Here is a 110,888-nt window from a genome sequence, read left to right as displayed (position 1 = left end):
TGGACGCGGGTGAGTGCCTCGTGCAGGTCGGACACGTGCACACCCGGTCGGACGTACTCGCGCGCCAGCTTCTTCAGACGACGGCGGTTCGTGCTCGACATCGGGGCGCCCTCGCCGCGAGGGGCGGTGGCGGCCACGAGCTCCGAGACCGAGCGGTCGAACACCACCGGCAGGAAGCGGTCGAGGGTGTCCCGGATCTCGGTGAGCAGGCGCAGGTAGATGCCGAGCTCGTTCACCGTGGTGAACTGCCGCATCCGGGTGGACGCGATGAGCTCGTGCGCCCGCTGGAGCAGTGTCGGCAGGGCGCCGTCGTGCAGGTCCTTCGCGATCTTGTGCGCGCGCTGGGCACCGTCGCTCGACGAGAACTTCGCGCCGTACCAGGGCGAGTCGTCCGGGCCGTAGCGGAACTCCCCGAGGTTCGCGGCGCTGACCATCGTCTCGGCGACGCGGGAGCGCCCCTGGACCATGGCGGCGACGGACTGCTTCGAGAGCCGTGCCGTCGTCGACGGCGGGACGGGCAGGAGCGACAGGCGCGAGAGCTCGACCAGGCAGTCGAGGACGCTGACGCCGAAGTCGCGGTCGGTGCGGGACAGGGCGCCGCGGTAGTCCTTCAGGACCTTGCGGAGGCGGACCAGGGCGTCGTCGACCTCGCGGAGGCTCGGACGGGTCGCCTTCTCGTTGCGCGCGATGGCCCGGACGACGTCGCGACGGAGCGTCGACGGCGTCACGGCGACACCGGGGAGCTGCACCTCGGCGAAGCGCGCGGCGATCCCACGCAGGGTCGCGCGACGGGGGCTCACGACGAGGACGCGCTTGTTCGCGGCGACGAGGCCACCGAGCGCGTTCACGATGGTCTGCGTCCCGCCGGTACCCGGGAGGGTCTTCACGACGATCGAGTTGCCGGCCGTGATCTGCGCGATCACGTTCTCCTGCTCGTCGTCGGCGTCGAGCAGGAGCGTGTCGGTGTCGGGGCTGCGCTCGTCCGACGGGGTCTGCTCGACCGGACGGTAGGACTGCTCGACCTGCCACTTGGCGCTGGGGTTGCCGGCGAGGGCGTCGAGCACCGGGTGCGACAGGTCCTTCGTGTCCTCGACCAGGCCGGTGGCGACCTCGGCGAAGGTCGACACGACGAGCCGGGCGTGCACGGAGAAGCCGGGGATGTGCGCGGTCAGCCCGCGGAGGCGGTCGATCACCGGGTTCGGGGTGAACGAGCCGTCCTGCTGGGCGAGCGCGACGAACGCTTGCGCGTCGAGGGTGACGCCGAACTGCTCACGGAGCGCATCGGCGAGGGCCGGGTTGAGGACGGGCTCACCGAGCAGGCGGACCTCGAAGTCACGGCCGTGACGACGGATCGCGAGCGGACGGAGGAGCACCGGGCCGCGGTACTGCTCGTCGCCGTGCTTCCAGTCGGCCATGCCGATGCCGAGGTTCACGGCGTCGATGCCGCGCACGGTGGCGAGCTCGGTGCCCTTCGCCTCGACGTGTCCGGCAGCGATGCGCGCCGCACGGAGGGCGACCTCGTCGCGGATCAGGCTGGAGAGCAGGGTGGTCTTGCCGGTGATGAACTGCGCGAGTCCGCCGGGGTGCGTCGTGGAGAGCTCGATGCGCGCACGCGGGTGGTCAGCGAAGTGCACGAGCGGGCTGGTGCCGCCGACGCCGGCGAGCTGCGAGCGCCAGGCGTCCCAGACCGGCTCGGCCGCGTTCGTCGCCGTGAGCCGCGGGTCGCCGAGGCTGATCGCGTGCGGGCTCGTCATCTGGAGCTCGGGTCGGAGCGAGCGGTCGAGGTCGTCGTCGTTCGGGTCGGTGGTGGCGTCCGCGGTGCTCGTGGTCTCGTCCTGCCCGTGCTGCTGCTGCTGGTCGTCGTGCGGCTCGTCGCCCCCGACGCGCTGGTCGCCCCCGACGTGCTGATCGTCCCCCGAGGCGCGCGTGACCTCGGCGGAGACGTCGTCGTTCACGTCGTCCTCGCCGCCGGTCACTCTGTCCGCGCGCCACACAACGCCCACTGTAAGCGGAAGCGTCCGTGGTCTCTGGCAATGAACCGAGGTTTCGGGCAGATCGGGCGACGCACGGACGGTTCGCCACCCCGGACTGTGGTACCAACGTGGCATGGCCATCGACGACCGCACCGCCCCGCCCACTGCCGCTCCGTCGCGGCGTCGATCGGTCCCCGCCGAGATCTCGCGCTCGTGGCTCCTCGTCGCCGGGACCGCGTCCGACCGCTTCGAGTCCGCCACCCGGTCCCGCGCGGACCAGGTGATCCTCGACATCGAGGACGCCGTCGACCCCGCCGCGAAGCCCGCCGCACGGTCCACCGTGGCCGAATGGCTGACCGGTGGCGGCGACGCCTGGGTGCGGATCAACGACGTCACGACCGACTTCTGGGCCGACGACGTCGAGGAGCTCCGCGGGCTGCCCGGTCTGCAGGGCGTGATGCTCGCGAAGACCGAGAGCCCCGCGCAGGTCACCGACACCTGGCACCGACTCGGTGGACAGACGCCGGTGATCGCCCTCGTCGAGTCCGCCCTCGGCATCGAGGAGGCGACGTCGATCGCCCGGGCGCAGGGCGCGTTCCGGCTGGCCTTCGGCAGCGGCGACTACCGCCGCGACACCGGGACCTCGGCGGACACGCTCGCGATGGCGTACCCGCGGTCACGGCTCGTCGTGGCGTCCCGCGTCGGCGACCTGCCCGGTCCGATCGACGGCCCAACGGTCGGCTCGTCGCACCCGATCCTCCGCGAGCAGTCGCAGGTCGCCGTGTCCCTCGGGCTCACCGGCAAGCTGTGCCTCGACACCGAGCAGCTGCCGGTCATCAACGAGGTCATCTCCCCCACCCCGACCGACGTCGCCTGGGCGCAGGACTTCCTCGACGACTTCGAGGCGCGCGGGCGCGTCATCCGCGACGGCTCCGACCTGCCGCGACTCGGCCGTGCACAGAAGATCCAGCGACTCGCCGAGGCCTTCGGCGTCGAAGCACGATAGGGGTACCGCGATGACATGGTCAGCACCCGATCCCACACCGGGCCGCCCGACGCCCACCGAGTGGCAGCAGGGCGCGACGACCCTGTTCCCGCCCGGGAAGATCGCCGACCGGATCACCACGATCCTGCTCCTGGTGTTCGGTGCGCTCATGACGATCGTCGCCGCGATCGTGGGGCTGATCGCGACGATCTCCGCGACCGCGGCCTGCGACGCCGCCACGGGGTGCTCCCCCGGCGGGTACTTCGGTGGCGCGGCGCTCGCGGTCGGCGGGGCGTTCGTGATCGGCGTCGCGACGGTGGTGCTCGCGATCGGTGCCTGGATCCGACGCCGGACGTCGTGGTGGATCGCGGCGGTCGGCTTCGTGCTCGCGGTGGCGTGCATCACGTGGGGCGGCGTCGTGTTCGCGGGCGCCGCGGACGACACGCCCTCGTCGAGCTCGAGCAGCGGCATCGCCTGACTCGCGCCCCGCGCCACCCCGTCCGGTGGGGCGTACCGTCTGCACCATGGTCACGGTGAGCCGGACGACGGTCGCGATCGTGGGCGGCGGGCCCGCCGGCGTGGTGCTCGGGTTGCTCCTCGCCCGAGCGGGGATCCAGGTGCGCGTCGTGGAGAAGCACGACGACTTCAACCGCGACTTCCGCGGCGACACGGTGCACGCCTCGACGATCCGTCTGCTCGACGAGCTCGGACTGGGCGACCGCTTCCGGGCGATCCCGCAGTCACGGCTCGACGACTTCTCCCTGCCGATGCCGGACGGCTCCCGGCTGCTGCTCGGCGACTTCTCGCGCCTGGACCCGCCGTACGACCACGTGGCGATGGTCCCGCAGTGGGACCTCCTCGACATGCTCGTCAGCGCAGCACGCCAGGAGCCGTCGTTCGAGATCTCGATGGGGCAGTCAGCGTCGGCCCTGATCGTCGAGAACGGCGTCGTGGCCGGCGTGCACCTGCACCCGTACCGCGGTGACGGCGAGCACGAGGAGCTCCGCGCCGACGTCGTGGTCGCGTGCGACGGACGCGACTCCGTCCTCCGCGCTGCCGCCGGCCTCCGCCCGAAGCAGTTCCCCGTGCCGTTCGACACCTGGTGGTTCCGGCTGCCGAAGGAGCCGGGCGACGCGGAGACCGCACTCGTCCCCGCGTTCGACGGCACCGACGTGCTGCTCAGCTTCCCGCGGCGCGACTACCACCAGGTCGCGTACTTCGCGCCGAAGGGGTCGGACGCCACGCTCCGGGCCCGCGGGGTCGAGGACTTCCGTGCCAGGGTCGCCCGACTCCGGCCGTCCTTCGCCGACCGGGTGTCCACGATCGGGTCGATGGACGACGTGCACGTGCTCGACGTCCGGATGGACCGCCTGCGCCGGTGGTGGCGACCGGGGTTCCTGTGCATCGGCGACGCCGCGCACGCGATGTCGCCGGCCGGCGGCGTCGGGATCAACCTCGCGGTGCAGGACGCCGTCGCGACGGCCGCGATCCTGGCGCCGGCGGTCGTCGGGGGCGTGCGCGGACGGGCCATGAACCGGACCCTCGCCGCGGTCGAACGCCGCAGGACCCCGCCGGCGGTGCTGGTGCAGGGCGCGCAACGCGCACTCCACCGCATCGTGTTCGAGCGCGCGTTCGCGGGGAAGCTGCAGGACGGACCGCCGCTGCTGCCGGTCCTGCTGGCGAAGTACGTGCCGCCGGCGAGCGGGGTCTACGCACGCGGGATCGCGTTCGGGCCGCTCCCCGAGCACGCTCCGGCGTGGGCTCGACGGGGCTCCTGAGTCCGGCCATCGAGCATCGGCGCATGCTGGGCGGATGAAGCAGCGAACCATCGGGGACACCAACGTCAGCGCGATCGGACTCGGCGGCATGCCGATGTCCATCGAGGGACGACCGGACGAGCGCCAGGCGATCGCGACGATCCACGCGGCACTCGAGGCCGGCGTGACGCTCATCGACACCGCGGACGCCTACCACCTGGCCGCACACGACGAGGTCGGGCACAACGAGGAGCTCATCGGCCGGGCGGTGCGGGAGTACCACGGCGACGCGTCCCAGGTGCTCATCGCGACGAAGGGCGGGCACCTCCGACCGGAGCCGGGCGCGTGGGCGCAGAACGGTCACCCCGAGTACCTCAAGGAGGCGGCCAAGGCCTCCGCGAAGCGCCTCGGCGTCGAGACGATCGACCTCTACCAGTTCCACCGCCCGGACCCCGCGGTCCCCTACGCGGACTCGATCGGAGCCCTCGCCGAACTCCTCGACGAGGGCGTGATCCGGATGGCCGGCATCTCGAACGCCGACGTCGACCAGATCCGTCTCGCGAACGAGGTCCTCGACGGACGGCTCGTGTCCGTGCAGAACCAGTTCTCGCCGGCGTTCCGGTCGAGCGAGGCCGAGCTCCAGCTCTGCGACGAGATGAGCATCGCGTTCCTGCCGTGGAGCCCGCTCGGCGGCATCGCGGGAGCGGCGGACCTCGGGTCGACCTACGCGGACTTCGCGACCGTCGCGCGGGACCGCGGCGTCACCCCGCAGGTGATCGCGCTGGCGTGGGAGCTCGCGAAGAGCGACGTCGTCATCCCGATCCCGGGCGCGTCACGGCCGCAGTCGATCCTCAACTCGGTGACCGCGGCGACCGTGAAGCTCCGACCGGAGGACATCGCACGACTCGACGCCGCGCAGGCAGCTGCGGCCTGAGGCGTCAGCCGCAGACCTCGCTCATCTTCTGCGTCGACTTCTGGACGTCGGTGATCGAGTCCTGCAGCTTCGTCGAGTCCACCGACTGCGGGTCCTTCGAGTAGGCCTCGAGCTGCGACACGAGGTTCGAGAACGACTGCTCGAACCCGGAGGCCGTGTCGTGGACGTCCTCGTTCGTCACCTTGTCGGTGGCCGCCTTGAGCTTGCCGTCGAACTCCTTGAGCTTCGCGACCGCGGTGGTCGGGTCGCTCTGGATCTTCGTCATCTGCGACTGCAGCTCGCTGGAGACCGACTTCATGTCGCTCTCCAGCGTCTTGCAGGCCTGCGCCTTGGTCTGCGCCTTCGGCGTCGGCGTCGATCCGCTGCCGGCTCCGCCGGACGCGCATCCAGCGAGCAGGACGACGGCGACGGCGGCTGTGGTGAGTGCGGCGAACTTCTGCATGGTGATCCCCCAGGGTCTGATGACGTGTCCCTCGCGGGAACACGGATGCGCGACCGAGCGTACATGGGAAACCCACAGGGTCGGACGGCGAGGGTGTCGGGTCCGCACCACCGCCGGATGACGTCGCCGCGCGTACCGTCGTGGGCATGCAGGCCATCACGTACGACGAGCACGCACTCTCCTTGACCGACCTCCCGGACCCGACGCCCTCCGACGGCGAGGTGCTCGTCGAGGTGGCGGCAGCCGGGGTGAACAACGCCGACCTGCAGCAGCGGCAGGGGAACTACCCGCCTCCCCCTGGAGCGTCCGAGATCCTGGGGCTGGAGGTGTCCGGCACGATCCGTGCGCTCGGCAACGGCGTCTCTGGTTGGGCCGTCGGCGACCGGGTCTGCGCGCTCCTCGCCGGCGGCGGCTACGCGACGCACGTGGTCGTCCCCGCCACGCAGCTGCTCCCGGTGCCGGACGGCGTCGACCTCGTGGAGGCCGCTGCACTGCCGGAAGCAGCGTGCACCGTGTATTCCAACATCGGCATGCTCGCGGGGCTCCGTCCGGGGCAGACGCTGCTGGTGCACGGAGGCACCGGCGGCATGGGGTCGCACGCCGTCCTGTGGGCGAAGGCGCTCGGCGCGACGGTGATCGCGACGTCCGGCGGCGACCGCAAGGTGGCCGCCTCGCGTGCCCTCGGTGCGGACCTGGTGATCGACCACCGCTCCGAGGACTTCGTCGCCTGTGCGCTCGACTTCACCGACGGTCGGGGCGTCGACGTCGTGCTCGACGTGGTGGGACCGGACTACCTGGCGCGGAACCTCGAGGTCCTCGCGCCGAACGGGCACGTCGCCGTGATCGCGTCGGGCAGCGGGACCGAGGCACCGCTGCCGTTCGGGCTGCTCATGCGCAAGCGGGCGACGATCAGCGGGACGACGCTCCGCGCGCGGCCGCTCGCCGAGAAGGCCGCCATCGTCGAGGCCGTCCGGTACAACGTCTGGCCGTTCGTCGCCGACGGTCGCGTGCGTCCGGTGGTCGACGCCGTGCTGCCGCTCGCCGAGGCGGGCGAAGCGCACCGCCGCATGGCGGCGGGCGAGGTCATCGGCAAGCTCCTGCTGCAGCCCTGAGGCGCGCCGGGAACCGCCTGGAGGCCCGGTGCCGGGCCGGCGGACCGGCACCGGGCCTCCAGGCGGTTGCGGTCAGGCCGCTGCGCGCGCCAACGCGACGACCTGCATGCACTTCTCGCCGAACGTCGCGCGGAGCAGCGCCGCCGCGTCCTCGTCGTCGTCGAAGCGGGCGGGCATGTCGATCGCGAGCATCACGCTGAAGATCATCCCGGAGCCGAGGAAGCCCTGGACCTGCTCGTCGGGGATGCCGGCCTCGTCACGCAGGAACCGGTAGATGCCGAGGAACCCCTCACGGGCAGCCCGGCCGATGGCCGGCTCGGCGCCGGAGACGAACGCCTGCAGGAGCATCGTGTGCAGTCCGCGCGTCGCGGCGAGGTCGACGAACTGCTCCCCGATCGCGCGCGCCCGCTCGTGTTCGTCCGCACCGGACGGCAGCCCGTCGAGCGTCTCCCGCCAGGCGTCGACGAGCGTGGCGAGCGTGGCGTCGAGCACCTCGAGGAAGAGCGTCTCCTTCGCCCCGAACATCCGGACCACGTACGGCTGGCTGATGCCGGCGGCCTTCGCGATCTGGTCCGTCGTCGTGCCGTGGTAGCCCTGTCGGCCGAACAGGTCCCGCGCGGCGTCGAGGATCATCGCGCGGCGCTCGGCAGCCGGCATCCGTCCGGTCCGCGACACTGCGGCATCTGCTCCAGAAGTCATGGTTGACAGGTTATCAGTCGATTACTACAGTCGCCATCGTTAGTAATCATCCGATTACCTCAGAACGGACCCCTCCCGATGAAACGACGCATCCCCGTCTGGCTGGCGATCACCGCCGCGTCCCTCCCGATGTTCATGGCGACCCTCGACAACCTCGTCGTGACGAGCGCGCTCCCCGCCGTCCACGCGGATCTCGGCGCCTCCGTCGAGGAGCTGCAGTGGATCACCAACGCGTACACGCTCGCCTTCGCCGCGCTGATGCTCCTCGCCGTCGGACTCGGCGACCGGCTCGGCCGACGGCACCTCTTCGTCGCGGGCATCACCGTGTTCACGATCTCGTCGGCCTTCGCCGCGATGGGCACCGATCCCACCGCACTCATCGTCTGGCGTGCCGTCGAGGGCGCCGGAGCGGCGGCGATCATGCCGCTCTCGCTCACCCTGCTCGTCGGCAGCGTCCCCGACCGCACCCGAACCGTCGCGATCGGCGCGTGGGGCGGGATCTCGGGCCTCGGCGTCGCGCTCGGTCCCCTCATCGGCGGCGCGGTCGTCGAGGGCTGGAGCTGGCAGGCGATCTTCTGGATCAACGTCCCCGTCGGGATCATCGCGATCCCGCTGGCGCTGCTCGCACTGCCGAACACCCTCGGCGCCCGGGTCCGCGCGGACGTCCTCGGCGTGGTGCTCGCCGGGCTCGGGGTCCTCGGTGTCGTGTTCGGCATCGTCAGGGGCAACGACGCCGGATGGGCCTCGTTCGAGGTCCTCGCCGGGCTCGTCGGCGGCGGTCTGTTGCTCGTGGCGTTCGTCGTGCGCCAGGCCACGACCGACGCGCCGCTCCTGCCCCTCCGCTTCTTCCGCGACCGCAGCTTCACCCTCGCGAACATCGTCGCGATGACGTTCTCGTTCGGGGCGTTCGGCGCGGTGTTCATCCTCATCCAGTTCCTGCAGGTCGTGCAGGGCCGTTCCCCGCTCGAGGCCGGAGTCTGGACGATGCCGTGGACCCTCGCGCCGATGGTCGTCGCGCCGCTCGCGGGCATGGTCGCACCGCGGATCGGCACCCGCGTGCTCATCGCCGGTGGCATGGCGTTCCTGGCGGCCGGACTGTTCTGGATCGCGGGGGCCATGTCCGCCGACGTGACGTTCACGGGCCTGCTCCCCGGCTTCCTGCTCGCCGGCATCGGGATGGGCGCGGTCTTCGGGCCGATCTCGACCGCGGTGCTCGCCCGGATGCCGCAGGAGGACCACGCGAAGGCCTCCGGCTCGAACTCCACGCTGCGGGAGATCGGCGTGGCCCTGGGCATCGCCGTGCTGACCGCGGTGTTCACCGGGGCCGGTGGGCAGCTCACGCCGACGGGCTACGTCGACGCGGCACAGCCCGCCGTGCTCGTCGGGGCAGCGGTGGTCGCGGTGTCGGCCCTGGTGGCGGTGTTCCTGCCCGCCGGGCGCGGGGTGGCGTCGGCGGAGCCGGCGGCGGCGGCGGTCGCGCCCCTGGGCGCGCCGGAGCCGGCTCCCGTCGCCTGACGCTTCGCACCCCGTTGCGGACATCGCGCCCCGTCCCGACGGGGCGCGATGTCCGTGACGGGGCGCGGCGCCGCGAAGGGCGGTGAACGCGCTACGCGCCGACGCGGGAGAGGAACTCGACCAGCGCGGGGTGCGCGGGAGCGTCGAGGACCTCGGCGGGAGTGCCCTGCTCGACGACCTCACCGCGGTGCAGGAACACGATGCGGTCGGCGACGTTCCGCGCGAAGTGCATCTCGTGCGTCGTCATCAGGATCGTGGAACCCTGGCGCTTCAGCTCGGTGACGAGGTCGAGCACCTCGCCGACGAGCATCGGGTCCAGGGCACTCGTGACCTCGTCGAGGAGCAGCAGCTCCGGCTCCGACGCGATGGCCCGGACGATCGCGACACGCTGCTGCTGCCCGCCCGAGAGCCGGTCCGGGTACGCACCGGCGAAGTCCCCGAGCCCGATCCGGTCGAGCAGCCGGCGTGCGGTGGCCTCGGCGGTGGCGCGCGGGACGCCGTGCACCTTCCGCGACGCGAGCGTCACGTTGTCGAGCACGGTGATGTGCGGGAACAGGTTGAACTGCTGGAACACCACGCCGATCCGGGCGCGGGTGGCGTCGACGTCCACGCGCGGGTCCGAGATGTCGGCGCCCTGCAGGAAGATCTGCCCGTCGTCGATGCCCTCGAGGAGGTTCACCGTCCTGAGCAGCGTCGACTTGCCGGAGCCGGACGCACCGATGACGCAGATGACCTCGTGCCGGTCGACGGTGAGGTCGATGCCGCGCAGGACCTCCTGGTCACCGAACGACTTGCGGAGCCCCTGGAGCTCGAGCACGGCGGTCATACGGTGCCCCCGATCTGCTCGCGGCGCTGCTGCCTGCGGGCGATGGCGTCGGTGACGCGGATGAGCGGCAGGCTGATCACGACGAACAGCAGACCCGCGACGAAGTACGGCGTGAAGTTGTAGGTCTCCGCCTGGGCGATCTGCGCCGAGCGGACGGCGTCGACCGCGCCGAGGATCGACACCAGACCGACGTCCTTCTGCATCGACACGAAGTCGTTCATGAGCGCCGGCGTGACCTTGCGGATCGCCTGCGGCATCACGACAAGCCGCAGCGTCTGCGCGTGCGACAGCCCGAGCGACCGGGCGGCGAGCCGCTGCGAGGGGTGCACGGCCTCCATGCCGGCGCGGAGCACCTCGGCGATGTACGACGAGTACGTCAGGATGATCGCGACCGTGCCCCACACCTCGGCGGGCAGACGCGGGAAGATCCCGAGCCCTGGGATGCCGTAGCCGACGAGGTACAGCACGATGATGAGCGGCAGCCCGCGGAACAGGTCGGTGTACCCGGTGGCGAGCATCCGCAACGGGAAGAACACCGGGTTGCGCAGACCCCGGACGACGGCGAGCAGCGTGCCGAACACCGCGACGCCGATGGCGGCGAAGAACAGGATCCGGATGTTCAGCCACAGGCCGAGCAGGATGTCCGGGAACGTCGACACGGCGGTGCCCGGGTCGAAGAACGACTGCTGGACCGCAGCCCACCCCGGGGTGTTCACGACGCCGAAGTAGACGACCGCCAGGACGACGACCGTCGACACGACGGAAGCGAGGACCGCTCGACGCCCGCGCTGACGGCGGTAGATCCGCCGCTCGAGCTCGACCTGACTGGGAGCCGCCGTGACGGCTGTGGGGACCGTCACCTGCGCTACTTCAGGACGGGGGTGTTCGTCTCGGACGACAGCCACTTCGTCTGGAGCTGCTTGAGCGTGCCGTCGTCGTCGAGCGTCTGCAGCGCCTTGTCGACCTTGCTCGTGAGCTCGGAGCCCTTCGGCAGCACGAACCCGAACTGGTCGCCCTTGCCGTCCGACGGGAACTGCGCGGACACGGTGCCGTCGTCGAGCTGCGCTGCCGCCATGTAGAAGGCCGTCGGCAGATCGGTGACGATCGCGTCGATCTGGCCGGACTTCAGCGCGAGCACGGCGTCGTCGTTCGAGTTGAAGACCTGCGGGGTGACCCCGAGGACGTCCTTCACGCTGGCGATGCTCGTCGAACCGGTCGCGACACCGATCGCGTCCTTCTTCAGGGAGTCGACCGTGGTGTCGTCGACGGCCTTCGACCCCGAGGTCGTGACGACCGCCTGTGTGGTCGTGTAGTACGCCGAGGACATGTCGACGGCCTTCTTGCGCTTGGCGTCGATCGAGAACTGCTGGATGTTGAGGTCCCAGTCCTTCGGGCCGGGAGCGATCGCGCTGTCGAAGGTGCTGCGCTTCCAGACGACGTCCGACTTCGCGTAGCCCATCTCCTTCGCGACGGCGTACGCCACGGCCGACTCGAAACCCTTGCCGGACTGCGGCTTGTTGTCCTCGACCCAGGGCGAGTACGCGGGCTGCCCGGTCGCGATCGTGAGCTTGCCGTCGGCGACCGTGCCGTCGGCGCTGTTCCCGCTCCCCGATGCGCAGGACGAGAGGGCGAGGGCGGCGACCGCGGCGGTCGCGACGGCGATGGAGATGCGGAGGGAACGGGTCACGGTCGGGCCTTCGTGCAGGGGGTGGGGGCAGGGAGAATCGTACGGGGAACTGGTACACCACCGCGACCCGGCCCGTCACCGAGCGACCCCGCCGCCGGCACGCGACGCTGCCGGTTCAGTCGGCCAGGGTGAAGTCCTCGAACGAGAACCCCGGCGACACCAGGCAGCTCAGCAGGACTTCACCGTCACCGGGGAGCGTCCGCTGCCACACGCCTCCGCGGACGAACGCCTGCGCGTCGTTCACCCGGTCGCGGCCGGCATCGGCACCGAGGGTGATCTGCGCGCCCGGTTCCGGCTGCTCACCGTCGCCGCCGAGCTCGAGGACCACCGAGTCCGGCCCGTGCCACATCCAGATCTCGTCGCTCGTGACCCGGTGCCACGCGGACGCCTCACCCGGGGGCAGGAGGAAGTGGATGAGCGTCGCGGCCGGCCGCTCGCCCGCCGGGGTCGACACCGTCGCGGGCGAGGTCCAGGTGCGGACGTACCAGCCGCCCTCCGGGTGCGGCTCCATCCCGAGTGCCGCGGCCCGCTTCGGGACGTCCAGCCACTCGATGATCTCGCCGTCGACCGTCCGTCGTGCCATCTGCCCGTTCATGCCACCATCATCCCGCGAGACGGCCGTCGTCTGCGAGACGGCCGTCGTCTGCGAGACGGCCGTCCTCCGCTCGCACACGCCCGCGGATCACCGTCGCCGCGGCCCGTCCGGCGCCGTCCTCGACGAGCTCGGCGAGCGCGTCCGGCACCGTGCGGGCGTCCACGTCGAAGACGGCGATGTCCGCTCTGGCCCCCACGGCGAGGTGCCCGATCCGGTCCGGGCCGACGGCGAGCCCCATCGCGTGCGCTCCACCGAGCGTGGCCGCCGCGAGCAGTCGCTCGTGCAGGTCGTGGTCGCCGTAGCCCTGCGCGCGGGCGATCCGGTGCAGCGCGGTGACGTCGGCCATCAGGTCGAGGGACGGCGACGATGACAACGAGTCCGTCCCGATCGCGATCGGGCTCCCCTCGCGGAGGTAGTCCGCGACGGGCGGCGGGTCGAGGCCGATGACGGCGTTCGAGCGCGGGCAGAGCGCGACGGCGGTGCCGCGGGCGCGGAGCAGGGCGCGGTCGGCCGCGGTCATGTAGACGCCGTGGGCGATGTGGCAGTCCGGCCCGAGGACGCCGAGCCGGTCCACGAACGACGTCGCGCTCGCGCCGAACCCGAGCGCGCGCATCGCTCGGAACGACGGCACGTTCGCGAGGTGCCAGTCGGATCCGTGCTCGGGCGACGTGGCGAGGCGCTCCCCCTCGAACGCCGCCTCCCCGAGGTGCAGGTGCAACCGGAGCCCGCGCTGGCGGACGATGTCTGGCAGTTCGAGGAGCGGCGCGACGTCGAGCGAGTACGGCGCGTGCGGGGAGAGTCCTGCACCCGGCGTCGTCGGGATCCGGGCGAGTTCGTCGAGCACCTGGTCGCGCCCGTGCTCCTGCCACGCCGCGTTCTCCCAGTCCATCACCTCCCAGTAGGCGATCCCTCCGAGGCCGTACGTCTCGAGCGCGGTGGCGGCCTCGATGTCGGTGACGATGTCCGCGATGCTCGTCACCCCCGCCACGATCGACTGCGCAGCCCCGTCGGCAGCTTCGGCCCGCCAGTCGTGCGGTTCGGCGTACTCCTCGTTGAACGCCGCGGCCCAGTCCTCGAATCCGCGGTACTGGCCCCGTCCGACACTGGCCATGCCGGTGTACTGCAGGTGGGAGTGGGCGTTCACGAGCCCGGGGAGCAGCGCCCCCTTCCACCGCCGCTCGGTGAACGTCGTGCCGTCCAGCTGGTCCACGACCCAGGCACGCTCGCCGACGTGCAGGATGCGTCCGTCGCGGACCGCGACCGCGCCGTCGGCGATCGGCGGCGCGGTCATCGGCACGACGATGCGCGCCGAGTGGACGGTGGTCTGCAGCTCGCTCATGCACGGTCTCCGAAACGGCGGGTCCGGACGTCCGGCTCGCGTTCGGCGGGCTGCGCGGCAAGGCTGCCGGGAGGCTCGGTTCGGCTCCCGAAGGCGGCCAGCGCCGCGCGGGCGGTCGCCTCGTCCACCGCGGGGTCGATGGGCACGACGGCGCGCGGCAGCTCGTCACCGCGCTCGAGCAGCATCCGCACGGCGCCGAGCTGCGCCGCGAAGGACAGGTCCATGATCTCGACGGGGTTGCCCTCGGCAGCGGTGATGTTGATGCACCCGCCGTCGTCCAGCACCACGACGCCGTGGCCGTCCGGGAACGTGAACCGTTCCGCCTGCGGTCCGATCGTCGACCGGGAGGCGCCGGCCCTCAGCGCGTCGTCGATCGCCACCTCCTGGTCGACGCCGCCCGCGACGGCGACGACCGCATCGGGAGCGCAGGAGCGCAGGACGTCGACCGTGATCGTGTCGCGGACGCCCGTCGCGCTCATCACGAGGTCCGCGTCCCGCACGGCGTCGGCGAGCGGAGCGACGGCGTGCCCGGCGAACAGCGCCTGCAGGGCGCGGACCGGGTCCGTCTCGGCGACCGTCACGGTGCAGCCGAGCGCGCGGAGCACCAGGGCGACCCCCTCGCCGACGTGGCCGTACCCGGCGACCGTTGCCGAGCCTCCCGACCGGATCCGGTGCGCGATGGCGGGCGGGAGCCCGTCGACCAGGTCGAGCGCCGCGAACACCGTCGACTGCCCGGTGCCGTACCGGTTGTCGAAGAACGTCTTCGTGCGGGCGTCGTTCACCGCGACCACGGGGATGCCGAGCTGGCCGCGCTCGGCCATCACGCGCAGGGGCCGGAGGCCGCTCGTCGTCTCCTCGGCGGCACCGAGCATCGTCGGCAGCAGGTCGGGACGCTCCTGGTGTGCGAGGCGGATCAGGTGCGAGCCGTCGTCGAGCAGGATGTGCGGGCGGGTGTCGAGCATCGCGAGTGCGAGCGCCTTCTGCTCCGCGAGCGTCGCGGTGCTGCTGGCGTGGACCGTCAGTCCAGCGTTCCGGAGGGCGTCCGCCACGGCGTCGTCGGTCTCGTCGGCGTGGGCGTAGACGACGACCTCGGCGCCGGCGTCGCGGAGCAGCAGGCTCAGCACGGCGGTCTTCGGCTCGAGGAACATCGCGACGCCGATGCGGGTGCCACGGAGGAGTCCGCCGTCGCGGAGCTCGGCGGCGACGGCGCGGGAGACCGGCATCGAGCGGCGCGCCCAGCGCAGGCGGGCCTCGGCGGCGGGGTCGGCCTCGGGGTCGCGGCCCGACGAGACCAGGAACACGTCGTCGGAGGTCATCGGCACGCCGAGCACGCCGGGTCGGGCGGGGGCGACGGGGCCGAACGCGTCCTCGTCGACTGCGGGGGCGTGCCGGCCGGCGTCGATCACGATCAGGGTCGCGCCGCGGGGGCGGTCGGACTCCCGCTCGATGACGGGCGTGCTGTGCTCCGGCGTGCCGAGGCACCAGAGCTGGTCGATCGGCTCGTGCTCGTCCGCGCGGAGCGCGCCGAGACCGGTCAGCAGCGCGTCCAGCGCGGCGACGTCACCGCGCTCGCCCCCGACGATCCGGAAGCGGCGTGCGGCGACGAGCATGTTGGTCGTCCGCGCGAAGTGCCGGACGGCCGCGGATGCCCAGGCCGCCGTGTCGGGATCGGAGCGCAGCGGCATGGTCCCAGGGTAGAGCCGTGCGGTGGCCGGTCGGTGCGTCCGGCGGTTGCGCTCTCGGGGTCGGCGCTCGCGGTCTCCGCGCTCGCCATCTCCGCGCTCGCGGTCTCCGCGCTCGCGGTCTCAGCGGAGCACGTCGGGGCGCGGGGCGTCCGCCCAGCCCGGCGCGGCGGGGGCGCCGAGCTGCCGCGTGCGCTTGCGGTAGTGCACCTGGATCCCGATCAGCACGGCGACGCCGATCGCGGAGACGATCGCGAGTCCGACGAGGTACAGCGTCGACGAGAGCCCCACGATCGACGCCGGCACCGCGCCGTTCTGCGCCACGGAGATCGGCGTGCCCGTGATGAGGAACGCGAGGAGGGTCGAGATCGTGGAGTTCGAGTCGTAGAGCCCGTGGAGCAGCGCGACGACGACGTAGGTGACGAGGATGCTCCAGGCCCAGCGGAACCGCGGCCGACCGTGCGCGGCACCGAACAGCACCGCCCCGAGGATCGCGGTCCAGAGCACGTGGCCGACCGGGGAGAGGATCGCGCGGAGGACCTCGGTCTGCAGCAGCGACACCAGGTCGATCCCCCGCGAGGTGATCGCGGCGTTGAAGGCGTACCCGGCGGACTCGAACGCGGCGAACCCGGCGCCGACGGTCGCGCCGAGCAGGGCTCCCTGCCGAGCCGTCTTCGGGCGGACGCGCCATCCGACGACCACGAGGAGCACGCCCTTGACGAACTCCTCCACGAACCCGACCACGACGTAGACCAGCGCGTTCTGCTGCAGGTCCGACTCGAGCAGCGACGCCCCGAGGACCCCGAGGATGCCGCCGACGAAGAACGCCGTGACGAGCTGCATCGTGCTGACCGTGCCGGTGACCCGTTCGATGACGAAGAGCACCACGGTGAAGGGCACGAGGAAGCTGCCGAGCAGGATGATCGTCGGCACCAGGTTGGTGTTGCTCGTGTACACGGTGACGACGATCGTCACCACCCAGAGCACGAAGCCGACGAGCAGCGTCTTCCACCACCAACCACGGCGGTGGTGCGGGTGGGCGACGGGTTCGCTGGCCGTGGACATGGGACCATCGTGCATCGCCGGCCCGCGCCGTGCCCGGATCGGTGCCCGACCTGAGGAATGTCTCCTGCGCTCCGGACGTAGTGTCTGGGTATGAGCGATGAGACATTCGACCAGGTGACGATGTTCGGCGCGGACTGGTGCCGCGACTGCCGACGTTCGAAGGCGCTGCTCGACAAGCTCGGTGTGGAGTACACGTACGTGGACGTCGAGGCGGAGCCGTCGGGAGCCTCGCGTGCCGAGGCGATCAGCGGGCGCAAGAACATCCCCGTCGTGGTGCTGCCCAACGGCAAGCACTTCGTGGAGCCGTCCGACGCCGAGCTGCAGGCCGAGCTCGAGGCGTCCGGCGCCGTCTGACCGGGGTCTTTCCCGCGAAAGCGACGGAATTCGCCCGGAATCCGCGGGCACAGTGTCGCTTTCGCGGTAGAGATCTGCGCCCGTTCAATACGCGGACATCGGATGAATCGGGCATGATGAGCGCGTGATCATCGACGCTCACCAGCACCTCTGGGACCCCGCCGACCGGACGTACCCCTGGATGGACGACTCCGTCGCGCCGATCCGTCGCCGGTTCGACGCGTCGGACCTCCGCGCGGTCACGGCCCCGGCCAGTGTCACGGCGACGATCGTGGTGCAGGCCGTGCACGACCCGGGCGAGACCGCGTGGCTCCTCGCGCAGCAGGAGCCCGTCGTCGGCGTCGTGGGATGGGTCGACCTGACCGCGCCGGACGTGGCAGATCGACTCGCGGCGCTCCGCACGGCCGCGACGGGGGCGCAGCAGCACGGGTCGCAGCAGCGCGGGTCGCCCCCGCCGCTCGTCGGCATCCGGCACCAGGCGCAGGACGAGCCGGACCCGTCCTGGCTCGGACGCGAGGACGTCATCCGCGGCGTGCGGGCCGTTGCCGCGGCAGGACTGGCATTCGACCTCCTGATCCGCGGAGCCCGAGAACACGCCGCAGCCCTCACCCTCGTCGACGCGGTCCCCGACGGCGTCTTCGTCCTCGACCACGCCGGCAAGCCCGACATCGCGCACGACGACACCGACACGGCGACCGCCTGGCGGGCACGGATGCGGGACTTCGCCGCCCGGCCGAACGTGGCGTGCAAGGTCTCCGGCCTCCTCACCGAAGCCGGCGACGACTGGCGGAACCGCCCCGTCGACCGGTACGTACGGGAGACGGTGCACACCTTCGGCACCGACCGGTCGATGTGGGGCTCCGACTGGCCGGTCTCGACCCTGGCCGCCGACTACCGCACCACCCTGCGCACGACAGCCGACGCCCTCGCGGACCTGTCCGACACCGAGCGCGAGGCGGTGTTCGGCGGCACGGCTGAGCGCGTGTACCTTGCCGGAGCACAGCCCCAGACATAGGATGTCTGCACTGCCCGCTGCATCGGCGCAGCGCAGAGAGCGAGGAACGATGAAGTTCGCACGACTCGGCCCCCTGGGACGCGAGATCCCCGTGGCCATCGACTCCGACGGCGAGGCCCTCGACCTCCGGCCGATCACCACCGACATCAGCGGCGCCTTCCTGTCGTCCGACCCGGTCGGCCGCGTGCAGCACGCCCGCAGTGCCGGCGACCTGCAGCCGGTGCCCGACGCCGACGGCCTACGCCGCGGAGCGCCCGTCGCCCGCCCGGGCAAGGTCGTCTGCATCGGCCTGAACTACCGCGACCACGCTGCCGAGACCGGCGCCGACATCCCCACCGAGCCGATCGTGTTCATGAAGGACCCGATGACCGTGATCGGCCCGGACGACGAGGTCCTGGTCCCACGGAACAGCACGAAGACGGACTGGGAGATCGAGCTGGCCGTCGTGATCGGCACGATGGCGCGGTACTGCGAGTCCGAGGACGAGGCGGCGACGCACATCGCGGGCTACGCCATCGCGAACGACGTCTCCGAACGCGAGTTCCAGCTCGAGCGCGGCGGGCAGTGGGACAAGGGGAAGTCCTGCGAGACGTTCAACCCGCTCGGCCCGTGGCTCGTCACGCCGGACGAGGTGTCCCCGGACGCCATCGCCCTGCGGCTCAGCGTGAACGGCGAGGTCCGCCAGGACGGCACGACCGCCGACATGGTGTTCCGCCCGGCGGAGATCGTCCGGTACCTCTCCCAGTTCATGGTCCTGTACCCGGGCGACGTCATCAGCACCGGGACGCCCGCCGGCGTCGCGCTGGCCGGGCACGCCCCGTACCTGCAGCCGGGCGACGTCGTCGAGCTCACCGCGGACGGCCTCGGCTCCCAGCGCCAGACGATCGGGGCCGCCTGATGCCCGGCTCGCACGAGGGGCTCCGTGCGATCGTGACGGGCGGCGCCTCGGGCATCGGCGCGGCGATCACGTCGGCGCTGCAGGAACGCGGCGCGACGGTCGCCGTGCTCGACCTGCGGACATCCGGGGTCACCGACGGCACGATCGCCGTCCCGTGTGACGTCGGGGACGACGAGAGCGTCCGCGCGGCCGTCGCCACCGCGGTCGAGCAGCTCGGCGGACTCGACGTCCTCGTGAACAACGCCGGCATCGGCGCGCAGGGCACGGTCGAGGACAACCCCGATGACGAGTGGCGCCACGTGTACGAGGTCAACGTCCTCGGCGTCGTCCGACTCTCCCGTGCCGCGCTGCCGCACCTCCGCGCATCGGGGAACGCCAGCATCGTGAACACCTGCTCGATCGCCGCGACCGCCGGACTCCCCCAGCGCGCGCTGTACTCGGCGACGAAGGGCGCCATCGCCGCACTCACCCGCGCGATGGCCGCCGACCACATCCGCGAGGGCATCAGGGTCAACGCCGTGAACCCGGGCACCGCGGACACGCCGTGGGTCGCACGGCTGCTGTCGACCGCCGCCGATCCGGCAGCCGAACGCGCTGCACTCGAGGCACGCCAACCCCACGGGCGCCTGGTCGCGCCGGAGGAGGTCGCCGAGGCCGTCGCCTACCTGACGAGTCCGCTCGCCCGGTCCACGACGGGCGTCGACCTGGCGGTCGACGGCGGGATGCAGGCGCTCCGGCTCCGGCCCGCCTGATGCCGGAGAACACCGGTCGGGAGGCTCGGTGCCGGTATCGTCGAGCCATCCCGACCCAGCGTGGCCGGGTGGAGGGATCGCCATGGCTTCGCTGACCGACGACGCGATCGCGCGCATCCAGCAGATGATCGTGACCGGCGAGCTCAAACCCGGCCAACGCCTCCCGCCCGAGAAGGAACTCAGCGAGTCCCTCGGGCTCTCCCGGAACAGTCTCCGCGAGGCGGTGAAGGCCCTCGAACTCATCCGCGTGCTCGACGTCCGACGCGGCGACGGCACCTACGTGACCTCGCTGGAGCCCTCCGTCCTGCTCGAGGCGGTGTCGTTCGTCGTCGACATGCACCACGACCGCTCGCTCGTCGACCTGCTGGAGGTCCGTCGCATCCTGGAGCCCGCGTCCGCCGTGCTCGCCACCGCCCGCGCCTCCGAGCAGCAGATCGACGAGCTCGCCACGCTCATGGGCTCGGTGGGAGAGGACACCGGCGTCGAGGACCTCGTCGCGCACGACCTGCTCTTCCACTCCACGATCGCGGGCATCGGCGGGAACCAGTACCTGTCCGGGCTCCTCGACGCCCTGTCGAGCAAGACCGTGCGCGTGCGGGTCTGGCGTGGTCTCACCCAGAACGGCTCCGTCCAGCGCACCCTTGACGAGCACGCCGCGATCGTCGACGCCATCCGCCGACGGGACCCCCAGCTCGTGCAGGCGCTCGTCGTGTCGCACGTCGAGGGTGTCGAGCGCTGGCTCCGCCGTTCCCTCGACTGACACGTCGTCGGATCAGCCAGTCCGCGCACTCCTGGCCGCGTCGAGCGGTTGACGTGTTCGATGGGACGTCGGCCCTGACTCCGGCAACCATGCCGCGGCAACCGCACCCACGAGGAGGACACCGTGCTCGGTCTCATCATCAGCTTGATCATCATCGGACTCATCGCCGGCGCCATCGCGCGACTGGTCATGCCCGGCAAGCAGCACATCTCGATCCCGATGACCATCCTGCTCGGCATCATCGGCTCGTTCGTCGGGGGCTTCCTCGGCTTCCTGATCTTCCAGCACGACCCGATGGACGGCTTCTTCCAGCCGGCCGGCATCATCGGTTCGATCATCGGCGCGATCATCGTGCTGTTCATCTACCTGCGCGTCACCGGCCGCAAGTCGGCTCGCAGCTAGGGTCTGCCTCGGCGCTGATCGCGCCCCCGCACGAACATCGCGCCCCGTCTCGACGGGGCGCGATGTTCGTTGCGGGGCGCGACGAGGTCAAGCGGGCAGGAGCGCCGCCGCCTCCAGGTCGGCCCAGAGCGCGTCGGGGACGGACACCGCGGCACGAGCGGCGTTCTCACGCACCTGCGCTGCCGACTGGGCACCGACGGCGACCGTGCGGACCGCTGGTGCCCGGCGCGGGAACGCGAGCGCGGCCTCCGGCAGCGTCACCCCGTGCCGCGAGCAGACCGCGGCGAGCGCCCGGGCCCGATCGACCAGCGGCGTCGGGGCCGGGGCGTAGTCGTACGTGGTGCCCGGTGCGGGGAGCGGGTTGCTCAGGAGCCCCGAGTTGTAGACCCCGACCGCGACCACGTCCACCCCGAGCGAGGCGCACCGGGAGACCAGCTCCGCCGCCGGCTGTTCGAGCAGCGTGTACCGCCCGGCGAGCATGATCACGTCGCAGATGCCCGTGTCCACGGCGGCCGACAGCGCCGACACCGAGTTCGAGCCGACCCCGACGGCCTGCACGACGCCCTCGTCCCGCAGGCTCGCGAGCGCCGGCAGCGCCTGGGTCAGCCCATCGGACAGCGAGTACACGTCGGGGTCGTGCAGGTACGCGACGTCGACGTGGTCGAGCCCGAGCCGCACGAGGGACTCGTCGAGCGACCGACGGACCCCCGATGCCGAGGGGTCCCACTGCCGCACGGGGTCGTCCGGCACCGCGAACCCGTCCGCGTCGACCCCGTCACCCGGACCAGGTACCAGGAGCCTCCCGACCTTCGTCGACACCCGGTACGAGTCCCGCGGCCGCCCGGCGAGCGCCGCCCCGAGCCGCCGTTCGGACAGCCCGACCCCGTAGTGCGGCGCGGTGTCGAACCCGCGCACCCCGGCGTCCCACGCGGCGTCGACCGTGGCGCGGGCGTCCTCGTCGGACACCTCCCGCAGCAGGTTCCCGATCCCGGCGCACCCGAGCCAGAAGGGCCCGACGTCGAGGTCGAACGGCACGCTCACGGCTGACTCGCCAGGGTCCACACGAGCGGGACCCCGTCGTCGTTCCCGGAGTAGTCGTCGTCGGCCTCGAGCAGGGGGTTGATCACGGCCTGCCACTCGGCGTTCACGGGGTCGTCCGCCAACGAGCGACGCATCGCCCGGTAGTCGGCGACCTCGATCAGGTGGACGAGGTCCTGGCCGTCGCGCCAGATGCTCCAGTTCGACACCCCGGCGGCACGGAGCCGGTCGGCCAGCGCCGTCGGGACGGCGGCGTGCACGCGGTCGTACTCCGCCTCCGCCCCGCTCCGCAGTCGCGTCCGCGAGAGGATCCGCTGCATCAGTCGCGGAGGAACAGCTCGACGACGGGCACGGCGACGTCCGGTCGGACGATCGGCAGCGTCAGGGTCAGCGTCCCCGCGGGCTGCCCACCGAGCCCGGTGTTCTGCGCCCGGGTCCCCGGCGGGATCTCGCGGTAGTGGATCTCGGACGCGTCGTTCAACAGCTGCGCGTACTCGACGCGCCCGGCGAGGTCGGGCAGGTGCACGTGCTCGAACGGCCACGTGAACAGGTGCAGGTACAGCCGGTTGCCGTTCTGCGTGTAGACCGTGCCAGCGGGTGCCCGGAAGGACGAGGGCCCCGCGCCGTACACCGACCGTGCGTGCCGGTCCATCCACGAACCGATCTCGGCGAGCGCCGTCCGGGCGACCCCGTCGAACTCGCCGCGACCGGTGGGTCCGACGTTGAGGAGCATGTTCCCGTTGTTCGACACCCCGTCGACGAGCATCCGGACGAGCAGGTCGGTGCTCTTCACGTTGAGGTTGTCGCGGTCGTAGCCCCACGAGCCGTTGAGGGTCTGGCAGGCCTCCCACGGCACCTGGACCCCGTCGACCTCCATCGGCTTGTCCGGCTGGTACTGCTCCGGCGTGACGATGTCGCCCGGCAGGTCGAGCCGGTCGTTGACGATGATGCCGGGCTGGAGCCGACGGGTCAGCTCCAACAGCTCCGAGGACCCCCAGTCGTCGCGGCCCTTGCCGCCCCAGATGTCCTCGTGGTCGTTGTCCCGGTACGAGAAGTCGTAGAACAGGTAGTCGATCCGTCCGTAGTCGGTCAGCAGCTCCGTCACCTGTCCGTGCAGGTACTCCCGGTACCGCGCCATGTCCCGGCCCTCGTTGAGCGCCGCGATGGCGGATTCGCCGTCGTCCCGTCGCGGGTGTACCCCGTCGATGGTGAAGTCCGGGTGGTGCCAGTCGATGAGCGAGTGGTAGAACCCGACCCGGAGCCCCTCGGCGCGGACGGCGTCGACGAACTCGCGGACGATGTCCCGGCCGAACGGCGTGTTCGTCGCCTTGTAGTCCGTCAGCGCCGAGTCCCAGAGCGCGAACCCCTCGTGGTGCTTCGTGGTGAGCACGACGTACTTCATGCCGGCCTCCCGCGCACGCCGAGCCCAGTCGGCGGCGTCGAACAGGTCGGGGTCGAAGTGGTCGAAGTACTTCTGGTAGTCCTCGTCGGTGATCCGCTCGCGGTTCTTCACCCACTCGTGCCGGGCGGGCAGGGCGTAGAGCCCCCAGTGGATGAACATGCCGAAGCGGTCGTGGGTGAACCAGGCGGGCAGGCCGCTGGCGGCGGGGTCGACCTGCGGCTCTGCGGGTGCGGTGATGGTCATGGTGGCCAGTGTTCCTTTCAGGAGTGCAGCACGTCACCGGCCGCCGAGGCCGGAGGTGACGATGCCCTTGACGAGGTGCTTCTGGAGCAGGACGAGCAGGATGACGGTCGGCAGCATCGAGATGACCGAGGCGGCCATGACGAGGTTCCACTCGGAGCCCTGCTGCCCGAAGAACTGCTGCAGGCCGAGCGGGATGGTGCCGTGGGCCTCCACGTCGTTCACGACGACGAGGGGCCAGAGGAACGAGTTCCAGTACGAGATGAACGAGAACACCGCGAGCACGGCCATCGTCGGGCGGGCGAGCGGCATCATCACCGAGAAGAAGGTGCGGACGGGTCCGGCGCCGTCCACCCGTGCGGCGTCGTCGAGCTCCTGCGGCACGGTGAGGAAGAACTGCCGGATCAGGAAGGCGCCGAGCGCGGTGAACGCCCACGGGATGATCAGCGCCTGGAACGTGTCGACCCACCCGAAGCCCTGCATCATCACGTACATCGGGATGACGAGGACGTCCTGCGGGATCATCAGCGTGACGAGGAACAGCATGAACACGGTGTTCCGCCCGCGCCAGCGCAGTCGCGAGAACGCGTACCCGGAGAGCACGGCCACGGCGACGTTGATCGCGGTGCCGACCGCCGCGACGAACACCCCGTTGAGGATGAACCGCGCGAACGGCAGGTAGGTGAACGCCTGGACGTAGTTGCTCCACTCGAGCGAGCGGCCCCAGAGCGTCGGCGGCGTGGTGAACACCTGGTCGGCGGGCTTCAGGCTCGTCGCGACCATGTACACGAGCGGCGAGACGAACAGCAGCGCGACGAGGCACAGCAGGGCGTACCCGATGGCGTGCCGCACCCGGCCCGGCCGTGGTGCTGCGGTCGTCCTGGCGACGGCACGGGGGTTGACCGACCGGTTCGACGTGGTGGCGAGGCCACCGCGGACCGCTTCACTCATAGTGCACCCACCGCTTCTGCCCGAGGAACTGGACGGCCGTGATCCCGAGGATGATGACGAACAGCACCCACGCGCCGGCCGAGGCCAGGCCGAGCTGCTGGTTCTGGAAGCCCGTGTTGTAGATGTACTGCACGAGGGTCTCGGTCGCCGTGCCCGGCCCGCCCTTCGTGAGGACGAACGGCTGCACGAACACCTGGAACGAGGTGATCAGCGTCATCATCGTCGCGAAGAACACCGACGGTGAGATGAGCGGGAACTTGATCGCCCAGAAGGTCTGCCAGGCGTTCGCCCCGTCGAGCTGCGAGGCCTCGATCTGGTTCTCCGGCACCGCGTCGAGCGCCGCCGAGAAGATCAGCATGTTGTAGCCGAAGCCCTGCCACACGCTCATCGCGACGATCGCGAGCATCGCCCAGTGCTCGTCGGCGAGGAAGTTCGGTGCGTGCACCCCGACGGTGGACTGCAGCGTCGCGTCGATCGCACCTCCCGGCTGGTACAGCATCCGCCACACCACGACGTTCGCGACGATCGGCGTGATGGTCGGGATGAAGAACAGCACCCGGAAGACGTGTCGCCCAGCGATCCTCGGCGTCAGCCAGGCGGCGAGCCCGAGCGACACGACGAGGTTGAGCGGCACGTACAGCACCACGAACAGCGCGGTGTTGAGGGTGACCGTGCGGAACACCGGGTCGGCGAAGAGCCGCGCGTAGTTCTCGACGCCGGCGAACGACCGCGCGCCGAGCGTCGGCCAGTTCATGAAGCTCACGACGAGCGACGCGATGATCGGGAACGCCGTGAACACGACGAGGCCGATGGAGTGCGGTGCGGCGAACGCGGCACCCCACCAGGTGCGGCGCCCGACGGGGCCTGGGTCGCCGCCCTGCCGGTTCGGCGTGGCCGTGCCGGCCGCCACGGCGGTCGCGACCGCCGGGACGGCCGCGGCGGCCGGTGGGTCCTGGATGGTGGTCATGCGACGACCTCCTCGTCGTTCGCGCGGTCCTGGGGGTGGGATGGGACGGACTGGAGGCTATGCGCACGACGTGCGCCGAGCCTCCAGTCCGTCGGCTGGTCACTGGGTGCCGAGCTGGCCCGCGATGGAGGACATGGTCTCCTTGCCGGAGGTCTGCCCGTTCACCGCCTGGAGCGCGTACTGCGTGAAGAGCTGGGACAGCTGGTCGCTCTGCTTGTTGCCGAGCAGCGGCGACGACTTCGCGAGTGCCGCCTTGAGCGCGGGCTCCGCGCCCTCGATGCCGGCGCTGGAGTACCAGGCGGCCTGTGCCGCGGTCCGACCGGGGAACGCGCGTCCCTGCTCGGCGAGCGAGGTCAGGACCTTCTCGCTGGTCATCGTCTGCACGGCCTTGAACGCCTGCTCCGGGTACTTGCACTGCTTCGAGACGCCGAAGCCGGACCCGGCCGCGAAGGTCGACGGCCCGGACGTCCCGGCGGGGAGCGTCGTCACGCCGAGGTCGAACTTCACCTTGGCCTTCTGGCTGATGAGCGACCACGGACCGTCGGTGTACATCGCGACCTTGCCCGCGGCGAAGTCGTTGCCCGGTGTCGACGAGTCGGACGACGCCTGCGTCGCGTAGCCCTTCTTCACCAGGCTGGCCATCCAGTCCAGGCCGTCCGCGAACTTCGCGTTCGTCGCGTCGAGCTTCCCGCTCGACGTGATCACCCGGCCGCCGTTGTAGCCGTAGATCATCGACTCCAGGTTGAGGTCGGCCACCGTCGAGCCGTACTCGGTGATGCCCTTCGCCTTGAGCGCCGCTCCGGCCGCTTCGAAGTCGTCGACGGTCCAGCCGGGCTGCGGCTCGGCCACACCGGCCTGCTTGAAGAGGTCCCTGTTGTAGAACATCATGATGGGCCCGGTGTCGTACGGCAGGCCGTAGAGCTTCCCGTCGACCTTCATGCCGTCGAGCGCCGTGCTGTCGAACGCGGACAGGTCCGTGCCGTCCTTCTTGGCGAGGTCGTCGAGCGGCAACAGCGACTCGGTGTAGTTCGCCGCGCGGAGCGACTGCATGCTCACGACGCACTGGGCGCTCCCGGCGCTCAGCTGCGTGCTGAGCTTCGTGAAGTAGTTCTCGAACGGAGCGCCCTGGATCGTCAGGGTGATGCCGTCCTCGCTCTTCACGGTGTCGGCGACCTTCTGCCAGGCGGCCTTGTCCTCCTTCCCGGCGATCCACATGGACCAGGTCAGGGCGTCCTTCGACTGGCTCCCGCCGGCGCTGCTGCCGGAGGAACAGCCGCTGAGCACGAGGGCCGCGGCTGCTGCTGCCGCGAGCCCGGCGATGATGCGTCGTCGTTGCATCGGAGTCTCCACTTCGTCGTGGTGATCGGGTGAGGGGGTGTGGTCAGGCGACGCGGACCGCGTCGCGTGGGGAGTCGACGGACCAGACCGGGCCGTCGGGGAACTCGTACGTGTCGAGGGAGTCGGCGAGCATCTCGGTGCCGGCTCCGGGAGCGGTGGGGGGCCAGTAGCGGCCGTCGTGCACGTCGACCGGGGTCACGAAGTGCTCGTGGAGGTGGTCGACGTACTCGATGCAGCGGGTGTCGAGGTCGCCGGACAGCGCCACGGCGTCGAACATCGACAGGTGCTGCACGGCCTCGCAGAGCCCGACACCGCCGGCGTGCGGGCAGACCCGGACGCCGTACTTGGCGGCGAGGAGCAGGATCGCGAGGTTTTCGTTGACACCGGCCACGCGGGTCGCGTCGATCTGCAGCACGCGCATCGCCTCGGCCTGGATGAGCTGCTTCGCGATGACCCGGTTCGCCATGTGCTCACCCGTCGCGACCGGGATCGGGGCGATGCGGCGGGCGATCTCGGCGTGGGCGAGCACGTCGTCGGGGCTCGTCGGCTCCTCGACCCAGGCGATGTCGAACGGTCGGAGTCGATCGATCCACGCCACGGCCTCGTCGACGTCCCACCGCTGGTTCGCGTCGACGGCGATCCGGATGTCCGGACCGACGACGGCGCGGGCGATCCCCATCCGGCGGACGTCCTCGTCGACGTCGCCGCCGACCTTGAGCTTGATCTGCGTGAAGCCCTCGTCGACGGCCTCCCGGCACAGGCGGGCGAGCTTGTCGTCGTCGTAGCCGAGCCACCCGGGGGTGGTCGTGTACGCCGGGTAGCCCTGCGCTTCGAGCCGCGCTCGACGGCTCGCGCGGAGCGGCTCGGCATCGCGGAGCATCGCGAGCGCCTCGGCGGGGGTGATCGCGTCGGTGAGGTACCGGAAGTCCACCAGGTCGACGAGCTCCTCGGGCGCGAGGCCGGCGAGGTGCGCCCAGAGCGGCTCCCCCGCGCGCTTCGCCCTGAGGTCCCAGAGGGCGTTCACGACGGCGCCGATCGCCATGTGCATGACGCCCTTCTCCGGGCCGAGCCAGCGGAGCTGCGAGTCGTGCACGAGTTCGCGCCAGGTGCCGCCCATGTCCGCCAGGAGCGCTTCGGCGTCGCGACCGACGACGTGTCCGCGGAGTGCGGCGATGGCGGCTTCCTGGACCTCGTTGCCTCGGCCGATGGTGAAGACGAAGGCGGATCCCGCGAGCCCGTCGAGTGCGTCGGTCGTGATCTCGACGGTCGCGGCGGAGTAGTCGGGCGCCGGGTTCATGGCGTCGGACCCGTCGTGTTCCCGAGAGGTCGGGAACCGGATGTCGCGCACGCGCAGACCGGTGATGCGGCTCATCGTGTCTCCTGCCCGTCCGGTCTCCGTCGACCGAACGAGGCAATCAAAACATCCGATGTCTACCGCGTCAAGCGTCTTTTTCGTCGCGTTCTGGCGTCATGTCCGCCACAACCACCCGATGACTGGCTGCGGGCCGGTTCGCACTCCCGGGCCGCGCCGAGTAGTCACGACATGCCGTCGGTGTGCCGCCGAGCGGTCACCACCCGTCGCTCCGCGGGCCGGCAGGCGACAGTTCGTGACCAGTCAGCGGACGTGAGCGGCACGTCGTGACACCTCGGGCAGTGAGAGACGGGCGGCGGACGGGAGGCCCGTGGCGGGCGGACACGAGCCTCCCGTCCGGCGGGCAGTCGCGACGCGACCCGCCGCAGACACGCGCCGAGTGGTCACGACAAGCCGTCGGCGTGCCGCCGAAGGGGCACGAAACGTCGCCTCGCGGGCCGGCAGGCGACAGTTCGCGACCAGTCAGCGGACGTGAGCGGCACGTCGTGACACCTCGGGCTACCAGGAGGCGCACAGACCGACTCAGGACGCGGCGAGCCGGCCCATCTCGGCGACCACGCCGCGGACGCGTGCAGCGAGCTCGTCACGCGAGCCGACGGAGACGCGGTGCGCGGTCTCGATGACCGCGGCCATCACGAGGGTCGTGGCCGTCCGGGCGGTGTCCGCGTCGGTGCGTTCGCACGCGACCTCGTACACCGCGAGCCGCGCATCGGCCATCCACTGCAGCATCGTCGGCACCATCTCGGGGCGGGCCTGGACGAGCGCCTTCATCCGGGAGCGGTCCTCGGGGAGCTCCACCGTGGACGCGACGAGGTCGCAGAGGTCGTGGACGAGCTGCCCGTCCGAGGCGAGGAACGCCTCGCGCGCGTGGTGCGGGATCGCCGTTCCCGGCAGCCCGAGGGCGGCGTGCCCCTTCGAGGAAAAGTAGTTGAAGAAGGTCCGGGTGGAGACGCCGGCCTCGGCGCAGATCTCCTCGACGGTGACGCCCGCGAGTCCGCGGTCGGTGACGAGTGCGAGCGCGGCTTCGTGCATGGCCTGCCGGGTGCGCTGCTTCTTGCGCTCCCGGAGGCCGCAGTGCTCGTCGTCGGTGGCGGTGGCGTCCGTGGCGGGCGCTTCGGTGGTGCTCACGGGGTGCTCCTGGTGCGGGTCGGGGCCTCCCGCAGTGCTGCGGGAGGCCCCGATGGTGCCTAGTTCGCTGAACGCGGACCCTGGACGGGGATCGAACCGGTGGACGGCGCCGTCGGCGAGCCCATCGTGTTCGCGGCCTCCACGGCCTGGGCCTCGAGGTCGTCGGCCGTGCCGTCGGCGTCGGCCTGCTCCTGCAGGGCCGAGCTCTTGCGGAGCGGCGGCGCCTTGAAGAACCAGCTGAGGACGAACGCCAGCAGGATCACGGCGAACCCGACCCAGTAGACGGTCACGGCCGAGGTGTTGAACCCGGTCATGAACGGCCGCGTGAGCGCCGGTGCCGCGCCGTTGAGGTAGGACGTGTCGCTCGTCTCGGAGCTGCTGCTGCCGCTCGTGGAGGACGATGCCTTGTCCATCTGCTTGACGACACCAGGGACGACCTGGTCGACCCAGTACGTGCGCTCGGCCTTGTCGGACCAGTCGACGACCAGTGCGCCGTTCTCGACCGTGGCGTGCGCCTTGTCGGCGGCAGCGGCGAGCGCCTGGCTCTCCGCCTCAGGCAGTGCCGCAGCGACCTGCTGGTCGATGATCCCCTGCGCTGCGGCGGCCGGGACGGCGCCTGCTGCGACCTGCTGCTGGACACCAGCGGTCACCTGCTGCGTGACGGCCTGGTCGGCAGCCTGCTTCGCGGCGCTCGTCGCATCGGTCAACCCGGAGGAGACCTGCTGCTTGATCGGGGTGACGATCGGGTTCCAGATCTGGTCCATGACGCCCTGGTTGGCCTTCGCCGACGCGACGGTCGGGTTGAGCGCGGCGTCGAGCGCACCGGTCAGGTTCTGCTTGTCGGCCGTGGCGTGCACGATGTTCGCCGGCATGATCGAGAACAGGACGCTCAGGAGCACCGCGGTGCCGAGCGTTCCACCGATCTGGCGGAAGAACGTCGCCGAGCTCGTCGCCACACCCATGTCGCGTGGCTGGACCGAGTTCTGCGAGGCGAGCGTGATGCTCTGCATGAGCTGACCGAGGCCGAGCCCGATGAGGAACATGCCGATCATCAGGAACCAGAGCGGCTTGTCGATCGTCATGAACGTCAGGACGACGTAGCCGATCGAGACCAGCGCGGTCCCGATGACCGGGAACTGACGGTACTTGCCCGTGCGGGCGACGATCTGGCCGGAGGCGATCGACGCGATCATCAGGCCACCGATCATCGGCAGCGTGGCGAAGCCCGACTCGGTCGGGGTCAGCCCGGTCACGATCTGCAGGTACAGCGGGATGGTCAGCATGGCGCCGAACATCGCGAAGCCCACGAGGAAGCCGAGGATGGTCGCCATCGAGAACACGCCGGAGCGGAAGAGCTTCAGCGGGATGATCGCGTCGTCCTTCATCAGCGTCTCGATCACCAGGAACGCGACGAGACCCACGGCACCGGTCACGTAGCAGGCGATCGCGCCGGCCGAGCCCCAGCCCCAGGTGCGGCCCTGTTCGGCCACGAGGAGCAGCGGGACGAGGGTCACGATGACCGAGGTGGCGCCCCACCAGTCGATGCGCGGCTTCGCCTTGGCGTCACCGAACTTCGGGAGGTGCAGGAACGCGATGACCATCAGCAGCGCGCCGACGCCGATCGGGACGTTGATCAGGAACACCCAGCGCCATCCGGTGACTCCGAGGATGCTCGACGCACCGGCGAAGAGCCCACCGATGAGCGGGCCGATGACCGAGGAGATGCCGAAGACGGCGAGGAAGTAGCCCTGGTACTTGGCACGTTCACGCGGGGCGAGGATGTCGCCCATGATCGCCAGCGGCAGCGACATCAGCGCGCCGGCACCGATGCCCTGGAAGGCACGGAAGGCGGCGAGCATGATCATCGACGTCGACATGGTCGAGAGCAGCGATCCGAGGATGAAGACCGCGATGCCGAAGATGTAGAGCGGGCGACGACCGAAGACGTCGGAGAGCTTGCCGTAGATCGGCGTGGTGATCGTGCTCGCGATGAGGTACGCGGTCGTCACCCAGGCCTGCTGGTCGAGTCCGTGCAGGTCGTCGCCGATGGTGCGGATCGCCGTGCCGACGATCGTCTGGTCGAGCGAGGACAGGAACATCCCGGCCATGAGGCCGTAGATGACGAGGAGGATCTGGCGGTGCGACATGATCGGCTTGCCCGGCGTGCTCGCCGGTGCTGATGATCGCCCGCGCTGCACCTCGACGGGTGCGGTGGCAGTTGACATGGGGGTCCTTCTGGAGTGCTGATGGCGGATCGGTGCGCGTCGGTGCGTGGTGGTCGCGAGGGACGCCGGGGCTTGCGCGGCGGGTCAACCTTGCAGACGCTGCAACTTTACACCACAAGCACGTTTGCCGCCAATGCAAACTTTCCCATTGCGCACGTTTGGTGAACACACCCTCAGGTAGCGTCGACGCATGGGGCGGACGACCTGGACCGATGTACCGGCGACGCTGCGGGGGCAGGTCGAGGAGATGCTCGGGGGTCGGGTGGTCACGGCCGAGTCGCAGGCCGGTGGGTACTCCCCCGGCGGAGCCGACCGGGTGGTGGCCGACTCCGGTCGACGGGCGTTCGTGAAGACGCTGTCGCGCCGGACGAACCCGGACGGGTACGGCTTCCACGAGCGTGAGGCAACGGTGATGGCCCACATCCCGCCGAGCGTGCAGGCGCCCCGCCTGCTCGGCACGCTGCGCGCCTCCGTGCACGACGACGACTGGATCGCCCTGGTGCTGGACGACGTGGACGGTGCGCACCCGGGTAGCGCGGACGTCACCGCCGTGCTGGACGCGCTCGACACCCTGCCCGTCGCGGCCGGCCCGCTCGCCGACCTGCCACGTGCCGCACCGGACCTCGCCGAGGAGTTCGCCGCGTGGGACCGGATGCTGGCGACCGGGCTCGACGCCACCACCGGGACGGGCGATCCCGTGGTCCCACCCGACGTCGCCGCCCATGCCGCCCACTTCGCCGCGGTCGCGCGCGCCGGTGCCGCGGCGGTCGACGGCGAGCACCTCGTCCACCTCGACTGCCGTGCGGACAACCTGCTCGTCGACGCGGACGGCGTCGTGTGGGTGGTCGACTGGCCGTGGGCGGGGATCGGCGCGCACTGGCTCGACCCGCTCACCTACCTGCTCGACACCTTGGTGCGGGGCGACGACGTCGACGTCGAACACCACCTGGCGACGCACCGGGTGTTCGGCGGCGCGACACCGGAGGCGGTCGACGCGGTCCTCGCCGGGCTCGCCGGGATGTTCTTCGAGAAGGCCGGCCGCCCCGCACCGCCGAACATGCCGACGATCCGCGCGTTCCAGCGGGCAGAGGGCATCGCTGCCGCACGGTGGCTCCTCCGCCGGGGGCACTGACCGGAACCCCACGCGCGCCGACCTGGGCCACCGACGGCCGTGCGCATCCAGGTCGGGGAACCGCGACGGGGCCGCCAGCACGGTCGGCACCGATCGGGGTACCTCGAGGACCCAGGAGACACGTCGGGCACGCGCGTACCGTCGCACCGATGAACGACGAGAACGGAAGCAATCGTCCGGAGGACGACGCCGCACGCCTGGGACTCGTCGTCGTCGGCGAGGCAGCAGCCCTGCACTCCGGTGACGAAGCCGCCTTGGACGCGAGCGAGGACAACATCCGGGAGACCGTGGACGACCTGGTCGACGAGCCGCTGACCCGACGGCAGGAGGAGGTCGTCCAGCGCCTCGCCTCCGCAGGCGGCACCATCGCCGCCGGCCTCAGCGGTGCACTCGCCGCACAGACCGACCGCTCGGTGGACGACGTCCTGGCGGGTGCCGCCCGTGCGGTCGTCTGGCAGCAGCGCATGACCGCGGACCAGGACCGCCGCATGGAGCGGGACGGTACCGACGAAGCGGCCGCACGCGTCGAGCAGGACGACCAGACCGAACGCGACGCCCACGCCGAGTACGACCGGGACGAGCACGGTGACCGTGGCGGCCGTGTGGACGCCGACCGGAGTGACTCCGACGACCGTCGGCAGGACGGCCGCCACCGCGACGACCGCTGACCCGCCGCGCCGCACCGCGCCGGGCAGCACTGCGCCGGGCACCGCACCGCGGTAGCCGCGCCGCACCGGAGCACGCCGCGCAACACGGGGTCACGAACGAGCAGTCGTCGCCAGCCCTTCCGTAGCGTTGCGCCCATGCCGAAGCGACTCCTGCTCAACGTGTTCGAGATGAACTGCGTCGGACACATCACGCACGGCCTCTGGCGCATCCCGGGCAACAACCGGCACCGCTACAACGACATCCGGTACTGGACCGAGCTCGCACGCACCGCAGAGGCCGGCCAGTTCGACGCGATCTTCATCGCGGACGTCCTCGGCGCCTACGACGTGTACGGCGGCTCCGCTGCGCCGGCACTCCGCGAGGGCCTGCAGATCCCGAACAACGACCCGATGCTCGTCGTCCCCGCGATGGCCGCCGTCACGGACCACATCGGCTTCGGCATCACGTTCTCCACGAGCTACGAGCCGCCGTTCGCCTTCGCCCGGCGGATGTCGACCCTCGACCACCTGACGAACGGCCGCGTCGGCTGGAACGTCGTGACGAGCTACCTGCCGAACGCCGCCCGGAACTTCGGGCTCGCCACGGAGATCCCGCACGACACCCGGTACGAGATCGCCGACGAGTACCTCGAGGTCCTCTACCAGCTGTGGGAGGGCTCGTGGGAGGACGGCGCCGTCCTCCGTGACGCGGCGAACGGCGTCTACACGGACCCGGGCAAGGTCCACCCGATCGACCACGTGGGCGAGCACTTCAGCGTCGCCGGACCGCACCTGTCCGAGCCGTCGCTGCAGCGCACCCCGACGCTGTTCCTGGCGACGGGCTCCCCCGCCGGCATCGCCCGCGCCGGCAAGCACGCCGAGGTCGTCTTCACCGGCGGCCACGGCGTGCAGCGGACCGCCGACGCCGTCCGCGACGCCGCACAGGGCGCCGGTCGCGACCGCGGGGACGTCAAGTTCGTCACGCAGGCAGCGGTGATCACGGCGCCGACCCAGCGCGAGGTCGAGGACAAGGTCGCCCAGTACAAGGCCTTCGCCAGCGAGGAGGGCCCGCTCATCCACGGCAGCGTCCCCTTCGACGCACTGTCGCACCCGCGGAACCGCACGGTCCGCGACGCCCTCGAGGCCGAGGGCGTCGCGGGCGGCGAACGACTCGTCGGCCGGGTCGCGCTCGACGCCACGGTCGGCGAGCTCATCGACCGCGTGAACGAGGCGTGGAACGGTGCCTTCTGGGCGGCCGGCGTGCCGGAGGCGGTCACCGAGCAGATCGAGGGGTGGCTCGACGACGACGGCATCGACGGGATCAACCTGCGCCAGTACCACTCGTTCGACACGGTGCGCGACTTCGGCACGTACGTCACGCCGCTGCTGCGCGAGCGCGGTCGCCTCCCCGAGCGCTACGCAGACGGCGAGACGCTGCGCGAGCGCGTGACGGGAGGCCCGGCTCGGCTCCCCGCATCGCACCCGGCCGCCACGTACCGGCACACGAGCGTCTCCGCCTGAGCAGACCGGCGCGCGTCCGGCACCGGCCCGGCGAGGGTCCGCTCGTTCAGCGGCCGAGCAGTCGGCGGACGCCGTCCGTCACCACGCGCCGGGTGAGCGCACCGTCACGTCGTGCCTTGGCGCGGAGCGCCGCTCCCTCCCAGAGGTCGACGAGCTGCGCACCGACGAGCTCGGCATCGAGCGACCCCGGCACGTCACCCTGCTCCTGCGCCAGCCGTACGGCCGTCGCGAGCTGCGCGACCCACTCGTCGAAGACCCCGTCGACGTGTGCCGCGACGTCGGGCTCGTCCGTCGCGGTGTCGATCGCGAGGTTCCCGAGCAGGCACCCGTACCGGAACTCGATCCCCGCCAGCCGTTCGAGCATCGCGTCGAAGTAGCCGGTGATCCGGTCGAGCGCGCGCGGCACCGAGTCGTCGACGACCATCCCGATCGGCGACGCCGCGGCGAACCGGTCGGCCGCGACGATCGCGAGGTCGGCCTTCGACCGGAAGTGGTTGTAGAACGAGCCCTTCGGCGCCCCCGCGGCACCCGTGATCGCGGCCACGCCGGTCCCCGCGTAGCCGTGCTGGTGGAACTCGACGACTGCGGCGTCGACGATCGCGTCGCGGAGACTGGCTCGGGGCATGGGTCGATCTTCTCATCCGGGGAATAAGACGACCGGTCATATTGATCACCTTCACAGCGGCGTCGACCGGCGCCCCGACGGAAGGAACCCACCATGACCGGACTCAACGGACAGATCGTCCTCGTCACGGGCGCGAACGGCGGCCTCGGCACGGAGTTCGTGCGCCAGGCGCTCGAGCGCGGCGCGACGAAGGTGTACGCCGCAGCGCGACGCCCCCGCGACTGGGAGGACGCACGCATCGTCCCCCTGGTGCTCGACGTGACGGACGAGGCATCGGTCACCCGTGCCGCTGCCGAGGCGAGCGACGTCACGGTGGTCGTGAACAACGCCGGTCTGCTGCGTGCTGGCGGACTCGTCGACGGCCCGCTCGACGACATCCGCGCGCAGATCGAGACGAACCTGATCGGGCCGCTCCTGGTCACGCGTGCCTTCGCGCCCCTGCTCCGCGCGGCGCACGGCACGGTCGTCAACGTCGCGTCGATCCTCAGCTGGCTCGCCGGCAGCGGCGCGTACGGCGTCTCGAAGGCCGGGCTCTGGTCCGCGACGGACTCCACGCGGCTCGAACTGGCGAGCGACGGCGTACAGGTCGTCGGCGCCTACCTCGGGTACACCGACACCGCGATGACGGACGGCGTCGACGCTCCGAAGAACACCCCGGAGGAGGTCGTGACGGCGGTGTTCGACGGCGTGGAGTCCGGCGAGCACGAGGTCCTGGCGGACGAGCTCACCCGCACGGTGCGTGCATCGCTCGGCGCGCCGGTCAGCGAGCGCTACACCGCCCTCGCCGGCTGACGCTTCCCACCCACGACGCCCGCTACGAGCGCCACCAGGTGTCGAACGGGGTCGCGGGGACCCGGCGCTTGTGCTCGGTGGCGCGGTACCGGGCCTCGATCGCCTCGGCGACCTCGACGGGGACGTCGTGCCCCTGCAGGTACGCGTCGATCTCGGCGTAGCTCAGGCCCAGGTTCGCCTCGTCCGTCTGTCCGGGGAGGTCGTCGAGCAGGTCGGCGGTCGGCGCCTTCTCGTACAGCCGGGCCGGGGCGCCCAGGTGCTCGAGGAGCTGCCGCCCCTGGCTCTTCGTCAGCCCGGTCAGCGGCGTGATGTCGACGCCGCCGTCGCCGTACTTCGTGAAGAACCCGGTCACGGCCTCTGCCGCGTGGTCGGTCCCGACGACGATGAGCCCGCGCTGCCCGGCGACCGCGTACTGGGCAACCATGCGCATCCGGGCCTTGACGTTGCCCTTCACGAAGTCGCTGAGCTCGACGCCCGCGCCGGTCGTGTCCTGGACGACCCCGTCGACACCGTGCTCGATGTTCACGGTGATGCCAGGCTCCGCGGCGATGAACTGCAGCGCGAGCTGGGCGTCGTCCTCGTCCGCCTGCACCCGGTACGGCATCCGCACCGTGGTGAAGGAGACGTCGTGCCCGTCGGCGCGGAGCGACTCGACCGCGAGCTGGGAGAGCCGTCCGGCGAGGGTCGAGTCCTGCCCGCCGCTGATCGCGAGGACGAGGCCCTTCGCGCCGGTCGTCGTCAGGTAGTCGCGCAGGAAGCCGACGCGACGCGACACCTCCTCGGCCGGGTCGATGGTCGGCTGGACGTCGAGGGCCGCGGCGATGGCGGCTTGCAGTTCACGCACGTGCCCAGTATTCACCGTTGGGCGCGCGCCTTCACGGCCACGTCCTCGGACCGCTTCTGCCGCCACATCCGAGCGGGCTGGTCCGGGCCGTCCCAGACCTGCACGGCACCCCATGCCGCGGCGAGGAGCGGCACGGACATCACGGCACCCGTGATGCCGGCGAGGACGGTCCCGGCGGTCAGGCCGACCAGGATCACGAGGCCGTGCAGCTTGAGCGTCCGGCCCATCAGCACCGGCTGGAGGAAGTTGCCCTCGAGCTGGTTCACGAGGACCACGATGCCGACCACGACGAGGGCCTGCACCGGCCCGAGCGCGACCAGGGCGACGAGCGCGGCGAGGATCCCGGCAGCGGTGGCACCGACGATCGGGATGAAGGCGGTGATGAACACGACGACCGCCAGGGGCAGCGCGAGCGGCACGCCGACGATCGCGATGCCGACCCCGATGCCGATGGCGTCGACGGCCGCCACCGCCGCCGTCCCACGGACGTAGCCGCCGAGCGTCGACACGACACGGTCCCCGACGCGACGGGCACGCGCGTAGCCGGACCCCGAGAACGGACGGAGCAGGAACTCCCAGATCCGCGGGCCGTCCTTGAGGAAGAAGAACAGCACGACGATCATCAGGACGAGCCCGGTGAGGAAGTTCGCCGTCGCCGACGCCCCGGCGAGTGCGCCGGACCCGAACTGGGCGCTCGTGATGAAGTCGGTGACGGTCTTCGTGGCGTCCTGGATCTGCGAGTGCGAGATCGAGATCGGCAGCGACGTCACCCAGCCCTGCAGCTGCTGGAAGCCGTCGACGGCGGAGTCCTGCAGGTCGGACCACTGGTTCTCGACGGCGACGACGATGAGCCAGCCGAGGAGCCCGAGCACGACGAGCACCCCGAGGAGCACCGCCAGCGTCGCGAGGACCGACGGCACCCGGTGCTTCCGGAGCCAGGACACGACGGGGTGCATCGCGGACGCGATGATGAGCGCGATCAGCACGGGGATGGTGACGACGCTCAGCGTGCTCGCGGCGAAGACGATCCCGGCGACGATGACGAGCACGATGATCACCTGCAGGCACCGCGTCGCGAGCCGGCCGAACGAGTCGGACCACGCTTTCCTGGGGCCGGCGACCGCTTCGACGGGCTCGGGTGCTGACGTTCGGAAGAGGGGCATGGTGGTCCTTGTCGGTGACGTCGCTGACGTGCGGCGCGATCGGCGGTCGAACGCTCCCCCCGATGATGTCAGGGTGTCGGTGGATACGCTCAGGGTCGTGACGACGACGTTCCCGCGCAGCTCCCCGTCCGCCCTCGGCATCGACGCCTCCGGCATCGACGCCCTCGTCCGTGCACTGGAGGCAGCGCCAGGCGTCGAACCGCACGGCCTCATGGTGCTCCGGCACGGGCAGGTCGCCGCCGAGGGGTGGTGGACGCCGTACTCCGCCGACCGACCGCACCTGCTGTACTCGCTGAGCAAGAGCTTCACCGCGGCGGCCGTCGGCATCGCGAGCCGCGAGGGCATCGTCGACCTGGACAGCACCGTCGTCAGCCACTTCCCCGAACTGGACGCGGAGGTCACCGACGCGCGCAGCCGGTCCATGACGCTGCGGAACATCCTGGCGATGTCGAGCGGCCACCGCGAGGAGACCCTCGACCGGGCGCGTGCGATCGACCCGACGGACATCGTCCGAGGCTTCCTCCTGCTCCCTCCCGACGAGGACCCCGGCACCGTCTTCGCCTACAACCAGCCCTGCACGTACACGCTCGCAGAGATCGTCCGCCGGGCGAGCGGGACCTCCCTCGTCGCGTACCTGCGCCCGCGCCTGTTCGATCCCCTCGGCATCGAGCAGGTGTCCTGGAAGCAGGACGAGCACGGCAAGGAGCTCGGCTTCAGCGGCTGCTACGCCACGACGGAGTCGATCGCGAAGCTCGGCCAGCTGTACCTGCAGCGCGGCGTGTGGGACGGCGAGCGGATCCTCGACGAGGACTGGGTCGAGGCGGCCACCCGCACGCAGGTCGCGAACCCGGGTGAGGAGAACCCGGACTGGAGCCAGGGCTACGGCTACCAGTTCTGGATGGCTCGGCACGGCTTCCGCGGCGACGGCGCGTACGGCCAGTTCTGCGTCGTGCTGCCGGAGCACGACGTCGTCGTCGCCATGACCGGCCAGAGCACCGACATGCAGGCGGTCCTCGACGCGGTGTGGGAGCACCTGCTGCCGGCGATCGACCGCGACGGCCCGGCGGACACCGTGGACCTGTCCGCGCTCGCGTTGCGGCCGGTGCCCGGTGGGCGGCTCGGCCTGGAGGCTCGTGGCACCTACGCACGCGCGTCCCGTTCCGGGGTCCCCGGCCTGGAGTCCGTGGTGCTCGAGCAGGACGGCGAGCGGTGGGTGGTGACGCTGCACCAGGACGGCTCCGCCGTGCGTGCCGTCGTCGGCGAGGACGAGTGGGCCGTCGACGGCTCGACCGCGGCGGGCGCCGCGACCGACGACGACGGACGCGTGCTGGTCGCCGTCCGGTTCGTCGACACCCCGCACCTGCTGTGGGTCCGCCTCGACGCCGGGGACCGGACGTTCGCGGCACGGTGGGCGACCGAGCCGCTGCACGACACGGTCGCCACCCTGCACCGCCCGACGGCCGACTAGCGCGTCACCAGGGGACGACGCCGCCGTCGTCGAAGAACCCGCCACGGGGTCCGTCGTCGGGCAGGGTCGCGAGCCGGACGGCCGTCGCGGCGCCCTGCTCGGGCGACCGGTCCCCGGCGAACCCGTTGAAGTCGGTCGCGACGAGCCCGGGGCACGCGGCGTTCACGATGACCGGGGTGTCCTGGAACGCCCGCGCGTACTGCACCGTGATGCCGTTGAGGAAGGTCTTCGACGACGAGTACACGCCCATCACCGGACCCGGCTGCCGCTCGAGCGAGCCCATGCTGCTCGACGTGTTCACGATCCTCGGGTGCTCGGACCGGCGGAGCATCGGCAGCATCGCGTTCGTCACGCGGATCACGCCGTACACGTTCGTGTCGACGACCGTCCGGAGGTCGTCGAGGTCCATCGTCGTCGGGTCCTGCCCCCACGTGACGGGGTCGAACGGTCCCGAGATCCCCGCGTTGTTGACGAGCACGTCGAGCGTGCCGAACCGCTCCTCGAGCTCGCGTGCCGCAGCCGCGACGCTCTCGTCGCTCGAGACGTCGATCCGCACGCTCGTCGCGTCGATCCCCTCGGCGGCCAACCGGGCCGCGGCGTCCGAACCGGCCGTCTCGTTCCGTGCGCCGACGACGACACGCAGGCCGAGCCTCCCGAGCGATTCCGCGATCGCGAAGCCGATCCCCTTGTTCGCCCCGGTGACCAGGGCGGTCGTTGCTGTTGTCATGCTCCGATCCTCGGTCCGCGCCCACACCCCCGTCCAAGACCCGTTGGGTGTCCATCGATACCCGGCGGGTATCGGGCGACGTAGGCTCCGTGGTGTGGACGATCTCGAGACGCGCGAACTCCGGTACTTCGTGACCGTGGCCGAGGAGCTGCACTTCGGCCGTGCCGCCGCACGCCTCGGCATGTCCCAGCCGCCGCTGTCCCGCGCCATCCGGCAGCTCGAACAGCGGATCGGGACGGAGCTCTTCGAGCGGAACCCCCGGGGCGTCACGTTGACGGCCGCCGGCACGGTCCTGTTCGGCGATGCCGGGCCAGCACTTGCGGCCGTGGCAGCCGCCGGCCGGCGAGCCCAGCGGGCGGGACGCCGGACGCGCCGCCTCGTGCTCGCCGTGAAGGCGGGTGCCGACCACGAGCTCCTGCAGGCGTTCCTCGACGTGCAGGACGCGGACCCCGACGCCCTGCCGATCGAGGTCGTGTTCGGCGAGGTCCACGAGCAGGCGGCGTTCCTCCGCGACGGCACGGCGGACATCGCGCTCATGCACCGCACGTACGACGACCTGACCGGTTTCGACGCCGAGGACCTGCGGACCGAGCAGCAGGTCGCGATCCTGCCCAGGACGCACCCGCTGGCGGCACGGCCGGCGCTCTCCACCGCCGACCTGCGCGACCTGCCGGACCTGCCAGCCGCCAGGTGGCCCCGCGTCGACGGCACCTACCCGGACGGACCGGGTCCCGAGGTCCGCTCGCAGGCCCAGCTCGCGCAGCTCGTCGCCCTCGGGCGGACGGTCATCGTCATCCCGCGGTCGAGCCGCACCCTGCAGTGGCCGGAGCACGTCGCGGTCCCGGTGCTCGACGCCGCGCTCGCGACGACCGTGATCGCGTGGCCCGCCGCCTCCACGTCGCCGGACGTCGCCCGCGCGGTGCGGAACGCAGTCAGCGCCGCAGAGACGTTCGCGGCGTCGCGGACGGCCTGACCGGCCGCGACCTCAGATCTCGACGTCGCTGCCCATCGTCACGGTGCGCTGCGGCGGCAGACCGAAGCGGGCCGCCGGGTCCGCGGCGTTGTGGGCGAGCCCGACGAACAGCTTCTTCCGCCAGGACACCATGCCCCGGTTGCCACGCATCGGCCGGAGTGCACCGCGGGAGATGAAGTAGGACGCCTCGGCCATGTCGTCAGGGTCGAGGTCGAGCACCTCGGACAGGCAGGCCGCGTGCAGGGCGTGCGGCAGGTCCTGGTCGTCGGAGAACCCGAACTTCACGGTGATGTGCTCGATGCCGTCGTCGGTGTACCCGAGGTCGTCGCGGACGAAGGCCTTGGCGTGCGGGACGTGCGGGACGTTCGCCGTGATGACGGAGACGATGATGACGTGCTTGTGCACCACGTGGTTGTGCTCGACGTTCGCACGGAGGGCCAGCGGCGTCGTGTCCTTGTTCGGGTGCGGGAAGACCGCGACGCCCCGGACCCGCGGCACGTGCTTCGTGTTGATCTTCTCGATGAACTCGTCGAGGGACCCCTCGCGCTCCTGCCGCTCCTGCTGCACGAGCTGCCGTCCCCGACGCCACGTCGTCATGACGGTGATCACCGCGAGGGCGATGAGGAGCGGCACCCACCCGCCGTGGATCACCTTCGACAGGTTGCCGGCGAGGAAGGTCAGCTCCAGGCCGCCGAACACGACCGCCGCTGCGACGAGCTTCCACGTCGCCCAGTGCCAGAGCGGCTTCACCACGAGGAGCAGCAGGAGCGTGTCCGTGACGAGCGCCCCGGTCACCGACACCCCGTACGCCGTCGCCAGGCTCGCCGACGACCGGAACGCGAGCATGATCGCCATCACGCCGATGAACAGCAGCAGGTTCACCGCGGGCAGGTAGATCTGCCCGCCCTCCTGCTTGGAGGTCTGCCGGATCGTCAGTGGCGGCAGGAGCCCCAGCTGGACGGCCTGACGGGTGAGCGAGAACGCCCCGGAGATGACCGCTTGGCTGGCGATGACCGTCGCGGCCGTCGCGAGCACCACGACCGGGAGCTGCGCCCAGTTCGGGAAGAGCAGGAAGAACGGGTCCTTCGTCGCCTCCGGGTGCTCGAGCACGAGCGCCGCCTGCCCGAGGTAGTTGAGGACCAGCGCGGGGAACACCACGAAGAACCACGCACGGAGGATCGGCACCCGGCCGAAGTGCCCCATGTCCGCGTAGAGCGCCTCGGCACCGGTGATCACCAGGACGACGGCACCCATCGCGACGAACGAGATGAACGGGTGCGCGAAGACGAACGCGATCGCCCACGTCGGGGACAGCCCCTGCAGGACGCCGGGGTGCTGGAAGATCATCGGGAGGCCGGCCACCGCGATCACGACGAACCAGAGCAGCATCACGGGGCCGAACAGCGACCCGACCTTGCCGGTGCCGAACCGCTGCACGAAGAACAGGATCACGAGGATGACCGCGGCGATCGGCACGATGAGGTGCCCGACCGCCGGCGCCGCGGTGCCGAGGCCCTCGACCGCGGACAGCACGGAGACCGCCGGGGTGATCACGGAGTCGCCGTAGAACAGCGAGACCCCGACGATCCCCACGATGAGGAAGATCGTCGACCCGCCGCGGCGCTTGGCGTACAGCCGACGGGCCAGTGCGGCGAGCGCCATCACGCCGCCCTCGCCGTTGTTGTCCGCGCGCATGAGCACGAGGACGTACTTGATCGACACGATGATCGTGATGCTCCAGAACATCATCGAGATCACGCCGTAGACGTCCTCGGGGATCGGCTTCACGATCCCGCCGTCGATCGTGAACACCGTCCGCAGAGAGTACAGCGGGCTGGTTCCGATGTCGCCGAAGACGACCCCGAGCGCGGCCAGCGCCAGGGCCGTCACGCCCTTGGGGCCGCCGTGTCCGGCAACGGCGTCGTCGACGGGTGCGGTGTCCTGACCATGCGCGGCGTCCTCGCCGACAGGAGCCGCGGAGTGGGTGTCCGTCACGCTCGATCTCCTCGAATCCAGTCGCCAGGGAAGCGGCCAGCGATCATCCTGCCACCGTCCGACGTGCACGCTCGCAGCCACGGCTCGACCGTTTGGGAAGTGCAAACGACACCTGTCGCCTAACGGGCGTATCCTGACGCCATGAAGGCACTGCAGTACCGCACCATCGGTTCCCGACCGGAGCTCGTCGAGATCCCGAAGCCCGCTCCCTCGGCGTCGGAGGTCCTGCTCCGCGTCACCGCCGCCGGGGCCTGCCACTCGGACGAGTTCATCATGGGCACGTCCGCCGAGGACTACTGGTTCAAGCCCGTCCCGCTGACGCTCGGCCACGAGGTCGCCGGCGTCGTCGAGGCGATCGGCGAGGGCGTGCACGGTGTCGAGGTCGGCGAGTCCGTCCTGGTCTACGGACCGTGGGGTTGCGGCCGCTGCTACGCCTGCGCATCGGGCGAGGAGCAGAACTGCGAGCACGGGATGCGCGCACCCGGCATCTTCAGCGACGGCGGCATGGCGGAGTACATGATCGTCGACGACGCCCGCCACCTGGTGCCGATCGGCGACCTCGACCCCGTCGCGAACGTGTCGCTGACCGATGCCGCGCTGACCCCGTACCGCGCCGTGAAGTCCGCGCTCCCCCGGCTGACCCCCGGCACCACCGCCGTCGTCATCGGCTCCGGCGGCCTCGGTCACGTCGCGATCCAGCTCCTCAAGGCGCTCACGCAGTCGACCGTCGTCGTGCTCGACGTCGACGACGACAAGCTGTCGTTCGCCGAGTCGGTCGGCGCCGACCACACCTTCCTGTCGAACCCCGACGCGATCGAGAGCGTCAAGGGCATCACGCGCGGCCTCGGCGCCGACGTCGTGTTCGACTTCGTGGGCATCCAGCCGACCGCCGACCTCGCAGCGGGCATGATCCGCGTCGCCGGTGACATCGTCGTCGTCGGTGTCGCGACGGGCGCCGTCCCGGTCGGGCAGACCACCGTGCCGCTCGACGTCAACGCGCGGGCGATCAACTGGGGGTCCCGCACCGAGCTCATGGAGGTCGTGGAGCTCGCCAAGAAGGGCGCGATCTCGATCCACGTCGAGGAGTACTCGATGGACCAGGCGACCGAGGCCTACGACCGCCTGCACGCCAGCAAGGTACGTGGACGCGCCGTGGTGGTGCCGACCCGCTGAGCCGCCAGCGGCTCCGGTCGCGACCGGACGACGGACGGGAGGCGCGGTGCCGGCTGGCACCGCGCCTCCCGTCCGTCACGGGGTCACCATCTCGATCCCGTCACGCGCCCGCCGGTTCGAAGTCGCCTGGTGCCCAGCTCCGGTCGAGGTAGGGACCGAGCGGGCCGTAGAGCCGGAAGTACGAGAACCAGTGCTTGCCGGGGATCGTCTGCACCCAGTTGCTCGTCCCGCTCACCGGTGGTTCCGGACCGAAGTGCAGCACGACCGAGCCGTCCGACTCCACCACGAGGTCCCGGTCGCGGCTGCCACGGTCGCCGCGCTGCTGCTCGTTGTCGATGAGACACCGCGTCCCGACGTCGTACACCGTGACCGACCAGAACAGTGCGGCCGGCACGTCGCGCGGCACCGTGAGCTCGTAGGACCGGCCGCCGTCGAGCCACGCACCCGTGGCATCCGTGTACGCACCGAGGTACGCCTGCCCCTTGCCGGGGGTCGTGCTCTTCATCGCCGACGAGAAGCTCACCGCCTCTTAGAACCACGATGCACGCTCCAGCAGCTCGTCGTACCAGGGCCCCCGCTGTGCCGAGTCCGAGAGGACGACCGCGAAGTCCCACTGCCGGTCCGGGCGGTAGCGCGCGTCGGGGAAGCGCTTCGCGAAGGTGTTCGCCTGTGCCATGCGCTCCCCGTCGGCAGCCGCCCGTTCCAGCACCGTGACGAGCCGCTCGTCCGGCGCGAACGGACTCCCAGGCTCGATCCCGAGCTGTCGCAGCATCGCCAGGAAGAACCGGTCCCGCTCGTCGACCACCTCGGTCTGGTAGATGCGGTGCAGCACCTCCCAGTAGGCGATGCCCCGCGGTTGATCGCCCGACCACGGCCGCCCGTCCGGCGAGATCAGCCGGGTCGCCGGCGGATCGTCGTGCTCCGCCAGGGGATGCACGCGCACCGCCGCCGCCAGGGCCGCCCCACGCTCCGGATCCGGGTCGAGCGTGCGGAACCCGAACATCACGTTGACCCCGCTGGACCGGATCACCGACCAGCTCGGGTCGTGCTCGGGGACGTCCTGCCCAGGAGCGACGACGAGCGTCGTCCCGCCGCGCCCGGCGTCAGCCCCCATCTCGCCGAGGACGCCGCACTCGCGCTGCCAGAAGTCCGACACCCCGCCCGCCGTCGGTCCCGTTGGGAGCTCGAGCACGAGCGGACCGGTCTCCGACAGGTCGAAGAAGTTCAGGATGTACGGAGTCGTCGCGTTGGCCGTGATCAGCCCGAGCTTGTCCCGGTAGGTGACGTAGTGCACGAGGTCGTGCTGCGTCGCGCCGAACACCTCGCGGTGCTGGGCGCTCCAGTGCGCGTAGGACACGATCGGCAGCGCCCACAGGTAGGTCATGCAGGCGAGCTGGTGGTCGAGGTCGTCGAAGATCGCCGGCAGGCTGTCGCGCGGCGGGAGGTCGGTACCGTTCTCCGCATCGGTGGTCATGCCAGCGATCGTCGTCCCGAGCCGCCCTGGCGACATCACCCCAGCAGGGTGAGCGTCACTCCTCCATCTGGAGCGCCTTGCCGCGCATCACCAGCAGCGGATCAGGCGGCAGCGCGACCGACGTGTCCTTGTCCTCGTAGTCGAACTGCGCGAGGAAGTACCGCATCGCGTTCACGCGGGCGCGCTTCTTGTCGTTCGACCGGACGATCGTCCACGGCGCGTACCGCTTGTCGGTGCGGCGGAACATCTCCTCCTTCGCGGCGGTGTAGTCGTCCCAGACCCGGAGGGACGCGACGTCGTTCGGCGAGAGCTTCCACCGGCGGACGGGGTCCAGCTGGCGGATCGCGAACCGAGTGCGCTGCTCCTTGCGCGTCACCGAGAACCAGAACTTCGTGACGTGGATGCCCGAGTCGACGAGCATCCGCTCGAACGACGGTGCCTGCGCCATGAACGTCTCGTACTCCTCGTCCGAGCAGTACCCCATCACGCGCTCGACGCCGGCACGGTTGTACCAGGAGCGGTCGAACATCACGATCTCCCCGGCGCTCGGCAGGTGCTCGACGTACCGCTGGAAGTACCACTGGCCCTGCTCGCGCTCGCTCGGCTTCGACAGGGCGACGACACGGGACGTCCGGGGGTTCAGGTGCTCGGTGAAGCGTTTGATCGTGCCGCCCTTGCCGGCGGCGTCGCGGCCTTCGAACAGGATGATCGCGCGACGGCCCTCGTCCTCGAGCCAGTACTGCAGCTTCAGCAGCTCGACCTGCAGGCGGTACTTCTCGTACTCGTACTCGTCGCGGTCCATCCGCTCGCGGTACGGGTAGTCCTCTTTCCAGGTGTGGATCGGGTTGCCCTCGGGATCGATCAGTTCCGGATCGGCGGTGTGGGCGCTCCCGACGGTGTACCCGCGCGTCCGCAGGTCCTCGATGTACTCGCGCAGGTCTCCGATGGGGGCGACGTCCAGCACGGGGTCCTCCTCGCCCGCGCGGGGTCGGTTGCGCGGCTCACCCCGGTATAGCAACCCGGGGTGAACAACGGACATCGTCGACCACACGCTCAGTCCGGCGTCCTCCGACCCCGTGGGTCGGCGTGGACGTTCGGTGTCGCCACGGCTACCGGCCGCGTTTCGCCTTGCGGAGGGCGAAGCGCCACAACCAGATGCCGGCACCGAGCCAGAAGATGCCGAGCGCCGTGTTCACGACAGCCAGGACAACGTCGAGATCCGGCCGGATGAAGCGGACGATCGACGTCGTCATGAAGACCGAGCCGAAGGCGAGGGCGATCGTGCCCAGGACCTTCGCGCTCACCACGTCCACCGAGCCAACCTAGCGCGCGCTTGCGTCTCCGAGGATTCGGGATAGAGGCCTCGATGCGCGTCGCGTACCTCGGTCTCGGCCAAGCTTCCCGCTTCGCGAAGCGACCAAGCCCACCGAGCCGCGTCCGACTCCAGCTCGTCAAGTCGCTGTTGCGCTGTCTCGAATTCGTGCTCCGGGCCTTCAGGAAACGCCGCTCGTACATCCCATCTGCTCAGTGGCAGTTACCGCAGCTCGTCGAACACGTTGGCGTTGTACCGCGTCACACCGATGTCCGGGGTGATCGGTGCCCACGCACCATTGCGCTTCACCAGAAGGAGCTGCACGTCATCCGTCGCGGGCTTGACCAGCGCATCACACTGCGAAGGTGGCCCCACCCGAATCGACGCACCATCACCTTCGCCACCCTTGACCACGTCCAGAAGCTGAACCGTGAGGTGATCGTTGGTGGTCTGCTCGATCGTGCCGTGCGCAACGAGCTCAGCATCGGCCGCGGCGGCCGATGCGTTCGTGTACTCGGCGAAGCTCGGGCATGCCGAGGAGCGGACACCCGAATGCGCGCAGCCAGCCAGCGCGGCGGCGATGAGCACCGCCGCCGCGCCGGCAACTGTGAGTGTGTGTCGCACGTCACTCCTGCTCAGTAGAGAGCGTCGATTCCGCGGAGATCCCCGAGGCCGAGCGTACGCTGCGCGGTCTCGCACGTCGACGAGGCCGGCTTCATGACCAGCCCAGTCGACTGCGCGACATGGTCAAGCCCGAACGTGTGCCCCCACTCATGTGTGGCAACACCCCGAAGGTCGTAGTTCGATCCGGAACAGCTCGAGGCCGAGTTCCACGAGTAACCGGTCGCGTACTTTTGATCGGATTCTGTCGCGTTCCCAGAGCCGTTGTACCAGGTGCACGTCGTGGCCAACGTGCCGGACGGCAACGCTCCCCACCCCACGACGTTCGTGCCGCTGCTCGAGCCGCAGCCAGCTGCGGAAGTCACTCCCGGAGCTTGCGTCGTGGTGGTCACGTAAGAGTTCTTCGCCGCCGAGTTCACCGTCGTGCTACACGCAGTGATAGATCCTCCCCAGGCGTTCGCGCCGTTGCGCACCGCCGTCAAACCGGAGGTCTTTTGCCCCGATGAGTTGTACCGCCAGTTGACGGTCCCGACGCCGAGCCAGCTGAAACCCAACAGCTTGTATGACGAACTCCCGCAGCTGGCCTGTACCGTCACTCCCCCGCTGCCTCGTGAGGGCGCTGCAAGCGTCGCCGCGAGCTGACGCCGTTCCAGCTTCGTCCGCTCCTGCCGTACCGCAGCCGCGGCGCCACGCCATTCATCACCGACCTTGACGGCAACCCCAGCATCCGTGTTCGACACCAGTACGTCCTCCAGCTCGGCCGCTCCCTCAGCCGCCGTGCTCGTCGCAATCACCGTCGTCCCGACCTCAGGGATGACAAACGAACGACCGTCCTCCAGAACAAGAGTGCCCGCCGTGACAACACAGCCAGAACTGACTGCGGTCACCGTCAACGTCGGTGACGAGCATCCAGTGGATGTGGCCTGAGCCGGTGCTGCTACCAGTGCCGAAGCCCCGACCGCCACCCCGACCACGCCCGCGATCAACTTGCGCTTCATGCTGATTCCCCGATCTCAGCGAGAGCCTCACACTCTCGATAGGAGCCATGCTCAGTATTTTCTGTACGACTGTCAAGGAAACGGGCCGCGGCGGTCCGACCGGGACACCGATCCCGTCTCGATGGCCGATACGCCTGTGGGCTCAGGTTCTCGGTCGGCGGCGGCGGAGTGCGTCGAGCATCCGGGTCGGCCGGCGTCGCGATGGGTGCCGAAGTCACAGCCGCCTCCAGTACGGCAAACCACGACTTCTGTCGAGGCCTCGGTGCCATTGACGCGGTCGACTACAACTACCCGAAAGAGATCCATGGCGAATACGATGCAGTGCTTGATTGCCACGGCACGTCCCTCGAGTCGTACCGGCGCCTCGTGCGGCGCGGCGGGAGGATCATGACCCTCGCCACTCGCGGCATGGGCTTCGCCTTGCGGTCGGCGGTCAGTCCGGGTCCGCGCGTCCGGATCATGATGGCGCAACCCCGCCGCGCCGACCTCGCCGCACTGTCCGACTACGTGGACCAGAAGCTCATCCATCCCGTCGTGGAAGACACACATCCCCTCGAAGAGATCACCCATCTCCACAAACTCGCCGCCCGTGGCCACGGTCGCGGAAAACGGGTGGTACAGGCCACAGGGCATCCGTCGGCGGTGACTACCAGCAGACGAGGTGCCAGGAAAATCCACCGGTGTCCGGCCGCGGGCCGACGAAGACGTGAGACGGTCACCACCGACCGGGTCCGAGCGACAAGCGCGGGCTAGACGACCTGAGGGGGCGATCAGTTCGAGGAATCCACCGTGCGTGCCCTCGAGACCGGGCATTCTTGCGGGACAGCTACACGCGAATGCTCAGGACAACCAGCACACGGGCAAGTTGTCGCGGTTGACGCCTCGTCCCATGCCCCCATCAGGAACCGGCTATCGAGATGGCGCTGGTGGGCTGTCGAGCGCGAGGTGTTCGAGGACTCGCACCAGCGCAGCCTGGTCGATGCCCTCGGTGCGTTGCAGGAGGTACTTCCGGACCGCATCGGCGTGGATCGGTCGGGCCACACGCACGAGACGCACTCCCTCGTCCGTGATCCGCACGAGCACACCGCCATCGACCGCACTGCGGCCGACGAGTCCGCGCTTCTCCATCCGCGTGAGCTGGTGGGACAGACGGGTGCGATCCCACTGCAGCGAGGCGCTGAGGTCGTTCTGTCGGAGCTCGCCGCCCCCGAGCTCGACGAGTCGGGTCACGATCCCGAAGTCTTGATCGGAAAGCCCGCAGCCAGCCTTGATGTCCTCGGCCACCCGCTGCCGGACGGTGTCCGCTGCGGTCTTCCACGCATGCCAGAGGCGTTGTTCCTGCTCAGTCAGCGGCGCGGTCATGCGGCGACTCTACCGACCCGCTGTTGACGCATCAACACGGAGGGAGCATGCTGTTGACATGACAACGCCAAACAGGACGCAGAAGGTCGCGCTCGTCACCGGCGGGAACAAGGGCATCGGGATCGCGATCGTCCGCGGTCTCGCGCGAGAAGGTTTCACGGTCCTCCTCGGCGCACGCAGCGCCGAGGTCGGCCGGGCAGCCGCCGCCACCGTCGACGGTGACGTGCGCCCGGTCGTTCTCGACGTGACGAATCAGGACCAGATCGACGGTCTCGTCGCGGACGTCGCTGACGAGTTCGGTCGGCTCGACGTCCTGGTGAACAACGCCGGCGTGAACACGCTCACGTTCCGGCCACTGGAGGACCTGCCCAAGCCGACCGAGGAGACCGTCGACGACTTCAAGAACGTGTACGAGGTCAACGTCTTCGGCGTCGTGCGGATGATCGCCGCATTCCTGCCGCTGCTGACGAACGCAGCGGCGCCTCGGATCGTGAACGTGACGAGCAAGCGCGGCTCGATCGGCGAGGCGGGGGCCTGGGTGGGGCAACCCTCGATGGTGTACTCGAGCTCGAAGACCGCGGTCAACGCCATCACGGTGCACTACGCCCGCGAGTTCGCGGACACCACGCTGAAGATCAACGGCGCCGCCCCTGGACACGTCGCCACGGACTTCAACGGCTTCCGCGGCACGCGCACCCCCGAAGAAGGCGCGGCTGTGGCGGTGCGACTCGCGACCCTGCCCGCTGACGGCCCCACCGGCGCGGTCTTCGAGGACGACACGCAGCTCGCATGGTGACCGCGACATCGCGCGAGATCCCGGTCGCCGGCAATGCCGACACCGATCCGACGAGACCAGCATCCGGAAGGGAAGCGGTCTCAACCGGCACTCGGCTCCTGACGAGGGGGCGTCCGGTGAGGGGGTGCGATCAGTTCGAGGAATCCGCCGTGCGCACCCTCGAGATAGATAATGCGCGTGCCGGCGCGGGCACCGTTGGTCATCCGGTGTGGCGTCCCGACTGGTCGCCAGCCGTGTCTGGCACACAACTCGAGCACCCGATCGAGATCCGAGACCGTCAGCGCGATGTGCACCGTGCCGATGCGCGCCGGGGAGCCCGCTCGCTCCGGCGGCTCGGGCGGGATGTACTGCAGCAGCTCGACTCGTTGGTGACCGAGCCTGACCGTAGCTGCGCGGATCGTCGCCCCGCCGACGCCGGTAGTCGCGGCCGTCGTGTCCGCGTCGAGTGAGAAGACGCGTTCGAGGGTAAAACCGAGCCCGGAGCACCACAACGACAAGGCGTCGTCCAGGTCGGTCACGGTGAGTCCGGAGTGAGCGACGTCCGAGACGAGCAGTGGTGTCATCAGATCAGTATCGGACTCGAACTCGCGATCACAATCTGCGGGGAACTGGCGCTGAGAGGGCGACGAATGAACACCGCCGTCGGCGAAACGCCCGCATTCAGGACGTGCTGCACCAGATGGGGCGAGCCGTTCGGCGCTCGTACGCGGGCTGACGCGTATCCGCGAACGACGCGTCGAAGCTTCACGATGGACTATTGCTCGTCAGTTCGTGGGCTGCGGTCTTCAGGAGTGCGGTGTCGATGCCTCGGCGACCGAAGAGGACGAGCGCTTCGCGGTCGTCTCGGTCAGGGAAGACCGCGACCGCAGCGACAGGTTCCTGTGAGAGGCCGTCACTCCAAGCCGTTCGTCGCCGCCGGATGGTGGGCAGGAGCCGTTCGTACTCGTCGACGAGCTCCGGATGCGCTGGGCGCGCGTCGCGAAGCACGTTTGCACGCACGTCCTCTGGCGCAGCGCTCAGGAGAAGCCGCCCGGCGGCGGTCGTGAGCGGGTTCCTCGGGAGGTACTGATCAGCAACGACGGCGAAGCGCTCGTCGAAGGGCCGCTGTGATCTTGCGGTGTAGACGACGTGGCGGCCGAGGAGTACGGCGATCGCAGTTGCGGTGTTGAAGCGTTCCGCGATCGCGTCAACGTCGATGCTGGCCCACTGCACGTGCCGCGCGGCGAGGAGTTCGAGGACCAAAGGTGCCGGCCCGATACTGAGGCCACGCTCGGTGCGGATGAGCCAGCCGCGCGACGCCAGCCCGAGAGCGATGTCCTGAACGGATGACCTCGGGATGCGCAGTCGGCGCGCCAATTCACTCACCGTCAACGGGATGTCCGCGCGGGCCACCATGTCGAGGACGTCGACGATCCGGTCGACGCTGCGATGGGAACTCATGTGTTCAAGGTGCCGCAAATGCGGCAATCCTGTGATGTGCACCATCGGCGGTCCGAGGCTTCGCGTATGAACTCCACGCCGCTTCAAGACCTGTCCAAAGTTCTTCGCCTCGACCTCTCGAACGCAGAGATCGATGGCTCCGAGCCCGAGACGACCTCGCCCCACCGCCTCGCCGAGTGCATGGCGGCGGCGATGGCCGCACACGGCTTGGCGGCAGCGGGGTTCGGTGCACTGCGAGGCGGTCCAACACGATCTGTGCGCGTCCGGACCGAGGATGCGCTGCTGCAGCTCATGGCTGTCTTCGCGACGCGGATCGGCGACGTGCCAGCCGCGGCCACCATGGAGGACCCGCACCTCTTGGGCGACAGTGACTTCTACACCTGCCGTGACGGGCGCGAGATCTTCATTCTCCTGTCCTTCCCGCACCTGCGCGATCGTGCCCTTCGCGTGCTCGACTGTCCGCCGGGAACTGATCGGATCGCGGCAGCAGCCGCGGAATGGGACGCGCTCGCACTTGAGGAAGCAATCGTTGCCGCTGGCGGGACGGCCACGATGGTGCGGTCCCGAGAGGAGTGGGCAGCGTCGGCCGCAGGGCACGCGATCGCCGGAGAACCGTTGGTGCGCCTCGAACGCACCGCTGATGCCTCCCCCGTCGGCCGCACGCCGCTCGCTCCGTCCGATCCACCACTGTCCGGTGTCCGTGTCATCGACTTCACGCATGTGATCGCTGGGCCGATCGCTGCTCGTCTGCTCGCGGAACTTGGTGCGGAGGTCCTCCACGTGTCGCGTCCCGACCGGGCCGACCCGAACGCCATGATCATCGAGACCGGCGTCGGGAAGCGGAATGCGTTCTGCGACCTTCGGACGGCAGCGGGCAAGGCGCAGTTCGAGGACGTTCTCGCGGGTGCAGACATCGTCATCCACAGCTACCGCCACCTCGCCAGGTTCGGGTTGGACGCAACACGGCTCGCCACCGAACACCCTGGACTCGTCTTCGCCGACGTGCACGGCTGGGGCGACCGCGGGCCGTGGGCTGACCGGGGCGGGTTCGATCAGCTCGCCTGCTCAGCGACCGGCTTCGCTCTTGAAGAGGGCGGCGGGGAGCATGCCGCTCTCCCGCCGACATACCTGTTGAACGATTACGTCGCCGCGTTCCTTCTGGCAGCAGGGATCGAGACCGCGCTGACCCGGCAGGCGACCGATGGCGGTTCCTGGCACGTGCACGTCGACCTCGCACGGGTCTGCACCTGGGTCCAGTCATTCGGACAGAATCCGAACCAGATCGCGGCCGGACCCGACCTTCGCACAGGGCTTGCCGCCGTTGACACGGTGCAGATCGACGGACCGTTCGGACGAATCAGTGCCCTTCCGAGTTTCGTGCAGATCACCCCACCCTGGGATTCCGTGCGCGGCGTTTCTTCCCCGTTGGGATCATCGGCAATGAAGTGGTCGGACGCGCACTGACCTCGCTGGACTGCCGCCCGGGCGACTGGTCGTTCGTGGACCGTGGCGAGCGATCACGTTGGTGAACGAGGCGAACTCGTCGGGACGGATTCTCCGGTTCGGAGCAGCGGGGCCGTGCGTCCCGTACGCGCGGCCCCGCCTCTGGGAGCACCACTCCCCGAGCGGGACGAATCAGGGGTCCCGCTCCGTCCGCCCGGTCGAGGGCGGGCGTCTCGTCACCGCACGGACGGCGGCGAGAGTTGACCCGGGCACGGGTTCACCCCTTCACCGCCCCGGCTGCGAAGGCGTCGATGAGTCGTCGCCGGAGGATCGCGTAGAAGACGAAGACCGGGACAACGCTGATCACGACACCGGCGGCGAGCCTGCCGAGGTCGACGTCTGCGCCCTGGAACGCGCCTTCGCTGCGGAGGAGCGGCAGCGCGACCTGCACCGTGTAGGAGGTGTTGGTCGTGATGACCTGGGCGAAGATGTACTCGTTCCAGGCGGACAGGAAGCACAAGATCGCGACGGTGGACAGCCCCGGGGTGACGATCGGCAGCAGGACGTGTCGCATCCGTTGGACCGCCGTCGCCCCGTCCAGTTCCGCCGATTCCTCGATCTCCTTCGGCACCGCTCGGAAGAACGGGATCATGAGCAGCACCGCCAACGGGACGTTCATCGCCGCGTAGAACAGGACGAGGAACAGCAGCGGCGCGTGGATTAGCCCCGTCTTGACGGCGAACAGGTACGTCGGCACGAGCACGGCGAACTGGGGGATGAGGAACGCGAAGCCGAACGCAACCTGCGCGAAGGTCGAAAAGGCACCGGCACGGCGGGCGATCCCGTGCGCCGCCGGGGCGGCGAGCAGGATCGTGAGGAGGACCGAGCCGATGGCGACGCCGAGCGAGTTGCCGGACGACGCCAGCAGCGCGACCGACCGGTTCGCGTCGAGGAACTTCTCGAACGAGAACGCAGACGGCAATCCGAGGGGGTTCAGGGTGATGTCGAGGTTCGACTTGAACGCGCTGACCAGCAGGTAGTAGAGGGGCAGCAGGATGAGGATCGCGTAGACGACGACGGGGGTGTACGCCGCCGTCCATCCCAGCGATCGCTTCACCCGGGTGGCACGTGGTTGCATCGTCACTCCTTGGTCCGGAAGGCGAACCGGATGACGCCCATGCCGATCAGCCCGACGAGCAGGCCGACGACACCGATCGCCTGGCTGTAGCCGATTCGCCCGGACACGAACGCTTGGTCGTACAGGTAGAAGGCGAGGGTCATCGTGCTCGAGCCCGGCCCTCCGTTGGTGAGCAGCAGGACGGTTCCCGCCGATCCGAGGAAGAGCCAGAGGAACTGCAGCATCGTCATCAGTCCCACGAAGTCCTTCGTCATCGGGTATGCGATGGAGAACATCTCCCGCCAGACGCCCGCGCCGTCCAGACGCGCGGCCTCGTACGTTTCGGGCGAGATGCGGCCGAGGGCAGCAGAGAAGATGACACCGGTCGCGCCGATGCCGGCCCATGCTTCCGTGGCGATGACGGACCAGAGCGCGGTCGACGGGTTCGACAGCCACAGGTGCTGTAGGTTCCCGAGCCCGACGGCACCCAGGATGCTGTTGATGGCGCCGGACGGCTGGTACAGGCCGGTGAACATCATCGCCCGCGCGGACGCTGACACGATCCACGGCGTGAAGAGGATCACCGACAGCACCGTGTGGCCCGGTGGTCGTCGACTGAGGAAGAAGCCGAGCAGGAACCCGCCGGGGATGATGAGCAGGAGCCCGACGCCGACGTAGAGGACGGTGTTGACGATGGCGGTCCGGAGGATCTCGTCCTGGAACAGGTACCGGTAGTTGGTCAGGCCACCGAAGTGCGGCTGTGCGACGAGGCTGTTCCAGTTGAAGAAGCTCAGCGCGATCATCGCCAGCAGCGGCAGGACCATGAACAGCCCGTACCACGCCAGCGCAGGCGTCACCTCCGTGACCTGGCTGCGCCGTTGTCGGCGGACGCGGCGCCGTCGAGCAATCGTGCTCGGCAGCGCAACTGACTCGATCAGTTGGCTTGCCATGCCTGCTCCAAGCTCTGCGTGACCTGCGCTGCGGTCGCACCCTTGACGAACGCCTGGGTCGACGCGCGGAAGAACGCCGAGGTCACCGTGGGTGAAAGGCTGTTGTAGGTGGGCTGGAAGACAGACGTGTCCTTCGGCAGTTCTTCCTGCGACTCGACGTTCAGTCTCGGCAAGGTCGTCGTGTCCAGGTCGAGGGTCCCGGTCTTCGCCGGCGACACGTAGCCGAGGTTCGCGAACGCGGTGAGGTTCTTCTTCTCGTACATGAACTGCACGAACTTCTTCACCGCGTCGGCCTTCTTCGCGCCGTTCGGGCTGATCCAGACACCGGTGGACTGGCCGGCGAAGCTGATCGGCTTGTCGACGGGGCTGCCGCTCGGGAGCGGGAAGCCGCCGAGCCGGATGTCGAGGTTCCCGAACGAGGTCGCGGCGTTGCCGTACCCCCATGAGCCGTCGAAGAGCATCGCTGCTTTCCCGGCTCCGAACGCAGCGACTTGGTCGGGGTACTTCATCCCGGCGGAGTCGTCATCGAACACGCCCGCGTCGCGGAGCTGCAGCATGCCGTCGATGACCTTCTGGCCGTCGGCATCGGACCAGTCCCCGGTCGAGAACAGTTTCGTCAAGCGCTTCTCGCCGATCTTCGCGAGGCCGACGAGGGTGATCACGGCGGGCGCAGGGTAGTCGGCGGCGCCGACGGCGAACGGTTGGACGCCGGCGTCGCGGAGCTTCTGCGAGTCAGAGATCAGCTCGTCCCACGTCGATGGGGGCGTGTCGATGCCCGCCTTCTTCAGAAGGCCCATGTTGTACCACATCGGCCAGTTGTAGCCTTCGAGGGGGAAGGCCTGCAGTTGCCCCTTCGTGTTCGTCCACGCCTGCAGCGCGGACTTCGAGAACGTGTCGTCGAGGCCCCAGGACTTCAGGTACTTCTTCACGTCCACGGTGGCGCCGTTCTGCAGCCAGGTCGTCGGATCACCGACGAGGTTCGTCATGACGATGTCCTGCTCGTTGCCTGCGACGATCGACTTGCCATACGTCGTGGGGAGGTCGGTCTGTGCGACGAAGTCGTTGCTCACGTCGATGCCGGGGTTCGCCTTCTCGAAGTCGGCGCTGAGGCCGTTGAGCCATTTCCCGGCCGGGCTGCTGCCGGAGTAGAGACTCAGGGTGGTGATCTTCGTCGTCCCATCGGACGTGTCCGCGGTCGTCGAGGTGGAGCAGCCGGTCATGGCGATCGCTACCGCAGCGGCAAGGACCGCCGCTGCGGCGCCCCTGCGTCGAATGGTCCGGCTGGACTGGGTGATGGTCATCGGGTTCTCTTTTCTCATCGTTGAGTGTGAGCAAGGTGGTGCGGAAAGGGGACCGTCGACAGATCAGGCGTCGGCGGCGACTCCGGTCGTTGACGTGCGTGCACGATCAGGGTCGAGATCGTCGTCGTGATCCAGGACGACTGCCGCGAACGCGGGGAGATGCACCGCGGCCGTGTCGCCGTTGGTGTGGCGGACGATCGTGTCGCTGTCCGACCCGGCCGTGTTGACGACGACGGTGTGGACGCCGCCGTCGTCGGTCAGCAGGGTGTCGGCGAAGGTGTCGAGGTCATCGGTGCTGACGTGCGATGACACGCCTGCAACCACGGCCAACGCTCGGTAGAGCTGAGCCAGCGGGCGGTGGTCGACGTGCGGTGTGCGAGCACTGAGGAGCTCAAGGGGGTACGTGGAGAGCACCGTGCGTCCGAGGCCGCGTTCGTGCACGAGGATCGCGGGACGTCCGTGCCCGTCGCGCGCCACGACCTGCGCTCCCTCAGCGTTGACGGGCAGGAATGCTCTCGCCTCTGAGGAAGCTCCGGTGGGGAACTGCAGCACGGTGCCTTCTTGGATGTCGCCGAAGTCGGCGCAGAAACGGATCTCGATGGGGTCATCGGTGATGGGTTCCGTGACGCCGTAGCGCGATCGCTTCCAGATGCCGAACGCCTCGTCGGCATCTGGCCACCACCACGCGCGCTGGTTCAACGTCTCTCCGACGCAGTGGCTGACCCAGACGGTGGAGCCTGCGGCGGCCGCGTTCAGGAGCGCTCGCGTTCCTGGAGTGGTGATGGCCTTCGCGGACGGGACGATCAGCAAGGACGCCGACGGGATGGCGGCATCGTCAGCGACCATGGCTGGTGGCACGTCTGCAAGTCGTGAGGCGATGTACGCCTCGAGCAGTGCAGCGCGGATCGCGTCGTTCTCGGTTTCAGACCAGAACGGCTGGTGCTCGGTGAAGTAGCCGCTGACGACCAGCCCCACCTGCGCTGGGGCGCGGTGAGCAGCGGCGAGGCCCCGTTCTTCGACGGTCCTCGAGAACCGGGCGAGCTCCTCCAGCGCCGGTTTGGCTCGTCCAGTGGTGTCGGTGAGGCCGAACGAGAGCTCGAAGGGGCGGTGGTCGTAGGGCTCCTGTGTGACAGCGGCGAAGTCGGTGTTGTTCCAAGCGATCCACCCGGTCACGCCGGCGGTGAGTGTCGTCCACAGGATCTGCCGGTAGTAGTCGGCGGCGTGGTCCTCGGCAACGAACGAGTCGCTCACACCGAATTCCTCGAGGACGACTGGCTTGCCGTACCCCGCGCAGAGCTCGGCGTTGAACGCCGGGATGAAGTGCTGCCGGAGCAGGTCGTCGCTCATGTGGTACGCGTGCGGTCCGATCCAGTCGACCAACGGCGCGGTCCAGGAAAGCCGGAACCCGTTGTCCGCTCCCATGACCTCCTTACCCCACGCGCCGTCGCCCAACGAGACGGGCTGGTGACCGCCTGCTGCGCGGACGGCTTGCACCATGAGCTCTGCCCAGGACCGGATCGCGTCGCCGTCGACGCGTTCGGCGGGACTCATCAGCCCGCCGCCGCCGCCGTACAGCGGCATCTCGTTGGAGATCAGCCACCCGCTGACAGCCGGGTGATCGTGGAAGCGAGCCACCATCTCGCGGATGAACCACGCCTGACGCCCAACCATCCAGACGTCGCTGTAGAGGTCGCGACCCCCACGCCAGGCCGGATCCCAGTTCTGACCGGACATGTGGCCGATCAAGAACGTCGGGATCGTGGTCATCCCCAGTGCCTGGTGCAAGTCGAGGAACTCCTCGAAGGCAGCACACCGCGTCTCGTCGATCGACCAGGGTTCCGGGTGGAAATCGGGCCAGAAGAAGAACGACCGCGTGAACGAGACACCGTGCCGCCGCATCACCTCCAGCTCCGTTCGGACAAGCGCCGCGTCGAAGTCGCGCCACATGAACGGACCGCCGTCGCGTGACCAGAAGTTCACGCCCACGGGAGGGTCGAAGTGTGCGCGCATCGGGCGCTCGATCTGGGTCCGCATCACCCGGTCCTTCCGCTTCGTCGTCGGGGTGTCGGAAGAGTAACCACGAAAACCGCTCACTTGCAATCATTTTGTTCCGGAGCGCGGTACGCTCGCCTCGTGACGAACGGGAAACGGCGCGGACCCTACGCGAAGACCGCCGCCCAGCGAGAGAACATCCTCGCGGCGGCGAGGCGCAGCTTTGCTCGGTTCGGGTACAGCGGGTCATCGATGCGCGGCATCGCCGAAGAAGCAGGCATGACCTTCGCCGGTCTCCGTCACCACTTCCCGACGAAGGACGAACTCCTCATCGCGGTGCTCGAGCACCGCGATCAGGAGCACCAGGACCAACAGCGGCAGCTGCACGGCTCGGCGTACGTCCGTGACTTGACTCGCCTGCTGATGCAGTCGCTCGGCGAGCCGGCCATCACGGAGGTGTTCACGACGCTCTCCGCCGAAGCGGTGGCGAGGGATCATCCAGCGCACGAGTTCTTCACTGCCCGGTACGAACGCATCCGACACCAGTTCGCGGACGAGGTCCGCCGGGCCGAGGACGAGGGTTGGTCACCGCGCATCGGCTCGGACGATGCGGCGGTGTTGATCGCCGCTGTGATGGACGGATTGCAGTTGCAATGGCTCCTCGACGAACGCATCGACGCCCAGCGGATCTTCGGCGAGTTCATGCGCATCGCGGGTCTGGAGGCAGGAACCGCGGTCGCAGCTCCCGCTGGCAGGTTCGACGACGCATCGGAACACCCGCAGGCGCCCGATGACCGTCGCTGAGGTGCGCGGGTCCGTGTCAGCGGGATTCCACGCCGTCACCGACGCGTTCGGTGCGAATTTCGCGCGCGGAGCCGAGACCGGCGCCGCGGTGAGCGTCTACCGCCACGGGGAACCCGTCGTGCAGCTGCATGCGGGGGCAACGGACGACGGATCTGCCGTCACCCAGGCCACCCGCAGCGTGGTGTTCTCCGTCAGCAAGGGCATCACGACGATCTGTGTGCTCATGGCGGCCGAGCAAGGGCTGCTCAGCCTCGACAGCCCGGTCGCGGAGTACTGGCCAGAGTTCGCCGCGAACGGCAAGGACACCGTCACACTCCGGCAGATGCTCGCGCATCAAGCAGGCCTGGTCGCTCCGGAACACCCGATGACGATGCAGCAGCTCCAGGAGTGGTTCCCCGTCACGGACGCGCTCGCCGCGCAGAAGCCGATGTGGGAACCAGGGACGGCGCACGCATATCACGCCATCACGTTCGGTTGGCTCGCCGGCGAAGCCCTCCGTCGTGCAACGGGTCACCGGCCAGCCGAGTGGCTGCAGCACCACATCGCCGAACCGCTCGGCATCCACCCGTCGTTCGGCATCGATCCCTCGGATGCCGACTTCTCCTACCAGAACGTTCCGCCGCCCAGCAGCACACCAGACCGTCCCGCTGCCACAACGGCCGATCTCGAGGCGGTAGCAATGCAGAACCGGATCATGGGGATGCATGGCGCGTTCGATGGTGCGCACCTGTTCGACAGCGCCAACCGATCAGACTTCCTCGCCGCGGAACTACCCGCCGCGAACCTGGTCGCCACGGCTGACGAACTCGCGCGGGTCTACGCAGCCACGGTCGGCGGTCGCAACGGCGTCGAACTGCTGCAGCCCGCGACCGTGCAGGATGCCCTGCGGGTCCAGTCGAGCGGCCCACCGTTCGTCGGTGCCGACTGGGGACTGCGCTGGGGCACCGGCTTCATGATCGACTCACCCACGCGCCGCATGGCAGGCCCAGGCAGCTTCGGCCACGACGGCGCTGGCGGACAACTCGCGTTCGCGCATGCAGGGACGGGTCTGTCCTTCGCCTACGTCACCAACCGACCAGGAGACGACGCCGACAGCCGTGCGGAATCGCTCTGCGAAGCGCTCCGCTCCTGCCTGTGACCGTCTGACCACACACCTGCTGAGGACCACCACGATGCCACTCGACCCGTTCCTCGTCCCCTTCCTCGAGGCGCTCCCCGGGACCCCGCCGAGCATCGACGACTGGCCAGCGTTCCGCGCCGCCGATGACGCCGCCGCCGATGCGCTGGTCGGACCGGTCATCGAGCCCGGACCGCCGGTTCAGCACGTCGAGACGGTCGTCATCCCCGCGAGGGGCGGATCTGTGACGGCCGCCGTGTACACACCTTTCTCGGACCGCCCCCGACCCCTGCACCTCTACCTCCACGGCGGCGGATTCGTCTTCGGCTCCGCCCACACCGGCCCAGTCGACGCGCTCTGCCGTGAACGGACGGTGGCCGCCGACTGCGTCACGATGGCCGTGAACTACCGCAAAGCACCGGAACACCAGTACCCGACAGGGCTCGACGACGCCCAGGACGCGCTCCTCTGGGCCATCGACCACGCCGAAGAACTCGGCATCGACCCCAGCCGTATCAGCATCGGCGGAGGCTCCGCCGGAGCGAACCTCGCCGCTGCACTGACGCTGAAGCTCCGGGACGAAGACGGCCCACGGGTCATGTTCCAACTGCTCGAAGTACCGGCACTGGACCTGACCTTCCAGAGTCCCAGCGTGCAGGAGAACGCCACCGGCTACGGACTGGACTTGCCGACCCTGCGAATGCTCGGCCCCCTCTACCTCGCCGACACCGCACGCGCCGCCGCAGACCCGTACATCTCCCCCCTCCTCGCAGAAGACCTGTCCGGACTGCCCGGGACCTACGCAATGTCGGCGGAGTTCGACCCGCTTCGCGACGACGGCCCGCGCTTCGTCAACCGCCTCCGAGCATCGGGCGTGCCCGCCTCCGGGTACCTGGGCCGCGGGCACGTCCACGGCTCCGGCGCCTACACGGCCGCGATGGAATCCGCGCGCCGCTGGCGGCAGCACGCCCTCGCTGCCCTCACGGCCGCGCACCAACCCGAGGCACCTCAGTGACGTTCAAGGCACGGAACGTGACCCCACTTGCCAGACACGCCCTGACGGCAGCGACAACCGTCGCGATCGCCTACACGCTGCTCGCCCAGCTGCTCACCATCGTGCCGGTGTCGTGGACGACGCCGCTGCTGCAGTGGGACGTGTCCCAGTTCCTGATCATCCTGCTCGGGACCCTGCGCGATGCGCTCGGCATCTGGAACATCGTCGTCGGGCTCCTCGGCGTCGTCGGCGCCGCCACGCTCTGGCGAGCACCCGTGGCACAGCGCCGGCGTGACCAACCTGCACGGGCGAGACGCCCCCGCCACCGGCTTCCGCTTGCCCTGCTCCTGACCGGGTCAGCCGGGACCCTCAGCGCGATCACGGCGACGACCGTCCTCGCGATCTCAATCGCTCCACTCGGCACCGGGACGAGCCCACTGCTGCCAACACTGCCCTTCACCGGGCTGAGCAGCTCCCCATCCCAGACCGTGACGGTCGGCAGGGCCGGGAACACCACGCTTCGAGCGGACCTCTACCTTCCCCGTGGTACCGCTCCGGTTACGGGTTGGCCCGTTGTGGTCTCGATCCACGGCGGCGGCTTCTCCACCGGCACCCGAGGACCGAACGCCTACACCGGGTTCCTACCCCAACACGGCTACGCCGTCCTCGACGTTGACTACCGCCTCGCCTCCTCGCACCACCACCCATGGAGAACACAAGTCACGGACATCGGCTGCTCACTCGCATGGATCGGCAAAGCCGGTCCCACGGAACGGCTTGACCCGAGGCGGATCGCAACGCTGGGTCTGTCCTCTGGCGGGAATCTCGCTGTCAATGCTGCGTACATGTCCGCGAACCAGACCCTCACGTCGAGCTGCGACTCTTCGGACGCTTCGATCCCCACGGTGCGGGCTGTGATAGCGGGCTATCCGGCAGTCGACCTCAGCGGCATCGGGAACCGGAGCGCGATCGGCCGGCTCGTTGAGCAGTGGTACGTCGGCGGCACTCCCGCCCAGTATCCGGACCGGTACCGCTTCACCGACTCAGCCACCCACGTCAGCGCTCACTCACCGCCGACACTGATCTACCAGGGAGGGCGGGACCACCTCGTCTTCGCCGACCGAGCACGCCGCTTCGCCCACGTCCTGGCCGAACACCACATCTTGCACCAATTCGTCGAGTACCCCGGGTTGGAGCACGGTGCCGGCGATGCGAACGGAACCCTCACTACCGCAGCAGCCGCGAGCCGTCAGCTCACCCTCGACTGGCTCCGACATCACGACGCCTGAAGCAATCGGCAGACTCACACTCATTGAACTTCGGAACCGAACCATGCAGATCGACCACCTCGACCATGTCGTCCTCACCGTCGAGCACATCAACTCGACGGTGGCGTTCTACGAGCGGCTCGGCTTCGTGCATGTCCTCGAAGACGACCGGCACGCTCTGCGGTTCGGGCAGAGCAAAATCAACCTGCATCAACACGGGCACTCGTTCCAGCCGGCCGCCGAGCATCCCAGGCCCGGAAGCGGAGATCTCTGCTTCATCGTCGACGACGGTCCGGAAGCGATCCGCGCGGCCATCGCCAGTGCCGGGATCCCGATCGAAGAAGGCCCCGTCGAGCGCTCTGGTGCGCTCGGGCCGATGACCAGCGTGTACGTTCGGGACCCCGACCAGAACCTTCTCGAGTTCTCTACGTATCAATGATTTGACGATTCCGCCGATCACAACCCGGTGCAGGATCGCGTCATCGGCGACCACGCTGCTTGTCCAGCTGTTCGCGTAGCGGCGCGGTACTCGGTCTCGGCCGCCGTCGAGTGCGCAGGTACACCCCCAGCCCAAGCGTGAAGAGGGCGCGTCGCAGTGAGGGGCGTGTCAGACCTCGGTTTCGCCGTCCCTTACCGCGACGTTCATGGCTGAGCCGAAACGGGCGACGGGTCGTCCGGCGAGAGGGAACGTGCCTCCCGGGGGCGGGCGCGACGTGTTCGGTCCACTGCTGGGCGCGTTCACAGGGGCGCTCCGTTCAGGACGTCCTGCACGTCGACGAGTCCGAACCAGGTGTCGGCGGCGCTGCGCATCTGCTCGGTCACCGACGTGTACGGGTGGGGTGTTCGGCCAGCGGCGGTGATGATCGCGTCGAGATAGTCGCGCAGGAGCCACACATCGCGTGGTGATACCCGGTCGACTGCGACCGCCGCAGCCGTCCGGTCAACGGTCCTCCAGCGGACATTCGACTGACCATGGGCAACGCCGACTCGCACCGCCCTGGTGCGGGTCGGACACCGTCTCACATGGGTGGTCCGCTCGTTCCGCAGTTCACGCATGCCATGGGGATGCCTTCTGACGAAACGATGCCGAGCCGATCCGCCGTCGACCTGACCCGTCCGGGACGCCGACCACTGTGTCCATCTCCGTGTCTCAGGAACGCCGCGTGCCGGTCGGCTACGTTCTCCGGCAGACGACACCACGCCCCCGAGACTCGCCGACGAACACGTCGCCGCTCTGCCGATGCCGTCAATTCCAAGGGCATGGGTTCTCGGAGAATTGCCGAGCCGCTCATCGCGACGAGACGAGGTGCGAGCCATGCAGATCGATCTCAGCGCTCGCGAGCTGGCGGTCGCATCGTCAGCTCGCAGGGAGCGTGTCGCTGAGGAACGGTGAGAGTCGGTCGAGCAGCTCGCGCGGCCTGTCCAGGGGAACGATGTGACCGCTGGTCGGGATCGAGGCGCTCTCGAGCTGATCCGTGATCGGCTCGAGCTGACGAGCGGTGGCGTCGCCGACGACCTGCGCACCGACCGCGAGCGTCGGAACGCGCAAGCGCAGCCGAGTGGTCGCCTCCGCGATCTGTTCGGCGTTCCGAGGCATCGCGCGGTAGTACTCGAAACCGCAGCGGAGCGCCTCCCGCCCCCTGTACGCGCTGACGAATGCGTCGCCGATGGTCGCAGCCACGCCCGACTGATCCGCGGTACCGGACCGGAGGAAGAAGTCGAGGTACTCGGCTTCGTGGCCCTCGACGACCGTCTCGGCCAGGCCAGGTACGGCATGGAACCCGAACCACCACGGCGCACCGTTCTGGAAGAACCCCTCGGCGCCGGGCAGCAGCCCGATGGTCGACTCCATCAGGACGAGCCGTGACACCCGGTCCGGGTGTTCGAGCGCGAGCATGAACGCCGGTGCTACGCCAGCATCGATCGCGACGACAGCGGCGGTGGGCGCATCCATGGCATCGAGGAGCCCAGCCATGTCCGCCGCCAGGTTCCGAGCGTCGTAGCCCGTACGTTCGCGGTCGCTTCCGCCGAGGCCGCGGAGGTCGGGTGCGATCACCCGGTGGGATCGGGACAGGACGGGGATCACGTCGCTCCAGACACGCCAGGTGTGCGGGAAGCCGTGCATCAGGAGCACAGGGGACCCCGTGCCGGCGGTCGCGACGTTGAGTCGGGTGCCGTTCGTCGCGATCCGGGTCTCGACGATCGATGGGTTGCTGGTCATGGCGCTCCGGGTCGTGGTTACGATTGGTGACCAGCTGATGGTAGGAGACCACCCATGCGCGGGAAAGACGGCACTTTCACGGAACCTGGTCACCCGCCGGTGACCGATCACTCGCACCAGTCCCGGGGTGATCTCTTCGATCCGGCCTGCCCGACCCGTCAGCTCTTGGATCGGCTCGGCGGCAAGTGGACGTCCATGGCGGTGAAGGTGCTCGGCGACGAGCATCCCGGTGAGGTCCGCTTCGCCGAGCTGAAGCGCCGGATGCCGGGGATCTCGCAGAAGATGCTCGCGCAGACGCTCAGGAGCCTCGAACGCGACTCGCTGGTCGACCGACGCGTCGAGCCGACCACACCGCCGAAGGTCCACTACCGGCTCACGGAACTCGGCAAGTCGCTCACCGAGCCGATCGCCGCCCTGCGGGACTGGGCAGAACGCCACATGGCACGGATCGACGCCGCGGGCCAGGCCTGGGACGCCGTCCGGCAGGAATCGGAGCCACGCGCCGACGCGTGACGTCTGGTGCCCCTGGAGGGACTCGAACCCCCAACCCTTTCCTTAGGACGGAACTGCTCTTCCATTGAGCTACAGAGGCCGGCCCGTCCACTCTAGCGGGACCGACGCGCGCTCAGTCCCGGAACGGCTCGAGGAACGCGACGAGCTCAGCCGCGTACGACTCCGGCTGCTCGAACGGAGCGAAGTGCCCGCCGCGCTCGGGTTCCGACAGGTACACGAGGTTCGTCGTCCGCTCGAGCCACTCCCGCGGCGCACGGACGAGGTCGCCCGGGTACAGGGTGAAGCCGGACGGTGCTTCCACACGGCGGGCGGACTGCTCCGGCGGGATCGCCGCGTTCTCGTGGTACATCCGCATGGCGGAGCCGATCGTGCCCGTCACCCAGTACTCGGTGACGAGCTGGAGCACCTCGTCCCGCGTGTACACCGACCACAGGTCGCCGTCGCAGTCGCTCCACGACCGGAGCTTCTCGACGATCCACGCCGCGAGCCCGGCCGGGGAGTCGTTCAACCCGACCGCCGCGGTCTGCGGCTTCGTCCGGTGCATCGACGCGTAGGCCCCCTCGGTGTCCCGCCACCGGAACGTCGACTCGACGAATTCGCGTTCCGGCGCGGACAACGACGAGACGTCGATGCCGGGCCACGGCAGGCCGCCGTCGATACGGTGCACAGCCACCACGCGGTCGGGGTGGTCGAGCGCGAGGTACCGGGCGACGTGCGTGCCGATGTCCCCACCGGCGACCGCGAACCGGTCGTACCCGAGCTCCGTCATGAGCGTCGCCCAGAGCCCGGCGACCGCCCGCGCGTCGATCGGCGTCGGCGGCGCGTCCGAGAACCCGTAGCCGGGCATGTCAGGCACGACGACGTCGAACCCCGCGGCGACCAGCAGGGGTAGAACCTTCCGGTACCGCCAGGTCGAGTCCGGCCAGCCGTGCGCGAGCAGCAGCGGCGTGCCGCCGTCTCCGGCGTGCAGCACGTTGATGCCGATCCCGTCGATCTCGACGGTGCGGCTCGGCAGCGCGGCGAGGGCGTCGCGGTGGGCGTCGAAGTCGAATCCGTCCGCCCAGTACTCGACGAGCTCGCGCAGTTCGGCGACGTCGACGCCGAGCGACCACCCCGGGACACCGGGTGCGTCGGGCCAGCGCGTCGCACGCAGCCGCGCACGGAGATCGGTGATGGTGTCGTCGTCGATCCGCATCTCGGCCATGGCCCGACGCTACGCATCCCCTCCGACAACCGTGCAGGATGGGCGGATGACCACGCCGAGGCCCGCAGTGCTCTTCGTCTGTGTCCACAACGCGGGCCGCTCCCAGATGGCCGCCGGGTACCTCCGGCACCTCGCCGGCGACCGCGTCGACGTCTTCTCCGCCGGTTCCGAGCCCGCCGACCGCATCAACCAGGTCGCCGTCGACGCGATGGCCGAGGACGGCGTCGACATCCTGGGCGAAGCACCGAGGATCCTCACCACGGACGCCGTCCGGCAGGCGGACGTCGTGATCACGATGGGCTGCGGCGACGCGTGCCCGGTGTTCCCGGGCAAGCGGTACGAGGACTGGGACCTCACGGATCCGGCCGGGCTCCCGCTCGACGCCGTCCGCCCGATCCGCGACGACATCCGCGACCGCGTCCGGACGCTGATCGGGGAGCTGGCACCGGGGGCACTGCCCCCAGGGGCGCGGCCGTGACGACCGTCGAGCACGCGAGCCGACAGCGGCCCCGAGCTGCTGCGGTCCTGACGAGGATCCCGGGCACGCTCGCCGTGGTCGGCGTGCTCCTCGTCGTGGGGATCGTCGGGCAGGGGCTGTGGTCCCCCACCCCGGCTCAGACCTGGTGGCAGGACGTCGCGTACGGGCTCCCCGCACTCCGGGACGGACGGTGGTGGACGCCGGTCACCGGGACGTTCTTCGTCGTCAGTCCGGCCGCGTACATCCCGACCGTCCTGGCCTTCGCCGGGATGGGACTGCTGGAGTGGCGCCGTGGGACGCGTGTCGCACTGCTGTCGTTCGGCATCGGGCAGCTCGTCGCCGTACTCGTCACCTGCGCGTTCCTGGCGGTCGCGTCGCTGTCGGCATGGCCGTGGGCGGACCGGCTCGCCGGCGTGCTCGACGTCGGGCCGTCCGGCGGCGCCGTCGCGTGCATCGCGGCGTGCTGCGCCCTGCTCCCGTCGCCGTGGCGGCAGCGACTCTGGGTGGTGGTGTTCGGGTACGCGGCGATCAGCGTCCTGTTCCTCGGCACCCTCGCGGACGTCGAGCACGCGGTGGCGGTGCTGTTCGCCCTCGCCGTGACGCGGTCGTTCCGGATCGAACGGGCGACCCTCCGCGACCGGCGGCTCCTGGCGTTCGCGATGAGCCTCGCGCTCGGGGCCGTGCAGGTCATCTCGCTGCTCGTCCCGACGGACGGTCCGTTCGGCCGCACACAGGCGCTCGACGGACCGTGGATCGACGTGCTCGTCGACGTGGTCGTGATCGGGTTCGTCACGAACGGCCTGCGTCTCGGACGCCGGTGGGCCTGGGTCCTGACCGTCCTCGTCCCGCTGCTCAACATCGTCACGTCGGCCCTGCTCGTGCTGGTGCTCGCGGTCGACCCCGGTGTGCAGCTCGACGGCGACGACGCGCACCACGTCGTGGCGACGTCGGTGCTCTGGCTCGCGTTCCTGGTGTACCTCGTGGCGACACGCAGCGCCTTCCGGTCCCGACGGCGACGGGCGCTCGGTGCCGTGAAGGGCCGGCGAGCGGCGGATCCCCCGACGCTCGACGAGGTCCGCGAGACCATCAGGGCCGACGGCGGCGGCACCCTGTCCTGGATGGCGACGTGGGACGGCATGGAGTACCTCCGGACGACGACCGGCGTGGTCCCGTTCCAGAAGCACCTCGGGGTCGCGATCGTCCTGGCTGATCCGCTCGGCCCGGAAGGCGGCATCCCGGCGAGCGTCGCGGAGTTCGTCGCGGCGGCCGAACGGGATGCCCTCGTGCCGTGCTTCTTCAGCGCCGGCACCCGCACGCGCGACGCCGTCCCGCCCTCGTGGCGCAGCCTCGTCATCGCGGACGACACGATCGTGGACCTGCCCGGGCTCGCGTTCACCGGCAAGCCGTGGTCACACGTCCGTACCGCGCTGAACCGGGCTGACCGTGAGCAGGTGACGTTCCGGATGACATCGCTCGCGGAGGAGACGTGGGGCGTCCGCCAGCAGCTCCGGGCGATCTCGGAGTCGTGGATCGGCGACAAGGACCTTCCCGAGATGCGGTTCACGCTCGGGACCCTGCACGAGGCCGAGGACCCCGAGGTGCGCCTGGCCCTGGCCGTGTCCGCCGTGGGCGACGTCGAGGGCTTCCTCAGCTGGCTGCCCGTGTACGGACCCGGCGGCGAACACCGCGGGTGGACGCTCGACCTGATGCGTCGGCGCGACGGCGGGTTCGGCCCCGTGATGGAGTTCCTCATCGGTTCCTCCGCCCGGACCTTCGCGGAGGAGGGCGCGCAGATCATGTCGCTCTCCGGCGCACCGCTCGCGCACGAGGTCGGCGACGACGAGGGGCAGATCGCCCGGCTGCTCGGCCAACTCGCCGGCGTGCTGGAACCGGTCTACGGGTTCACGTCGCTGCACCGCTTCAAGCAGAAGTTCAACCCGCGCTACGAGCCGATCCACCTGCTCTACCGCGACGAGGGTGACCTCGCCCGCATCGGGCCGGCACTCGTCCGCGCGTTCCTGCCGGACGCCACGCTCCGGCAGTACGCGGCGGCCGGCTTCGACATGATCCGGCGAGACTGAGCCCGCCCCCGCGGAGGCGCCCAAGACCGAGCACGCTCACCCCGAGGTGCCCCCGGGCAGCCCGGCCGCGCCGAGTCGCGTCGCCGCACGCGACCACACGACGGACTGGAGGCTCGTGGCGGCGCCGCCACGAGCCTCCAGTCCGGTGGTCCCGGCGTCAGGCGGCGAAGAGGAGCCGTCCCATTCGGCCTGCAGGCGTTCGACGCCGCGCACGACCCAGCTCGAACCGTGCGGCGCCTTCGGGCGGAACCGCAGGTGCCAGGCCATCTCCCGTGCACGCGGGTGGGGCCATCCCGAGCAGCACGTCTCCACCGACTAGCGCCCCTCACCGTTTACATGTAACCTGCGAGTATTATTTCGTCAATATATGAGGTGAGAAGTGAAGACAGGTACTTCGTTGCATCCGCGCGTGACGCAGGCAGCCACGGCGATCGGGATCGTTGTCCTCATGGCGTGGCCCGCCACGGCCGCGAACGCGGTGGTGAACCCTCCGACGACCGACCCGCCCGGTGCCGTCTCGACCAATGCTCCGGTCACCGTGACCGGCACCACCGGCGAGCAGGCGCTGCCAGCGAATCTGTCGGCCGTGGCAACATCCGTGAGCGCCCCGACAGGACGGGTCGCTGCGAACAGCAACGGCGACGGGTTCACCTACACAGGCATCTCCGCCAACGGCAGCAGCAACTGCCCGTGGCCTGGAGCGAACCGTACGACGGCAGACATGAGTACCGCACCTGTCCCGGTGACGGTGACGTTCCCCAAGCCGGTCGTGGACCCGTACCTGATGTTCAACCTCGGCGGCGTCAACTACTCCGGCCCCGGGTTCTTCCTCGGCTTGCGTCCGAGCATGACCTTCACTGCCGTCAACGGAAGCCCACTGACCGATGGCTCCATCACGAGAACGACCGATGACGGGGAGTCGTTCGACGGTGCGACGTACCGGCTGGTGACTCCGGAGGCCTACCCCGCGCCTTCGGCCGTCGCACTGGTGAACTTCCAGGCTCACGGGCTCGTGAGCTCGATCACCTACAACCTGACGTACACGTGCCAGTACTCGTCATCGACGACCGCCACAGTCGGGCACACCGTGTCGACGAGCGCGGTCCAGTCTCGGGTCCGTGTAGGCGTGCCCGCCACGGACCTGGCCGTGTCGTCTTCGACCGCGCCCACCACCGAACAAGGTGGGACCGCATCGTTCACCACCGAGGTGACGAACAACGGTCCGGCTGCCTCGAGCGGCTTTGCCCTGACAGGCACGGTGCCCGCCGAGCTGACGGACCCGCAGTTCGTCGGCGACGCTCCTGGATGCACCATCACAGGCGCGACGTTCACCTGCGTCGAGGCTCCCTCTGGCGGCACGGTGACTCCACGAGACGACGGGACGTTCGTCTCCGACCTCGCCGGCACCCCCGCGACGGTACTCGCAGCTGGCGGGAAATTCGGCGTCACGATCGCAGGTGCGGTGCCTGCAGACGCGACCGGTGAACTGACTGCCTCCGCCTCGGTCAGCGGAATCGACGCAGACACCGCGATCGAAACCAACAACACCGCGACCTCGACGACCACAGTCGTCTCCGCTCCCGTGACGGTACGAGTGACGGCAGTGGTCCAGGTGCCGGTTCCGGTTCAGGCGACGGTTCTGGTTCGGGTGGCGACGGGGCTTCGGGTACGGGGCCAGGTGGCGACACCGGTTCGAGTGCCGGTACCGGTTCGGGTGGTACCGCCAGCACGGGACCGACCGATACCGTGACGCCTCGGAACACGGTCGAGCGAGCCAACAACCAGGCTTCGCACGCATCGGAGCTTGCGTTCACAGGGAACGACCCCTGGCCGATGATCTCCGTCGCGCTCGTGCTGCTCAGTCTCGGTGTTGCAGCTGCCGTAGCGGGTGCGAAGCTCCGCACCAGGCCGTGAGGCGGGGACCCGGCGGAGTTGGAGCCGACCCATCCTCCCGCCGGGTCGTTCATCTGTGACCCGGGTAGCGCAGGCCGACACTTCGCGCTCGGAACGAGTCGCCTGCATCCCACTGCCGGCGAACAGCGTGCTGGTGTCGGCGTGGACCAGCGGCGCTGGGTGGATCGCGACGTGCCCGCTCGCACGGTCTGCCGTGACCACACGACGGACTGGAGGCTCGTGGCGGCGCCGCCTCGAGCCTCCAGTCCGGTGGTCCCGCCGCTACGCGGCGATCAGGAACTCGTCCCACTCGGCCTGCGGGCGCTCGACGCCGCGCACGACCCAGCTCGAACCGTGCGGCGCCTTCGGGCGGAACCGCAGGTGCCAGCCCATCTCCCGCGGGGTGCGGTCGCCCTTCGCGTTGTTGCACGCCAGGCAGCACGCGACGAGGTTCTCCCACGAGTCCTCGCCCCCGCGCGACTTCGGCTGCACGTGGTCGATCGTGGTCGCGTGCCGGTCGCAGTACGCGCACCGGTTGGCGTCCCGGCGGAGCACACCGCGCCGGGACACGGGCACGAGTCTCGAGTGCGGGATGCGCACGTACCTGGTGAGGATGATGACGGACGGACGGTCGAAGCTCGACGTCGACCCGGTGACGGGGTGTTCGGCGTCGGCGGCGACGATGGCGGCCTTCTGGTTCATGACCAGCACGAGGGCCCGACGGAACGAGATGACCGCGAGGGGCTCGTAACCGGCGTTGAGGACGAGAGTGCGCATGGGTTCCCTTCCGACGTGCCTGGACGGCTTCCAGGCGGTGCGGGGCACCGGACCGGACGACGACGAACGGGTGACCGCGAACCCGGTCCCGGAACGAAGAAGAGCACCACCCCGCAGGGCAGTGCTCTCCATCACGCTGGGGCGTGCAGGTGCACGCAGGTCGTGGTCGACCATATGTCGACGTGCGCGCGCCGACCCATGGTGCGGGTCGTGCGTGACGATGACATGGGGTCTCCTGTTCGGGCCGTGTCGGGCCGATGTCGCCAGGTTAACCCAGAAACCGGCCCAGCACGAGGAGTGCTGGGCCGGTTCTCCGGTTGTTCAGGTTCGCGTCAGGCCACGCGGGCGGGTCAGACACCCATCCGGACGATGTGGTAGTCGCTCGTCCAGATCGGACGGATCGATACCGAGCCACCGGGCTTCGGGGCGTCCATGATCATGCCGTTGCCCATGTAGAAGCCGTCGTGCGCCTCGTTGTTGAAGATGACGACGTCGCCGGGCTGCGCCTCGGACTCGGGGATCGTGGTGCCGGCCTGGTCCTGCAGCGGGACGGAGTGCGCGAGGTTGATGCCGTACTGGGCGTACACGAACATGACGTAGCCCGAGCAGTCGAACCCGGACGGGTCCGCGCCGCCGAAGACGTACGGGGTGCCGATGTACTGCTTCGCGGTGGCGACGACGGCCGGCAGCGAGAACGGGGTGTTCGCGGCCGGTGCGGTCGTCGTCGTGGCGGCGGTGCTGCTGTTCGCGAGGTAGTCCTGCGCGGTCGGGCCGGTGTACGACGCGTACTGCTTCGCGGTCGCGGCGCGGGCGGCGGCGACCTCGGCCGCGTGCTTCTGGGACGCGAGGGTCGCGGACGACGTCGCCGAGTAGCCGTCGCGGCTGGTGTCGGCGAGCGCGGCGGCGTCGGAGACGGACAGCTGCTGGCTCTGGGTCGTGCGGATCGCCTGCTGCGCGGTCGCGGTGTCGGAGGCACCGGACTGCTGCGTCGAGGCGAAGGCGGCGGGGACGGCCATCGTGCCGAACATGCCGGCGGCGACCGTCAGCACGATCGGGGCCATGAACTTGCGCTTGCGCGAGCTCGAGGACGGCTTGTCACTCGGGGCGGCCGTGCGCGTCGCGACGGGCTTCGGCGCGTGGGTGCCGGTCGCGCGCATCGCACGGGTCGGGCTGGAGCGTCGGGAGGTCTTGGCCTCGGCTTCGCGAGCGGCCCGCCGGGTGAGCGGGGCAACTGCGTCGTCAGTCGAGTTCGTCGGGTTCGCGGGCGTCACGTCCGCGGCGGAACCGGTCTGCGTCAAGGTGGGGGGTCTCCGGCGTCTCGTCATCACCCGCCCGACCGGCCGTGGTCCGTGCTGGCCGTCGTGCGTGCGCAACCCCATCCGTTCGTCATCGTTTCCGATCGAGGCAGGAGACGGGTTCGAGACGTCCTGCCACGGGTTCCCGGGTCGCTGTCAGCCCGGGGACTCGTCGAGTGTACGGGTGCACCGTTACCTTGTCGAGACGAAAACGCCGCTTTGTAACAGAACGGTAAAGAAACCCTGGTCAGAGCCGGGTTTTTCATGCGCCCCAATTCGCGGGGCTGCGGTTCGCCGACGTCCCCCGGCCGTGTACCCCGACGGGCTACGCAGCGTCGATGTAGACGTGCTGCGCGACCTCTGCCGGGAGCTCGATCCCAGCGTCTTCGCCGTCGACCCGCACCGCGACGTAGGCCCCTGCTCGCTGCACACTCGCGAGTCGACCGGGCATCACGCCGGCCGAGCGCAGCTGGTGCAGGAGCTCCGGCTCGAACTGGACGGGCTCGCCCAGACGGCGGATCACACCGGTCGCAACGGCGTCGGTGCCCTCGGTCGCGGCGACGATGTTGCGGACGCCGTCGAGGAAGCCGCCGGCATCGGGGCCGCCGATCTCGGCGAGGCCGGGGATCGGGTTGCCGTAGGGCGACTCCGTCGGGTTGCCGAGCATCTCGAGCAGGCGGACCTCCACCTGTTCGCTCATGACGTGCTCCCAACGGCAGGCCTCGTCGTGGACGAACGCCCAGTCGAGTCCGATGACGTCGGAGAGCAGACGCTCCGCCAGGCGGTGCTTGCGCATGACGTGGGTCGCACGGGAGCGTCCCTCGTCGGTGAGTTCGAGGTGCCGGTCGCCCGAGACGACGACGAGGCCGTCCCGTTCCATCCGCGCGATCGTCTGCGAGACGGTCGGTCCGGAGTGCCCGAGGCGTTCGGAGATGCGCGCGCGCAGCGGGACGATCCCCTCTTCTTCGAGGTCGAGGATCGTCCGGAGGTACATCTCCGTGGTGTCGACGAGATCGGTCACGGTCCGCCTCTCCTGTACTGGGCCCAGCGCAGCCCACCCTACTTGCTCGGGCCGACATGGAACGACCAACACTTGCACGAGTAAAGAATTCCGATGGGATACCACCTCGGTAGGATCGGTCCATGGCAGACATCGTCATCCCCGCCGAATTCCTCCCCACCGACGGCCGCTTCGGATGCGGCCCGTCCAAGATCCGCGGAGCGCAGCTCGAGTCCCTCGTGACCCGTGGGGCGACGATCCTCGGCACGTCCCACCGCCAGAAGCCCGTCAAGGACCTCGTCGGCTCCGTCCGCCAGGGCCTGGCCGACCTGTTCGACCTCCCCGAGGGCTACGAGGTCGTCCTCGGCAACGGCGGATCGACCGCGTTCTGGGACGCCGCCGCGTTCGGACTGATCGAGCAGCGCGCCGAGAACCTGTCGTTCGGCGAGTTCGGCTCGAAGTTCGCCAAGGCCGCCGGTGCACCGTGGCTCGATGCACCGCACGTGGTCGAGGCCCCTGGTGGCTCGCTCGCCGCGCTGGAGATCGTCGAGGGCGTCGACGTCTACGCGTACCCGCACAACGAGACCTCGACGGGCGTGATGGCTCCGGTCGTCCGCGCAGCCGGGGACGACGGCGCCCTCACGGTGGTCGACGCCACGAGCGCCGCCGGCGGTGCGGCGTTCGACGTCAGCGCCACGGACGTCTACTACTTCGCGCCGCAGAAGAACTTCGCGTCGGACGGCGGGCTGTGGCTCGCGTTGTTCTCCCCCGCCGCGATCGAGCGCGTCGAGCGGATCGCCGCGTCCGGCCGGTACATCCCGGAGTTCCTGTCCCTCAAGAACGCCGTGGACAACTCCCGCCTGAACCAGACGCTGAACACCCCGGCGATCTCGACCCTGCTGCTCCTCGACGACCAGGTCAGGTGGATCAACGAGTCCGGCGGCCTCGCGTGGGCGGACACCCGCACGAAGACGTCGTCGTCGATCCTCTACGACTGGGCGGAGTCGGTCGACTTCGCGACGCCGTTCGTGACGAACCCCGACCACCGGTCGCAGGTCGTCGCCACGATCGACCTGGACGACTCCATCGACGCGAAGGCGGTCGCCGCGACCCTGCGGGCGAACGGCATCGTCGACACCGAGCCGTACCGGAAACTCGGGCGGAACCAGCTCCGCGTCGCGACCTTCACGGCGATCGACCCCGACGACGTGCAGAAGCTCGTCGGTGCGATCACCCACGTGGTCGGCGCGCTGAAGGGCTGACGCCCGGGCACCCCCGAACACACGAAACGCCGCCGGATCCGGCGGCGTTTCGTCGTTGCGAGGGCGTCTCAGCGGGACGGCGGGGTGTCGTCGAGTTCGTCGACGTCCACGCCGTCGATCTCGTCGTCGTCCGACTCGGCGAGGTCGTCCTCGTCGTCGTCGAAGTCGTCGTCATCGTCGTCGTCCGACTCGTCGTCGTCCTCATCGTCCGACTCGTCGTCGTCCGACTCGTCGTAGTCGTCGGCCTCGTCATCGGAGTCCTCGTCGTCCTCGTCAGAGGCGTCGTCGGACTCCTCGTCGTGGCCGTCCTGCGCCGCGCGGTACTCGGCGAGCCGCTCCGACCACGGCACCCAGTCCGGCGCGACGAGCGACCCGTCGCCGGGCATCAGCTCGACCTCGAGCACGGTGGGTTCGTCGCCCTCGACCTGGGCGATGCTGACGGTCCAACGCCACCCCGGGTACCCGGGCATCCGGTTGGCGAACAGGTACGAGACGACGCCGTCGCCCTCGTCCGTGGTCCCGGCAGCGCCGCCGATGGTCGACTCGGCGGTCACCTCGAGGAGGGCCGTGCGGGCGAGCGCGCGGAGCTCAGGAACCTCTGGGGGCGCTGGCCGCTCGTGGGGCTCGGTCTGGTCGGTCATGGTCATGCGTCCAATTGGTCTGCGACGTGCCGCAGGATCGCGGCGAGGCGTGTGCCGTTCTTCGGGTAGCGACCGTGGCGGAGGTCTCCGCTGATCCGGTCGAGTTCCTTCACGAGGTCCTCCACGATGACGGCCATGTCGTCCGCCGAGCGGCGCGACATCTTCGCCAGCGACGGCTGCGGGTCGAGCAGGTGCACGGAGAGCGCCTGCGAGCCGCGCTTGCCCTGCACGACGCCGTACTCGAGCCGTGTGCCGTTCTTCACGGTGGTCACGCCGTCCGGGAGCGAGGAGGCGTGCAGGAAGACCTGGTCGCCATCGTCGCCGGTGATGAACCCGAACCCCTTCTGGTCGTCGTAGAACTTGACCTTGCCGGTGGGCATGCGTGGACTCCTCGATAGGTCTGCGGCCGTGGTGCGGATATCCTGGGTCGATGGCCAAGCCGACCCGATCCCCCGGGGACACGCGGAACTCCGCTGAACCCCCGGCGACGTTCAATCGTACCGAACGCACCCTCGCGTTCATGGTGGGCGGCATCATCGTCTTCACGATCCTGTGCTTCGCCGCCATGATCATCGGCTGGCTGACGCTCGGCACGATCCCCGGCACGGGCATCTGGCCCATCGTCCTGGGGATCCTCTACGTCGGACCGCCGATCGCGCTCGTGCTGATCTTCGTGCTGCTGGGCGTCACGTGGACCCGCAAGGCCCGAGCGAACCGGGAAGCCCGCTGACGTCCGCTCCGGACGCCGGCAGAGGACGATGACGACCACCGCCGACCTGGCCGCCCGGTTGCGGGCGATGCCGGACGACGACCTCGAGCGGCTCATCGTCGCGCGCGAGCTCCCGACCGCGGTGCTCGGCGAGACCGGCCCGCAGAGCGTCACGGACTTCTTCGACCTCGCCGAGGCGTTCCGCGCGGACGCCGCGGTCGACGCCGCGATCGAACGGCTCCCGCGGCGCACCCTCGTCGCCCTCCGCGACGGTGCCCCCGGGCCCGACCTGGCCCCGGCGATCGCACTCGCCCTGGCGGCCGAGGACGGCAGGGTCGACGACGCGGTCGCGGCACGCGTGGCCGCCCACCCCGACCTCGTCTCCCTCGACCAGCCGGGAGGCCCGGCACCGGCCCGCCAGCAGGCTTCCGTCGCGGAGACGGCCGGGTCCACGACCGCGCGCACCACCGGCGCTGAGCACGCGTTCGCGACGATGACGATGCTCGCGGAACTCCTCCGCGCGGTCGACGACGGCGGTGTCCGCGAACTCGTCAAGGGCGGCATCGGCTCACCACTCGCTCGTGCCCTCGCCGAGCGTTCCGGCGCCGACCCGGACGTCGTCCCCGGACGGCTCGACCTGCTCGAACGCATCCGCTTCACCAGCACCGCCGACGGCGCCTGGTCCCTGACCGACGACGGTCGCGAGTGGTTGACGACCCCGTGGGCGGGCCGTTGGGCCGGGCTCGTCGCGCGCTGGCACGAGGGGCTCGACCCCGCGGTGGGCGAGGTCATCGCGGTGGCGGACGGCGACTGGCGCGACCTCCTCTCCCTCGGCCGCTGGGCCTACCCGGCCGGCGCGCGGTGGCTGGACGCCGTCCTGCTCGACGTCGGCGGCACGGCCGCGGCGCTCGGCGTGACGGTCGACGGCGTCGTGACGGACACCGGGCGCATCCTGCTCGGCGACGACCGGGCAGCGGCCGAGCGTGCGGCGGAGGCCGACCTGCCCGCCACGGTCGAGGGGGTCTACCTCCAGCACGACCTGACGATCATCGCGCCTGGGCCGCTCGCGCCGGCTGACGACGCCGAACTCCGCACCGTCGCCGACCTCGAGGCACCGGGGCTCGCGGCGCGGTACCGCGTCTCCGAGGACTCGCTCCGCCGAGCACTCCGGTCGGGCAGCTCCCGGCAACAGGTCGTCGACCTCTTCGGACGCATCGGGCTGACCGGGGTCCCGCAGCCGCTGGCCTACCTCGTCGACCAGGTCGCCGCCCGGGACGGCAGCATCGTCGTCGACCGGCAGGGCGACGGCGTGGGCACCGTCGTCCGCGGGACCGCCGACCAGCTCGACCTCATCGGCGTGGACGCCGAGCTGCGGCAGCTGGCGTGGGAGCGCCCCGACCTGACGACCCTGGTGTCCCGCTACCCGGCCCACGTGGTGCACGCAGCGCTGGAGGACCAGCGCTACCCGGCCGTGCTGCAACCCGGCGCCCGCCCCGAGACGCGCCACGAGCCTCCAGGCCGGCGCCGGACCGTCGGCCGGTCCCCGGAAGCCGCGGCCAGAGGGGTCGTCGAGCGGCTCCGGCTGACGACCCAGCGGGGCGACGCCGAGCCGGAGCAGGAGTGGCTGGGGCGGCAGATCGACCTCGCCGTCCGCGGTCGCACGCCGATCCGCGTGGTCGTCCGGATGCCGGACGGCAGCGAGCGCCCGTTCTCGATCGTGCCGACCTCGGTCGCCGCCGGACGCATCCGCGGCAAGGACATCGCGGCGGACGTCGAACGGACCCTGCCGCTGTCGCTCGTCGTGTCCGTCGACAGCGAAGCCTGACCCAGGCGTGCTCGGCTAGGCTAGAAGGTCATGAACGGACCGCTGATCGTCCAGAGCGACCGCACGGTACTGCTCGAGGTCGCGCACCCCGACGCCGAGGACGCGCGCCACGAGCTCGCCGTGTTCGCCGAGCTCGAGCGCGCGCCGGAACACGTGCACACCTACCGCATCACGCGCCTCGGCCTGTGGAACGCGCGCGCCGCCGGGCACGACGCGGAGTCCATGATCGACACGCTCGAGCGCTTCGCGAAGTTCCCGGTGCCGCAGAGCGTCACCGTGGACATCCGCGACACCGTCTCCCGGTACGGACGCCTCGTGATCCGGCGTGAGGACCCCGTGGACGCGCCGGTCATCGCGAACTCCCCCGGCGAAGCACTCGAGCGGCAGCCGACCCTCCTGCTCACGGCGACGGACCCGTCGGTCCTCGCCGAGGTGGTCCGCTCGAAGCGCATCAAGCCGCTGCTCGGCGACAAGCGCTCGGACACCGCCATCGAGCTGCAGCAGTGGGCCCGCGGGCAGGTCAAGCAGGAGCTCGTGAAGATCGGCTGGCCGGCGGAGGACCTCGCCGGGTACACGCCTGGGCAGCCCCACGCCATCGACCTCGACACCTCCTCGTGGAGTCTCCGCCCCTACCAGGAGGACGCCGTCGGCAGCTTCTTCGCGCAGGGGTCCGGTGTCGTCGTGCTGCCATGTGGTGCCGGCAAGACGCTCGTCGGCGCCGGGGCGATGGCGACCGTCAAGGCCACGACGCTCATCCTCGTGACGAACACCGTGTCCGCCAGGCAGTGGCGCTCCGAGCTGCTGCGCCGGACCAGCCTGACCGAGGACGAGATCGGCGAGTACTCCGGCAGCGTCAAGGAGATCCGGCCGGTCACGATCGCGACGTACCAGATCCTCACCGCCCGCCGGAAGGGCGAGTACACGCACCTGTCACTCCTCGACGCGCTCGACTGGGGCCTCGTGGTCTACGACGAGGTGCACCTGCTGCCGGCGCCGGTCTTCAAGCTGACCGCCGACCTGCAGGCCCGACGACGCCTGGGCCTCACCGCCACCCTGGTGCGCGAGGACGGCCGCGAAGGCGACGTGTTCTCCCTCATCGGCCCGAAGCGGTACGACGCACCGTGGAAGGAGATCGAGGCCCAGGGCTACATCTCCCCCGCTGAGTGCTACGAGGTGCGGATCGACCTGCCGCACGAGGACCGGCTGGAGTACGCGGCGTCCGGCGACGACGAGCGATACCGGCTCGCGGCGACGACCCCGGCGAAGACCCCGGTGGTGCGCTCGCTCATCGAGCGGCACCGCGGCGAGCAGATCCTGGTGATCGGGCAGTACATCGACCAACTGGACTCCTTGGCCGCCTCGCTCGATGCCGCCGAGATCACGGGCGCGACGCCCATCGACGAGCGGGAGCGGCTGTTCCAGGCGTTCCGCGAGGGCTCGATCGACGTGCTCGTCGTGTCGAAGGTGGCGAACTTCTCGGTCGACCTGCCGGACGCCACGGTCGCCATCCAGATCTCGGGCTCGTTCGGGTCGCGGCAGGAAGAGGCGCAGCGGCTCGGGCGACTCCTGCGGCCGAACAAGGACGGCTTGCCGGCATCGTTCTACACGCTCGTGACGCGGGACACGGTGGACCAGGACTTCGCGCAGAACCGGCAGCGGTTCCTCGCGGAGCAGGGGTACTCGTACACGATCCTCGACGCCGACCAGGTGACGTCTGCTTCGCTCTCAGGAAACGTTTAGCCAACGGTCAGAGGATGGGGTCATGACCGATGGCCCCAAGATCCTGATCGTCGACGACGAGCCGAACATCCGCGATCTCCTCACGACCTCGCTCCGCTTCGCCGGGTTCGCCGTGCGTGCGGTCGGGAACGGCGCGCAGGCGATCTCCGCCGTGCTCGAGGAAGAGCCGGACCTGATCATCCTCGACGTCATGCTCCCCGACATGAACGGGTTCGGCGTCACCAAGCGCCTCCGTTCCTCCGGGTACACCTCGCCGATCCTGTTCCTCACCGCGAAGGACGACACCGAGGACAAGATCACCGGCCTCACCGTCGGCGGCGACGACTACGTCACGAAGCCGTTCTCGCTCGACGAGATCGTCGCCCGCATCAAGGCGATCCTCCGTCGCACGATGAACGACGAGGAAGACGCGATCATCCGCGCCGGCGAGCTCACGATGGACCAGGACACGCACGAGGTCACCATCGGCGACGCGCAGATCGAGCTCTCCCCCACCGAGTTCAAGCTCCTCCGCTACCTCATGCTCAACCCCAACCGCGTGTTGTCGAAGGCGCAGATCCTCGACCACGTGTGGGAGTACGACTTCAACGGGGACGCGGGCATCGTCGAGTCCTACATCTCGTACCTGCGTCGGAAGCTCGACCAGTACTCGACCGAGCCGATCATCCAGACCAAGCGTGGGTTCGGCTACATGCTCAAGGCGTCGAAGGCCTCCTGAGGTCTTGTTCGCAGGGCCGTCAGGTCCTGGTCGTTCTCACGGCGCTCGTCCGGTTTCGCCGGACGGGCGCCGTCTACCGTTGAGGCAGCATGCACTCCAGAATGAACCGCTGGTGGGACGGCATCTCCCTGCGCACCAAGATCACCGGGATCACGGTGCTCCTGGTCGCGCTCGGACTGCTCGTCGCCGGTCTCGGCACCATGACCGTGCTGTCGACCTACCTGGTCTCTCGTCTGGACAACCAGGTGACGACGACGACGTCGCAGCTCGAGGGGCAGAACATCAGCGACGGTGAGCAGTACTGCAAGCTCACCATGGTGCTCGAGAAGAGCTCGTACGTCGCCGCCTACGACGGGGACGGCAAGCAGATCTGCGACACGCAGTCGACGTCGCAGCCGGACATCTCGTCGGTGAACTTCTCCGCGGCGACGAAGGCGAACGCCCCGTTCAGCCTCTACGACAAGCAGCACAACCACGAGTGGCGCGCGCAGGTGATCCCGGCGAACCTGCAGAACCTGTCGACCGGTGCCACCGAGACCGGTTACGTCCTCGTCGCCGTGTCCAGCGCGGACACCGACCAGACCATCGCGCGGTTCACGGTCATCTTCCTGGGCTTCGGGATCTCGGTGATCCTGCTCGGCGCGATGCTCACCCGGCTCCTCGTGACCGCCACCTTCGACCCGCTGCGCGACGTCGAGGACACCGCCGCCCGGTTCGCCGCCGGTGACTTCAACCAGCGCCTCGAGGACGACACCCCGAACACCGAGGTCGGCCGACTCAACCGCTCGCTCAACGCGATGCTCGAGCGGATCGACAGCGCGTTCGAGGACCGTCAGCGCACCATCGACCAGATGCGCCGGTTCGTCGGCGACGCGTCGCACGAACTCCGCACACCCCTGGTGTCTCTCCGCGGGTACGCCGAGCTGTACCGGATGGGTGCGCTCCGCAAGGAAGAGGACGTCGCCCAGGCGATGAGCCGCATCGAGAAGGAAGCCCAGCGCATGGGGCTCCTCGTGCAGGACCTCCTCCAGCTCGCACGCATCGACGAGTCGAAGCCGCTCGAGCTCGGCCCCGTGGACCTCGTGGCCATCGCCCGCGACTCGGCGCTCGACACCATGGCGTCGAACCCCGACCGCGAGATCCAGGTGCTCGTCGAGGACGTGCCGCAGGCCGTGCGTGCGCCGTCGGCGTTCGGACCGGCCGCGGTCTCCCCGTCATCGGACTCCGCTCCGGCGTCGCCGTCCGCCAACACCACCGGTCCGATCGCGTTCTCCCGTCAGACCCTCGCCCGGCTGCGTGCCCGCCGGAACCGCGCGATGAACCTGGACGCACCGCCGACGGACGAGACGACGCCGCTGCCCACCGTCGTGATGCCGAAGCGCCCGCCGATCGTCCTGGCGGAGGAGAACAAGATCCGGCAGGTCGTGACGAACCTGATGGGCAACGCCATGCGGTTCACCGAGCACGACGACCCGATCGAGATCGGCATCGGCGTGGACGACGACCGCGGCATGGCGCACATCGACGTCATCGACCACGGCGAGGGCATCCCGCCGCAGCTCCGCGACAAGATCTTCCAGCGCTTCTGGCGTGCGGACACCTCCCGCGCTCGGGACACCGGCGGCTCGGGGCTCGGCCTCGCGATCGTGTCCGGGATCGTCGCCGCACACCAGGGTTCGGTGGAGGTCATCGACACCGAGGGCGGCGGCGCCACCTTCCGCATCTGGCTCCCCCTGCTCCCCCGCGACTACACCCCGCCCGCCCCGGAGTCCCCCGCCGCCCCCACCCTGTCCTGACCCGGCGCTCCGCCGCCCGGCGCCCCCCGCCCTGTCCTGAGCCGGCGCCCGCCCGGCGCCCCCCTGTCCTGAGCCGGCGCCCGCCCGGCGCCCCCCCCCGACCGGTCACAACACCCCGCTCAGCTCCGCCGAGTGGCCGCAAGTCGTCGTTCGGCGGGTCCTCGCCCGACGTTCTGCGACCGGTCGGAGGTGACCCAACGGGGAGTCGTGACAACTCGAGGCGCCGCGACTGGTACGGCGTGCTCGGCCTCATGCGGCGGACCGACGATCTGTGCCCAGTCGCAGCTCGAACGCCTGGCGGAGACGCTCGAACACGACGGTGGGACGATGCGCGTCGGCTGATGTGGCGTGCACGGCGATCCAGCCGTTGACGACGAACCCGTTGTCGCGCCGCTGGTCGTGATGAAAGACGTCGCGCGCGCGATGATGATCGCCGTCGTACTCGAACGCGATGCGCAACTCGGGCCAGGCCATGTCCACGCGGCCGAGCAACTGCCGGTTCGCGTCTCGCACCTCGACGTTCAGCTCCGGCTCCGGGAACCCGGCGTCGACGATCGCCAGCCGGAACCAGGTCTCCATCGGCGATTCCGCGCCGACCCGCACGAGGTCGACCGCGGTCCGCGCTGCGATCGAGGACCGCGAACCCGGGATGATCGCGTCGGCCAGGTCCGCGATCGTCGTCTCGAAGTGGCTCCGCCCCACGAAGTGGTCCCCGACGGCGACGAGTGCACGGGTACCGAGGAGCGAGGCGCACTGTGCCCAGGAATCAGCCGGCGTGGCGAGCCGTCGTCCGCCCGACTCCGTGACACCGGAGGCAGAGAGACGGTGGCCCCGGACGTTCGGGCGGCGCATTCGTGGAGCGTCCGAGACCGTCGACACATGGACGGCCGGATCGTCCTGCACCGCCTTCGGCAGGGGTGCACCCCAGAGTCGCGCGGCCGTCGTGTGGCTGAAGAACTGATCGGGCCGCATCACGAGTGACAGGGCAGTGACGAAGGACTCGAACCCGTGACTGTCCACGGCGGCCCTGACCCCGTGGACCGGCCTCGACAGGTCCGAGCGACGGAGCCGTTCGGCGTTCACGCCGTGGGCGGCAGCGTCGGAGACGCGGAAGGCGCGGTGCAGGAGGACATCGGGCAGCGGGCGTGGGTGCGGCATCCCTGATCGTGCGTCGAGACGGTCGGAAGCCGCTCAGCGCCGGACGAAACGGTGGAGAGCGACGGGATTGGAGCCCCCTGTGTGAGACTCAGCTCGCGGGCGGGCGCTCACCACTGGTCACGACACCCCGTCAGAGTGCTGCCCACTGGTCAAAGACCGTCGCCTGAAGCCTCGCCACCCGACAAGTTGGGGCCACTCGGCGGAAGTGAACGGGGTGTTGCGACCGGTCGACGAGCGTCCGGCCGCGAGCGCCCGGCCGCCCGCCCCCGACCCCGCGCACGCCCCCGCACGCGGAAGGCCCCCGCACGCGCAGCGTGCGGGGGCCTTCGAGAACGACGGACTAGAAGTCCATGCCACCCGTCGGGTCGCCGGCGGGAGCAGCAGGGGTGCGCTCCGGCTTGTCGGCGACGACGGCCTCGGTCGTGAGGAACAGACCAGCGATCGACGCGGCGTTCTGCAGCGCCGAGCGGGTCACCTTGGCCGGGTCGATGATGCCGGCGGCGATCAGGTCGACGTACTCACCGGTCGCGGCGTTGAGGCCCCAACCCGACTCGAGCTCGCGGACACGAGCAGCGACGACGCCAGGCTCCATGCCGGCGTTGAGCGCGATCTGCTTGAGCGGCGCGTCGATCGCCACGCGGACGATGTTCGCACCGGTCGCCTCGTCACCCTCGAGCGAGAGGGACTCGAGCGCCACGGCACCGGCCTGGATGAGGGCGACGCCACCACCGGCGACGATGCCCTCTTCGACGGCTGCCTTCGCGTTGCGGACGGCGTCCTCGATGCGGTGCTTGCGCTCCTTGAGCTCGACCTCGGTCGCGGCACCCGCCTTGATGACGGCCACGCCACCGGCGAGCTTCGCGAGGCGCTCCTGGAGCTTCTCGCGGTCGTAGTCGGAGTCGGTCGCCTCGATCTCGGAGCGGATCTGACGGACGCGGCCGGCGATCTGCTCCTCGTCGCCAGCACCCTCGACGATGGTGGTCTCGTCCTTGGTGATGATGACCTTGCGGGCCTTGCCGAGCAGGTCGAGCGTGGCGTTCTCGAGCTTGAGGCCGACCTCTTCCGAGATGACCTGGCCGCCGGTGAGGATCGCGATGTCCTGCAGCATCGCCTTGCGACGGTCGCCGAAGCCCGGGGCCTTGACGGCGACGGACTTGAAAATGCCGCGGATCTTGTTCACGACGAGGGTCGCGAGCGCTTCGCCGTCGACGTCCTCGGCGATGATCAGGAGCTGCTTGCCAGCCTGGATCACCTTGTCGACGACCGGCAGGAGGTCCTTGATGTTCGAGATCTTCGAGTTGACGATCAGGATGTAGGCGTCCTCGAAGACGGCTTCCTGACGCTCGGGGTCGGTGACGAAGTACTGCGACAGGTAGCCCTTGTCGAAGCGCATGCCCTCGGTGAGCTCGAGCTCGGTGCCGAAGGTGTTCGACTCCTCGACGGTGACGACGCCTTCCTTGCCGACCTTGTCGATGGCCTCGGCGATGAGCGCGCCGATCGTCGGGTCCGCAGCGGAGATCGACGCGGTGGCGGCGATCTGGTCCTTGGTCTCGATGTCCTTGGCGTTCGCGAGCAGCTGGTCCGAGACGGCCGCGACGGCCTTCTCGATGCCGCGCTTCAGCGAGACGGGGTCGGCACCGGCGGCGACGTTGCGGAGACCTTCGCGGACGAGGGCCTGGGCGAGCACGGTCGCGGTGGTCGTGCCGTCACCGGCGACGTCGTCGGTCTTCTTGGCGACCTCCTTGACGAGCTCCGCACCGATCTTCTCGTACGGGTCGTCGAGCTCGATCTCCTTGGCGATGGAGACACCGTCGTTCGTGATCGTGGGGGCGCCCCACTTCTTCTCGAGGACGACGTTGCGGCCGCGCGGGCCGAGCGTCACCTTCACGGCGTCGGCCAGCTGGTTCAGGCCGCGCTCGAGGCCACGGCGGGCCTCCTCGTCGAAAGCAATGATCTTAGCCATGTGAGTTTCTCGTCCCTCCCGGACGTCGTGGGGGTCTTCTGGCACTCAGTACGACCGAGTGCCAATGCCGATTCTGGCACTCACCCCCTGAGAGTGCAACACACGACGCCCACACGAACGAACGCGCCGCCCCGACGGGACGACGCGTTCGCGAGTGGTTCGGCGACTAGGCGGGACGCACCGACTCGGCCTGCGGGCCCTTGGACCCCGTGCCGACGTCGAACGTCACTGCCTGACCCTCTTCGAGGACCTTGTAGCCGCTCATGTCGATGGCCGAGTAGTGGACGAACACGTCCTGGCCCCCTCCATCGACGGTGATGAAGCCGAAGCCCTTTTCAGCGTTGAACCACTTGACGGTTCCGTTGGCCATGATCTGTTGCTCCCTGCGGTACTGCTGTTGCGATCGACGGCACCGTCGGGAGGCGCCGCGGGTCCGAGTCCCGGGCTTTCCTGGCGTGCGTACCGAGGTGCGACGACATTCCGATCACGGGGTGACCACTTGTGACTCTAATCAGGAAGCGCGATTCGGCAAGGGGTGTGACGGGTATTTCACGACGATTCCGCCGGAACTCAACGTGCCGGAAACACAGTTGTTACAAAAGGAAGACTCAACCGCTGAAGTCGGCCCCGAGCACGACACTGATGTCGGCATTCGGGAACGCCGCCGACTGTTCCACGGCGGTGACCCCGAGGGACTGCGCGATCCCCTTCGCGAGCGCGGCCTGCGACTCCTGCTGGTAGTACACGATCGTCGACGCGGTGCCCGTGGTCCCGGCGTTGCCGCTCGAGGTCACCTTCCACCCAGCTGCGGTCAGCTTCGACGTGCCCGAGGCCGCGAGCCCGGGCGTCGACGTGCCGTTCAGGACGACGAGCGTCGTGCTGCCCTGGTCCGACGGCGTCGCGGCAGCGGCCTCCGACGACGAAGACGACGAGGAACCGTCCGGCGACGAGGACGAAGACGGCGAAGCGGACGACGACGCTGACGCCGACGGCGCGGACGACGAGTCGCCGGTGAACGAGTAGCTGCCGTTCAGGAGCGCGAGGACGAGCACCCCGATGCCGACCAGCACGCCCGTCGCGAGCGCCGCCCACGCGAACGCGATCCAGCCGCGTCCCCGCCGGTGCATGCCGCGGTGCGCTCCGACTCGTGGCCCGTCGGTCACGTCGTCGAAGCGGTCATGGGGGAATCTCGTCATCGTTCCTCTTCGGTTCCGGTGGCGGTCGCCGGCTGGACGAAGCTGCGGTTCGCCCGCGCGCTCGTCCGCGCACGGCGCAGTCGCTGCAGTCGCCCGACGAGCTGCGGGTCGTACGCCAGCGCCGCAGGGGAGTCGATCACCCGGTTGAGCACCTGGTAGTAGCGCGCCGGCGACATGTCGAACTCGACCCGGATCTCGGCTTCCTTCGTCCGGTCGTGCCGCGCACGCTCGTGCTCGAAGGCGAGCACGTGCTTGGCGAGCTCGCTGAGCTCGTCCGCGGGGATGGTGGTCACGACGGTCCGATCACATTCGGGTAACGGGTCTCGCACATCGTAGGGGTGCCGTCGATGTCGACCCTGGCATGGCGCTGGACTGTCGCGGAATCGGCCGCTGACCCTCTCAGAACCAGCGGATCGTGGTGCCGAAGGCGTCGGACACCGCGACCGCGACGCCGTCGACCGACAGGGTCGCGAACGCTCCGGGAGCCGCGGCGTCCACGTCGTCCGGCAGCGTGGCCGCGACACCCGTCAGGATGCCGGTCCGCTCGAGGGCGATCCAGCGCACGCCGCCTTCGGCGACGCGGTCGACGAACCGTTGGCGGTCCGGCCCGGGGACGTAGACGAGGGTCCCGGTGGTCAGCACGACCGGATCGCAGTCGTCCGGCAGCAGGTCGAGTGCACGGTCCAGGTCGTCGGGCACGCGGCCGGCGACCCGGACGGGAGGCACGGCGAGCGTCGCGCGCGCCGCCGCACGCATCAGGGCGGTGCGGTCCAGTGCCTCCGGCGGCACCGCCTCCACCAACCGGTCGAACGCGTGGGGCGCGGCGAGGTCGATCGGGTTCGGGTCGAGGGCGACGCGCGCCGCGATCCGGATCGGCGCCGTGGCCGGCGCCGGCACCGCTCCCGATGCGTCGGCGACGAGGTGGATCGACGGGTCGGCCGCGGCGGTGGCCATCCGCACGGTGCGGGTTCGCGCCCCCTGATGGTCATCGCGCCCGGTCGTGACGGGGTGCGATGTCCGGGACGGGGCGCGATCCGACGCGGGATCGGCCGCGACACGGTAGTCGAGCGTCACCCGGTCGGGGATCGAGCACAGCCCGGCGGACGCACCGACGTCGACGAGCCCGATCGGCCGCGAGACCGTCGCGGCGAGCGCTGCGAACAGCGGGACGACCGGACCGAGCCGCCGCGGGTCGTTCGCCTGCACCGTGGCGGAGGCGAGGGCCGCGACGAGCGTGGGGCGAGCCTCCCGTCCGAGGGCGCGGAGCGCTCCCGGATCCGACGGATCCGCGCCCAGCCGACGCGCGACCGCGAACAGGAGCTCCGGTTGCCGCTGGGTCGCCGGGACCTCGTCGAGGAGCCCGACCAGGTCGTCGTCGAGCGAGCGTGCCCACGCGGCGTAGGTCGGCGACACGGAGGCGATCCGGTCCGCGTACGCGGCGTAGCGGGCGCGGGTGCTCACTCGCGGTACATCCCGAGGTGGCGGATGCCGGCCTCCACGTACGGTTCGCCGAACCGCACGAACCCGTGCCGTTCGTAGAGCGCCGCGACGTACTCCTGTGCGTGCAGGACGAACGGTTCGTGCCCGTGGGCCTCGAGCACCGCCGCGACCAGTCGTCCCGCGATCCCGGTGCCGCGGTGGTCGGGGTGCGTCGCGACGCGTCCGATCACCCACGCCGGGGCCGCCGTGCCCGCCGGGTGCACCTCGCCGGGTGCCGGACGGATCAGCCGCAGGTACCCGACCGCTTCGGCGTCGGTTCCGAACCACCAGTGCTCGGTGTCGGGTTCGCGGTCGCGGCCGTCGAAGTCCTCGTCCGAGACGCGTTGCTCGAGTGCGAACACGCGATTGCGCAACCGGACGATGCCGTACAGTTCGTCCGTCGTCAGACGGTCCCACGAGGCGCGTTGCACGGAATGCTCGGACACCCGGGCGAGTTTACTGACAGTGGCTGCATCCCAGAGCCAGAAGCAGGAGGCACATCAATGGCTTACAACGTCGAGAAGTCCGACGCCGAGTGGCGCGAGGAACTCTCCCCCGAGCAGTACGCCGTCCTCCGGCAGGCCGGCACCGAGCGCCCCTGGACGGGTGAACTCCTGGACGAGGAACGTGCCGGGATCTACACCTGTGCGGCATGTGGCGCCGAGCTGTTCAAGAGCGGCACGAAGTTCGACTCCGGCTGCGGTTGGCCGTCGTTCTACGAGTCGGTGAACCCGGAGGCCGTGACCCTGATCGAGGACAACTCCCTCGGCATGGCACGTACCGAGGTCCGCTGCGCGAACTGCGGCTCGCACCTCGGGCACGTGTTCCCCGACGGCTTCGGCACGCCGACCGGCGACCGGTACTGCATGAACTCGCTCTCGCTGAACTTCTCCGAGCAGAGCGAATGAGTCACCGACGCGCTCACCGGTAAGATGATGCGCGTCAGCCGGCATGGCGCAATTGGTAGCGCACCGTACTTGTAATACGGGGGTTGCGGGTTCAAGTCCCGCTGCCGGCCCAGTGTTGTCGGGATCCCCTGACAGAGCGAGAGCCCCGGCGACCATGTCGCTCGGGGCTCTCGGCGCAGGTGGAACACGGATCAGGGGGCGTTCCGGGGCGCTCGGCGCGGTAACCAGCCGGCCGTACCGGGATGATGACACCTCACCCAACCGCCCGTCCAGACTCGCTGAGCGACCTCGCGGCTTCCCGCAACGAACGCTCAGCGACCGCCGCGGATCTTGCGCTCCCGCTGTGCGACGCCGGCTGTGCCGTAGGGGTAGTCGTCGATCCGCGGGGCGCTCGCGTCCGTCAGCGCCTGCACTTCGGCGTCGGTGAGCACGAGGTCGGCCGCACCGAGGTTGTCCTCGAGCTGCGACACCGTCCGCGCGCCGAGGATGACGCTCGTGACCGCCGGGCGGGCGAGGAGCCACGCGAGCGCGACCTGCGAGCGCGATGCACCGTGCGCATCGGCCACACCGGAGAGCACGTCGAGCACCTCCCACGTCCGCTCGTCGCCGTTCCGGGCTTCCCATGCCTCCATGCCGCGCTCGGGGTTCTCGCCGAGGCGGGTGGAGCCGGTCGGGGCCTCGTCGCGCTGGTACTTGCCGGAGAGCCACCCACCGGCGAGCGGCGACCACGGCAGCAGTCCGATGCCGGCGTCGAGGCACGCGGGGACCACCTCGTGCTCGATGTCGCGGACGAGCAGGTTGTACTGCGGCTGCAGGGTGACGGGCGGTGCGAAGTGGTGGGCTCGAGCCTCGTACACGGCCTTCGTGACCTGGTACCCGAGGTAGTTCGAGAAGCCGTACGAGCCGATCTTGCCCGCGGACACGGCGTCGTCGAGGAAGCGCAGGGTCTCCTCGATCGGGGTCAGGGCGTCCCACGCGTGCATCTGGTACAGGTCGATGTGGTCGACGCCGAGCCGCTCCAGGGAGGCGTCGAGTGCGACACGGAGGTGCCGGCGCGACAGCCCGAGGTCGTTCGGCCCGTCGCCCTGCGGGAAGCGGCCCTTCGTCGCGATGACGATCTGCTGGGCCTCGGTGGGGTGTGCCGCGAGCCACCGGCCGATGATGCGCTCGGACTCGTTGCCGGAGTACACGTCCGCCGTGTCGACGAGCGTGCCGCCCGCTGCGACGAAGGCGTCGATCATCGCGTGCGAGGTGGGTTCGTCGGCTTCGCTGCCGAACGTCATGGTGCCGAGGGTCAGGGTGGACACCGCTGTCCCGCTGTTCCCGAGGAGTCTGTATTCCATGCGACGGACGCTACGCCGCGTCGCCGCCGGACCGAGAGGCCCTGCGAGTACCGGTCAGGACCCCGAGGCCGTGCGATCCAGGAACGCGATCGCCGCCTGCCGGAACGCCCTCGACGTCGGGGCGCCGAACGATGTCACTGCGTGGTTGCGCCCAGGAACGCGATCGCCGCCTGCCGGAACGCCCTGCTCGTGGGGGCATTGAAGTGGTTCCGCCCCGGGATCTCGAAGAACGACGCGTCCGGCGCCGCCTCGGCCAGCCGCACGGCGCTGTCCCTGATGCCGTCCTCGCTGCCGGCCGCCATCAGGATCGGCTGACCAGGTGCGTTCGCCGGCGTCGGCTCGATGCTGTTCCGCATCCCCTCGACCATCGCCACGAGCGCGCCGAGGTCGTTCCCCTCGACGTTCCCCGCCATCGTCAGGTAGCCGTTCGTCACGCGGTCCTCGATCGGCGTGCCGTCGGCGATGAACGCCCTGGCCTGGTCGACCTGCACACGCCGCATCGGGTCGGCGTCGGGGATCCCGCCGAACACCGCGCGGGTGATCCGGTCCGGGATCCGCTCGGCGGTGTGCCAGCCGACGCGGGCGCCGAGGGAGTACCCGAGGAACGCGACGTCGTCGAGCAGGTACGTGTCGATGACGGTCGTGACGTCGGCCACGAGCAGGTCCATCGAGTACGCGCTCGGCTCGTGCGGCTTCGACGAGGCACCGTGCCCGCGCTGGTCGAGCGCGACGACGCGGTACCCGGCGCGCACGAGGTCGCGGGTCCAGCCGGAGGCGTGCCAGTTGAGCAGCGCGCCGGACGCGAACCCGTGCACCGCGACGACGGTCGGGGCGTCGGGGTCGCCGAAGTCGTACGTGGCGATGCGCTGCCCGTCCGGGGACATCACGGCGCGGGGTCGGGGTGCTTCGGGGACGAGTGACATGTCCTCTCCAGGGTATCCGGGCACTGTGGTCGCCATGGACGGCTACGGCGGCGATCAGATCCGGGCGGCGGAGCGGCCGCACCTCGATGCGGGTGAGCCGCTGATGCAGCGGGCCGCAGCAGGGCTGGCCGAGCACGTCGGGCGTCTGCTCGACGACCCGGCCGAGCGGCCGGGTGACGGCCGCGGGTCGGTCCTGCTGCTGGTGGGCAGCGGCGACAACGGCGGCGACGCCCTGTTCGCGGGTGCGGGGCTGGCATCGGACGGGAGGCACGTGGAGATCCTGCGCGTCGGCTCGCGCATCCACGAGGCGGGCCTCAGGGCTGCGCTGGATGCCGGTGCGGTCCTCCTGTCCGACGGTGGCGACCCGGCCGCGACCGCGTCCGACGCGGCGCTGCGCGCCGACCTGGTCCTGGACGCGATCCTCGGAATCGGCGTGCGCGGCGCGTCTGCGCTCCGCTCGCCGGCGCGCGAGGTCGTGCAGGCGATCCGCGAGCTCGCGCGCGACCAGCGCGCCCCGTTCGTCGTCGCGGTCGACGTGCCGAGCGGCATCGACGTCGACACCGGCGCGATCGCCGACGACCACGTGCTGCAGGCCGACGTCACCGTGACGTTCGGCGGCGTGAAGGCCGGTCTGCTGCGGGGCCCTGGCGCGACCCTCGCCGGACGCATCGAACTGGTCGACGTCGGGATCGGCGAGGACCTCGCGCGGGCGGAGCCGCTCATCCGTCCGTAGGTTCGGTGGCATGACGTTCAACGACGACTCCAAGTTGCAGGGCGGCAAGGTCAAGCGGCGTGGGCGGACCACGGCCATCGCCGGGGGCGGTGTTGGCGCAGCGGCCATCGTCGTGTTCCTCATCGCGCAGTTCACCGGCTTCGACCTCAGCGGGCTCGTCGGGACCGGCGGCGGTCTGACGCAGATCCAGGAGGCCGGGTCCGAGGCGTCACCGGTGGCCGAGTGCCGCACGGGACGGGACGCGAACCTCAGCATCGACTGCCGCATGGAGGGTGCAGCGGAGTCGCTCGACGCCTACTGGGCGACCGAGAGCCGGCAGCTGGGGATCTCGTACTCGTCACCCGACTTCTACCTGTTCGACGGGTCCACCAACACCGGGTGCGGGACGGCCTCCGCCGCGACCGGCCCGTTCTACTGCCCGCCGGACCGCGCGATCTACCTCGACACCGCGTTCTACGACGACCTGCAGTCGAAGTACGGCGCGTCGGGCGGCCCGCTCGCGCAGATGTACGTCGTCGCGCACGAGTGGGGCCACCACGTGCAGCAACTGCAGGGCACGTTCGCCGACACCGACCGGAGCGGCAGCGGCGCCTCGTCGGGCAGCGTCCGCGTGGAGCTGCAGGCGGACTGCTACGCGGGCGCCTGGGTGGGCGACGCGGCGAACACGAAGGCCGCGAACGGGCAGACCTTCTTCAAGCCGATCACCCGTGCGCAGATCGCCGATGCGCTCTCAGCGGCGAGCGCCGTCGGCGACGACAGCATCCAGCGGAGGAGCAGCGGTCAGGTGGACCCCGACTCGTTCACGCACGGGTCGAGCGCCCAGCGGCAGCGGTGGTTCGAGCGGGGCTACGAGCAGGGCGCGACGTCCTGCGACACGTTCAGCGTCCCCGGCTCGTCGCTCTAGGACGCGCTGGCGCTCGGGCTGGCGCTCGGCGTGGGCGTCGGGGTCGCGTCGCCGGACCCGGCGGCCGTGATCACGAACGTGCGGAACTCGTCGTTGGTGAACGGCTGCGAGTACTCGTAGCGCTGTCCGTTCACGAGCACGAGCGGCGTCCCCGGGAACTCGGTGAGGTCCGAACCCGGGATGTCGCCCCCGGTCACCGCAGTGGTCCGTTCGTCGACCCACTTGCCGAAGCGCTGGTCCTCGATGCACTTCGTGATCGCCGACTTGCCCTGCACGCCGGCGACCCCCGTGACGATCTTCGTGAGCTGGGCGTCGGTGAGCCCGGCGGTGCCTTCTTCCGGCTGCTTCGCGAAGAGGGCCCGGTTGACGGCGAAGAACTGGTCGGGCGACGAGTCCGCGACGCAGGCGGCGGCGTTCGCCGCGCGGAGCGAGTACTTCGTGCCCTGCGAGCGGTTCGACAGGATCGCGATCGGGTGGATGTCGACCGTCGCGGCCCCGGAGTCCACGAGCCCCTCGATGTAGCTGCTGTTCGTCTTCTCGAACGCGCCACAGATCGGGCAGAGGTAGTCGACGTACATGGTGATGCGGACCGGTGCCGCTCCGTCTGAGGCGGACGGTTGTGGGGAGGCCGAACCGGAAACGGCCTTGAGGTCCTGCCCGATGGTGATGCCGCCCTGCGACATCGACGACGGGCCGGGGCCTGCGGGCTTCGTCGAGTCGACGAGCACGAGGGTGACCACGGTCGCCGCGGCCAGCAGCACGACACCGAGGCCGACCTGCAGCCCGAGGCGGAGTCCGCGCTGGCGACGCTTCTGCTGGAGGCGGGCGCGCTGGGCACGCTCACGGGCCGCTGCTCGGCGTTGGTTCCGCTCGGCGCGGGCATCACCCTCGGGGCGGTTCGTCATGCTCGATGGTCCTCCTGATCGGGGTCCGCTCGCGCTCACCCCCGCACGGCGGACGGACCCGACCGATGGTAGTGGGACGCTCTGGGAAGCGCCCAATCCCGCAACTGGCACTGGCGCACCACAGGGAAGTCGTGTTGTATGAACCTCGATGGTCGACGGCGACCATCCGGGGCCCCCACGGGCACACCGCTTCACTCGGATCGTCCGGCACGTACCTGCCGGTGGAGAAAGGACCGAACGCTCATGGCGTCCGTCACCTATGACAAGGCAACCCGTCTCTACCCCGGAGGCACCCGCCCCGCGGTGGACTCCCTCGACCTGGACGTCGCCGACGGCGAGTTCCTCGTCCTCGTCGGCCCGTCGGGCTGTGGCAAGTCGACCTCGCTGCGCATGCTCGCGGGGCTCGAAGAAGTGAACTCCGGCGCGATCCGCATCGGCGACCGCGACGTCACCGACGTCCCGCCGAAGGACCGCGACATCGCGATGGTCTTCCAGAACTACGCGCTGTACCCGCACATGACGGTGGCCGAGAACATGGGCTTCGCGCTCAAGATCGCCGGCGTCGGCAAGGAAGAGCGCGCCACCCGCGTGCAGGAAGCCGCCAAGCTCCTCGACCTCGAGCAGTACCTCGGCCGCAAGCCGAAGGCGCTCTCCGGTGGTCAGCGTCAGCGTGTCGCGATGGGCCGTGCGATCGTCCGTCAGCCGCAGGTGTTCCTCATGGACGAGCCGCTGTCGAACCTCGACGCCAAGCTCCGCGTCCAGACCCGTACGCAGATCGCGTCACTGCAGCGTCGTCTCGGCGTCACCACGGTCTACGTCACGCACGACCAGACCGAGGCCCTCACCATGGGTGACCGCATCGCGGTGCTCAAGGACGGCATCCTGCAGCAGGTCGGCACCCCGCGCGACCTGTACGAGAAGCCGAACAACGTGTTCGTCGCCGGCTTCATAGGTTCGCCGGCCATGAACCTGCTCCCGGCCGGTGTGGTCGAGGGCGGCATCTCCTTCGGTTCGCTCAACCACCCGATCGACCGCGACACGCTCTCCAACGCGCGTGCCGGTCAGGTCACCGTCGGCGTCCGCCCCGAGGACATCATCGTGTCCCAGTCGGGCGAGGGCCTCCCCGTCACGGTCGACGTCGTCGAGGAGCTCGGCGCCGACGGCTACCTCTACGGTCACGCCGACGTCAACGGCACGCGCACCGACATCGTCGCGCGTGTGGACGGCCGCGCACACCCGTCGATCGGCGACACGATCGTCGTGAGCCCCAAGCAGGGCCACGTGCACGTGTTCGACGCCGAGTCCGGCGAGCGCCTCGACGACAAGGCCGTCGTCAGCGCGTAAGCAGCGCACCCTTCGGGAGCCCGCGCCCGCCTCACAAGGGCGGGTGGCGGGCTCCCGTCGTTCCACCCACCGGACGCACACCGCACCACAGGAGCAACCGTGCCCGACTCGATGTCCATCACCGCAGCCACCGTCGACCCCGGCCTGCTCGACCTGCCGTGGGACCTGCCGCTCGACGAGTGGCCGGACGAGACGATCGTCGCGCTCCCGAAGGGCATCTCGCGGCACCTCGTCCGGTTCGTGCACCTCAGCGGGTACGTCGTCGCGGTGAAGGAGACCGGCGAGGAGATCGCCCGGTCCGAGTACGAGATGCTCAGGACCCTGCAGCGCATGGACGTCCCGTGCGTGGACCCGGTCGCCGTCATCACGAACCGGATGAGCGCGGACGGAGAACCCCTGCACCCGGTGCTCGTCACCCGGCACCTGCGCTTCTCGCTCCCCTACCGTGCGCTGTACTCCCAGACGCTCCGACCCGACACCGCGACCCGGCTCGTGGACGCGCTCGCCCTCCTGCTCGTGCGCCTGCACATCCTCGGCTTCTACTGGGGCGACGTATCGCTGTCGAACACCCTGTTCCGCCGGGACGCCGGGTCCTTCGCCGCCTACCTGGTGGACGCCGAGACCGGCAAGCTCTACCCGGGCGGGCTGTCGAACGGGCAGCGTGAGAACGACCTCGAGGTCGCACGCGTGAACATCGCCGGTGAGCTCCTCGACCTCGAGGCAGGCGGACGTCTCGACGAGAACGCCGACGCGGTGGACGTCTCGAACCGCATCGTCGCCCAGTACCGGACGCTCTGGAAGGAGCTCACCGGCACCGAGCAGTTCGACGCCAAGGAACGCTGGCGCATCAACGACCGGGTCGAGCGTCTCAATGCACTCGGCTTCGACATCGAGGAGCTCTCGATCAACGCGGCGCCCGGCGGCGGCGAGGTCCGCATCCAGCCGAAGGTCGTGGACGCCGGACACCACCAGCGGCGTCTGCTCCGGCTCACCGGTCTGGACGCCGGCGAGAACCAGGCACGCCGCCTGCTCAACGACCTCGACGCCTACCGTGCGCGGAACGGTCGCGACGAGCTCGACGAGGAGATGGTCGCGCACGAGTGGGTGTCCCGCGTGTTCGAGCCCGTCGTGCGAGCGATCCCACGCGATCTCCGCGGACGGCTCGAGCCCGCCGAGGTGTTCCACGAGCTGCTCGAGCACCGCTGGTTCATGTCCCAGGAAGAAGAGCGTTCGGTGTCCCTGCCCGAGGCGACGACGGCGTACATCAACGACGTGCTGCGCCACCGTCGCGACGAGCGCCTGCTGATCAACCCGCCGACGTCCTCGATGACGCTGCCGATCCCGCTGGTCGAGAACGACGCCGACGTCGACGAGGCCGAGGACGTCGAGGACTGGCGCGCGAACGTCTGACGCCGACGCCGACGCCGCGGCGCCGACCGGTCACGACACCCCGCCCGGTTCCGCCGAGTGGCCAGGAGCCGTCGGCCGGAGCGTCGCCAAGCGACGTTCCGCGACCACTCGGCGGCGCGCCCTCGGGGTGTCGTGACCACTCGGACGGGGCGGTGAGCGACGCACTGGAGGCCCAGTGCGTGCGTTCGGTGCTGCGCCCTACTCCGCGCGACGGCGGCGGGCGACCTCCCACAGGGTGACGCTCGCGGCGATGCCCGCGTTGAGGGACTCCGTCGCCGACGAGATCGGGATGGACACGATCGCGTCGCAGGTCTCGGTGACCAGGCGCGACAGGCCCTTGCCCTCGGAACCGACGACGATGACGATCGGCCGGTCGGCGAGCTCGAGCGCGTCGAGCTGCACGTCGCCGTCGCCCGCCAGGCCGAGCACGAACAGCCCCATCGACTTGAGCGACTTGAGCGTCTGCGTGAGGTTCGGCGCCATCGCGACGGGGGTGCGGGCGGCGGCACCGGCGGAGGTCTTCCACGCCGAGGCCGTCACGCCGACCGACCGACGCTGCGGCACGATCACGCCGTGGCCGCCGAACGCCGCGGTGGACCGGATGATCGCACCGAGGTTGCGCGGATCGGTGATGCCGTCGAGCGCCACCATCAGCGGCACCTCGTCGCGGGAGAACGCGCGCTCGACGACGTCCTCGGCCACGGCGTACTCGTACGCGGGGACCTTGAGCGCGACGCCCTGGTGCACGCTGTCGTGCCCGGTGATGCGGTCGAGCTCCGGGCGCATGATCTCCATGATCGGCACGCCGCGGTGGTTGGCGAGCGCCAGGATCTCCTTGACGCGGTCGTCCACCTCGATGCGGGCGGCGATGTAGAGCGTCGTCGACGGGGTCTTGGTGCGCAGGGCCTCGAGCACGGAGTTGCGCCCGGTCACCAGCTCCGAGTCGTCGCTCTTGCGCTGCGGCGGACGCCCGGTGCGGTTCGACGGCGCGTTCGACGCACCGTGCCGACCACGAGCGGCGTCGTACCGTTCCTTGGCGGCCTTGCGCTTGCCGGCGGGGTGGTACGGGCGGTCCTCCGCCTTCGGGGTGGGCTTGCGCCCCTCGAGCGCCTGCGCTCCCTGGCCGCCGGAGCCGACCTGCTTGTTGCCCTTGCGCCCGGAGCGCACGGCACCGGGACGGCCCTTCTTGTTGCCCGAGACGTTCTTCATGGTTCTCTCCTGTTCGGCACTGCCGTGGTCAGGCGATGCTCCAGCGTGTTCCGGCCGAGGTGTCCTCGATCGTGATGCCCGCGGCCGCGAGGTCGTCGCGCACACGGTCGGCCGTGGCGAAGTCCCGGGACGCCCTGGCGTCGGAACGCTCCTGCACGAGGCGTTCGACGAGGGCGGCGAGCGGTGCGGCGGAGGGGTCCTGACCGGCACCGGACCAGTGAGTCGCTCGCGGGTCGATGCCGAGCACCTCCACCATCGCAGCCACCTGATGGTACGCGGTCCCGAGCGCATCCGCATCGTCGGCGTCCAACGCGGCGTTCCCGGCGCGGACGGTCTCGTGCAGGACGGCGAGCGCCTGCGGCACCGAGAGGTCGTCGTCCATCGCTGCGGCGAACGCGTCCGGGACGTCCGGGGCGTCGGCGAGAGTGACGCCTTCGAGTCGCGAGGCCGCTCGCGAGAGGAAGCCGTCGATCCGGTCGAGCGCTGCCTCTGCTTCGCCCAGGGACCCCTCGTGGTGGTCGATCGTCGACCGGTAGTGGGCGGCGCCGAGGAAGTAGCGGACGACGATCGGCCGCGCGGACCCGAGGAAGTCCGCCGCGAAGATCGAGTTGCCGAGCGACTTCGACATCTTCTGCCCGCCGACGGTCACGAGGCCGTTGTGCAGCCAGTACGTCGCGAACGGGTCGCCGGCGGCCGTGGACTGGGCCAGCTCGTTCTCGTGGTGCGGGAACCGGAGGTCGAGCCCGCCGCCGTGGATGTCGAACGCCGGCCCGAGGTACCGCCGGGACATCGCGGAGCACTCAATGTGCCAACCCGGACGGCCGGCTCCCCACGGGGAGTCCCAGCTGGCCGTCGTGGGTTCGCCGTCCTTCGCGCCCTTCCAGAGCGCGAAGTCACGGGCGTCCCGCTTGCCGCGGGGGTCGGCGTCCGCGGCTTCGACCATGTCCTCGCGACGCTGGCGGGTCAGGGCGCCGTACGACGCCCAGCTGCCGGTGTCGAAGTAGACGTCCCCGGAGCCGTCGGCGGCCGGGTAGGCGTGCCCGCGCTCGATGAGCCTGGCGATGATGTCCTGCATCTGCGGGATGCTGGCGGTGGCGCGGGGCTCGTACGTGGGCGGCAGGATCCCGAGCGCGGTGTACCCCGCGGTGAACTCGAGCTCGACGCGGTACGCCCGGGCCCACCAGGGCTCGTCGGTGCCGGCGGCCAGGTCCAGCACCTTGTCGTCGATGTCCGTGACGTTCCGGACCAGCGTCACGCGGTACCCGCGGTGGGTGAGCCAGCGGCGCCAGATGTCGTACACCAGGGCGGAGCGGAGGTGCCCGATGTGCGGCGACGACTGCACCGTCGGTCCGCACACGTACATGCTCACCTGTCCGTCGACCAGCGGGACGAGGTCGACGACGTCTGCGGCACGGGAGTCGTAGAGGCGAACGGTCACGCCTCAACCCTAGACGGAGCGGTCGGCCCGGACGAGTGCCGTCGCGATCGCCGCGAGCCCCTCGCCACGACCGGTGAACCCGAGCCCGTCCGTCGTCGTGCCGGACACCGCGACGGGCGCTCCGACGACCGCGGACAGCGCCGCCTCCATCTCGGTCCGTCGCGCGCCGATCCGTGGTCGGTTGCCGATCACCTGCACGGTGACCGAGGTCGGGACGAGGCCGGCCGATGCGAGCGCGGACACCGCACCGCGGACGAAGACGTCGCCGGTCGCTCCGGCGTACGCGGGGTCCGACGTGCCGAACCGTCCGCCGATGTCCCCGAGTCCCCCGGCGGAGAGCAGCGCGTCGCACACCGCGTGCGCCACGGCGTCCCCGTCGCTGTGCCCGGCGAGCCCATGCTCGCCGGGGAACTCGAGCAGTCCGAGCCGGCAGACCGCATCGGCGTCGAACGCGTGGACGTCGACGCCGAGCCCGACCCGGACGTCTCGAGGGGCTCCGGTGCGCTCCGACACCACGGCAGCGGCCCGGCGCAGGTCCCACGGCGTCGTGATCTTGAACGCGTCCGCGTCACCGGGGACGAACCGCACGGTGCCACCAGCTGCCTGGAAGACGCCGGCGTCGTCGGTCTCGGACTGCGTCGACACCGCGTACGCGTCCCGGAGCGCGGCGAGCGGGAAGCCCTGAGGGGTCTGCACCCCGACGAGCGCTGACCGGTCCACGGTGGACACCACGACGTCGCCGGTCACCTGCTTGACCGTGTCGGTGACGGGCAGCGCGGGGATGATCCCGTCCCCGGTCGCGGCCACCGCGGCGAACACGTCCTCGAACTGTGCAGCCGGCGTCAGACAGCGGGCAGCGTCGTGCACGAGCACCGTCTCGACCGACGACGGCAGCGCCTGGAGACCCGCCTGCACCGACGCGTGCCGATCGGCCCCGCCCGCGACGACGGCCGTGTACCCGACGGCGGGTCCGGCCACCGCGGCGACCACGTCCGAGCACTCGGAGAGCAACGCAGCCGGGGCGACCACGACCACGAACGTCGGCGTCGCCAGCGTGAACAACGGCGACAGTGCACGCTCCAGCATCAGCGACCCGGCGACGGGCACGAATGCCTTCGGCGTCGCCAGCCCGAGCCGGGTGCCAGACCCTGCCGCAACGACGACGACCCCACGGACCGTTTCGGTCAGTGGGGTCGTCGAGGGGCTGCTGCTCAAGCCGGGGCGATCAGGAAGCGAGGACCTCGTCGAGGACGGTGGATGCCTTGTCCTCGTCGGTCTTCTCCGCGAGCGCGAGCTCGGAGATCAGGATCTGACGGGCCTTGGCGAGCATGCGCTTCTCACCAGCCGAGAGACCGCGGTCCTGGTCGCGGCGCCACAGGTCACGAACGACCTCTGACACCTTGATGACGTCACCGGACGCGAGCTTCTCGAGGTTCGCCTTGTAGCGGCGAGACCAGTTCGTGGGCTCTTCCGTGAACGGTGCGCGCAGCACTTCGAAGACCTTGTCGAGGCCTTCCTTGCCGATCACATCCCGGACGCCGACCAGGTCGACGTTGTCCGCCGGTACCTCGATCGTCAGGTCACCCTGCGTGACACGCAGCTTCAGGTAGACCTTTTCCTCGCCCTTGATGACTCGCGTCTTGACTTCAGAGATGGTTGCCGCCCCGTGATGGGGGTAGACGACGGTCTCGCCGACCTCGAATTGCATGTATCAAGCTCCGTTCCGCAACACCCAGTTTACCACAAGGAAAATTCGGGTAAGGGGCGCCTAACCGCGAGCACTCCCAGGTGATCGGTAGGATGGAGGCCGCGCGAGCCGCTCGGTTGGCGCATCGTGATCTTCGGAGGAATCTCTTGCGAGCTCGGGTACTCGTGTCCGTCGCCGTTGCGGCAACCATCGCGATCGGCGCATCCGGCTGCGCGTTCTGGACGCCGCAGGACACCAAGACGATCAAGCAGATCACCGACGGCGTCAACGTGACGACGGGCAAGATCGACGTCCGCAACGCGCTGCTCATCTCCGACTCGGGCGACGACGCACGCTTCATCGGCACGCTCATCAACAACAGCGACACCGACGACATCACCGTCTCGGTCGAGATCGGCGGCGACACCGAGACCGTCGACGTGCCGGCCAGTTCGCACGTCGACCTCGCGAACGACAAGAAGCACGACACCCTCGACTTCGCCGACGCCAAGGTCACCCCCGGGTCGCTCGTGAAGGTCTACTTCTCGTACCCGGGCGCCGAGGGCGTCTCCGGCAGCGTCCCCGTCCTGACGAGCTCGCAAGAGGAGTACCAGACCCTCGCCCCGACCTCGACGCCGACGTCGGAGATCACCCTCCCCGTCGAGACGCCGTCGGCGACCCCGACGGACACCCCGATCAACCCGTAACGCGACGACGCGTCACGCACCGACGCGCCCACGAACGCATCGGAGGCCCGGTGCCGGTCCGTCGGACCGGCACCGGGCCTCCGATGCGTTGCCAGGCCGTCAGGCCTCGATCCGGTACCCCAGACCACGCACCGTGACCAGCACCTCCGGCGCCGACGGCACCCGCTCGATCTTCGATCGGATCCGCTTGATGTGCACGTCGAGGGTCTTCGTGTCACCGAAGTAGTCGGAGCCCCACACGCGGTCGATGAGCTGCCCACGGGTCAGCACCCGGCCGGCGTTCCGGAGCAGCAGCTCGAGGAGCTCGAACTCCTTGAGCGGCATCGGCGTCTCGGACCCGTCGACCGACACGGTGTGGCGCTCGACGTCCATCTTGATGCCGCCGACCTGCAGGATGCCGCTGTCGGCGGGGTCGTCCTCGGTGCGACGGCGGAGCACCGCGCGGATGCGTGCCAGGAGCTCGCGGGTCGAGTACGGCTTCGTCACGTAGTCGTCGGCACCGAGCTCGAGCCCGACGACGATGTCCACCTCCGAGTCCTTCGCCGTCAGCATGATGATCGGGGCGTTCGACCGCGTGCGGATCTGTCGGCAGACCTCGGTGCCGGAGAGCCCAGGGAGCATGAGGTCCAGCAGGACGAGGTCGGGGTTCTCCGCGTCGAACTTCGACAGCGCGGTCACGCCGTCCGCTGCGACGGAGGTCTCGTACCCCTCGCGCTGCAGGAGGAACTCCAGGGGTCCGCTCAGGGCCGGCTCGTCGTCGACGATGAGGATCTTGGTCACGATGGCTGCTCTTCCAGTTGCTCTTCGAGTGCTGTTGTCAGTTCGGTGTCCGCCTCGGGCAGGCGGATCGTGAAGGTCGAGCCCTTGCCGGGCTGGGACCACACGCGCACGTCGCCGCCGTGGTTGCCGACGACGTGCTTCACGATGGCGAGTCCGAGGCCGGTGCCCCCTGTTGCCCGCGACCGTGCTGGGTCGACGCGGTAGAACCGCTCGAACACCCGGTCGAGATCGGCCTCCGGGATGCCGACGCCCTGGTCGGTCACCGCGATCTCGACGAAGCCCTTGCTGCTCCGGACACCGACGCCGACGCGGGTGTTGTCCGGGGAGTACTTGATCGCGTTCGCGATGAGGTTCGACACCGCGACCTGCAGGAGACCGGGGTCACCCATCACGCGGAGCTTCGACTTCTTCGCCCGGACCAGCTCGATGTCGCGGGCGCGGGCGACGACCTCGTTCGCGTCGATCGAGGCCTGCACGACCTTGTCGATCGACGTCTCCTCGCTCGTGTCCAGCGTGTCGACGGACTGCAGTCTGGACAGCTCGATGATGTCCTTCGTGAGGGCACCGAGCCGCTCGGACTCGGTCACGAGCTGCGCGGCGAACTTCTTCACGTGCACCGGGTCGTCGGCCGCGGCGATGAGGGTCTCGGACAGCAGGCCGATCGCGCCGATCGGGGTCTTCAGCTCGTGCGAGATGTTGGCGACGAAGTCCCGGCGGACCTCGTCGATGCGTCGGGACTCGGTGAGGTCGTCCGCGGTCACGAGCACGTAGCGGTTCCCGAGCTGGGCGGCCCGGAAGCTGAGGTACCCGACGAGCTCCCCGCGACGGCCGCGCGGGAGCTCCATGTCCTCCGAGCCCATCTCGCCGCTCGAGCGCACGCGGTCGACGAGCGCACGCAGCTCGTCGTGCACGAGCCGGCGCCGCACGACCAGTCCGATCGTCAGTGCCTGGGGCGACGCGGCCACGACGGTGTTCGAGGGGTCGACGACCACGGCGGGGTTGTGCATCGTCGCGATGACCGCTGCGACGCCGTCCGGCAGGGTCCGCTCGGCGACGTCGGCTGCCCGTGCCGTGCGCTCGGCGGTGATGATGAGTCCGACGACTCCCGCGCCGAAGACCCCGCCGAGGAGCATCGACAGTGGCACGAGCCACGCGTTGTCCATGCCGTCAGTGTAGGAGTGGTCACGAGGGGTTCCGGTGCCGTTCACCCGCGTTCGCGGGCCGTCGCCCGGAGGATCGCGAAGCGTTCAGTCGCAGGTCACCGTTCGTTCACCTGGGCGCTCGACACTCTCCCGGTACGCATCAGAGAGGCAATCCCCCATGCGCGAAGTGTTCCAGCAGGAGCTCCAGGACGTCCAGGAGCGTCTGACCGAGATCGCCGGGCTCGTCGAGTCCGCGATCACCCGGGCCACCGAGGCCTTCACCGAGTCGGACGTCGCCCTCGCGGAAGAGGTCATCGCCGACGATGCGAAGATCGACGAGGCGGCGAACAACCTCGACGAGGTCGCGATCGACATCCTCGCGCGCCAGGCTCCCGTCGCCCGTGACCTCCGCGTCGTCGTGACCGCCCTCCGTGTCAGCTCCTCGCTCGAGCGCATGGGCGACATGGCCGAGCACATCGCGCAGCTCGCCCGCCAGCGCTTCCCGGAGAAGGTCGTCCCGAAGGGCCTGCGCGGCACCTTCAAGAAGATGGGCCAGCACGACGTCGCGATGGCGCAGAAGCTCACGCGCCTGCTCGCCACCGAGGACATCCAGCTCGCCGAGGAGATCCGCGACGAGGACGACGCCGTCGACGAGCTGCACGCCAGCGTGTTCGACTTCGTGCTCGGCGAGACCTGGAAGGGCGCGCCGGTCGACACCGTGGACGCGACCCTCGCATCCCGGTACCACGAGCGCTTCGCGGACCACGCGGTGTCGATCGCGAAGAAGGTGCAGTACCTGGCGACGGGCGACTGGGCCGGCGCGAACGCCAACGTCTGACCGAAGGTTCTCTGCCAGGATCGTGGCATGGCCCAGGTCGCGATCATCGTCAACGGCATGCCCGGTTCCGGCAAGAGCACGGTCGGCGCCGCCCTCGCCGAGGTGCTCGGCTGCCCCTTCCTCTCGAAGGACCGGATCAAGGAACCGCTGGCGGACATCGCCGGCCCGATGATCGCCTCGCGTCCGCTCGGCGCCATCGCGATGACCACGATGTGGGCGATGGCCGGAGCGGTCGAGAACGGGGTCGTCCTCGACGCCGTCTGGCTGCCGTCCCGTGACCGCGCCTTCCTGGAGGCCGGGCTCGCCTCCGCCGGGTCGCCTCGCGCCGTCGAGGTGTGGTGCGACGTCGACCACGCGACCGCCGTGGAGCGGCTGACGGACCGGTACGACCCGGGTTCACCCGTGCGTCACGAGGTGCACGGCGACCTGGCGGACATCCTGGCGTTCTGGGACGAGCACGGCCCCACCGCCGGACCGATCGGCCTCGGACCGGTCGTCCGCGTCGACACCACGGCGCAGTACGACGTCGGCGAACTGGTGCAGGAGATCGCGTCGCACTTCGTCTGAGGCGCGCCGTCGCCCGCGCGCTTCCGCGAAAGCGACAGTTCGCGGTGCCGTCACCCGCGCTCTTCCGCGAAAGCGACAGTTCGCCGCGGATCTTCCGCGGCGAACTGTCGCTTTCGCGATGGGTGCTGGACTCGCGTCCTACTTCTTGGCGCCCTGCGCGGCGACCGCGGCGGCGCCGGCCGCTGCGGCCTCGGGGTCGAGGTAGCGCGACGGGCCGGTCGGGCGGAAGTCGTCGTCGAGCTCGTACACGAGCGGGATGCCCGTCGGGATGTTGAGCCCCGCGATGTCGTCGTCCGAGATGCCGTCGAGGTGCTTGACGAGCGCGCGCAGCGAGTTGCCGTGCGCCGTGACCAGCACGGTCTTGCCCGCTCCGAGGTCCTTCGTGATGTCGGACTCCCAGTAGGGCAGCAGCCGGTCGATCACGAGCTTCAGCGACTCCGTGCGGGGCAGCGCGTCTCCGAGCTCGGCGTAGCGACGGTCGCCGAACTGCGACCACTCGGCGTCGTCGGCGATGGGGGGCGGCGGGACGTCGAACGAGCGGCGCCACTCCATGAACTGCTGCTCGCCGTACTGCTCGAGCGTCTGGGCCTTGTCCTTGCCCTGCAGGTCGCCGTAGTGGCGCTCGTTGAGACGCCAGTCGCGCTTGACCGGCAGCCATGCCAGGTCCGCTTCGAGCAGGGCGATGTCGGCGGTCTGGATCGCACGGGTCAGGAGCGAGGTGTACAGGACGTCGGGGACGATGCCGGACTCGGCGATGAGCTCGCCGGCGCGCTTCGCCTCCTTCTCACCGAGCTCGGAGAGCCGGACGTCGACCCAACCGGTGAACAGGTTCTTCTGGTTCCAGTCACTGTTGCCGTGACGGAGCAGGACGAGCGTGGAGGTCATGCTCCGATCCTACCGAGCGCCGTGGTCCCCGTACCCTTGACGCATGCCGATCGGGAACGTCACGCGCGGGACGACCGGGTACAACCGGCTCCGCCGCGTCGACCGGTGGATCGCGTCATTGCCGGCCCTCCGCAAGGCGCCGGACCCGCTCGTCGCCGACGTCGGGTACGGCGCCAGCCCGACGACGACGCTCGAGCTCCGGGACCGTCTGGCACGCGTCCGCCCGGACGTCGAGGTCACCGGGATCGAGATCGAGCCCTCCCGCGTCGCACTGGCGAACGCCGGCACGCGCGACGGGGTGACGTTCCGGCTCGGCGGCTTCGAGACCCCGACACCCGGCGGACGTCGGCCTGCGGTGATCCGGGCGTTCAATGTGCTCCGGCAGTACGACGAGTCCCAGGTCGTGAAGTCGTGGCGGATCATGCAGGACCGGCTGCAACCGGGCGGCGCGCTCGTCGAGGGGACCTGCAACGAGGTCGGCCGGGTCGCGTCGTGGGTGACGCTCGACCCACTCGCACCACGGACGTTCACGGTCTCGCTCCGGCTCGCGGGGCTCGACGTCCCGAGCATCGTGGCGGAGCGGCTGCCGAAGGCCCTCATCCACCGGAACGTCCCCGGGGAGCGCGTGTACGACTTCCTGCGGGACCTCGACCTGTCGTGGGCCGTCGCCGCTCCCCTCGGCACGTACGGACCTCGGCAGCGGTGGCTCGCGGCCGTCGTCGGCATGCGCGACCGCGGTTGGCCGGTGCTGCACGGCACGTCGAGGTGGCGCCTCGGCGAGCTCAGCGTCCCGTGGTCGGCCGTCGCCCCGCGCTGACAGGATGGACGCATGAACCTGCGCACCACTCACGTCTTCGCCGTCGCCGGGCTCGTGATCGGAGCCGTTGCCTTGACGGGGTGCTCGGCCGCTGGGCAGCCGGACGTCCAGCGCCGCTCGGCGTCGGCGAGCCCGACCCCGACCGTCTCGGCGCCGCCGAGCACCCCCGTCACCGCGGACACACTCCGCGACGACGTGAGCGGGACCGTGGTGCGACCGTTGGCCATCGTGACGGACTTCCCGGTCCCCGCCGATGCCCCGGCCGGGGGTGTGAAGCCGGTGCTCGTCGAGATCCGCGTCACCGCCGGCACGAAGTTCTCGAACGACGTCATGGAGTCCGCGGTGTCGATCACGCGGCGCGACGCGAACCTGGACCTCGTCAGCCTGGGCCTCTCGAACCCTGATGACCTGACCCCCGCGATGTCGAAGGCCGGGTACACGCCGATCGGCACCGTCCCGAACGGCACCACCGCCACCGGCTGGATCGGCGCCTGGATGAATCCGGACACGACCGACTACGACCTGGTCTACGACCGCCCGGCGGGCACGCTGCTCCACGTCGGCGGCTCGGACAACGGCAAGGAGATCGCCGGCAGCCGCTCGATCACGACGCTCACCGTCGGCTGACGACACCTCGGCACGGCGGCGCGGATCGCTCCCGCACAACCGGAAGCACCTCGCGCCGCGGGATCACGTGGCGCGAGGTGCTTTCGGTTGTGCGGATCGCCGGACGCGGGCGGGGCCTGGCGGACTCCGGCCCGGCCCGACGGGGGGGGGTTACGAGCGGCGGACGGCGCCGAGCCGCGGCAGGCGCGGGACGTTCGCGGTGGCGCCGGCGCCCGGCGGGACGATGGTCTCCTGCGCCGCGGTCACCACGACGTCGTCCGTGGTGAGCGTCAGGACGGCCGTGGGGTCCAGGGAGCGCTTGACCACGGCGAGGCCGATCGGCCCGAGCTCGTGGTGCACCGCCGACGCCGCCAACCTGCCGACGACGACGCCGTCGAGCGTCACCGGGGTGCCCGGCGCCGGCAGCACGGCGTCCGACCCGTCGAGGTGCAGCATCACGACACGACGCGGCGGGTGTCCGAGGTTGTGGACCTTCGCGACCGTCTCCTGCCCGCGGTAGCAGCCCTTGGTCAGGTGCACGGCGGACCGGAGCCAGTCGAGCTCGTGCGGGATCGTCCGCTCGTCGACGTCGGTCAGCGCGGGGCGCCACGCGGCGATCCGCAGGGCCTCGAGCGCGAGGAGCCCCGCGACGGGCAGGTCCGACGCGGCCAGGGCGTCGGCGGCCGTGGTGTCGAGCACGGCGATCCGCAGCGCCCAGTCGGCGCCGGGGTGCCCCTGCTGCTCGGCGTAGCTCCACCCGCCCGGCGTGATCGTGTTCCACGGGTCGACCCACTCGACCACGGCGTCGGGGACGAGCCCTAGGGCGAACGACCCGACGGTGACGAGGTCCGACGACCGGTCGGCGACCTCCACCCGGAGCATGAAGCGCATCGACGACAGCCACGCGGCGAGCGGTGCGGCATCGGCCGGCTCGGTGAGGAGCCACGTCGTCGTGCCGTCGTCCACCACGCGGGCGGCGTGCTCGACACGACCGGACTGGTCGAGCACGAGCGTCTCGGTGCTCACCCCCGGCGCGAGGCCGAGCAGCAGCTGGGACGTGATCGAGTTGAGCCACGACAGACGGTCAGGACCGGTGACGGTCACGACGCCGAGCCCGAGCTCGACGACGGCGGAACCACGCGCGAGGAGCCGTTGCTCACCGAGCGGGTTGCCGAAGTGCGCCGCCGGACCGAGGTCGGACGCGACGAACCCCGTACGGTCGGCGAAGGCGGCCATCAGTCGACCTTCGCGAGCTGCCCCGAGGCGTGCGAGGTGAGCCCCTGGCCGAGCGCGGCGATGTCCCACGCCCAGAAGAGCTTGCCCTCGACGAGCCCGTACATGCGGGTGGCCGCGGAGTAGTCCTTCGCGTTGGCCGAGCGCATCACGGCGTCGGTGGCGAGGTCGATGCGGCCCTTGCGGACCTGCCCGACGTAGAGCTCGTTGACGCCGGTCGGGTGGATGATCGCCGCCTCGATGTCGAAGCCGTCGTTGGCGTTGCGGAGCGCCTCGACGCTCTGGGTCGTGGTGAACGGCACGTTGCCCTCGCCCATGAGCATCGCGGGGCCGCGGTCGCCCGGCTCGGACGGACGGTCGAGCCGCCAGTAGCCCATCTCGGCCGCGAGCGGCGTGTGCTCGTCGTCGAGCAGCCACGTCGTGGACGAGTAGTTGAGGTACGGCAGGCCGTCGTGGCTGAAGCTCACGCGCTGGCCGAACTCGTACGTCCTGACGTCGGGTTCGTCGGCGTCGGCTGGACCGACTGGGTACTCGACGACACCCGTGCCCTCCCAGACGCCGACGAGCCAGGACAGGGGGACGAGTTCGGGCGCGAGACCCTCCGGCAGTTCGATCAACGCTGACCCTTGAACAGCTTCACGACGACGGTCACCGAGACGAACGCGATCGCGAGCGATGCCAGACCCAACAGGCCGACGTAGAACAGCTCGAGCGCAAGCAGCGAATCCATGCCAGGAGTCTACGCGGCCACCATCCGAGCGCACCGGCTCAACGCGCCAGGAGCACCACCGCGGTGACGAGCACGACGACGAACGACCCGGACGACGCGATGCTGATCCGTTCGACCAGGCCGTCCTTCGTCGCGGTGATGAGCTGCAGCACGAAGCTCACGAGCACGGACGCCACGAAGACGAGCAGCAGCCAGGCGAAGGAGTCCTTCTCGGTGAGGGTCAGGACGAGCACGGCGCCGACGATCGACAGCAACCAGACGGGCAGCACGGACGTGAGCTTCAGACGGCGCTGGTCTGCTGGCTGGACGGGCTCGGTCACCACCCCAT

113 protein-coding genes and 2 tRNA genes (1 of these 115 only partly in view) are annotated in these 110,888 nt (G+C 70.0%); 48 read left to right on the top strand and 67 right to left on the bottom strand.

Annotation, left to right across the window (positions count from 1 at the left end):
• Nucleotides 1-1,754, bottom strand: the start of a protein-coding gene (locus tag ACEN9V_RS15010; RefSeq protein WP_413603069.1) for an AAA family ATPase. It extends 1,927 nt beyond the left edge of the window; the window shows 1,754 of its 3,681 coding nt (coding positions 1-1,754); the start codon lies at nt 1,752-1,754; its stop codon lies off the left edge, out of view.
• Nucleotides 1,755-2,106: 352 nt separating this feature from the next.
• Between ACEN9V_RS15010 and ACEN9V_RS15005 the strand changes: the two genes are divergently transcribed.
• From ACEN9V_RS15005 to ACEN9V_RS14990, 4 genes are read left to right on the top strand one after another with little or no spacing between them, the layout of a single operon-like run.
• Complete coding sequence (locus ACEN9V_RS15005; protein ID WP_413600966.1) at nt 2,107-2,979, top strand: HpcH/HpaI aldolase/citrate lyase family protein; 873 nt, start codon at nt 2,107-2,109, stop codon at nt 2,977-2,979.
• Between the two features lie 10 nt (nt 2,980-2,989).
• On the top strand, nt 2,990-3,436 hold the full coding sequence (locus tag ACEN9V_RS15000) for a DUF6264 family protein (RefSeq protein WP_281265775.1): 447 nt from the start codon (nt 2,990-2,992) through the stop codon (nt 3,434-3,436).
• 46 nt (nt 3,437-3,482) lie between these two features.
• The gene (locus ACEN9V_RS14995) at nt 3,483-4,736 is read left to right on the top strand and encodes an FAD-dependent oxidoreductase (protein ID WP_413600965.1); all 1,254 of its coding nucleotides are present in this window, start codon (nt 3,483-3,485) and stop codon (nt 4,734-4,736) included.
• 34 nt (nt 4,737-4,770) lie between these two features.
• Entirely contained in the window at nt 4,771-5,649 is an 879-nt protein-coding gene (locus ACEN9V_RS14990; RefSeq protein ID WP_413600964.1) for an aldo/keto reductase, read from the top strand.
• 4 nt (nt 5,650-5,653) lie between these two features.
• On the opposite strand, the gene ACEN9V_RS14985 is transcribed toward ACEN9V_RS14990, so the two are convergent.
• Nucleotides 5,654-6,091, bottom strand: a complete 438-nt coding sequence (locus ACEN9V_RS14985) for a hypothetical protein (protein WP_413600963.1) — start codon at nt 6,089-6,091, stop codon at nt 5,654-5,656.
• 146 nt (nt 6,092-6,237) lie between these two features.
• Between ACEN9V_RS14985 and ACEN9V_RS14980 the strand changes: the two genes are divergently transcribed.
• Nucleotides 6,238-7,203 carry an NAD(P)H-quinone oxidoreductase gene (locus ACEN9V_RS14980; protein WP_413600962.1) on the top strand — a complete coding sequence of 322 codons (966 nt, stop codon included), beginning with the start codon at nt 6,238-6,240 and terminating at the stop codon, nt 7,201-7,203.
• Nucleotides 7,204-7,275: 72 nt separating this feature from the next.
• Here the strand turns inward: ACEN9V_RS14980 and ACEN9V_RS14975 are convergent, their stop codons facing one another.
• Nucleotides 7,276-7,902 carry a TetR/AcrR family transcriptional regulator gene (locus tag ACEN9V_RS14975; RefSeq protein WP_281265780.1) on the bottom strand — a complete coding sequence of 209 codons (627 nt, stop codon included), beginning with the start codon at nt 7,900-7,902 and terminating at the stop codon, nt 7,276-7,278.
• Nucleotides 7,903-7,980: 78 nt separating this feature from the next.
• Here ACEN9V_RS14975 and ACEN9V_RS14970 point away from each other — a divergent pair, with 78 nt between their 5' ends.
• The gene (locus tag ACEN9V_RS14970; RefSeq protein WP_413600961.1) at nt 7,981-9,417 is read left to right on the top strand and encodes a DHA2 family efflux MFS transporter permease subunit; all 1,437 of its coding nucleotides are present in this window, start codon (nt 7,981-7,983) and stop codon (nt 9,415-9,417) included.
• Between the two features lie 91 nt (nt 9,418-9,508).
• Here the strand turns inward: ACEN9V_RS14970 and ACEN9V_RS14965 are convergent, their stop codons facing one another.
• The 7 genes from ACEN9V_RS14965 to ACEN9V_RS14935 form a co-directional block, all read right to left on the bottom strand.
• Nucleotides 9,509-10,243, bottom strand: coding sequence for an amino acid ABC transporter ATP-binding protein (locus ACEN9V_RS14965; RefSeq protein ID WP_413600960.1), 735 nt, complete (start codon nt 10,241-10,243; stop codon nt 9,509-9,511).
• A complete protein-coding gene (locus ACEN9V_RS14960) occupies nt 10,240-11,103 on the bottom strand; it encodes an amino acid ABC transporter permease (RefSeq protein ID WP_413600959.1) in 864 nt (287 codons plus the stop codon). The genes ACEN9V_RS14965 and ACEN9V_RS14960 overlap by 4 nt, the downstream gene beginning before the upstream one ends.
• Nucleotides 11,104-11,108: 5 nt before the next feature.
• Complete coding sequence (locus tag ACEN9V_RS14955) at nt 11,109-11,930, bottom strand: ABC transporter substrate-binding protein (protein ID WP_413600958.1); 822 nt, start codon at nt 11,928-11,930, stop codon at nt 11,109-11,111.
• A gap of 115 nt (nt 11,931-12,045) precedes the next feature.
• Nucleotides 12,046-12,525, bottom strand: a complete 480-nt coding sequence (locus ACEN9V_RS14950; protein WP_413600957.1) for a cupin domain-containing protein — start codon at nt 12,523-12,525, stop codon at nt 12,046-12,048.
• Nucleotides 12,526-12,532: 7 nt separating this feature from the next.
• A complete protein-coding gene (locus ACEN9V_RS14945; protein ID WP_413600956.1) occupies nt 12,533-13,864 on the bottom strand; it encodes an amidohydrolase family protein in 1,332 nt (443 codons plus the stop codon).
• The gene (locus ACEN9V_RS14940) at nt 13,861-15,549 is read right to left on the bottom strand and encodes an adenosylhomocysteinase (RefSeq protein WP_413600955.1); all 1,689 of its coding nucleotides are present in this window, start codon (nt 15,547-15,549) and stop codon (nt 13,861-13,863) included. Before ACEN9V_RS14940 ends, ACEN9V_RS14945 begins: the two co-directional genes overlap by 4 nt.
• Before the next feature lie 120 nt (nt 15,550-15,669).
• The gene (locus ACEN9V_RS14935) at nt 15,670-16,611 is read right to left on the bottom strand and encodes a PrsW family glutamic-type intramembrane protease (RefSeq protein WP_413600954.1); all 942 of its coding nucleotides are present in this window, start codon (nt 16,609-16,611) and stop codon (nt 15,670-15,672) included.
• Nucleotides 16,612-16,701: 90 nt separating this feature from the next.
• On the opposite strand from ACEN9V_RS14935, the gene ACEN9V_RS14930 reads away from it, so the two are divergent.
• From ACEN9V_RS14930 to ACEN9V_RS14905, 6 genes are all read left to right on the top strand, one after another.
• Nucleotides 16,702-16,965, top strand: coding sequence for a glutaredoxin family protein (locus tag ACEN9V_RS14930; protein ID WP_281265793.1), 264 nt, complete (start codon nt 16,702-16,704; stop codon nt 16,963-16,965).
• A gap of 124 nt (nt 16,966-17,089) precedes the next feature.
• A complete protein-coding gene (locus tag ACEN9V_RS14925) occupies nt 17,090-17,980 on the top strand; it encodes an amidohydrolase family protein (protein WP_413600953.1) in 891 nt (296 codons plus the stop codon).
• A 49-nt stretch (nt 17,981-18,029) separates the two neighbouring features.
• Nucleotides 18,030-18,878: a fumarylacetoacetate hydrolase family protein gene (locus ACEN9V_RS14920; protein ID WP_413600952.1), complete on the top strand. Its 849-nt coding sequence runs from the start codon at nt 18,030-18,032 to the stop codon at nt 18,876-18,878.
• Entirely contained in the window at nt 18,878-19,630 is a 753-nt protein-coding gene (locus ACEN9V_RS14915; protein WP_413600951.1) for an SDR family NAD(P)-dependent oxidoreductase, read from the top strand. Before ACEN9V_RS14920 ends, ACEN9V_RS14915 begins: the two co-directional genes overlap by 1 nt.
• A gap of 82 nt (nt 19,631-19,712) precedes the next feature.
• On the top strand, nt 19,713-20,390 hold the full coding sequence (locus ACEN9V_RS14910; protein WP_402727089.1) for a FadR/GntR family transcriptional regulator: 678 nt from the start codon (nt 19,713-19,715) through the stop codon (nt 20,388-20,390).
• Between the two features lie 123 nt (nt 20,391-20,513).
• Nucleotides 20,514-20,792, top strand: coding sequence for a GlsB/YeaQ/YmgE family stress response membrane protein (locus ACEN9V_RS14905; RefSeq protein WP_281265797.1), 279 nt, complete (start codon nt 20,514-20,516; stop codon nt 20,790-20,792).
• Nucleotides 20,793-20,879: 87 nt separating this feature from the next.
• Here ACEN9V_RS14905 and ACEN9V_RS14900 read toward each other — a convergent pair whose 3' ends face one another.
• The 9 genes from ACEN9V_RS14900 to ACEN9V_RS14860 all read right to left on the bottom strand — a co-directional run bounded on the left by ACEN9V_RS14900 (nt 20,880) and on the right by ACEN9V_RS14860 (nt 31,453).
• Complete coding sequence (locus ACEN9V_RS14900; protein ID WP_413600950.1) at nt 20,880-21,833, bottom strand: aldo/keto reductase; 954 nt, start codon at nt 21,831-21,833, stop codon at nt 20,880-20,882.
• Nucleotides 21,830-22,150 carry an L-rhamnose mutarotase gene (locus tag ACEN9V_RS14895; protein WP_281265798.1) on the bottom strand — a complete coding sequence of 107 codons (321 nt, stop codon included), beginning with the start codon at nt 22,148-22,150 and terminating at the stop codon, nt 21,830-21,832. Before ACEN9V_RS14895 ends, ACEN9V_RS14900 begins: the two co-directional genes overlap by 4 nt.
• A complete protein-coding gene (locus ACEN9V_RS14890; protein WP_413600949.1) occupies nt 22,150-23,475 on the bottom strand; it encodes an alpha-L-fucosidase in 1,326 nt (441 codons plus the stop codon). The genes ACEN9V_RS14895 and ACEN9V_RS14890 overlap by 1 nt, the downstream gene beginning before the upstream one ends.
• A gap of 33 nt (nt 23,476-23,508) precedes the next feature.
• Nucleotides 23,509-24,423: a carbohydrate ABC transporter permease gene (locus ACEN9V_RS14885; protein WP_413600948.1), complete on the bottom strand. Its 915-nt coding sequence runs from the start codon at nt 24,421-24,423 to the stop codon at nt 23,509-23,511.
• Entirely contained in the window at nt 24,416-25,390 is a 975-nt protein-coding gene (locus ACEN9V_RS14880; RefSeq protein ID WP_413600947.1) for a carbohydrate ABC transporter permease, read from the bottom strand. The genes ACEN9V_RS14885 and ACEN9V_RS14880 overlap by 8 nt, the downstream gene beginning before the upstream one ends.
• 99 nt (nt 25,391-25,489) lie before the next feature.
• Nucleotides 25,490-26,728: an ABC transporter substrate-binding protein gene (locus tag ACEN9V_RS14875; RefSeq protein WP_413600946.1), complete on the bottom strand. Its 1,239-nt coding sequence runs from the start codon at nt 26,726-26,728 to the stop codon at nt 25,490-25,492.
• 43 nt (nt 26,729-26,771) lie between these two features.
• The gene (locus tag ACEN9V_RS14870) at nt 26,772-28,100 is read right to left on the bottom strand and encodes an enolase C-terminal domain-like protein (protein WP_413600945.1); all 1,329 of its coding nucleotides are present in this window, start codon (nt 28,098-28,100) and stop codon (nt 26,772-26,774) included.
• A 522-nt stretch (nt 28,101-28,622) separates the two neighbouring features.
• On the bottom strand, nt 28,623-29,228 hold the full coding sequence (locus ACEN9V_RS14865; protein WP_413600944.1) for a TetR/AcrR family transcriptional regulator: 606 nt from the start codon (nt 29,226-29,228) through the stop codon (nt 28,623-28,625).
• A gap of 59 nt (nt 29,229-29,287) precedes the next feature.
• Nucleotides 29,288-31,453: an MDR family MFS transporter gene (locus ACEN9V_RS14860; RefSeq protein WP_413600943.1), complete on the bottom strand. Its 2,166-nt coding sequence runs from the start codon at nt 31,451-31,453 to the stop codon at nt 29,288-29,290.
• A 190-nt stretch (nt 31,454-31,643) separates the two neighbouring features.
• Between ACEN9V_RS14860 and ACEN9V_RS14855 the strand changes: the two genes are divergently transcribed.
• The 3 genes from ACEN9V_RS14855 to ACEN9V_RS14845 all read left to right on the top strand — a co-directional run bounded on the left by ACEN9V_RS14855 (nt 31,644) and on the right by ACEN9V_RS14845 (nt 34,753).
• Nucleotides 31,644-32,585, top strand: coding sequence for a phosphotransferase (locus ACEN9V_RS14855; protein ID WP_413600942.1), 942 nt, complete (start codon nt 31,644-31,646; stop codon nt 32,583-32,585).
• A gap of 149 nt (nt 32,586-32,734) precedes the next feature.
• Nucleotides 32,735-33,253, top strand: a complete 519-nt coding sequence (locus ACEN9V_RS14850; protein WP_413600941.1) for a hypothetical protein — start codon at nt 32,735-32,737, stop codon at nt 33,251-33,253.
• A 135-nt stretch (nt 33,254-33,388) separates the two neighbouring features.
• The gene (locus ACEN9V_RS14845) at nt 33,389-34,753 is read left to right on the top strand and encodes an NtaA/DmoA family FMN-dependent monooxygenase (protein WP_413600940.1); all 1,365 of its coding nucleotides are present in this window, start codon (nt 33,389-33,391) and stop codon (nt 34,751-34,753) included.
• A gap of 46 nt (nt 34,754-34,799) precedes the next feature.
• Here ACEN9V_RS14845 and ACEN9V_RS14840 read toward each other — a convergent pair whose 3' ends face one another.
• A complete protein-coding gene (locus ACEN9V_RS14840) occupies nt 34,800-35,378 on the bottom strand; it encodes a TetR/AcrR family transcriptional regulator (protein ID WP_413600939.1) in 579 nt (192 codons plus the stop codon).
• A 93-nt stretch (nt 35,379-35,471) separates the two neighbouring features.
• Here ACEN9V_RS14840 and ACEN9V_RS14835 point away from each other — a divergent pair, with 93 nt between their 5' ends.
• Entirely contained in the window at nt 35,472-36,170 is a 699-nt protein-coding gene (locus ACEN9V_RS14835; protein ID WP_413600938.1) for an SDR family oxidoreductase, read from the top strand.
• A 22-nt stretch (nt 36,171-36,192) separates the two neighbouring features.
• Here the strand turns inward: ACEN9V_RS14835 and nadE are convergent, their stop codons facing one another.
• A complete protein-coding gene (gene nadE / locus ACEN9V_RS14830; protein ID WP_281265814.1) occupies nt 36,193-37,014 on the bottom strand; it encodes an ammonia-dependent NAD(+) synthetase in 822 nt (273 codons plus the stop codon).
• A gap of 11 nt (nt 37,015-37,025) precedes the next feature.
• Complete coding sequence (locus ACEN9V_RS14825) at nt 37,026-38,177, bottom strand: AI-2E family transporter (protein WP_413600937.1); 1,152 nt, start codon at nt 38,175-38,177, stop codon at nt 37,026-37,028.
• A 97-nt stretch (nt 38,178-38,274) separates the two neighbouring features.
• Here ACEN9V_RS14825 and ACEN9V_RS14820 point away from each other — a divergent pair, with 97 nt between their 5' ends.
• Nucleotides 38,275-39,645, top strand: coding sequence for a serine hydrolase domain-containing protein (locus tag ACEN9V_RS14820; RefSeq protein ID WP_413600936.1), 1,371 nt, complete (start codon nt 38,275-38,277; stop codon nt 39,643-39,645).
• A gap of 4 nt (nt 39,646-39,649) precedes the next feature.
• Here the strand turns inward: ACEN9V_RS14820 and ACEN9V_RS14815 are convergent, their stop codons facing one another.
• Nucleotides 39,650-40,372 carry an SDR family oxidoreductase gene (locus ACEN9V_RS14815; RefSeq protein WP_413600935.1) on the bottom strand — a complete coding sequence of 241 codons (723 nt, stop codon included), beginning with the start codon at nt 40,370-40,372 and terminating at the stop codon, nt 39,650-39,652.
• A 94-nt stretch (nt 40,373-40,466) separates the two neighbouring features.
• Here ACEN9V_RS14815 and ACEN9V_RS14810 point away from each other — a divergent pair, with 94 nt between their 5' ends.
• Nucleotides 40,467-41,345 (top strand): LysR family transcriptional regulator, encoded by an 879-nt coding sequence (locus ACEN9V_RS14810; RefSeq protein WP_413600934.1) that lies wholly within the window; start codon nt 40,467-40,469, stop codon nt 41,343-41,345.
• 12 nt (nt 41,346-41,357) lie between these two features.
• Here ACEN9V_RS14810 and ACEN9V_RS14805 read toward each other — a convergent pair whose 3' ends face one another.
• Nucleotides 41,358-43,340, bottom strand: a complete 1,983-nt coding sequence (locus tag ACEN9V_RS14805; protein WP_413600933.1) for a potassium transporter Kup — start codon at nt 43,338-43,340, stop codon at nt 41,358-41,360.
• A 141-nt stretch (nt 43,341-43,481) separates the two neighbouring features.
• Here ACEN9V_RS14805 and ACEN9V_RS14800 point away from each other — a divergent pair, with 141 nt between their 5' ends.
• The gene (locus ACEN9V_RS14800) at nt 43,482-44,513 is read left to right on the top strand and encodes an NAD(P)-dependent alcohol dehydrogenase (RefSeq protein ID WP_413600932.1); all 1,032 of its coding nucleotides are present in this window, start codon (nt 43,482-43,484) and stop codon (nt 44,511-44,513) included.
• Nucleotides 44,514-44,613: 100 nt separating this feature from the next.
• On the opposite strand, the gene ACEN9V_RS14795 is transcribed toward ACEN9V_RS14800, so the two are convergent.
• The 6 genes from ACEN9V_RS14795 to ACEN9V_RS14770 form a co-directional block, all read right to left on the bottom strand.
• Entirely contained in the window at nt 44,614-45,018 is a 405-nt protein-coding gene (locus ACEN9V_RS14795; RefSeq protein ID WP_413600931.1) for a DUF1214 domain-containing protein, read from the bottom strand.
• A gap of 24 nt (nt 45,019-45,042) precedes the next feature.
• On the bottom strand, nt 45,043-45,987 hold the full coding sequence (locus ACEN9V_RS14790) for a DUF1254 domain-containing protein (RefSeq protein WP_413600930.1): 945 nt from the start codon (nt 45,985-45,987) through the stop codon (nt 45,043-45,045).
• Nucleotides 45,988-46,042: 55 nt separating this feature from the next.
• Complete coding sequence (gene ppk2, locus ACEN9V_RS14785) at nt 46,043-46,951, bottom strand: polyphosphate kinase 2 (RefSeq protein ID WP_413600929.1); 909 nt, start codon at nt 46,949-46,951, stop codon at nt 46,043-46,045.
• A 145-nt stretch (nt 46,952-47,096) separates the two neighbouring features.
• Nucleotides 47,097-47,300: a hypothetical protein gene (locus ACEN9V_RS14780; RefSeq protein WP_413600928.1), complete on the bottom strand. Its 204-nt coding sequence runs from the start codon at nt 47,298-47,300 to the stop codon at nt 47,097-47,099.
• 221 nt (nt 47,301-47,521) lie between these two features.
• Nucleotides 47,522-47,923 carry a hypothetical protein gene (locus tag ACEN9V_RS14775; protein ID WP_413600927.1) on the bottom strand — a complete coding sequence of 134 codons (402 nt, stop codon included), beginning with the start codon at nt 47,921-47,923 and terminating at the stop codon, nt 47,522-47,524.
• A gap of 11 nt (nt 47,924-47,934) precedes the next feature.
• Nucleotides 47,935-48,918: a matrixin family metalloprotease gene (locus tag ACEN9V_RS14770; protein ID WP_413600926.1), complete on the bottom strand. Its 984-nt coding sequence runs from the start codon at nt 48,916-48,918 to the stop codon at nt 47,935-47,937.
• Nucleotides 48,919-49,119: 201 nt separating this feature from the next.
• Between ACEN9V_RS14770 and ACEN9V_RS14765 the strand changes: the two genes are divergently transcribed.
• A complete protein-coding gene (locus ACEN9V_RS14765; protein ID WP_413600925.1) occupies nt 49,120-49,671 on the top strand; it encodes a zinc-binding dehydrogenase in 552 nt (183 codons plus the stop codon).
• Nucleotides 49,672-49,827: 156 nt separating this feature from the next.
• Here ACEN9V_RS14765 and ACEN9V_RS14760 read toward each other — a convergent pair whose 3' ends face one another.
• Entirely contained in the window at nt 49,828-50,280 is a 453-nt protein-coding gene (locus ACEN9V_RS14760; RefSeq protein WP_413600924.1) for a MarR family winged helix-turn-helix transcriptional regulator, read from the bottom strand.
• Between the two features lie 58 nt (nt 50,281-50,338).
• On the opposite strand from ACEN9V_RS14760, the gene ACEN9V_RS14755 reads away from it, so the two are divergent.
• A complete protein-coding gene (locus ACEN9V_RS14755) occupies nt 50,339-51,076 on the top strand; it encodes an SDR family NAD(P)-dependent oxidoreductase (protein WP_413600923.1) in 738 nt (245 codons plus the stop codon).
• Nucleotides 51,077-51,156: 80 nt separating this feature from the next.
• Here the strand turns inward: ACEN9V_RS14755 and ACEN9V_RS14750 are convergent, their stop codons facing one another.
• The gene (locus ACEN9V_RS14750; protein ID WP_413600922.1) at nt 51,157-51,639 is read right to left on the bottom strand and encodes a VOC family protein; all 483 of its coding nucleotides are present in this window, start codon (nt 51,637-51,639) and stop codon (nt 51,157-51,159) included.
• A gap of 181 nt (nt 51,640-51,820) precedes the next feature.
• On the bottom strand, nt 51,821-52,561 hold the full coding sequence (locus ACEN9V_RS14745) for a helix-turn-helix domain-containing protein (protein WP_413600921.1): 741 nt from the start codon (nt 52,559-52,561) through the stop codon (nt 51,821-51,823).
• Between the two features lie 21 nt (nt 52,562-52,582).
• Between ACEN9V_RS14745 and ACEN9V_RS14740 the strand changes: the two genes are divergently transcribed.
• Entirely contained in the window at nt 52,583-53,980 is a 1,398-nt protein-coding gene (locus ACEN9V_RS14740; protein ID WP_413600920.1) for a CoA transferase, read from the top strand.
• 256 nt (nt 53,981-54,236) lie between these two features.
• On the opposite strand, the gene ACEN9V_RS14735 is transcribed toward ACEN9V_RS14740, so the two are convergent.
• The 4 genes from ACEN9V_RS14735 to ACEN9V_RS14720 all read right to left on the bottom strand — a co-directional run bounded on the left by ACEN9V_RS14735 (nt 54,237) and on the right by ACEN9V_RS14720 (nt 59,361).
• Nucleotides 54,237-55,097 carry a carbohydrate ABC transporter permease gene (locus ACEN9V_RS14735; RefSeq protein WP_413600919.1) on the bottom strand — a complete coding sequence of 287 codons (861 nt, stop codon included), beginning with the start codon at nt 55,095-55,097 and terminating at the stop codon, nt 54,237-54,239.
• A gap of 2 nt (nt 55,098-55,099) precedes the next feature.
• Nucleotides 55,100-56,026 (bottom strand): carbohydrate ABC transporter permease, encoded by a 927-nt coding sequence (locus tag ACEN9V_RS14730; RefSeq protein ID WP_413600918.1) that lies wholly within the window; start codon nt 56,024-56,026, stop codon nt 55,100-55,102.
• On the bottom strand, nt 56,011-57,327 hold the full coding sequence (locus ACEN9V_RS14725; RefSeq protein WP_413600917.1) for an ABC transporter substrate-binding protein: 1,317 nt from the start codon (nt 57,325-57,327) through the stop codon (nt 56,011-56,013). The genes ACEN9V_RS14730 and ACEN9V_RS14725 overlap by 16 nt, the downstream gene beginning before the upstream one ends.
• A gap of 63 nt (nt 57,328-57,390) precedes the next feature.
• Nucleotides 57,391-59,361: a glycoside hydrolase 5 family protein gene (locus ACEN9V_RS14720; protein ID WP_413600916.1), complete on the bottom strand. Its 1,971-nt coding sequence runs from the start codon at nt 59,359-59,361 to the stop codon at nt 57,391-57,393.
• A gap of 99 nt (nt 59,362-59,460) precedes the next feature.
• Between ACEN9V_RS14720 and ACEN9V_RS14715 the strand changes: the two genes are divergently transcribed.
• From ACEN9V_RS14715 to ACEN9V_RS14695, 5 genes are read left to right on the top strand one after another with little or no spacing between them, the layout of a single operon-like run.
• Complete coding sequence (locus tag ACEN9V_RS14715; protein WP_413600915.1) at nt 59,461-60,123, top strand: TetR/AcrR family transcriptional regulator; 663 nt, start codon at nt 59,461-59,463, stop codon at nt 60,121-60,123.
• On the top strand, nt 60,110-61,261 hold the full coding sequence (locus tag ACEN9V_RS14710; RefSeq protein WP_413600914.1) for a serine hydrolase domain-containing protein: 1,152 nt from the start codon (nt 60,110-60,112) through the stop codon (nt 61,259-61,261). The genes ACEN9V_RS14715 and ACEN9V_RS14710 overlap by 14 nt, the downstream gene beginning before the upstream one ends.
• Before the next feature lie 34 nt (nt 61,262-61,295).
• Nucleotides 61,296-62,255, top strand: coding sequence for an alpha/beta hydrolase (locus tag ACEN9V_RS14705; protein ID WP_413600913.1), 960 nt, complete (start codon nt 61,296-61,298; stop codon nt 62,253-62,255).
• Nucleotides 62,252-63,523 (top strand): alpha/beta hydrolase fold domain-containing protein, encoded by a 1,272-nt coding sequence (locus tag ACEN9V_RS14700; RefSeq protein ID WP_413600912.1) that lies wholly within the window; start codon nt 62,252-62,254, stop codon nt 63,521-63,523. Before ACEN9V_RS14705 ends, ACEN9V_RS14700 begins: the two co-directional genes overlap by 4 nt.
• Before the next feature lie 43 nt (nt 63,524-63,566).
• Nucleotides 63,567-63,941 carry a VOC family protein gene (locus ACEN9V_RS14695; protein ID WP_413600911.1) on the top strand — a complete coding sequence of 125 codons (375 nt, stop codon included), beginning with the start codon at nt 63,567-63,569 and terminating at the stop codon, nt 63,939-63,941.
• Between the two features lie 299 nt (nt 63,942-64,240).
• Here the strand turns inward: ACEN9V_RS14695 and ACEN9V_RS14690 are convergent, their stop codons facing one another.
• The gene (locus tag ACEN9V_RS14690) at nt 64,241-64,558 is read right to left on the bottom strand and encodes a DUF2316 family protein (RefSeq protein WP_413600910.1); all 318 of its coding nucleotides are present in this window, start codon (nt 64,556-64,558) and stop codon (nt 64,241-64,243) included.
• A gap of 301 nt (nt 64,559-64,859) precedes the next feature.
• Nucleotides 64,860-65,723, bottom strand: a complete 864-nt coding sequence (locus ACEN9V_RS14685) for an alpha/beta fold hydrolase (protein ID WP_413600909.1) — start codon at nt 65,721-65,723, stop codon at nt 64,860-64,862.
• A gap of 54 nt (nt 65,724-65,777) precedes the next feature.
• Between ACEN9V_RS14685 and ACEN9V_RS14680 the strand changes: the two genes are divergently transcribed.
• Complete coding sequence (locus ACEN9V_RS14680; RefSeq protein ID WP_413600908.1) at nt 65,778-66,236, top strand: winged helix-turn-helix transcriptional regulator; 459 nt, start codon at nt 65,778-65,780, stop codon at nt 66,234-66,236.
• A gap of 4 nt (nt 66,237-66,240) precedes the next feature.
• On the opposite strand, the gene ACEN9V_RS14675 is transcribed toward ACEN9V_RS14680, so the two are convergent.
• Together ACEN9V_RS14675 and ACEN9V_RS14670 are read right to left on the bottom strand one after the other, a co-directional pair.
• A tRNA-Arg gene (locus ACEN9V_RS14675) sits at nt 66,241-66,315 on the bottom strand.
• A gap of 33 nt (nt 66,316-66,348) precedes the next feature.
• Nucleotides 66,349-67,440 (bottom strand): epoxide hydrolase family protein, encoded by a 1,092-nt coding sequence (locus ACEN9V_RS14670; protein ID WP_413600907.1) that lies wholly within the window; start codon nt 67,438-67,440, stop codon nt 66,349-66,351.
• A gap of 46 nt (nt 67,441-67,486) precedes the next feature.
• Between ACEN9V_RS14670 and ACEN9V_RS14665 the strand changes: the two genes are divergently transcribed.
• A complete protein-coding gene (locus ACEN9V_RS14665) occupies nt 67,487-67,918 on the top strand; it encodes an arsenate reductase ArsC (protein ID WP_413600906.1) in 432 nt (143 codons plus the stop codon).
• Nucleotides 67,915-69,999, top strand: a complete 2,085-nt coding sequence (locus tag ACEN9V_RS14660; RefSeq protein ID WP_413600905.1) for a bifunctional lysylphosphatidylglycerol flippase/synthetase MprF — start codon at nt 67,915-67,917, stop codon at nt 69,997-69,999. Before ACEN9V_RS14665 ends, ACEN9V_RS14660 begins: the two co-directional genes overlap by 4 nt.
• A 36-nt stretch (nt 70,000-70,035) precedes the next feature.
• On the opposite strand, the gene ACEN9V_RS14655 is transcribed toward ACEN9V_RS14660, so the two are convergent.
• Nucleotides 70,036-70,266 carry a hypothetical protein gene (locus ACEN9V_RS14655; RefSeq protein WP_413600904.1) on the bottom strand — a complete coding sequence of 77 codons (231 nt, stop codon included), beginning with the start codon at nt 70,264-70,266 and terminating at the stop codon, nt 70,036-70,038.
• 142 nt (nt 70,267-70,408) lie between these two features.
• On the opposite strand from ACEN9V_RS14655, the gene ACEN9V_RS14650 reads away from it, so the two are divergent.
• Nucleotides 70,409-71,749 carry a hypothetical protein gene (locus ACEN9V_RS14650; protein ID WP_413600903.1) on the top strand — a complete coding sequence of 447 codons (1,341 nt, stop codon included), beginning with the start codon at nt 70,409-70,411 and terminating at the stop codon, nt 71,747-71,749.
• 425 nt (nt 71,750-72,174) lie between these two features.
• Here the strand turns inward: ACEN9V_RS14650 and ACEN9V_RS14645 are convergent, their stop codons facing one another.
• From ACEN9V_RS14645 to ACEN9V_RS14635, 3 genes are all read right to left on the bottom strand, one after another.
• On the bottom strand, nt 72,175-72,669 hold the full coding sequence (locus tag ACEN9V_RS14645) for an HNH endonuclease (RefSeq protein WP_413600902.1): 495 nt from the start codon (nt 72,667-72,669) through the stop codon (nt 72,175-72,177).
• Nucleotides 72,670-73,019: 350 nt separating this feature from the next.
• On the bottom strand, nt 73,020-73,967 hold the full coding sequence (locus tag ACEN9V_RS14640; RefSeq protein WP_413600901.1) for a C40 family peptidase: 948 nt from the start codon (nt 73,965-73,967) through the stop codon (nt 73,020-73,022).
• Between the two features lie 322 nt (nt 73,968-74,289).
• Nucleotides 74,290-74,985: a metal-dependent transcriptional regulator gene (locus ACEN9V_RS14635; protein ID WP_281265842.1), complete on the bottom strand. Its 696-nt coding sequence runs from the start codon at nt 74,983-74,985 to the stop codon at nt 74,290-74,292.
• A gap of 122 nt (nt 74,986-75,107) precedes the next feature.
• Between ACEN9V_RS14635 and serC the strand changes: the two genes are divergently transcribed.
• Nucleotides 75,108-76,226 (top strand): phosphoserine transaminase, encoded by a 1,119-nt coding sequence (gene serC, locus ACEN9V_RS14630; protein ID WP_413600900.1) that lies wholly within the window; start codon nt 75,108-75,110, stop codon nt 76,224-76,226.
• 68 nt (nt 76,227-76,294) lie between these two features.
• Here the strand turns inward: serC and ACEN9V_RS14625 are convergent, their stop codons facing one another.
• Entirely contained in the window at nt 76,295-76,873 is a 579-nt protein-coding gene (locus ACEN9V_RS14625; protein ID WP_413600899.1) for a DUF3027 domain-containing protein, read from the bottom strand.
• Nucleotides 76,870-77,247, bottom strand: coding sequence for a cold-shock protein (locus ACEN9V_RS14620; protein WP_281265845.1), 378 nt, complete (start codon nt 77,245-77,247; stop codon nt 76,870-76,872). Before ACEN9V_RS14620 ends, ACEN9V_RS14625 begins: the two co-directional genes overlap by 4 nt.
• A gap of 50 nt (nt 77,248-77,297) precedes the next feature.
• On the opposite strand from ACEN9V_RS14620, the gene ACEN9V_RS14615 reads away from it, so the two are divergent.
• From ACEN9V_RS14615 to ACEN9V_RS14595, 5 genes are all read left to right on the top strand, one after another.
• A complete protein-coding gene (locus tag ACEN9V_RS14615; protein WP_402727133.1) occupies nt 77,298-77,597 on the top strand; it encodes a multidrug ABC transporter ATPase in 300 nt (99 codons plus the stop codon).
• 28 nt (nt 77,598-77,625) lie between these two features.
• On the top strand, nt 77,626-79,401 hold the full coding sequence (locus tag ACEN9V_RS14610; protein WP_413600898.1) for a helicase-associated domain-containing protein: 1,776 nt from the start codon (nt 77,626-77,628) through the stop codon (nt 79,399-79,401).
• Between the two features lie 30 nt (nt 79,402-79,431).
• Complete coding sequence (locus ACEN9V_RS14605; RefSeq protein ID WP_413600897.1) at nt 79,432-81,141, top strand: DNA repair helicase XPB; 1,710 nt, start codon at nt 79,432-79,434, stop codon at nt 81,139-81,141.
• A gap of 22 nt (nt 81,142-81,163) precedes the next feature.
• A complete protein-coding gene (locus ACEN9V_RS14600; protein WP_056120555.1) occupies nt 81,164-81,859 on the top strand; it encodes a response regulator transcription factor in 696 nt (231 codons plus the stop codon).
• A gap of 89 nt (nt 81,860-81,948) precedes the next feature.
• Complete coding sequence (locus ACEN9V_RS14595) at nt 81,949-83,655, top strand: sensor histidine kinase (RefSeq protein ID WP_413600896.1); 1,707 nt, start codon at nt 81,949-81,951, stop codon at nt 83,653-83,655.
• A 249-nt stretch (nt 83,656-83,904) separates the two neighbouring features.
• On the opposite strand, the gene ACEN9V_RS14590 is transcribed toward ACEN9V_RS14595, so the two are convergent.
• The 7 genes from ACEN9V_RS14590 to ACEN9V_RS14560 form a co-directional block, all read right to left on the bottom strand.
• Nucleotides 83,905-84,813: a hypothetical protein gene (locus tag ACEN9V_RS14590; RefSeq protein WP_413600895.1), complete on the bottom strand. Its 909-nt coding sequence runs from the start codon at nt 84,811-84,813 to the stop codon at nt 83,905-83,907.
• Between the two features lie 340 nt (nt 84,814-85,153).
• A complete protein-coding gene (groL, locus tag ACEN9V_RS14585; protein WP_413600894.1) occupies nt 85,154-86,776 on the bottom strand; it encodes a chaperonin GroEL in 1,623 nt (540 codons plus the stop codon).
• Nucleotides 86,777-86,942: 166 nt separating this feature from the next.
• Nucleotides 86,943-87,146, bottom strand: coding sequence for a cold-shock protein (locus ACEN9V_RS14580; RefSeq protein WP_022903461.1), 204 nt, complete (start codon nt 87,144-87,146; stop codon nt 86,943-86,945).
• A gap of 238 nt (nt 87,147-87,384) precedes the next feature.
• Complete coding sequence (locus tag ACEN9V_RS14575; protein ID WP_413600893.1) at nt 87,385-87,972, bottom strand: LytR C-terminal domain-containing protein; 588 nt, start codon at nt 87,970-87,972, stop codon at nt 87,385-87,387.
• Nucleotides 87,969-88,265, bottom strand: a complete 297-nt coding sequence (locus ACEN9V_RS14570; protein ID WP_402727139.1) for a DUF3263 domain-containing protein — start codon at nt 88,263-88,265, stop codon at nt 87,969-87,971. Before ACEN9V_RS14570 ends, ACEN9V_RS14575 begins: the two co-directional genes overlap by 4 nt.
• A 106-nt stretch (nt 88,266-88,371) precedes the next feature.
• Nucleotides 88,372-89,433, bottom strand: coding sequence for a DUF2332 family protein (locus tag ACEN9V_RS14565; protein WP_413600892.1), 1,062 nt, complete (start codon nt 89,431-89,433; stop codon nt 88,372-88,374).
• Complete coding sequence (locus tag ACEN9V_RS14560) at nt 89,430-89,897, bottom strand: GNAT family N-acetyltransferase (RefSeq protein WP_413600891.1); 468 nt, start codon at nt 89,895-89,897, stop codon at nt 89,430-89,432. The genes ACEN9V_RS14565 and ACEN9V_RS14560 overlap by 4 nt, the downstream gene beginning before the upstream one ends.
• Nucleotides 89,898-89,954: 57 nt before the next feature.
• Between ACEN9V_RS14560 and msrB the strand changes: the two genes are divergently transcribed.
• Nucleotides 89,955-90,359, top strand: coding sequence for a peptide-methionine (R)-S-oxide reductase MsrB (gene msrB, locus ACEN9V_RS14555; RefSeq protein WP_281265856.1), 405 nt, complete (start codon nt 89,955-89,957; stop codon nt 90,357-90,359).
• A 37-nt stretch (nt 90,360-90,396) separates the two neighbouring features.
• A tRNA-Thr gene (locus tag ACEN9V_RS14550) sits at nt 90,397-90,469 on the top strand.
• Nucleotides 90,470-90,670: 201 nt separating this feature from the next.
• On the opposite strand, the gene ACEN9V_RS14545 is transcribed toward ACEN9V_RS14550, so the two are convergent.
• Together ACEN9V_RS14545 and ACEN9V_RS14540 are read right to left on the bottom strand one after the other, a co-directional pair.
• Nucleotides 90,671-91,702 carry an aldo/keto reductase gene (locus tag ACEN9V_RS14545; protein WP_413600890.1) on the bottom strand — a complete coding sequence of 344 codons (1,032 nt, stop codon included), beginning with the start codon at nt 91,700-91,702 and terminating at the stop codon, nt 90,671-90,673.
• 134 nt (nt 91,703-91,836) lie between these two features.
• Nucleotides 91,837-92,625: an alpha/beta fold hydrolase gene (locus tag ACEN9V_RS14540; protein WP_413600889.1), complete on the bottom strand. Its 789-nt coding sequence runs from the start codon at nt 92,623-92,625 to the stop codon at nt 91,837-91,839.
• A gap of 34 nt (nt 92,626-92,659) precedes the next feature.
• Between ACEN9V_RS14540 and ACEN9V_RS14535 the strand changes: the two genes are divergently transcribed.
• Together ACEN9V_RS14535 and ACEN9V_RS14530 are read left to right on the top strand one after the other, a co-directional pair.
• Nucleotides 92,660-93,358 carry an NAD(P)H-hydrate epimerase gene (locus tag ACEN9V_RS14535; RefSeq protein ID WP_413600888.1) on the top strand — a complete coding sequence of 233 codons (699 nt, stop codon included), beginning with the start codon at nt 92,660-92,662 and terminating at the stop codon, nt 93,356-93,358.
• Between the two features lie 10 nt (nt 93,359-93,368).
• Nucleotides 93,369-94,262: a neutral zinc metallopeptidase gene (locus tag ACEN9V_RS14530; RefSeq protein ID WP_413600887.1), complete on the top strand. Its 894-nt coding sequence runs from the start codon at nt 93,369-93,371 to the stop codon at nt 94,260-94,262.
• Here ACEN9V_RS14530 and ACEN9V_RS14525 read toward each other — a convergent pair.
• The gene (locus ACEN9V_RS14525; RefSeq protein ID WP_413600886.1) at nt 94,259-95,167 is read right to left on the bottom strand and encodes a DsbA family protein; all 909 of its coding nucleotides are present in this window, start codon (nt 95,165-95,167) and stop codon (nt 94,259-94,261) included. The genes ACEN9V_RS14530 and ACEN9V_RS14525 overlap by 4 nt on opposite strands.
• A 243-nt stretch (nt 95,168-95,410) precedes the next feature.
• Here ACEN9V_RS14525 and ACEN9V_RS14520 point away from each other — a divergent pair, with 243 nt between their 5' ends.
• Nucleotides 95,411-96,511, top strand: coding sequence for an ABC transporter ATP-binding protein (locus tag ACEN9V_RS14520; protein ID WP_413600885.1), 1,101 nt, complete (start codon nt 95,411-95,413; stop codon nt 96,509-96,511).
• A gap of 99 nt (nt 96,512-96,610) precedes the next feature.
• Nucleotides 96,611-97,921: a DUF4032 domain-containing protein gene (locus ACEN9V_RS14515; protein WP_402727146.1), complete on the top strand. Its 1,311-nt coding sequence runs from the start codon at nt 96,611-96,613 to the stop codon at nt 97,919-97,921.
• 198 nt (nt 97,922-98,119) lie between these two features.
• Here ACEN9V_RS14515 and rlmB read toward each other — a convergent pair whose 3' ends face one another.
• Genes rlmB through ACEN9V_RS14495 form a run of 4 tightly spaced genes read right to left on the bottom strand, consistent with a single transcriptional unit; the run spans nt 98,120 to nt 102,276 of the window.
• A complete protein-coding gene (gene rlmB, locus ACEN9V_RS14510) occupies nt 98,120-99,130 on the bottom strand; it encodes a 23S rRNA (guanosine(2251)-2'-O)-methyltransferase RlmB (RefSeq protein WP_413600884.1) in 1,011 nt (336 codons plus the stop codon).
• A gap of 28 nt (nt 99,131-99,158) precedes the next feature.
• Nucleotides 99,159-100,568 (bottom strand): cysteine--tRNA ligase, encoded by a 1,410-nt coding sequence (cysS, locus tag ACEN9V_RS14505; protein WP_281265867.1) that lies wholly within the window; start codon nt 100,566-100,568, stop codon nt 99,159-99,161.
• A gap of 9 nt (nt 100,569-100,577) precedes the next feature.
• Entirely contained in the window at nt 100,578-101,783 is a 1,206-nt protein-coding gene (gene ispD, locus ACEN9V_RS14500; protein WP_413600883.1) for a 2-C-methyl-D-erythritol 4-phosphate cytidylyltransferase, read from the bottom strand.
• A 10-nt stretch (nt 101,784-101,793) separates the two neighbouring features.
• Nucleotides 101,794-102,276 carry a CarD family transcriptional regulator gene (locus tag ACEN9V_RS14495; RefSeq protein WP_017888066.1) on the bottom strand — a complete coding sequence of 161 codons (483 nt, stop codon included), beginning with the start codon at nt 102,274-102,276 and terminating at the stop codon, nt 101,794-101,796.
• A gap of 146 nt (nt 102,277-102,422) precedes the next feature.
• Between ACEN9V_RS14495 and ACEN9V_RS14490 the strand changes: the two genes are divergently transcribed.
• Nucleotides 102,423-102,962, top strand: a complete 540-nt coding sequence (locus ACEN9V_RS14490; RefSeq protein WP_413600882.1) for a hypothetical protein — start codon at nt 102,423-102,425, stop codon at nt 102,960-102,962.
• Nucleotides 102,963-103,061: 99 nt separating this feature from the next.
• On the opposite strand, the gene ACEN9V_RS14485 is transcribed toward ACEN9V_RS14490, so the two are convergent.
• Together ACEN9V_RS14485 and ACEN9V_RS14480 are read right to left on the bottom strand one after the other, a co-directional pair.
• Nucleotides 103,062-103,742, bottom strand: coding sequence for a response regulator (locus tag ACEN9V_RS14485; RefSeq protein ID WP_413600881.1), 681 nt, complete (start codon nt 103,740-103,742; stop codon nt 103,062-103,064).
• The gene (locus ACEN9V_RS14480; RefSeq protein ID WP_281265871.1) at nt 103,739-104,905 is read right to left on the bottom strand and encodes a sensor histidine kinase; all 1,167 of its coding nucleotides are present in this window, start codon (nt 104,903-104,905) and stop codon (nt 103,739-103,741) included. The genes ACEN9V_RS14485 and ACEN9V_RS14480 overlap by 4 nt, the downstream gene beginning before the upstream one ends.
• A 157-nt stretch (nt 104,906-105,062) precedes the next feature.
• Here ACEN9V_RS14480 and phoU point away from each other — a divergent pair, with 157 nt between their 5' ends.
• On the top strand, nt 105,063-105,722 hold the full coding sequence (gene phoU / locus ACEN9V_RS14475) for a phosphate signaling complex protein PhoU (RefSeq protein WP_281265872.1): 660 nt from the start codon (nt 105,063-105,065) through the stop codon (nt 105,720-105,722).
• 27 nt (nt 105,723-105,749) lie between these two features.
• Entirely contained in the window at nt 105,750-106,289 is a 540-nt protein-coding gene (locus ACEN9V_RS14470; protein ID WP_281265873.1) for an AAA family ATPase, read from the top strand.
• Between the two features lie 138 nt (nt 106,290-106,427).
• Here the strand turns inward: ACEN9V_RS14470 and ACEN9V_RS14465 are convergent, their stop codons facing one another.
• Nucleotides 106,428-107,174 carry a phosphoglyceromutase gene (locus ACEN9V_RS14465; protein ID WP_402727151.1) on the bottom strand — a complete coding sequence of 249 codons (747 nt, stop codon included), beginning with the start codon at nt 107,172-107,174 and terminating at the stop codon, nt 106,428-106,430.
• Between the two features lie 43 nt (nt 107,175-107,217).
• Between ACEN9V_RS14465 and ACEN9V_RS14460 the strand changes: the two genes are divergently transcribed.
• Nucleotides 107,218-107,991, top strand: a complete 774-nt coding sequence (locus ACEN9V_RS14460; protein WP_413600880.1) for a class I SAM-dependent methyltransferase — start codon at nt 107,218-107,220, stop codon at nt 107,989-107,991.
• Between the two features lie 12 nt (nt 107,992-108,003).
• On the top strand, nt 108,004-108,618 hold the full coding sequence (locus ACEN9V_RS14455; protein ID WP_413600879.1) for a hypothetical protein: 615 nt from the start codon (nt 108,004-108,006) through the stop codon (nt 108,616-108,618).
• 150 nt (nt 108,619-108,768) lie between these two features.
• On the opposite strand, the gene ACEN9V_RS14450 is transcribed toward ACEN9V_RS14455, so the two are convergent.
• From ACEN9V_RS14450 to ACEN9V_RS14440, 3 genes are all read right to left on the bottom strand, one after another.
• The gene (locus ACEN9V_RS14450; protein WP_413600878.1) at nt 108,769-109,833 is read right to left on the bottom strand and encodes a YgfZ/GcvT domain-containing protein; all 1,065 of its coding nucleotides are present in this window, start codon (nt 109,831-109,833) and stop codon (nt 108,769-108,771) included.
• A complete protein-coding gene (locus ACEN9V_RS14445) occupies nt 109,833-110,447 on the bottom strand; it encodes an FABP family protein (RefSeq protein WP_281265878.1) in 615 nt (204 codons plus the stop codon). Before ACEN9V_RS14445 ends, ACEN9V_RS14450 begins: the two co-directional genes overlap by 1 nt.
• A 151-nt stretch (nt 110,448-110,598) precedes the next feature.
• Complete coding sequence (locus ACEN9V_RS14440) at nt 110,599-110,880, bottom strand: hypothetical protein (RefSeq protein WP_281265879.1); 282 nt, start codon at nt 110,878-110,880, stop codon at nt 110,599-110,601.
• Between the last annotated feature and the right edge of the window lie 8 nt (nt 110,881-110,888).

This window comes from Curtobacterium sp. Curtsp57, from assembly GCF_047324335.1.
Lineage (GTDB): Bacteria > Actinomycetota > Actinomycetes > Actinomycetales > Microbacteriaceae > Curtobacterium.
Note: the sequence above shows the minus strand (reverse complement) of the source record. Positions and strands in the feature narration are given on the sequence as shown.

Coding starts and splice junctions, on each gene's coding strand:
- ACEN9V_RS15005 (WP_413600966.1), top strand. CDS start 2,107: ATGGCCATCGACGACCGCACCGCCCCGCCCACTGCCGCTCCGTCGCGG.
- ACEN9V_RS15000 (WP_281265775.1), top strand. CDS start 2,990: ATGACATGGTCAGCACCCGATCCCACACCGGGCCGCCCGACGCCCACC.
- ACEN9V_RS14995 (WP_413600965.1), top strand. CDS start 3,483: ATGGTCACGGTGAGCCGGACGACGGTCGCGATCGTGGGCGGCGGGCCC.
- ACEN9V_RS14990 (WP_413600964.1), top strand. CDS start 4,771: ATGAAGCAGCGAACCATCGGGGACACCAACGTCAGCGCGATCGGACTC.
- ACEN9V_RS14985 (WP_413600963.1), bottom strand. CDS start 6,091: ATGCAGAAGTTCGCCGCACTCACCACAGCCGCCGTCGCCGTCGTCCTG.
- ACEN9V_RS14980 (WP_413600962.1), top strand. CDS start 6,238: ATGCAGGCCATCACGTACGACGAGCACGCACTCTCCTTGACCGACCTC.
- ACEN9V_RS14975 (WP_281265780.1), bottom strand. CDS start 7,902: ATGACTTCTGGAGCAGATGCCGCAGTGTCGCGGACCGGACGGATGCCG.
- ACEN9V_RS14970 (WP_413600961.1), top strand. CDS start 7,981: ATGAAACGACGCATCCCCGTCTGGCTGGCGATCACCGCCGCGTCCCTC.
- ACEN9V_RS14965 (WP_413600960.1), bottom strand. CDS start 10,243: ATGACCGCCGTGCTCGAGCTCCAGGGGCTCCGCAAGTCGTTCGGTGAC.
- ACEN9V_RS14950 (WP_413600957.1), bottom strand. CDS start 12,525: ATGAACGGGCAGATGGCACGACGGACGGTCGACGGCGAGATCATCGAG.
- ACEN9V_RS14945 (WP_413600956.1), bottom strand. CDS start 13,864: ATGAGCGAGCTGCAGACCACCGTCCACTCGGCGCGCATCGTCGTGCCG.
- ACEN9V_RS14940 (WP_413600955.1), bottom strand. CDS start 15,549: ATGCCGCTGCGCTCCGATCCCGACACGGCGGCCTGGGCATCCGCGGCC.
- ACEN9V_RS14935 (WP_413600954.1), bottom strand. CDS start 16,611: ATGTCCACGGCCAGCGAACCCGTCGCCCACCCGCACCACCGCCGTGGT.
- ACEN9V_RS14930 (WP_281265793.1), top strand. CDS start 16,702: ATGAGCGATGAGACATTCGACCAGGTGACGATGTTCGGCGCGGACTGG.
- ACEN9V_RS14920 (WP_413600952.1), top strand. CDS start 18,030: ATGAAGTTCGCACGACTCGGCCCCCTGGGACGCGAGATCCCCGTGGCC.
- ACEN9V_RS14915 (WP_413600951.1), top strand. CDS start 18,878: ATGCCCGGCTCGCACGAGGGGCTCCGTGCGATCGTGACGGGCGGCGCC.
- ACEN9V_RS14910 (WP_402727089.1), top strand. CDS start 19,713: ATGGCTTCGCTGACCGACGACGCGATCGCGCGCATCCAGCAGATGATC.
- ACEN9V_RS14895 (WP_281265798.1), bottom strand. CDS start 22,150: ATGCAGCGGATCCTCTCGCGGACGCGACTGCGGAGCGGGGCGGAGGCG.
- ACEN9V_RS14890 (WP_413600949.1), bottom strand. CDS start 23,475: ATGACCATCACCGCACCCGCAGAGCCGCAGGTCGACCCCGCCGCCAGC.
- ACEN9V_RS14885 (WP_413600948.1), bottom strand. CDS start 24,423: ATGAGTGAAGCGGTCCGCGGTGGCCTCGCCACCACGTCGAACCGGTCG.
- ACEN9V_RS14880 (WP_413600947.1), bottom strand. CDS start 25,390: ATGACCACCATCCAGGACCCACCGGCCGCCGCGGCCGTCCCGGCGGTC.
- ACEN9V_RS14875 (WP_413600946.1), bottom strand. CDS start 26,728: ATGCAACGACGACGCATCATCGCCGGGCTCGCGGCAGCAGCAGCCGCG.
- ACEN9V_RS14870 (WP_413600945.1), bottom strand. CDS start 28,100: ATGAGCCGCATCACCGGTCTGCGCGTGCGCGACATCCGGTTCCCGACC.
- ACEN9V_RS14860 (WP_413600943.1), bottom strand. CDS start 31,453: ATGTCAACTGCCACCGCACCCGTCGAGGTGCAGCGCGGGCGATCATCA.
- ACEN9V_RS14855 (WP_413600942.1), top strand. CDS start 31,644: ATGGGGCGGACGACCTGGACCGATGTACCGGCGACGCTGCGGGGGCAG.
- ACEN9V_RS14850 (WP_413600941.1), top strand. CDS start 32,735: ATGAACGACGAGAACGGAAGCAATCGTCCGGAGGACGACGCCGCACGC.
- ACEN9V_RS14845 (WP_413600940.1), top strand. CDS start 33,389: ATGCCGAAGCGACTCCTGCTCAACGTGTTCGAGATGAACTGCGTCGGA.
- ACEN9V_RS14840 (WP_413600939.1), bottom strand. CDS start 35,378: ATGCCCCGAGCCAGTCTCCGCGACGCGATCGTCGACGCCGCAGTCGTC.
- ACEN9V_RS14835 (WP_413600938.1), top strand. CDS start 35,472: ATGACCGGACTCAACGGACAGATCGTCCTCGTCACGGGCGCGAACGGC.
- ACEN9V_RS14825 (WP_413600937.1), bottom strand. CDS start 38,177: ATGCCCCTCTTCCGAACGTCAGCACCCGAGCCCGTCGAAGCGGTCGCC.
- ACEN9V_RS14815 (WP_413600935.1), bottom strand. CDS start 40,372: ATGACAACAGCAACGACCGCCCTGGTCACCGGGGCGAACAAGGGGATC.
- ACEN9V_RS14800 (WP_413600932.1), top strand. CDS start 43,482: ATGAAGGCACTGCAGTACCGCACCATCGGTTCCCGACCGGAGCTCGTC.
- ACEN9V_RS14795 (WP_413600931.1), bottom strand. CDS start 45,018: ATGAAGAGCACGACCCCCGGCAAGGGGCAGGCGTACCTCGGTGCGTAC.
- ACEN9V_RS14790 (WP_413600930.1), bottom strand. CDS start 45,987: ATGACCACCGATGCGGAGAACGGTACCGACCTCCCGCCGCGCGACAGC.
- ACEN9V_RS14770 (WP_413600926.1), bottom strand. CDS start 48,918: ATGAAGCGCAAGTTGATCGCGGGCGTGGTCGGGGTGGCGGTCGGGGCT.
- ACEN9V_RS14765 (WP_413600925.1), top strand. CDS start 49,120: ATGGGTGCCGAAGTCACAGCCGCCTCCAGTACGGCAAACCACGACTTC.
- ACEN9V_RS14760 (WP_413600924.1), bottom strand. CDS start 50,280: ATGACCGCGCCGCTGACTGAGCAGGAACAACGCCTCTGGCATGCGTGG.
- ACEN9V_RS14755 (WP_413600923.1), top strand. CDS start 50,339: ATGACAACGCCAAACAGGACGCAGAAGGTCGCGCTCGTCACCGGCGGG.
- ACEN9V_RS14750 (WP_413600922.1), bottom strand. CDS start 51,639: ATGACACCACTGCTCGTCTCGGACGTCGCTCACTCCGGACTCACCGTG.
- ACEN9V_RS14745 (WP_413600921.1), bottom strand. CDS start 52,561: ATGGTGCACATCACAGGATTGCCGCATTTGCGGCACCTTGAACACATG.
- ACEN9V_RS14740 (WP_413600920.1), top strand. CDS start 52,583: ATGAACTCCACGCCGCTTCAAGACCTGTCCAAAGTTCTTCGCCTCGAC.
- ACEN9V_RS14735 (WP_413600919.1), bottom strand. CDS start 55,097: ATGCAACCACGTGCCACCCGGGTGAAGCGATCGCTGGGATGGACGGCG.
- ACEN9V_RS14730 (WP_413600918.1), bottom strand. CDS start 56,026: ATGGCAAGCCAACTGATCGAGTCAGTTGCGCTGCCGAGCACGATTGCT.
- ACEN9V_RS14725 (WP_413600917.1), bottom strand. CDS start 57,327: ATGACCATCACCCAGTCCAGCCGGACCATTCGACGCAGGGGCGCCGCA.
- ACEN9V_RS14720 (WP_413600916.1), bottom strand. CDS start 59,361: ATGCGGACCCAGATCGAGCGCCCGATGCGCGCACACTTCGACCCTCCC.
- ACEN9V_RS14710 (WP_413600914.1), top strand. CDS start 60,110: ATGACCGTCGCTGAGGTGCGCGGGTCCGTGTCAGCGGGATTCCACGCC.
- ACEN9V_RS14705 (WP_413600913.1), top strand. CDS start 61,296: ATGCCACTCGACCCGTTCCTCGTCCCCTTCCTCGAGGCGCTCCCCGGG.
- ACEN9V_RS14695 (WP_413600911.1), top strand. CDS start 63,567: ATGCAGATCGACCACCTCGACCATGTCGTCCTCACCGTCGAGCACATC.
- ACEN9V_RS14690 (WP_413600910.1), bottom strand. CDS start 64,558: ATGCGTGAACTGCGGAACGAGCGGACCACCCATGTGAGACGGTGTCCG.
- ACEN9V_RS14685 (WP_413600909.1), bottom strand. CDS start 65,723: ATGACCAGCAACCCATCGATCGTCGAGACCCGGATCGCGACGAACGGC.
- ACEN9V_RS14680 (WP_413600908.1), top strand. CDS start 65,778: ATGCGCGGGAAAGACGGCACTTTCACGGAACCTGGTCACCCGCCGGTG.
- ACEN9V_RS14670 (WP_413600907.1), bottom strand. CDS start 67,440: ATGGCCGAGATGCGGATCGACGACGACACCATCACCGATCTCCGTGCG.
- ACEN9V_RS14665 (WP_413600906.1), top strand. CDS start 67,487: ATGACCACGCCGAGGCCCGCAGTGCTCTTCGTCTGTGTCCACAACGCG.
- ACEN9V_RS14655 (WP_413600904.1), bottom strand. CDS start 70,266: ATGGCCTGGCACCTGCGGTTCCGCCCGAAGGCGCCGCACGGTTCGAGC.
- ACEN9V_RS14645 (WP_413600902.1), bottom strand. CDS start 72,669: ATGCGCACTCTCGTCCTCAACGCCGGTTACGAGCCCCTCGCGGTCATC.
- serC (WP_413600900.1), top strand. CDS start 75,108: ATGGCAGACATCGTCATCCCCGCCGAATTCCTCCCCACCGACGGCCGC.
- ACEN9V_RS14625 (WP_413600899.1), bottom strand. CDS start 76,873: ATGACCATGACCGACCAGACCGAGCCCCACGAGCGGCCAGCGCCCCCA.
- ACEN9V_RS14620 (WP_281265845.1), bottom strand. CDS start 77,247: ATGCCCACCGGCAAGGTCAAGTTCTACGACGACCAGAAGGGGTTCGGG.
- ACEN9V_RS14615 (WP_402727133.1), top strand. CDS start 77,298: ATGGCCAAGCCGACCCGATCCCCCGGGGACACGCGGAACTCCGCTGAA.
- ACEN9V_RS14610 (WP_413600898.1), top strand. CDS start 77,626: ATGACGACCACCGCCGACCTGGCCGCCCGGTTGCGGGCGATGCCGGAC.
- ACEN9V_RS14605 (WP_413600897.1), top strand. CDS start 79,432: ATGAACGGACCGCTGATCGTCCAGAGCGACCGCACGGTACTGCTCGAG.
- ACEN9V_RS14600 (WP_056120555.1), top strand. CDS start 81,164: ATGACCGATGGCCCCAAGATCCTGATCGTCGACGACGAGCCGAACATC.
- ACEN9V_RS14595 (WP_413600896.1), top strand. CDS start 81,949: ATGCACTCCAGAATGAACCGCTGGTGGGACGGCATCTCCCTGCGCACC.
- ACEN9V_RS14590 (WP_413600895.1), bottom strand. CDS start 84,813: ATGCCGCACCCACGCCCGCTGCCCGATGTCCTCCTGCACCGCGCCTTC.
- groL (WP_413600894.1), bottom strand. CDS start 86,776: ATGGCTAAGATCATTGCTTTCGACGAGGAGGCCCGCCGTGGCCTCGAG.
- ACEN9V_RS14580 (WP_022903461.1), bottom strand. CDS start 87,146: ATGGCCAACGGAACCGTCAAGTGGTTCAACGCTGAAAAGGGCTTCGGC.
- ACEN9V_RS14575 (WP_413600893.1), bottom strand. CDS start 87,972: ATGACGAGATTCCCCCATGACCGCTTCGACGACGTGACCGACGGGCCA.
- msrB (WP_281265856.1), top strand. CDS start 89,955: ATGGCTTACAACGTCGAGAAGTCCGACGCCGAGTGGCGCGAGGAACTC.
- ACEN9V_RS14545 (WP_413600890.1), bottom strand. CDS start 91,702: ATGGAATACAGACTCCTCGGGAACAGCGGGACAGCGGTGTCCACCCTG.
- ACEN9V_RS14540 (WP_413600889.1), bottom strand. CDS start 92,625: ATGTCACTCGTCCCCGAAGCACCCCGACCCCGCGCCGTGATGTCCCCG.
- ACEN9V_RS14535 (WP_413600888.1), top strand. CDS start 92,660: ATGGACGGCTACGGCGGCGATCAGATCCGGGCGGCGGAGCGGCCGCAC.
- ACEN9V_RS14530 (WP_413600887.1), top strand. CDS start 93,369: ATGACGTTCAACGACGACTCCAAGTTGCAGGGCGGCAAGGTCAAGCGG.
- ACEN9V_RS14525 (WP_413600886.1), bottom strand. CDS start 95,167: ATGACGAACCGCCCCGAGGGTGATGCCCGCGCCGAGCGGAACCAACGC.
- ACEN9V_RS14520 (WP_413600885.1), top strand. CDS start 95,411: ATGGCGTCCGTCACCTATGACAAGGCAACCCGTCTCTACCCCGGAGGC.
- rlmB (WP_413600884.1), bottom strand. CDS start 99,130: ATGAAGAACGTCTCGGGCAACAAGAAGGGCCGTCCCGGTGCCGTGCGC.
- ACEN9V_RS14495 (WP_017888066.1), bottom strand. CDS start 102,276: ATGCAATTCGAGGTCGGCGAGACCGTCGTCTACCCCCATCACGGGGCG.
- ACEN9V_RS14480 (WP_281265871.1), bottom strand. CDS start 104,905: ATGGACAACGCGTGGCTCGTGCCACTGTCGATGCTCCTCGGCGGGGTC.
- phoU (WP_281265872.1), top strand. CDS start 105,063: ATGCGCGAAGTGTTCCAGCAGGAGCTCCAGGACGTCCAGGAGCGTCTG.
- ACEN9V_RS14470 (WP_281265873.1), top strand. CDS start 105,750: ATGGCCCAGGTCGCGATCATCGTCAACGGCATGCCCGGTTCCGGCAAG.
- ACEN9V_RS14465 (WP_402727151.1), bottom strand. CDS start 107,174: ATGACCTCCACGCTCGTCCTGCTCCGTCACGGCAACAGTGACTGGAAC.
- ACEN9V_RS14460 (WP_413600880.1), top strand. CDS start 107,218: ATGCCGATCGGGAACGTCACGCGCGGGACGACCGGGTACAACCGGCTC.
- ACEN9V_RS14455 (WP_413600879.1), top strand. CDS start 108,004: ATGAACCTGCGCACCACTCACGTCTTCGCCGTCGCCGGGCTCGTGATC.
- ACEN9V_RS14450 (WP_413600878.1), bottom strand. CDS start 109,833: ATGGCCGCCTTCGCCGACCGTACGGGGTTCGTCGCGTCCGACCTCGGT.